Genomic DNA, 115,343 nt, shown 5'->3' with positions numbered 1-115,343 from the left:
AGTTCAACTGCCTCCGCTTCACTGCGAACTGTACCGTTGGCAGGCTGATGCAGCTTCAGTTTATTGACCATTTTCTGAAAACGTTCGCGATCTTCGGCCATATCGATGGCATCAGGCGAGGTGCCAATAATCGGCACGCCGTTGGCTTCCAGCGCACGGGCAAGCTTCAGCGGCGTCTGTCCGCCGTAATGAACAATCACGCCCATCGGCTTTTCAATCTCGGCAATAGCCAGCACATCTTCCAGCGTGACCGATTCAAAATACAGGCGGTCTGATGTGTCAAAATCGGTTGAAACGGTTTCAGGATTGCAGTTTACCATGATGGTTTGATAACCCGCTTCACGCAAAGCCATGGCGGCATGAACGCAGCAGTAATCAAACTCGATACCCTGACCAATACGGTTAGGGCCACCGCCGAGAACCATGATTTTTTTATCATGGGCTTCTGGCCGCGATTCACAGACTGAACTGGCGGCTTCGTAAGTAGAATACAGGTAAGCGGTATCGCTGGGAAACTCCCCGGCGCAGGAATCGATGCGTTTGAACACCGGCCGGATACCCAGCTCGAGGCGATGGGCACGAACCTGATCTTCCGTGCAGTACAGCAGGCGGGCCAGATAGGCATCAGCAAAGCCTTTTTGCTTAAATCGCCGCATCGTCAGAGCATCGAGATCGCTCAGGGTCTTACCATGCAGGAAGCGCTCCATGCTCACCAGCTCTTCAATCTGAGCCAGAAACCAGGGATCAACCCGGCTTTCCTGATGTATTTCGTCCAAGGTCAGATTCTGGCGGAAGGCATCTGCGATATACCACAGACGATCCGGCGTTGGCTCGCGTAAATGGGCACGTAATTTGGCCTGGTCGCCCTTTTTAAGCTGAGGCTCAAGCCCGCTGCGGCCTGTTTCCAGCCCACGAATTGCTTTTTGCAGGGAGGCCTGAAAATTGGAACCAATAGCCATCACCTCACCCACCGATTTCATTTGTGTGGTCAGGGTTGTTGGTGTCTGCGGAAACTTATCGAAATTGAAGCGGGGAATTTTGGTCACAACGTAATCGATGCTGGGCTCAAACGATGCCGGTGTCTTGCCGCCGGTGATTTCGTTATCCAGTTCATCGAGAGTATACCCAACCGCCAGTTTGGCGGCGATTTTAGCAATGGGAAAGCCTGTTGCCTTCGAGGCCAGAGCCGAGCTGCGCGACACACGCGGGTTCATTTCCACTACCATCAGCTGTCCGTCCTGCGGATTCACGGCAAACTGCACGTTGGAGCCGCCGGTATCAACACCCACCGCGCGCAGCACTTTAATCGCCGCGTCACGCATGCGCTGAAATTCTTTATCGGTCAGGGTCTGCGCGGGTGCGACTGTGATGGAGTCGCCGGTGTGAACGCCCATCGGATCGAGGTTTTCGATGGTACAGACGATGATGCAGTTGTCGTTTTTATCGCGCACCACCTCCATTTCATACTCTTTCCAGCCCAGTACGGATTCATCAATGAGTAACTCGTTAGTCGGCGACAGCTCCAGACCACGCGAACAGATTTCCTCGAACTCTTCCCGGTTATACGCAATACCGCCGCCGCTGCCTCCCATGGTGAACGAGGGACGAATCACAACGGGATATCCCAGCTGCGCCTGAACCTGAAAGGCTTCCTCAAGGCTGTGGGCAATGGCGGAACGCGGCATTTCCAGACCGATTTTTTTCATCAGCTGGCGAAACTTATCCCGGTCTTCCGCCCGGTCAATCGCTTCACGGGTGGCGCCTATCATCTCCACCTGATACTTTTCCAGCACCCCTTCCCGGACCAGGTCCAGAGCACAGTTCAGTGCGGTCTGACCGCCCATGGTTGCCAGCAGGGCATCCGGACGCTCTTTTTCAATCACGCGGGCGACTTCCTGCCATTGTACGGGTTCGATGTAGGTGGCATCGGCCAGTTCGGGATCCGTCATGATGGTAGCGGGATTCGAATTAACCAGAATCACACGATAGCCTTCTTCTTTCAAAGCGCGAACGGCCTGCGTTCCGGAATAATCAAATTCACAGGCCTGGCCTATCACAATAGGACCTGCGCCAAGGATCAAAATCGATTGAATATCTGTGCGTTTAGGCATAGTGTCTGCAAAAAGGGTGAAAGTGGCTTATTTTACCCAGGTTCATGAAAAGTTAATACCTGTTTTGGATATCTTTCGTCATTGAACTCTGTACCGGACAAAACTCCGGTCCGTCATTCCCGCGCAGGGGGGGGAAACTATCCCGGAGCTGGTTCCGAGCCTGATTTGACCATGGTTCCCCGCCTGCGCGGGGAGGACAAATGATCCACTGAGAGGACAAATAATACAAAGTTTTTTTAAGCCCTATCTGACCCGCCGCATCAGCCACGCGCCCAGCAGAGCGAACACCAGCGTTGGCCCCAGTGCAGCAAGTAAGGGAGGAATCTGATACACCTGACTGACCGGGCCGAAGAACTGATTGATGATGTGGAAACCAAATCCAACGGTTGCGCCCACCAGCAGTTTGGATCCCATGGTAGACGAGCGCAAAGGGCCAAAGATAAAGGGAATGGCAAGAATCATCATCACCACCGTGGTCAGCGGCTGAAACAGTCGCTGCCAGTAAGCCAGCTGGTAGTTTAATGCCGATTGATGACTGCGTTTCTGCACGCGCACATACTGACGCAGCTCATGCAGAGTCATCTCATCCGGTTCATTGCTGTTGGCGCCAAGGATAGCCGGCTTCACCGACACATCCCAGTCCATCTGGGGCACCTGGCGGGTCAGCGTCTGCTCATCATTCAGCAGGGTTTCCGCCACATCATAGGCTATCCAGTGCTGGTCTACATAGGTCAGATGGTCGATTTTTCGCGCCAGACGCATCCGGTGTTTTGCATCAAAGCGGAATTGATACACGTTTTCCAGCGTATCGTCGGCCATCACCGAACCCACGGTAATAAAATCATTCTGATAACGCAGCCAGACACCGCCGGCGGTGCGCAGGGCCTGCCCGCCACTGATGGCCTGCATTTTGTGATCGCTGGCAATGCGGGCCATGCGCGGCACCAGCGTTTCGCCAATCAGCGTCACCAGAATAATCACCAGAACCGCGGCCTTTAATACCGCGAAGGTAATCTGGCTGATGGACATACCCGCCGCGCGCATCACAATAAGCTCGCGATGATTGGCCATGATACCCAGGCCCACCAGGCAGCCCAGCAGACTGGCCAGGGGGAAAAACAGATACACCTGATACGGCATCTGCAGCAGCACATAAAATGCAGCCTGGACAATACCGTAATCCCCTCGCCCAAGGTCATCGAGCTGATTCACAAAGAGAATAAAAATCTGCAGCCCCGCGAGCATCAGGGTGACGAGTGCGATGGCAGACAACACAGTTTTGGCGATGTAGCGTTCCAGTAGATTCATCACGGTTTACCCAAGCCTCGCCTGATTACGCCATACCAGAAACAGACCCAGTGCTGCCACCACAACATGAATCCACCACATGCCCAGCCAGACCGGCACTTTTCCGGACACCACCCAGTTGCGGGCGATGAACATAAAGTTGGCGTAGACTATATATAAGACGATCGCAGGCAGCAGTTTGGCAAATTTACCCGAGCGGGGATTCACCCGGCTTAAGGGAACAGCCACCAGGGTCAGAGTCAGAATCATCAGCGGCACCGACAGGCGCCATTGCAGTTCAGCGGCTTTTTTTGTATCGGGATTGAGAAAAGGCAGCAGGCTGGCCGTGTCGGCTGTCCGCATATCGCTTTGCGCAGAAAACTGCGGATGCGGCAGTCTGGCCTGATAACGCTCAAACTCAACAACCTGATAGTTTGCCTGGCCGGGCAGGCCTTCGTATTCGTTACCGTTCAGCAGTACCAGGTAATCTTCCCTGCTCGATGGATCCGTTTCGGCAAAGGCCTTGTCAGCCCAGACAATGGTCCATTGTGGTTTTTCGTCGCGCACAACCTGCCGCGCAAGAAACACGTGTTCGGCACGCGTGTGATCACGGCTCATCGATTCAACATAAAACACCTGCCTGCCGCCGCTGATGGCGGTAAACCGACCGGGCACGACCGTTTGAATCAACGTCTGTATGCCTGAGGTTTTCAACAGTCTTGCGCGCTCAATGGCAATTTTCGGGCTGGCCCAGATCATGAGTACGGCAACCAGTATAAACAGAGCAAAGGCCATGACATAACTGTGTTTCAGCAATTGCGACGGGCCATAGCCGCAGGCCTGCAGCACGGTCATTTCGCTGTCCGCATAGAGACGGCCATAGGCAATCAGCAGAGCGACAAAAAATCCCAGTGGCAGCAGCAGTCCCATCAGGTTGGGCAGTTCCAGCATCATCAGCTTCATGATAATGGTAAAGGGAATCTGCCCACTGGCCGCACGACTGAGATAACGAACGAACTGGTTGCTCATGAAAATTAACATGAGGATCGTGGTCAACGAGGCCAGGGTAATAAAAACCTCTTTAGCCAAATAACGAAAAATCAGCACACTGTATCCCGGACGGTTTGCTACCTGGCTATTCTCATAGCCACCAACTTTCTGTAAACTAGCAGCTTTTGCAGACGATAGGAAGTGAAAATGCATTACGGATTGATTCAGACACCCCCCACGCAAGCCAGTGAATGTCTGGTTTTCGGGGTATTTTCCGATCGGGATACCGTAACCGGATCCGGCTGTCTTCAGCACCAGCAGCAGGAGCTTATCCATCGACTGGCCGGCCGTCTTCAGGAAAACGGCGACAGCCTCTGGCATTATGATGCCGATGGCAGCAGCCTGTATCTTCTGCATTGCGGCAAGGAAGCGGATTTTGATCAGCATCAGCTGCGTAAGCGGCTCAGTGACGTCTGCACTGCTCTGCTCAGACAGCGCATCAAATCAGCTGTACTCTGTCTGCCTCAGATACAGAAACAGGATGCCGACTGGCAATTAACCCAGATGCTGCTGCAGGTGGATGCCCACTGCTATCAAACCCTTGATTTTAAAACCCTCAACAAAAAACCTCATGCTCTGGAATCGGTGCAGTTTTGCCTGGCCCACGCCAGCAAAAGCAGCCTGGAAGAAGCAGAAGCGGTTGCCGACGGCGTTCGCCTGACCCGCCATCTGGCTGATCTGCCGGCCAATCGCTGCACCCCTTCGTACCTGGCTGATCAGGCACGTGAGCTGTCTAAAACATACAGCAGCATCAAAACCCGCATATTCGACAAAGACGAGATGCGCGAAATGGGCATGGGGTCTTTACTCGCCGTAGCTCAGGGCAGCATTGAACCGCCCTGCCTGATTGAAATGCGTTACGATGGCGGCGGTAACAGCGCGCCCTTCGTTCTGGTTGGCAAGGGAATCACTTTCGACTCCGGCGGTTTGTCTCTGAAACCTGCCAACAGCATGGACGAAATGAAATACGACATGGCCGGTGCGGCCAGTGTGCTCGGCACCATGCAGGCCTGCGCACAGCTTAAATTACCTGTAAATCTGATAGGCCTCATTGCCAGCGCTGAAAACATGCCCAGTGGCTCAGCCGTCAAACCTGGTGACATTGTCAACAGCATGTCTGGTCAGAGCATTGAAATATTGAATACCGATGCTGAAGGCCGTCTGGTTCTGGCTGATGCCCTGACCTACGCCGAACGCTTTAACCCGGCCTGGGTAATTGATATCGCAACCCTGACTGGAGCAGTCATTGTTGCCCTGGGCACTCATACCAGCGGCCTGATGACCACCGACGAGGAACTGGCCAGAGACATTCTGAACGCCTCAGAAGCCAGTGCCGACGCCTGCTGGCGTCTGCCCTTGACAGATGTGTACCAGGATGCCATCGATAGCCCCATGGCTGATATGATCAATGCTGGCTTTGATCGCAGTGCCGGCAGCATCACAGCTGCCTGTTTCCTTTCGCGTTTTACCAAAAAATACCGCTGGGCTCACCTGGATATAGCGGGAACAGCCTGGGTCTCTGGTAAAAAGCGTCAGGCCACGGGTCGCCCGGTGCCTTTGTTAGTTCAGATGCTGCGCCATGCCAACACGCGTTGACTTTTATCTGCTGGCCAGCGACAAGGCAGACGATCGCTGGATGCTGGCCTGTCGATTATTGGAAAAGGCCTGGTTACGCGGGCACAGCGTTTTTGTGTATTGTGATAATCAGGAGCAGGCCGAGCTGATTGATGAAATGCTCTGGACCTTCAGGGATGACAGTTTTATACCTCATAACCTGCAGGGCGAAGGCCCGGAGCCACCTCCTCCGGTGCAGATTGGCTACCAACAGGAACCACGGGGATTTAACGACATTCTGCTCAATTTATCTGATCATATTCCGTCGTTTTTTAACCGTTTCCGCCGCATCATGCATCTGGTAGGCAATTCGGATGAATCAAAGGAGTTGAGTCGGGTTCACTATCGTGAATACCGCAGCAGGCAATGTGAGTTACATACCCATCCCATTGACTAGTGAGTGTTGTACTGATGAACCTGCGAACATATTTGATAAGTGGCCTGCTGTCGGCCTTATTAAGCCTGCCTTTTTCCCTGCATGCGACGGAGTCCGATGCGAGTATTGAACAGGAAATTCTGGTCAAGATTAACCAGTATCGAAAGGCACATGGCCTCAATCCCCTGCGGATGAACCCGCTCATGTCCAGCGAGGCAAGGCAGCACAGCCGTGACATGGCGAATCATAAAATCCCATTCGGCCACGCGTATTTTTCTGAACGTGTCAAACGTATTTATGCCAGAGTTCCCCAGCAGCCCATGGGTGCTGCGGAAAACGTAGCGTATAATTACAAAAGCGCCAGCATCGTGGTTAACGGCTGGCTGAAAAGCCCGGGGCATAAGCGAAACATCGACGGAAAATACAACCTGACCGGTATTGGCGTTGTACATGATAAACAAGGCAGACTCTATTTTACGCAGATTTTTTTGCGTGTGAACGATAAGGCATAATAAGGGAACAATGTGACGGATGTTAACGAGTACGGCCAGCTGGGGCGTGATCTGCCGGATACGGAAGAGCAGTTATTTCAATTGGAAAAATATCCGTTGCTGGACGCGGATCTTGGCATTCAGACCATGGGCAGCCGCTCCCTGTTTAAAAGTATGCTCAATGTTATGGTGACCATGGCACTTCCGGATGACCTCAGCCAGATCAAAAAAGCCTATGCCGATAAAGACTGGGATCTGGTGGAGAATCTGGCTCATAAGATTAAAAGCGGCGCCATGTATTGCGGCACGATAAAAATGCAATATGCCTGCCAGTATCTGGAGCGCTACCGCAAGGCTGGCTACAGCCAGTCCCTCGACAGGCTTTATCATCAGCTGCTGGATGTGCTGGAAGAAACACAGATTTCGCTGACGCGCTGGCTGAGTACGGCAGGTTGAGCAGAGTTCGGATCGCATGGGCAGGGTGGGCAAAGGAGCGGAAGCGACGTGCCCACCCTACATCGAGTTATACCTGAGCTCAACCTTCTCAGGCTTTAGCGAAATCGCAGACGTCAATCAGCTCGATGTGCTCGCCTGGTAATACTTCACCCAGAAAAATCTCGCCTACGTGTTGAAAGCGGCGGATGGAGTCCGTGACCAGATAGCGTGTTTCTTCTGCCTGACTTTGCTTGCTGACCAGCAACTGATTGGATTCCAGAACCTGGTGCAGGGCAATTGCCGTGGCGTCAGCTGAGTCGACGATATTGACTGTTTCCGGCAGGAGACTGGCCAGCAAGGGTTTAAATACTGGAAAATGCGTGCAGCCCAGCAACAGGGTATCTTCATCGTGAAATTCCGACAGATAATGCGTCAGAGCCTCACGCGCGACGGCATTCGACACCATCCCCTCTTCCGCCAGAGCAACCAGCACGCTGCAGGCGCGTGCGCTGATGGTAGCACCTGGTAACTGTTCACAAATCAGGCGCTGATAGGCATTGGATGCGATCGTTGTTTCCGTTGCCAGCACGGCGATGCGCTGGTTTCTGGTCGCGGTGATCACGGCTACCGCACCCGGACGCACCACACCAATCACCGGAATATTCGGCAGCATGGCCTGCAAATGCGGTAAGGCCGCGGTGGTTGCTGTGTTGCAGGCAATCACCAGCGCCTTGATTTGCCGCTCAATCAGTACACGTGCCATTTGCGAAGCGTATTGCTGCACGGTATCGGCACTCTTGGTGCCATAAGGCAGACGCGCGGTATCGCCGAGGTAAATAAAGGATTCCCGTGGCAGCGTTTTTTTCAGTGCGCGCAGCACCGTCAGGCCACCCATACCGGAATCAAACACACCGATTGGCAATGCATTGTTCGTCATATCACTCCCTGGAAATTTTTATTATTTAACACCATATCACGGTTTCAGTGACGGTGGTGCATTCTCGTCGCTTAGATTACTGTCTTTAATTTTTTTCATCGTCTCATCAGGGTCTTTAAGCAATTGCTTTTTGAACTCGCCCATCCTCTGAGCCGCCTTGAGCGTCTCGACCCGCTCTTTACTCTGCCCCTCGAATTTTTTCTTTGAAAATCCATTAAAGGAACCAATCATAGTACTCAGTCCCGGATGTTCCTTGAACGCGGTGTTATAAATCGAGTTGCGGGCAAAACCATTGCCCCCCAGTATACCAGTCTGAGTTTTGGGATTAAATTCATGCGAGTCAATCCGGATGGTCTTTTCATTTATGTTAAGATGCGGATTTTCCTTGCCCAGAATCATCAGAGCCGTCCAGACATAAGACAGCTGTGCTTCGTCGCCTCGCCTCAGGGTAATAGGGCGATTGCTGTTGGCTGGCCGGTCGCGCAGAATCTGGCAGGCCAGGGCCATGGCAAATTCAACCCGTGCCTTTTCCGTGCCATTATCGCTGGCGGGAAATACGCTCACGGTGTACCGCGCCTTTGGTATGACCTCCATTATGCCATCTTCCATTCTGGTCGATAAATCACCAGCAAGACGTTCTTCGATAAAGCAGCCTTTTGTCTGCTCCGTTTTGCCAATGGTGTATTCATAAAATTTACCCGCTGGCGCTTTGGTGCCTACGACGTAGTGATCTTTTTCTACCTCTTCCCTATCGTTCTCAACTTCCATCGCTCCGGCAGCCAGGCGATCCCGGGGCAGCGTTCTGTTCAGCAGTTTTTCCTTGTCAGCCAGGTCGTATTCCTTGCGGGTACAATGATAACCAATAAAGCGGGCGATATCCGTGTTCCCTGAAACCACTTCATCAAGTAAAGCCACCAGACCCTTGTTTTCAAGCGTGTTGACGGGCGCTGCGGGATTACCACGAAACCAGAGCTGCAACCCCTCATACATAGCCGCACCGTTCAGAAGATTCCCTAAGGTGGCTTTAAGTTCCTTACGATGCTCCTCAATGGCGGCCAGCTGCTCTTCTGACAACATTCTCGGTATGGTGCCTTCCTTAGGCAACGCGCTCAGCTGCTGATCCAGTTGGTCGATACGGGCATTAAACTGCCGGCATATCTCGTCGCATGCTTCTGGCAGGCCTTGAAAACGGTGCTGCAGGAGTTTCGCGTCGCTAATAGCGGTTGCCTGAAACTCAGGACTCAGCCAGTCCAGCGCATCCGTTTTACTCAGCTGGATCAAGGTGTTGTGTATATCACCGTCCAGTTTAGACAAAGCCTCAATTGGCCCTTTACTTTTGTTCAGTCTGGCCTTGCTGTCCTTAAGCGCATCTTCAACAATTTCTGGGCGTGTAAATCTGGTTTTATTCAGTCCTGGCTTCAGACGGTTATACCGTTCCAGTGTGAAGGTATTTTTAAAGGATTTCTGAAACACCGGCTCCAGACCAGATACAGGAGCGCTTTTCATAAATTCGCGGTATGACCCGGTACTTACCAGCTCAGGTAATAGATTCTTATCAGGTTCCGCCTTCACATCAAACGCTTTCCCTTTACGCAGTGTCAGGACGTAATCGCGAAAAAGGGTCTTTTCCTGCGTGTATCGGCTGGTGTCGCGTGCCAGCAACAGCGCATTAAACTCCCGCTGTTGTTCCATTGCAGCCTGCACAGCGGAATTCGCGATTGTACCTGAGGCATCCAGACCGCATGATGAGCGAAATCGGTCCCGGTCATTTGAATCCAGAAGGCTGGCGATGGTATTGATCGTATCTGGATACGCTGCGGTCGAAAAATCCACCGCATTGGGAGGCAGAGCCGACAACATGGCGTTAATGTTTTGAATTCGGGTTCTGTCCAAGGTGACGCCAGCCAGATGTCGTGCCAGCTCGGCATTGATAATATACTGGCTGTTGCCAATACCGTTCACTTCCGCAGCCAGTTCGTCAGTAATTTTATCTGGCTCAATATTCAAAATGCTGATTAATTCATCTCGCTTCCTGGTATTCAAAATAGCAGGCATGAATTGCTCATTGGCCAGCCGTTTACGCTGATCCGCCAGAGGCAGGCTAAGCAACAGCTTCATCAGCTGAGGTCTGTAGCTGGCATCGTAATTCGATGAGCTGGCCATTTGCAGGCTCAGCGCGCGCTCAACCGCGGCCTGTTGTGCTGCCGCCATTGTTTCGCTGTTGACCCAGTCCTGAGCCGTTATGTCAATATCGGTCAGTGCGGCTTTGAATGCGGCCTCGTCTTCGGCATTCACCACGGCCATCAGTTTTTTGGCAGCGGCCTCGTCGGGCACAGGGAAATTACGCAGCAGGGCCGGCGTTAAACGCCCGCGGATGTAGTTTTGTTCTGTAACTGGAATATTCTTAAAAAATTGATTATCCAGCTTGTTTATAAGATCTATCATGCCAGCTAACTGGCTATTACCCTCAGCCCTCAATACCAGCCTCTCGCAAAGTGCCAGAGCGCGGAGCGTTCGCTGGAGGCTGGGAGCCTTGTCCAGCAAATCATGAGCACGGGGGTCACCCAGCAGGGAAGCAGTCTGTTGCTTAAGGTCCGACATACTCTGGACGTTATTAAACCGTTGCAGATCATCTGCACTCATTTTTTTGAAGGCTTCTTTCATAACTCGAATAAGGCATTGCTCCCGCAGCAGCGTTTGATTCCCTTCTATTTCGAAATGAGCCTGAACAGCAGACAGATCCGTCAACGCCGGAAGAAATTTATCGCGAAAGTGTGTCGCTAAAGCGGTCGGATTAACCACCGGATTCCCAAGAGAAATCCCAGGGGCCCAGGCTTCATCGCCAATGAAATACGCCAGCTCGGCCACATCAGCACTGAGAGTTTTACCATATACCTGAGCCGCCGTCTGAATCGCATCTATCGAGTTCATATCAGCGACCGTACGGCGAAAAGCTTCATTCGCCGTACCTGAAAGACCAAGAGCCGGGTGCGCTTCAAGAACCGCGCTCAAATCAGCGCCGGTAGTGGCTGCGGCTATAGCATCAAGCGCCGCCACATCGGAGCAGCGCGCCAGTGACAGGAGCAGCGCCTTGCCTGCCGCTGCCAGGCGGAAGGATGCCGCATTGCTGTCGTTGATAATCAGCCGGGCGCTGGCGTCGTTTAAAGCGCCACGGATTGGCCGTGCGCGTAATTCAGCGGTATTGCTGGCAGCAGCTATTTTTTTAAGATCATCCAGTTCGTCAATACCGAGATTAATAACGGCGTTGACATAGTGTTGTCCCAGACTGACCTTCACAGCCGGGGCATCGGAAGGATCCAGGGAGGGGAAAATGATGGAGGGCAATGCCTCTCCGGGTAATACTACCGCGTCACAAAAGGCCTTATTATCACGGTTCAACAACGCTGCAACGTGTTCCAGCCTTCCGCCGAAAGTCTCGTTAACTATCTTTTCAGACTCACGCACATAAAGGATTTTAGCAGCTGAACGGACAATGTCATCCAGGATGCCCGCGTATAAATCATTATCCTCATGAATACCTAGAGAAGGATCCAGTACACCAAGAGTCGTTTTACAGGGTTCGGTATTCAGAATCTGGCCCAGATTGCCATTGTTTTGACGGGCTGTGATGATAGACAGCAGAGCATCATTACTCAACTCATCCATAGCCGCAATCACCCGACGCTTTACCGCCAGCACGAATAACAAGGGTAAATTGTTTTCGTTTTTATCCGAAGGATCAATAAAATCTGTGGAGTTATCAAACACAACCATCGGGTCTCTAAGATCTGGCACGGTGCTGCGCCAGAATGCCTCATGATCTTTTATCGCTTTACGGAACGCGGCACTATATAGATCTCGATCAATGCCATAATCTGCCTGGACAATCGCATCCAGTGCCGCCCGCGATTCATCAGTCAAGCGGTTGATGTTTTCCAGCGCTTCTCTCAACTGTGCATTTTTAGCCATGAAATACCCCACTTGTGTTTATGCGTCCATTTTAAACTTTTAATCTTAAGGCGTCCTTAAGATTATGAAAAAAGATCATCTCTTGCCAGGAGGCTTAACACTGGCCGGCTCAGATGTGTCCGGCAACCCGTCGCTGGCGCTTGCTTCATCCAAAACGGTCTTTGCTTCCGTGAATAGATTTCTTGTTCCCGGCAAAGGGAAAAAGCCATGATGCTTACCGTATTGTCTGGCCTCTTTGTGCTCTCTTAACAGAGAAGAAATGTCCTCTGTCCCAAGTTGGAATGTGTTCTTTAATACGGTTTTTAATTCTTCAAGGCTGTATTTTTTTAGAATCCGTGTCATGAAGCGATTTTCCGTGGCAGCCGACAGCACGCTCCTGTTTTTCAATGAAACAGGATTTTGTGTGGCGAGAACGCAAAAGCCAGGCTTTTCCGGTGGATTTTTTTCAGGATCAAGGCCTGACAGCAAATCGTTCAGCAGTTTTTCGTCGGTCAGGCTGTTAAACTCATCGATAATCACCACCTCACCGTTATGAAATGCCGCCAGCATTTTTTCCCGGGCTTCCTGGGGTTTGCTCAGCTGTATAATGACCGGCTCGATATCCATTGCCCTCAGCATGGCAACGCATAACCGACTCTTTCCAAGACCTGGCGCGCCTTCAAGCAGAAAGCCGTTGATGCCATGCTCCTGCCTGAACCGGGGTTTGTCTGAATCAGGATCTATAAGACCAGGACGCTCACTGGCCTTTATTTTTTCTTCACGAATCAGCAGCATGGTAAGCAGGACAAGACCTGTCTTTATTCGTGACGGCGTCCACTCAAACCCGCCGTTCTGAAGATTGGGCATCAACGCCTTGAGCGAGTTCGTTAAGGTGTCGCGCGATGCCTGCCACACATCGCTGGCTTTTATGTCCTGAACCAGTCTTTTGGTCTTGCTGTTGTCTATAGTCAGGCTCTTGAGTTCGTTGATGATGGCATAATGCATAAAGGCATCATCGCTCAGGCCCGTGTCCTGTAACTGCTTCTTCAGCACAAACGCTGTCTGGCAGATGTTTATGGCATTACGGGGTGTGATAACCAGGCCTGCCTGTTGAGCCTTTTCATAGTGGTGCATTAACAGCGCCCCCATCTCGCCACGCTGGTCAAAATACGTCAAAAAGGGCGCGATTATATTTTCAAGCGGCTGTGCCTTGAACTCCATATACCAGGGATAGCGTTTAAAGAGACTGGCCTGAATGCGACCACCATAACGCTCAGGATTGCCGGCAAAAACGACTTTATGCCTGCCAAGATCATATTTGTTACCATTCAGCCAGATGCTTTTTTCACCTTTGGCCAGATTTTCAAAGACCTGATACTGCTCCGTGGATATGTTGGCCTCGTCGATAAACAATATGGGCAGCTCATCTTTTGACGCAGCCCACTGCTCTATCTGGTTCATTTCGTTAAACAGCCTGACGCCAGGAACCTCTTCGCGAATTCGTTTGTTTAAAAAATGACTCTTTCCGGCACCCGATTCACTGACCAGAAACACAAAAGGTCTGTCGCGCAGATACGCGATTAATTCATCAGGTTCGGTTGTCTGAGTGTTTTCAATCCGACTGGAGCTGGAGGGTTGATTTTCTGGCTTGCTGAAACGGCCCACCGACAGGCCAAGACCCTTGTATAAATCCTGATACCAGCTCTGCTGCGCCTCCTGCCCTCCCTGAAATGGAAATGCTTCAAAATGGCTGTGACAGGGCTTGATGTTCCAGTCACGATATACCTGCCTGAGCCTGTCCTGAAATGGCTGGGGGATACGCTGCAAATCCACTTCGGGATCATAAGGCCTCTTCTCGTGTACGCATGCTGCAAATGAGCCAGGCTCATCGCTTAGAAACGTGATGGATCCGGATACAGGATAACGCCGGCCATTGACGGTCAGCGAGGGGGGATCGACCAGCAGCGTCTGCATTTTCTGGATAAATGTTTTTGAAAACTGCCCCTTCAAGACAATAGGCTGTCCGCGTCTAACCATACGGAGCAGATCCGTTTCCTCACCATAAAAGCTTCCATACTCATCGCGCCTGACATGAAAAAACAAGGAATCAAAGCGTGTCTTCTGAGTGACAGAGATGACCTCCGCCTGCGGCATGTTCAGCGCATCCAGGGCCTCATCGATATCGCCGGCCTCTACAGGCTGAATCGAAGCATGGGGACGCAGCAAGGCTGACGGCACTTGCCTTTCCCTGAGCTGCTCCGGTATCTGCACCCCCGGCACGGGTTGAAAGCGCAGCCTGACCTGGTGTTTTTTTGCCTCTGACAACAGCTTAAACCATTCCAGTGGGTTCATGTTCTCGCTGCACTTGAGCCAGACTTCCTTGCCCTGATTGAGCTGAAATAATCCGGGTGCGTTTTTAACCCCTTGTCTGCCCAGACTCAGACGCGGAAAAAACGATGCATAAGTGGCCGGATTTAATACCGCAGTATCGCCTGATGACGATGCTTCCTCTCGAACCAGCAGGGAAGACAAATCAACAAGCGGGGATCGAAAATGCAACTGAAATCCCACTGGCAGGCTATGGTACTCACCGTTGTAGAAAAAACGGCCGGTTTTGTTAAGCTCATCAATAAAGAAACGAAACTCACGGTCAGCCCAGGGTGCATTGTGGATTGTTAAAGACAGAGGATGACCCGTTTTGGCTGCCTCAGTCAGCTTACCATTGCGTATATGAAGCGTATTTTTTTCGATGTAAACCTGTCCCAGCAGTTCTTTTTTCCAGTCATTTTCATGAACGATCAGCGCGTCATCGGGCTCAATTTCTGCCTTTGGTTCCTGGTTTCTCGCAGGCACCGTCAAATATGGCGCCTGACTGGTGGCATCAATCCTGGACAGGTATTCTTCGCCCATGTTTTCCGCCGATGCCTTGTCCATTATCGCGACAATCCTCACATTTGGCGGTATACGTAGCCCGTTAACATGGGGCTCCTCATTATCAATGATACTGTTCAGACTGATGTGCTCGGCCTTGGAATCGGACCAGTCGATAAACCAGGTGACGGGCCTGTCGTGCTCCCCTGCCCGTTTCAAAAAGCGCGCCAGAGGGGTGTCTACGCGCTGGCTGCCACCGCCCTCTATTTTCCCGCATTCCAGCGACATTGAGTCCAGATTTGGGCTGAAAAAAGACGCATCATGCGCATCCGAGCCTGCCCATGCCGAGTGAATGGCCTCTATTGACTGTCTGTCATGGGTTACGACCAGCTGACGCCTGGGGCGTCCGGCTGCAGCACTAAGCTCGTTAACCAGACCGGGAGCATCGTCTGCCTGCAGCCGATGCGTGCGCCAGGTCTGAAAGCGATTCGTTTCGGATAACTCGAACAGCTCAGGAGCTCTTTTTACTGTTCGGGCGGATCCCGACACTCTGGGAGCCGCGGACAGATCAGGTTCTTCCTTGAGCGGGCTTATCTGGGCATTGGCAGGAGCACCGCCCAAATCAAAAACCATTCGCTCACCGTTCCCACTCAAAACGCTGGTGAAGGCATGAAGATCATTGGTCACATAGTGAGCTTTTATGCCAAAGCTGGATGCCAGGGCGGTGAACAACATGGCCCGATGCCGACAGGCCCCCGCACGTTGTTTGAGGGTATAGTTCAGAGTGGCATAGCCAGGCCCTTTAAAGTCACTGGTAAAGGGGGTCGGAAAAGAACAATATTGACGTAATGCCTCGATGAGCCGGTCTTTTGACAGGCCCTGCAATTGACGAAACGCGTTATTGTCTATTAAAAGCCCGCGACTGTCGAACGCCAGATCGCCGATAAGACGCAGATATTCAGCGGCCTCTTTCTCGCTCAGATTCAATACCGATGTATTAAACACCGGTCTGGATCGAAGGGTAAAACTGAGAGACAGAGAAACCGGATTATCCGCCAGTACCCGAAAATACAGATAGCCACTGTTTTTGTCCCGGCAATACTCTATCTTATGATTTGCTCTCGTACCCGACTCAATCAGCTCATCCTGATGAGACAGCCCCGGTAATTGATGCCAGACATTGGGCGACAGGTTGCGGAACTCCTTTCTGCCAAAGAAATCAACCTGGCTGTTCCCTGGAAAATCAGCATGCATTTGTGCCGGATCAATCTGTCTGGGCTTAAGTGCTTCGATGTTGTCTGCGTCAGGCTGCCTGAGATGAAACGGGCTTGTCTGATCGTTGGGGCAGTAATCATAGGCATGTAAGTGATAGTGCTCTAAATGAACGTCAGCGCCGTTTCTGGATTTAAATATTTCCTGCCCCTGGTGGACCTTCTTTTCGTCCTGTTCAAAACCGCCATCCACCGTCATCCTGTCGGGAGCTTTCCCTGGAACCGGCGTAGAGGATGTCGTCGGTAATACGCGGGATGCCTGCGATGCTGAAGCAGGACGATTAGAATACACAGGGTTTGGGCTCGCCACAAATGCAAAGCGGATATAAGGAAATTCCTTCTCTAAAATCTGGATATCCTCTGAGCTGATGCGATCGCAGCATATGAGGCTCACGTCTATTATATGCCCGGATTTGGTCAGAACAGCACGAAGTGTATCGATTGACACATCAACCCTGTCCAGCACCAGATGCTCCAGGTTGTCCGGTATTGAGGCATCCGCTGAAAGCACCACATTACGCCAACGGAGTACGCGAAGGGCGTCACTCTGCATAGACAGAGTGGAAAAATTATCTGCCCGGCCAAACGTATTCCCTTCAACAGTAAGCGTTCCGAGTGCGTGGGAGGCAAGCACGGAGTTATTTATTTCCTGACCAGAAAAATCTACATTAAAGCGAGCCTCTCGAAGTTCAGGCGCCGTCGATAAAATATTCAGGCATTGCGCTTCAGACAGATGAGCACTGACACTGCTCAAATGTTTCAAATATCTGCCATCGGGGTTAAGCACGTGATGAAAATCACCTGATCTATCCACCCTGTAGCGATTATCCATCCCCACTCGTGACAGCCTCGGCGAAGCCGAGATCAGGTTTGCCAGCAAGGCATCTCTCACCGTGGCAGAAAAGATATTGATTCGGGTAAGTTTTCCTAAATACCCAACTGGAAGAGGCGTAAAGTCGCCCTCTTCATAATAACAGTTATTGATAGTCAGCTGTTCAAGATTGGGAGCCGCTGACAAAAGACGAATCAAATCGGAATAACGAATTCCTCCAGACACCTCAAGCTGCTTCAGATTTTTTAATTGTTCAGGTTCCAGAGTCAGCTCTTCTCGCTCAGAATTGTAGGTGTTTGCAATTTTCAGGCTGGTCAACTGAGGCGCCGACTTGATTATTTTTTGAAAATCCTGCGCATGCATAAACATTAAATCAATGTTCAGATGTTTCAAATGGCGCAAAGGAGGAATAGAGCGCAATGGCTGACTTTCTTCCTTATCGATAATGCTTCTAAGCTCCAGATACTCCAGATCAGGCGACAGATTAAGCAGTTCAAACAAAGCGCTTGTACTGGTTTTATCCAAAGTCAGAGAAGTGATTTTTTTAAATCGTTCTAAGGTTTCCCGGTCTATCCAATCGCTGCCAGCGTCGATGAGAAAACGTGTGTTTTCAATCCCAAGCCTTGTCAGACTGGGACATTTTGAAAATAATCGCGCCAGGGTTGAAATACGAGGCAGTCCACTCACGTTGACCTCTTTGACTTGAGGGAGCGGCAGCATGGCCTCGGTCATCCATCCTTCCAACAGATAACGGAAGGTCAGGGTTTCGAGATCAGGGCAGGCAGCAAGCAGATTTTCCGTTATTTCCGGCGTAAAGTTATAGTCCTCGAAGCTTAAATGCCGCAGGTGACTCAGCCCATTGGCACCGAGATTATACGCTGCCTGGTAACCAAGTAACTGGTTTTTGGCTTTTGCTATATCAAACTGAAAGCCCGGGTTTTGCTTTAAAAAATCATCAAATATCGACGCAATGGCGGTCTCATCAAGGCCACCTGTCAAAACGCGCTGAACTGTGTCCATGCTTCCGGGATAATCGGCCATGGAAAAATAGAGTTCCTTCTTCTCGTCTTTTTCGTTTAATACCGTAAAAACCAGCTTTGAGAAATCCGGAGTGAATGATATGTATAAGGTTCCTTTTTCGATTTGGCCGGGACCCAGCAATAGTTCTGTTTTGAAATTATGCCAGCTGTCTTTGAATCTGAAACCGCTTAACAGGGGTGTCTGTGTTAAGAGCCTGTTGAGGGTAAAAGGAGAGATGTCGCATCGTTCAATTGACAGGGTTTTCAGGCTGGCAAGCGCTCCGGGTTCCAACACAGGCAAATCATATTGATACAGATTGGTACAGGCATACAGACTCAGACTGCTCAGATTCCTGTAATGATTGAGAAGCCTGGCTAACTGTATGGCATTGATATTGGAAGAGTTGATAACCAGGCGCTCCAGCGATGGGTATTGCGCAATAATCCTGTCTAAATCCTGGTCTTGAACATCAGAGTTAATGATGAGCTCACCCACAAGTGGATCGGGCTTCGCTGGTTCTGTTTCTCTTCTAAAATGTATAAAAGCCCGATCATCCGGATCAAGCGGTATGTTCAGGGATTGAAAAGACTCCCGCGACATTGGGAGATAAGCATTGGAGTCAGGCCTGTCACCGGGCGCCGCAAAATAGTCAGTCAGCTCAAGCAGGCGTTTGGTATTGATGATATCGAGCGAATCAACCGACAATCCCTGCGCCGCAGCCTGGCTGACCGCGTCTTTTGATTCAATGGGCTGAAAATCGGCGAGCTCACGATCCAGAAGCGTCCTATCCTTCACTTTCTTAAGCCCGTCATTCTGGGAAACATAAACGTCATGGCCGGCCTCAATCAGCTGCTCCAGCACAAAGACAAATTTTGCCTTCAGTTTTTCCGACATCTCAGCAAAATACCAGGCGGATACTATGATTGTCTTTTTTACCTGAACTTTCGTCACATCATAATCAACCCAGCACTGCTCTTTTCCCTCCCAGAAAGCATCGTCGTCAATTACACCTGTAATATCCGACGTCAGGCTATGATCAATAATATTCTGCTCGTAGGTAAATCCCATCAGGTGATAGAGATTTTTGAATTTACTCGCATTCACAATGAGCTCTTATCTGGTCTTTGTGATCAAATTATAGACCAGCCTGCAAAGCCTGATGTGAGCAGTCCCTGAGTCTGCGCGCCATATAGCCAGGACGGCTTCAGGTAACCAGAGACAAACCCAGCAGGGTGCTGACAATAAGCCAGGTGAACAGCCCCACCATCCAGACATTGGGGACGGCCTGAAACATTCTGCGTTTATTCCATATCATGATCCCGCCCATCGGTAAAAACGTCATGAGCATCAATAAAATCACAGCGGCTGTGCTGCTGGCACCAATGGTGAACGGCAGCAGCGAAGCGAGGAACTCCACAGCCGAAATCAGATAAATCTGTGCCTTGACTAACAGCCAGACAAAAAATGACTCAAAGGTGACCAGGGCATAACTCACCATCAGCAAAGGTACAAACAAGGCAAACCAGGGTTTGGCAAACAGTTTTTTTAGCAGCTTGCCAAAATCATGCAAAAATATCACCAGTATTGCGGCAACCAGCACAAAAAATACCAGGCTCTCCATCATGGTACTAACTCCTTTCTTCCAGCCATTCCCAGCGTTGATACAGGCCTGCCAGCTGCGTTTCAAGCTCAGCCAGATGGCGATTAAATTCTGTCAGCACAGCGGCCTCCTGCTGATAGAATTCCGGCGCTGTCATTTTTAAGTGTAGATCAGCAACCTCCTGCTCCAGCTGCTCAATTTTCTGTGGCAACAGGCCCAGTTCACGCTGTTCATTAAACGATAATTTCGCGTCATTGCTGCTGCGAACCACCGTCTTTTCAGGGGCGGTGTCGCGTTGCTGCTTTTTCTGTCGCCGATAGTCATCGTATCCACCAACGTATTCGTTAAACTGCCCCTCCCCTTCCCACACCAGTACACTGGTCACAACCTGGTTAATGAAGGCCCGGTCATGGCTTATCAGCAAGAGTGTGCCTTTGTATTCTACCAGCAGAGTCTCCAGCAGTTCGAGCGTTTCAATGTCCAGATCGTTGGTCGGCTCGTCCATAATGAGCAGATTCACGGGTTTGGCCAGTAATTTAGCCAGCAACAGACGGTTACGCTCACCGCCAGACAGCGTGGCTACAGTTTGATTGAATCGCTCGGGAGGGAAAAGAAACTCGCGCAGATAGGTCGCAACATGCTTTTGTTTACCGTTAATGGTCACGTAATCAGCGCCATCACCCACGTTGGCCATCACAGTCTGCTGCTCATCCAGCTGGCGGCGCAGCTGATCGAAATAGGCAACATCCAGCGAAGTACCCTGCCTGACTGTACCGGAATCGGGCTGCAACTCACCAAGCAGGAGACGAATCAGCGTTGTTTTACCGCACCCATTCGGGCCGATTATTCCGAGCTTGTCACCACGGGTAACCAGCAACGACAGATCCTTGATCAGGTTTTTTCCGCCGATCGAATAATTCAGTCTGTCTACCTCAAACACCAGCGAACCTGAGCGCGTGACATCAGTACTCAAACCCTTTACTTTGCCCATTTGATGGCGACGGGCCTTGTATTCTTCCCGCATCGCCTTCAGGGCTCTTACCCGACCTTCGTTGCGCGTGCGTCTTGCTTTAATACCGGTACGAATCCACACTTCCTCTTCGCTCAGACGCTTATCAAACAGCTCGTTTTGTTTCTCTTCCGCAAGGCGCATGGCTTCACGGCGATCGAGGTAGGTCGCGTAGTCGCAATCGTAGGTGTTCAGTTTGCCGCGATCAATTTCAACAATGCGGTTGGCTACCTGCCCGAGAAACTCCCGGTCGTGGGTTACGACCACCAGGCTGCCAGTATAGGTGCGCAGATAAGCCTCCAGCCACTCAATGGAATCCATGTCGAGATGGTTAGTGGGCTCATCGAGCAGCAACAGATCGGGCGCGGCTATCAAAGAGGCGGCCAGCAGTGCACGTCGCTTCATACCACCGGATAAATCGCTCATCTCGGTCAGAGGATCGAGGCCGAGGCGGCTGGCCATCATGTCAACGCGGGGCAGTAAATCCCAGGCGTGGCGATTGTCCATTTTCTGCTGGCAGACAGCCAGCTGGTTCAAATCACCGCCCATAGACAGGCGGTGAAACTCGGCCAGCAGCTCGCCGATATCGCCAAGACCCTTAACAAGGAAATGGTATACGGATTCGTGCGCCGTTACCGGAACTTCCTGAGTCAGACTGGCAACGCGCAGACCATTTAACTGGCTAATCTGGCCGCTGTCGGCCACCAGCTGCCCTTGCAGTAATTTCAGCAGCGATGATTTACCGGCACCGTTACGCCCAACCAGCGCAATGCGATCCTGAGCCTGAATCTGCCAGTCTGCGGCATCCAGCAGGCGATTGCCGGCAAGGTTGAGGGTAACGCGGTTCAGGGTAAGAATGCTCATGCTGTCATGTCCGGATTATATAATGAAACGAGGGATTATTTGCCTCAGGCTTTGCGGGAGCTTAGCCTACCTGGGGGAGAGACGCAATATCTGCGCCAAACCTGGTCAGGGCTGTCCCATCTAAATTTGAACTGATCAACTTCGAGATGGCTGGGCGCTCCGAACATTGCTGCGACCGCTATGTTACCCTGGCAGCCTTGTGGCGTTTAATGCTATTATCCTGACTGAGGACGACAATCTGGTCAGTTAATGAAGCAACAACAGCATATATCGCTGGTCACATACAATATCCACAAGGGCTTTGGGGTTGGGAAACTGCGGTTTCTGCTGCCAGAAATGCGTAATGCCCTGTCTGGCATTAACCCGGATTTTGTTTTTTTACAGGAAGTACAGGGCCTGCACCACAAGCGTGCCAGACGCATCGGCAGCTGGCCTGCCCTGCCTCAGTTTGAATACATGGCCGAACACGACTGGCCGCATTTTCTATATGCCAAAAACGCCATTTATCAATCTGGTCACCATGGCAACGCCATTTTAAGCAAATACCCCTTTGTCCGTTTTGAAAACGTCAACCTGTCGAGCCGAAACCGGGCATCGCGCAGTATCCTGCATGCGGAAGTGAAAACAGACACAGGAGGTTCTCTGCATTTGCTCTGCGTTCATTTAGGCCTGTTTAAAGCCGAACGCGCCTTTCAAATGGAAGCCATGATAGCCTGGATCAGAGATAACGTACCGGCAGACGAGCCGCTGATCATGGCTGGAGATTTCAACGACTGGCGACGGCACCTGTCCAGCCCGCTGGAAGAAGCCCTGGGTATTCAGGAAGCGTTTCATTTTCTGGAAGGCCGGCATGCCCGCTCGTTTCCGGCACTGAAACCGGCTTTGTGCGTTGACCGGATTTATTTTCGTGGGATTGGTGTACTGGATGTCAAATGCTTTCAGGGTAAACCCTGGCGCACGCTCTCGGACCATCTGCCCTTGTGCGCGCGCTTCGTTTTGGACTGATTACGCTTCCATGTCTGGCTGATACTCGCCGAAGCAGGCGGCACTGTTTAAGCGCGCACGTTTCAACAGGGCATCCTGAGCAGCAGCAACGTTCTCATGCTTGCCAGCCCATACCTTCAGACAGTCTTCCTGCAGAGCCCGGCCGTAGGAAAAGCTTAAATTCCATGGCTGATAGCCGGTTGCGTTGATCGCATTCAGGTTAGCAGTAGCCTGTTGCGGCGTCTGGCCACCTGACAGGAAATTAATGGTTGGAACAGCCGCTGGCACGTTGTTACGAAACACGCTGACAGTGTAATCAGCAACATCTTCCGGACTGCTGAACGGTGAAGCCGATTTACCGCTGGTTACCATGCTGGGCTTCAGTACGATGTTTTCCAGCTCGACCTGATGAACAAACAAAGCGTTAAACACTTCATGCAGCACCATTTCAGAGGCTTCAGCACAGTATTCGATGCTGTGATCGCCGTCCATCAGCACTTCTGGCTCTACAATCGGTACAATACCCACAGCCTGGCAGCAGGCGGCATAACGCGCCAGCATTTCGGCACCGGCCTTAATAGCCGTCAGACTGGGCGTGAACTCAGAAATGGAATACACATTACGCCATTTGGCAAAACGGGCCCCCAGTTGCTTGAAATGCAGCAGACGCTCGGTCAGGCCGTCCAGCCCCTGAGTCACCTGCTCACCATTGGTATTGGCCAGTTCAACCAGACCTTTATCCACCTTAATTCCGGGAACGATGCCTTTTTTGGCAAATAATTCAGCGATGGGTGTGCCCTCATCGTCTTTTTGACTGAAGGTTTCTTCAAACAGAATCACGCCATTGATGTATTGCTCCAGGCCTGGCGTGGTGGCCAGCAACAGGCGATAGGCTCTACGGTATTCTTCTGTATTTTCAACACCAATCGTTGCAAATCGCTTGCCAATGGTGCCATTGCTTTCGTCGGCAGCCAGAATACCCTTGCCATCCTGCAGCAATATCTCCATCGTGTCCGACAATTCTTCGTAATGCATGTTTAATAATCTCCCTTAGCGTGCTGAAATGTATTTTTCACGCACGATTTGTTGTGAAGTAAACCCTGATTCTTTTAATGCCTCAAACGCCGCATCAATCATACCGGGATTGCCGCATAAATAAACCACATCCTGTTCGGCGTTCAGAGCCAAATCAGGGAAAGCATGTTGTACATAGCCCGAAAACTGGCCAGATGCCAGATCACTGGGGCCAGTCCGGCTCAGGTGAGCGCGGAAGCTGACCTGCTGCGGACAGGCTTCTACCAGCTCGTTAAACGCCTGCGCGTAAAGAATTTCATCCGCAGTCTGCACACCCAGCATAATAACAACCTTCAGAGATGGATTGCTCATGAGGCGCGCCTTCAACTCTGTCAGCATGGCACGATACGGGGTAACCCCGGTGCTGGTGGCGATGAGCAGGTAACGTCCAGGAATCTCATCTTTCAGTATCAGACGACCAAATGGGCCACTGATATTAATAGTGTCGCCTGGTTTGAGATTGAAGAGTAAATCCGTACCGGGTCCGCCCTCAACATAACCTGCGGCAAATTCAATTCGATTGTTTTCTTCGGGTGGATTCGCGATACTGTAACTGCGCTTCAGGGGTTTACCATCACGCTCAAAATGGATGGTAATAAACTGGCCGGGCAGATATTGAAAAGCAGGACTGAGATCGGCACGAAAAACAAAATGCTTCACTTTTGGCGAAATCATATACGATTCGACCAGCGTGACGGGAAATATGTTTAATGGCATGGTAGAGGCAATCCTGATTGAAAAGCTCCCTAATATAGGGGAAATATTCTGTATTGCAAGACCTGGACAAAAAATAGCTCGTAATTTTCGGTATATACTATACAGATGGATAACAATAACCTCATATCAATGATTGGCCATCTCAGCCAATCCGCTTTTTCTGTCCAACATCTTGTTGCCGGGCTGGGGTACGTGCTCGGCCTTCTTTTTTTTATAATAGCGCTGCACAAACTCCATAAAATCGGCAGCAGCCCGGCTGGTTCTGCCAGTGAGAGTCTGTTTATCCCCATTGCCTACCTTGTTGGCGGCTCTGGTCTGTTGTTTCTGCCTTCTTTATACGGTGTGCTGTCAAATACACTGTTCGGCACCGGGAATATTCTCGAATACGGTAAATACAATCCCTACAATATTTTCAATGCGATGTCCGTCATTATCCGTACGGCCGGTATCATCTGGTTTGTGCGTGGCTGTGTGCTGTTGACTCAGGCCAGCGAGCCGGGTGTGCAGCATGGCCCTAAGGGACTGATGTTCCTGACGGCTGGAATTTTTTCCATGAACTTTGAAACCACGCTCAGCATGATTAACTGGATTATCCAGCAGATACTGGCCTATACCCTCACATCCAACGCACCGACTCAGTAAATTCCCGAAGGCAGTTGTCAACACGCACTACTCATTTTCACCGCAGATTTTCAGATTGTTTTCTTTGGCAAAGGCCATGATGGCCTGATAAATCTGAGGGCTGCTTTCTTTCAGGCGCGGATCGAGCAGGACGCATTTGAACCCTTCGGTATTGACGCTGGGCTGCAACAGGGGCGAATAATGAAAACGGCTGTTTTTAAAACTGGCCATGACGCCGCTCATCCGTTCGGCCCAATCGCTGGGACGAAAGGTTTTGCCCTGTTCAGTTACCCCTTCAATTACAATTTTTTTATCATCATCTTTGATCATATTCATAACAATGTGTAAATACCATGCCCTAGTATAGCATCATTCAGAGTGTTTAGACGACGTACTGGCAAGCGGAAGCAGATTTATGCTAGGATGTTCGCGTTTAACTCTTTAGAATACGGATACCTCGTGAACCCAAAAGAACATCATTCCGGCATTTACCTACTACCCAATCTGTTTACTACAGCCAGCCTCTTCGCTGCCTTCTACTCTATTGTGGCATCGTTCAGAGCGCAATACGAAGTTGCGATTGTTGCTATTTTTATTGGTATGATTGCCGATAGCCTGGATGGGCGCATTGCGCGTCTGACCAATACGCAGTCTGATTTTGGCGCTCAATACGACAGTATGTCGGATATGGTCACGTTTGGTGTGGCGCCCGCCCTGCTTCTGTATTGCTGGAACCTGAATCATCTTGGCAAACTGGGTTGGCTGGTTGCGTTTATCTATACCGCCGCCGTTGCCATACGCCTGGCGCGATTCAATACTCAGCTGGAAACAGCCGACAAACGCTATTTTCAGGGGCTGGCCTGTCCACCGGGCGCTGCCATCGTATGCTCTCTGGCCTGGCTGTGCCAGCAGCATCAGCTGAACAATGTCATTGTATCCATCCTGACAGCGGTTATTGCAGTGATCACCGCAGCTCTGATGGTCAGCAATGTGCGCTATTACAGCTTCAAGGAGATTGATTTTAAGGGGCGGGTACCTTTTTTGTATCTGCTGCTGATGGTCGTTCTGTTTGTAGCGATTGCTGCTAACCCATCGCTGGTACTGTTCACAGGGTTCGTTATTTATGCGCTGTCTGGCATCGTGCAGTTCCTGTTCACGCTGCGACGCGCGCGTAAATCAGATACTCAATAGTCAGGGAGGCTGGCGGGTTTACTCAGGCTCGCCAAAGCGATTGTTAATCAGATCGACCAGCGCTTTTTCCATTTCAACTTCATCTGGCCCGTCAATCTGCAGAACCAGTTCGCTGCCCTGACTGGCTGCCAGCATCATGACACCCATAATACTCTTGCCGTTTACAGTCTGCGACTGCTTAGTGACATCAATATGACTTTGAAATCGGGCGGCCATAGCAACAAACTTTGCAGACGCTCTTGCGTGCAAGCCCAGTTTATTGATGATTTGGATCGTGGTTTTTATCATAAGGGCCAATGTAACACTTACCGCGATGAAGTACAATCACAAGCATTAGACAAATCCCGCTGAAACCTCGTATAATTAGCGCTCTTTTTTTACAGACAGCGAAAAAAAATGAATCATAAGGTAGGATTTGTCAGCCTGGGTTGCCCGAAAGCATTGGTTGATTCAGAAAGGATTATTACGCAGTTACGTGCACAGGGTTACGACCTCGTGTCCAGCTATGACGATGCCGGGGTCGTTGTTGTCAATACCTGCGGGTTTATCGATGCCGCGGTAACGGAATCTCTGGACACCATCAAGGAAGCCATGGCCGAAAATGGCCGGGTGATTGTAACGGGTTGCCTGGGTGCCAAGGCCGATGTCATACGCGAGGCCTGCCCCGACGTGTTGCACATCAGCGGCGCTCATGCCTACGAAGAGGTGGTGCGGGCCGTTCACAGGCATCTGCCGCCTCCAGCCGATCCCTTTACTCAGCTGGTACCGCCACAGGGAATCAAACTGACACCCCGCCATTATGCCTATCTGAAAATTTCCGAAGGCTGTAATCAAAAGTGTACCTTTTGTATCATCCCCACCATGCGCGGCAAGCTGCAGAGCTACCCGTTGACTCAGCTACTGTCAGAAGCCAAACGTCTGAAAGCCGCTGGCGTAAACGAATTGCTGGTAATTTCGCAGGATACCAGTGCCTACGGCGTCGATACCCGATACGAAACGGTTGAGTGGCAGGGCAAACAGGTCAGCACCCGTTTTTACGATTTGTGCGAGCAACTGGGCGAGCTGGGTATCTGGGTGCGTCTGCATTATGTTTATCCCTATCCGCATGTGGATGACGTCATTCCTCTGATGCGCGATGGCCTGATCCTGCCCTATCTTGATATCCCCCTGCAGCACGCAAGTTCGCGCGTATTAAAAGCCATGAAGCGTCCAGCCAGCAGTGAAAATACACTGGCACGCATTGCTAAATGGCGCGAAATCTGCCCGGATATCACCATACGATCCACATTTATCGTTGGCTTCCCTGGTGAAACAGACGAAGAGTTTCATGAGCTGCTGGATTTTCTGCGCGAAGCCAGACTGGATCGTGTGGGCTGTTTCCAGTACTCACCGGTTGAAGGTGCCAGGGCCAACGAGCTGGCTGATCCCGTTTCGGATGAAGTCAAGGAAGAGCGTTATCACCAGTTCATGCAGGTTCAGGCTGAAATCAGTCGTGAGAAACTGGCGATGAAAATCGGCAGCGAACAACGCGTTCTCATCGACAGCATCACTGACGAGCAGGTTATCGCCCGCAGCAAAAGTGACGCTCCGGAAATCGATGGACTGGTTTATCTGCCGCTTAACGACCAGGTTAAAATGGGTGATTTTGTGGACGTGACCATCGTTGACAGCGATGATTATGATTTGTATGCCGATTATAACTAAGCGCGGGCGGGAATGACTGCCCGGCGTTTTTCTCCGGTACTACGAAGCGGCAGGCTTTCTGCCTGCCGCCCTCTTCTATTGAATCAGTTCGCCAGAGCATCAGCCGCAGGGACGTAATCATAGCCCAGATCACGTGCCACCGCTTCAAATGTCACCATGCCTTTGTGAACGTTCAGGCCATTCAGGAAATGCCTGTCGCTCAGCAAGGCCTTTTTCGTGCCTTTGGTGACCAGACTCATCACAAAGGGTAAGGTGGCATTATTCAGAGCAAAGGTTGAGGTACGGGGTACGGCACCTGGCATGTTGGCTACGCAATAATGCACCACATCATCCACAACATAAGTAGGTTCATGATGCGTGGTGGGTCGGCTGGTTTCAAAACATCCCCCCTGATCAATGGCCACGTCTACCACCACTGATCCTTTACGCATCGACTGCAGCATGCTGCGGGTAACCAGTTTGGGAGCCGCAGCACCGTGAACCAGAACCGCTCCAATCACCAGATCGGCACTGCGGACATAATGCTCAAGCGCATCTTCCGTAGCATAAATTGTATTCAGTTTGGCGCCAAACTGAAAATCCAGCTCACGCAGACGAGACAGGGACTTATCCAGCACAATAACACGTGCCTCCATACCCATGGCCATGCGCACCGCGTTGGTACCAACCACACCGCCACCAATAACCACCACATTGCCCGCTGCAACACCAGGAACACCACCCAGCAGAATTCCGCTGCCGCCCTGAGCCATTTCCAGACAATGCGCACCGGCCTGAATCGACATGCGGCCAGCTACCTGCGACATAGGAGTCAACAGAGGCAGACCACCATTATCTTCCGTCACTGTTTCGTACGCGATGGCTGTTACGCCAGACTCTTTCAATAAGCGGGCCTGTTGTGGATCCGGAGCCAGATGCAGATAGGTAAACAGCGTTTGACCTTCGCGCAGTCGTCGACACTCAATCGGCTGTGGCTCTTTAACCTTGATGATAAGTTCAGAGCGATCGAATATTTCCTCTGCGCTGTCAAGAATTTCCGCACCCGCCTGACGGTATTGCTCGTCGTCAATGCCAATGCCAAGACCTGCGCCTTTTTCAACAAACACGGTGCTTCCGGCACGAACCACTTCCCTTACGCTGCCTGGCACGAGGCCAACACGGTTTTCCTGTGGTTTTATTTCCCTGGGTACTCCTACTATCATGATGTCTTCCTTAATTGTTCAATAAGTTGCGGTACAATTTCAAATAAATCCCCTACCAGACCATAATCAGCGACTTGAAAAACCGGGGCATCCGGATCTTTGTTGATGGCTACGATCACTTTGGAGTCTTTCATGCCGGCCAGATGCTGAACGGCTCCGGATATTCCGATTGCCATGTATAAATCCGGTGCCACCACTTTACCTGTCTGTCCAACCTGATAATCATTAGGCACAAAGCCTGCGTCCACAGCAGCGCGTGAAGCCCCAACGGCGGCTCCCAGCGTATCAGCCAACTCCTCAATCAGACTGAATTTTTCAGCGCTTTGCAGGCCACGTCCACCCGATACCACGATTTTTGCACTGCCGAGTTCAGGGCGCTCCGATTTAGTCAGCTCCTGACGGACGAATTCGGTTTTACCCTGCGTGTCCACGGCCTCAACCCGCTCAATGCAGCAAGCCGGCTGAGTGTCGCTGACAGCCTGGAATGCGGTGCTGCGAATGGTTAATACTTTTTTACTGTCCAGCATTTTAACCGTTTCGATGGCGTTGCCCGCATAAACGGGATGCTCAAACACATCCTGGCTGATGATACGACTCACATCCGATACCTGGGCAACATCCAGCAAAGCCGCTACGCGTGGCATCAGGTTCTTCCCGAAGGTAGAGGATGATGCCAGCAGCGTGGTGTAGGAGCTGGCCAGCGAAGCAATCAGCTCACTCATGTTTTCCGCCAGCTGATGGGCAAAACAGGGAGCATCCACGTACAAAATCGTACCGGCACCTGCCAGAGTCGCGGCATGTTCGGCTACACCCAGACAGGAGGAGCCGGCTACCAGCAGCGCCGGACTGGAGTCAAGCTGCAAAGCAGCAGCCAGTGCGTTCCGGCTTGCGGGATGTATGTGCTGATTATCGTGTTCTATGATGACTAAGGTGCTCATACGTTCTCCTGTATCAAAGCACTTTGGCTTCGTTGCGTAATTTGTCCAGTAAAGCCTCAACCGAATCAACCTTGATACCGGCTGAACGTACCGGCGGTGCCTTGACAGACATCACCTCAATATGATCTCTTAAACTAAGACCGAGACTGTCCAGAGGAATGATATCCAGTGGTTTGCGCTTGGCTTTCATGATATTCGGCAGGCTGGCATAACGCGGTTCGTTAAGACGCAGATCGGTACTGACTACTGCCGGCAAAGGCAAGGCCAGGGTTTCCAGGCCGCCATCGACTTCGCGTGTCACCTGCAGACGGTTGTTTTCCAGCGTCAGCGCCGATGCGAACGTAGCCTGAGGCCAGTTCAACAGGGCAGCGAGCATTTGTGGGGTCTGATTGTTATCGCCGTCAATGGACTGTTTGCCCATGAGGATCAAATCAACCTGCTCCTTATGGCTTATCTGCTGGAGAATTTTGGCAATGTTGAGGCTGCACAAGGCGCGGTCGCAGGACACGAGGATACCTCTGTCGGCGCCTAGAGCCAGCCCATGACGCAGGGTATCCTGGCAGACATCGGACCCTATCGAAACAACCACGACTTCCGTAGCCAGCCCCTGTTCGCGCAGACGCAGCGCCGCTTCCACGGCGATTTCGTCGAAGGGATTCATCGACATTTTGACGTTTTGAGTTTCAACGCCTGTTTGATCCGTTTTCACGCGGATTTTGACGTAGGGGTCAATGACCCGTTTTACGGCAACCAGAATTTTCATAGATCCTCATTGGAAATTCAAATCAATACGCATCTTGCCAGACATTGGCAGGCCAGTTCAAGCGGAAAACGCCAGGGCCACGTCCTCATCAGGGAACAATTCCATTGCATCGTCATCGGATTCCTGTGTGGATTCGATCGGCGGCAGGCGCGAGGAAATACCCGAAGTGAGGGCATCGGGATGATATTCAATGCTCAGCGCAGGGGCTCTGCCAGACAACAGGCCTTCACACATGGACATGGCCGATGCAACAGCCAGATGCGCCCTCGAATATGGTTTGGCAACGCGCGAATCGTCCAACAGCGAGCGCAAAATGTCTTTACTCTGCTGCAGTTTAACATCCATTGCGGACGGGCTCTGATCAATCATCTGTAGTTGAGTGAGGACTATGTCTATTCTCTGACGCTTGTATTCCCCTTTTCTCATTGTTGACAGCCACTGCATCTTTTGCTGCTCCTGCCAGGCTTCAAGATTACCAGACAGCATCTTTAATTCCAGGGACTGAAATGCACGCCCTCCGAGCAAATGCACAGGAGAAAACGCCATAGCGGGGGAGGATTCAGAAAATGAGGAAGAGGATGCTGCTGCCCCTGAGGGAGCTGGATATTTTTCCGTTAAGGCATTGTATATTGCCGAACAGGCCACGGTGCCATAATGATAGGCACTGTCAAAAGCAAAGAAATTTAATTTAATGAACATGGAAATCAGCATGGTCGATGCCTGGGCAATACCGGTGCTCATTTTATTGGTATGATAAGCAATGGCCTGCCATCGATGGGAGCTGGATTTAGCCATCCAGCGGCTACCCAGCGATATCGAGTAGGTCAGGGAATAGAGCAGGGCCAGTTCGGTGATGTACAGACTGATGCAGACTCCGCTGGTGATATAGGGTAAAGTGCGCAGCGTTTTTTTCAGCCAGTCCTGATCGACTTCCTTCGTGCGGGGATCATGTTTTTCCGCGCTGTCCAGAATGTCCAGCATGTGTTTAATCACGGCTTTCTGAGTCAGGGTGGTGGCCTCCGCCAGCCTTCTCTTCAAAAGTTCCCGAAACTCTTCCATATTGCTGATGTTTTCATAGGCGTTGAACTGCTTAGACTCCTGCTTGATGGCATCAGCGCAGATACCGGCCAGACTTGAGCAGTGTCCACCAAAATTACCCTGGCTCATAGCCTGCTCCAGCCAGTGCGTTTCAGGATCCCTCAGTTTTATCTTGTCTGGATGAAAATGGATAATCAGCTCTTTACGACGCTTGTTAATCTGCTCTTCTTTTGTTCCATCCTGAGCCAGATATTGGGAGAATAATGTGGTAAGATGTGCTTCGATTTGTTGCCGGGTTTCATCGGACAGGGGCCGTTCCTGCCAGGTCGGGTACAAACCTGTGGACGGATCGGGTGTCGCAAAAAGCGCCACGATTTTTTTTATATTTTGTTCGAGATTTACCATAGCGGTACTCCTTTACGTGCCGTTAAATTATCGTGTCAGGCCCCTGGCCTGCCCCTGACCAGCCAGATTAAGGTGGTGTTTACCTCATATGCAAGACGTTGATGTCATTATCATTGGTGCCGGTGCCGCCGGACTTATGTGCGCCCAGGAAGCCGGAAAACGCCGGCGCAGGGTTGTTGTACTGGATCAAGCCAATAAACCTGGCAAAAAAATTCTCATGTCGGGCGGCGGCCGCTGTAATTTCACTAATTATTATAGCAGTCCTGAGCAGTTTCTCTCACATAATCCGCATTTTTGCAAATCGGCCTTAACACGTTACACGCAATGGGATTTTATCGAGCTGGTTAAACGACATAAAATCCCTTTTCATGAAAAAACGCTGGGGCAATTGTTTTGCGACAACAAATCCAGCGATATTGTAACGATGCTGCTGAAAGAATGCGAGCAGGCCGGGGCGGCTATTTTGCTGAATACGCAGATTGAGCGCATAGAAAGAATGGATGACGGCCGTTTCAGAACAGATACGTCACGCGGCGTTTTTCAGTGCAGCTCGCTGGTTGTTGCCAGTGGCGGTCTGTCGATACCCACCATGGGCTCCAGCCCATTCGCCTACAAAACGGCAGAACAGTTTGGTCTTAAGGTCTGGCCGACCAGGGCCGGCCTGGTTCCCTTGACTCTGGATGTTCAGGATAAAGAGCGTTTGTCAGTGCTGTCAGGCGTAGCGGTCGATAGTCTGGTTGAAAATGAACGCATTTCCTTCCGGGAAAATACGCTGTTTACGCATCGCGGCCTCAGTGGACCCGCGATTTTGCAGATTTCTTCGTATTGGCAGCCCGGGGAAAGCATTCGCATCAACCTGTTACCGGAGTGCAGCTTACTCGAAACCCTGAAAAGCGCCCGCACGGAATCGGCGCAGAAGCAGCTGAATACCCTGCTCTGCCAGTTTCTCCCCCGGCGCGTAGTGGAGGTGTTTTTACCCGCTGATATGGCAGAAAAAAAACTCTCTGATTTGTCTAATCGCGCCCTCGAAGAAATTGCCGGGCAGTTTAATCACTGGCAGATTCAACCCAACGGTACCGAAGGTTACCGCACCGCCGAAGTCACCCTCGGCGGTGTTGACTGCCATGAACTGTCGTCTAAAACCATGATGGCCAGCAAGGTAGCCGGGCTGTATTTTATTGGCGAAGCCACCGACGTTACGGGCTGGCTGGGCGGTTATAATTTTCAGTGGGCCTGGTCTTCAGGCTGGGCAGCGGGTCAGGTGGTTTAGGTTAATCCTTCCTGTCAACCACCAGAGGCAGCCAGGATTTTTTCTGCAGCAGCCAGACCAGGAGCCCTACTTCAATCAAGGCAAGAAACGCGGCGCTCAGCACGTCGGAGAGATAATGATGGACCAGCAAAACGCGCGACAGAGAAACCAATAACCCAATCGCGATAAAACGGCCAAAGTAACGCGGAAATACCACCGACAGGGCAAAGGCCAGCGTCATAATGGTGGTGGTGTGCCCTGACGGCAGCGACCAGTAACTGTTCTGGGCATGAAAACCATAGAATCCCCAGGCCTGCTCACTGAACCAGGCCTCTGGCCGGGCACGTCCCAGCATCGTTTTCAGTATTCCGCACACCGCACTGGTCACGAAAACACAGAGCAGCAGAAACCAGGAACGCTCCTCCCACAGACGATTTGGTCTGACGTAACGGCAATAGATGCCTGCACCGAAAAACAAAACAAGCCAGGGAGCAAAAGAACCCAGTTTTGTGAACAGATTCAGCAGATAAAAATTATTTCTCAGATCGAACGATATCAGATACTCAGCCAGAGGCCGGTCAATATAAAAAAACGAAAACACCACCAGAAAGAGATAAAGCACAATCATCCATGGCTTTATCATGAAAGATAACAGTCTTTTAAAGTGTGGCATGTTCACATTCTCCGGAGTAAGGGGTTGATGCGCACATTCTACATGAAAGGAGTTAATTTCGAATCTGTAACCGTGCTCTTTTCATCTGGACAAACAATAGTCTGTTGCCCCCCCGCCTGCGTGCCACGCTTTACGCCCGGCACCCACTCAGTCCATAAGCTCTGCTTGGAAGCAAAAACGATATAATTATCGTACAATTTGATTATTTCTATCTCACGGCATTTGAAAATGGCTACGAATAAACGTGTTTTAGAAAAATGGATGAACGATGTCAAAGCTCCTATCCAGGCAGCCAGCGTAGCCCGGATTAGGCGATAGCCGTAATCCGGGGTCACGGAGCCTGACCCCTTCCCGGATTACGCTGCGCTAATCCGGGCTACGACTCGATGTCGCGGCTTCGATTCTCAACACAAGCGTAGCCCGGATTAGGCGATAGCCGTAATCCGGGGTCACGGAGCCTGGCCCCTTCCCGGATTACGCTGCGCTAATCCGGGCTACGATTCGATGTTGCGGCTTCGATTCTCAACACAAGCGTAGCCCGGATTAGGCGATAGCCGTAATCCGGGGTCACGGAGCCTGGCCCCTTCCCGGATTACGCTGCGCTAATCCGGGCTGCGATTCGATGTTGCGGCTTCAATTCTCAACACAAGCGTAGCCCGGATTAGGCGATAGCCGTAATCCGGGACGCCACGGCTGACAAATCGTATCGTCAAAAAAAAGAGTAAGAGGATCAAATTTACTACCCTCATTGACCAGTATCATTTAGACTATCCGCTGGCCAACTAACTCCTGTTTATCCTATGCTGGAATTATCTACCGTACAGCAAATCGCAGTCTGGATTCTTCCGGTTCTGTTTGCTATTACACTGCACGAAGCCGCTCACGCCTGGGTTGCCTATATGCTGGGCGATGTCACGGCCAGGCAGGCTGGACGTGTCAGTATCAATCCTATGCGACATATTGACCCGGTGGGTACTGTTGTCGTCCCCATTGTGGTGATGCTCCTCAGTCATTTTAGTTTTGTATTTGGCTGGGCAAAACCGGTGATGATCAATTCGTCTCACTTTAAAAAACCGCGCCGGGATATCGCTCTGTCTGTTGCAGCAGGCCCCACTGCCAATGTGCTTATGGCCGTGCTGTGGGCATGCGCTCTTAAAATCGGTCTGATGCTGCACCCGGAGTCGTCCAGTGCCGCCCTGTTTCTGATTCTGACCGCGCGCGCCGGAATCATCATTAATCTGTTACTGGCTATTTTCAATCTCTTACCGGTTCCACCGCTGGACGGCAGCAAAATTGTTGCCATGCTGTTACCAGCACAGCAGGCGATGCTCTTTCAAAAACTGGAGCCCTATGGTTTTTTTATTCTGCTGGCACTGATGTTTACCGGCGTGCTCAACTGGCTGATCTCACCGCCGATTAACTGGTCGCTTGGCGTCATCAGCAGGTTGTTTGGCCTATGAAACTACTGGCCGACGCATCCCTGCCGGGGTTGATTGATTGCTTTCCAGCCCCTTTCAAACTGAGCCTGTATCATAACGAGCATGAGTTACGTCAGCTGCTGCCTGATCATGATGCCCTGCTTTGTCGCTCGACGTTAAAGGTGACGGAGGATTTGCTGCAGGGCAGCCAGCTTCGCTGCATCGCCACTGCGAGCAGCGGCACGGATCATATTGATAAGGATCTGTTGCTCAGTAAATCGATAGAGTTGTTCGATGCGCGAGGCAGTAATGCGTCTTCGGTCGCGGATTATGTGCTGGCGTCTATTGCATGGCTGGATAAAAATACAGCCTTTAGGGGAAAACGGGCGCTGATTATTGGTTATGGTGCCGTCGGCTCGACGGTGGCGCGGCGGCTTGAGCGGATTGGCTATGAGGTGCTTGCTTACGATCCCCTCAAGGGGGATGGGTTTCAGAGTTGTGATCTGGATGAAATAAGCCGTTGTGATCTGATTTGCGTGCACGCCAGTCTGCATGATTCATCGCCACATCCCAGCCGAGGCCTGCTCAGCAATACCCTGTTGCAGACAATACGGACGAATGCCGCCATTATCAATGCGGCTCGCGGCGGCATCGTCGATGAGTCTGCGTTGCTGGCCCTGAAGCCTCCTCTATATTACTGCACCGATGTTTACAGCAATGAGCCGGGCTGTCATCCTGGTGTTATTGAATTTGCCAGCCTGTGCACGCCGCATATCGCCGGCCACAGCGTCGAAGCAAAACTTGATGCGGTTCGCATGGCGAGTCACAGTCTGCATGCCTATTGTCAGCTAAAGACACCTGCGTGGGAGCCTTTACAGGCAGAACAGGAGCTGGTACTTGATGGAGAGGATGACTGGCGGGACAAGGTGTTGGCGCTTTATAATCCGGAAGAGGAAACGCTTGGGCTTAAACTGGCCGCAGACAAGCGGGAAGCGTTTTTACGCCTGCGCAAAGCGCATTGCTGCCATGATTTCGGCATCCGGGTTTAGGAAGCCTGCCCCCTTCCCGGATTACGCTGCGCTAATCCGGGCTACGATTCGATGTCGCGGCTTCGATTCTCAACACAAGCGTAGCCCGGATTAGGCGATAGCCGTAATCCGGGGTCACGGAGCCTGGCCCCCTTCCCGGATTACGCTGCGCTAATCCGGGCTACGGTTTAATAATTGCGTGATTACCTCATGATCTGAAAACGGGTGTCGGATGCTGCCTATCTGCTGATAGGCTTCGTGGCCTTTGCCGGCAACCAGCACAATATCATCTTTATCCGCAAGCTGAATCGCCCTGGCTATGGCCTGTTTTCGATCAGCTATTCGATACACCTCATGATCATGCGCAACAATACCCTTCTCGATATCACGAATGATTTGCTCTGGATCCTCGCTGCGGGGATTATCGCTGGTGATGATCGTGACGTCAGCATGACGGCTGGCGATATCACCCATGATCGGGCGTTTGCTTTTATCCCTGTCGCCACCGCAGCCAAACACAACAAATAAACGCTTTCTCTTCACCTTGTTCAGAGTCTGCAACACGTTTTCCAAGGCATCCGGTGTGTGTGCATAATCCACCAGCATGCAGGGTTCCTGCGCAACCATATCCATGCGTCCGGGTGCTGGCTGCAGCTGAGCCATGACGGCAATTACGTCCTCAACGGGGTAGCCATGCAGCATCAGGCTGCTGAAAATCGCCAGCGCATTGTAAATATTAAAAAAGCCCAGCGCACGGATTCTAAGCTGATGCGCACCCCAGGGAGATTCGATATCAATACTCGTGCCCAGCATGTTAACGTCCCAGCGCAGAGCACGCACAAGACAGCCCGCGCCGATACCATAGGTCATCACCTGACAGCCAGGAGCTGTCGCCGCCTTCATGATAGGCGCGTAGGGATCATCCTCATTAATAATGGCCCACTGCAAACCGCGACGCTGAAACAGCAGCGCCTTGGCGGCTGCATAAGCCTCCATGCTGTGGTGATAGTCGAGGTGATCCAAGGTCAGATTGGTAAAAATCGCCTGCCGGAAATCGATGTTGTCTACCCGCCCCTGATCAAGGGCGTGCGAGGAGACTTCCATGGCAACCTGACATCGACCCTGATTGAGATACTCATAAAACAACGACTGCAGACACAAGGCATCCGGTGTGGTGTTTGCGGATAACTGCAAATCCGATACCGGCCCATAGCCTAGGGTACCAATATATGCGGCTGGAGAAGACAGCCGTTCGTGCGCCTGAGCCAGCTGGTAGGCAATGGTCGTTTTGCCATTGGTGCCCGTGATACCTGTTAAGGATAGATTTCGGGTTGGCTCACCGTAAAATCGACTGGCAATCGCCGCCAGATGATGAGCCAGATCGGGCAAGGCTACACAGGGACAGCTGTCGGGCAGGCTGATGTGAGCGGGCCAGTTGCCCGGTTCATACACAATCGCCACGGCACCGGCATCCGCTGCCTGTTTAACGTATAGGCGCCCATCCGTGGCAGCCCCCGGATACGCAAGAAAGACACCGCCCGGCTTCACCTGGCGGCTGTCATTATACAAAGCGCGGATCTCAACATCGGGAAGATCGCAGGCAACCCAAGGCAATAACAGCTCATTCAGAGATTTAAGCATCTTGACCTACCGTTTTGTCAGGTGGAACATCGAGAATCCGCAGGGCGCCAGCCATCACTTTGGAAAACAGTGGTGCGGCAACTGCGGTCGCGTAATAACCATTGCGAGTCGGTTCGTAAATAATAACCACAACAACCAGACGAGGGTTAGACACCGGAGCTATCCCGGCGAAACTGGCGATGTATCGTTTTTCCTGGTAGCCGCGCTTACCGGCAATACGTGCCGTTCCTGTCTTACCGGCCACACGGTAACCGGCAACGCGCGCCTGAATTCCCGTTCCCCCGTTACCCAATACGGCTTCCATCATGGCCAGCACCTGATCCGAGGTTTTCGCATCGATAACCTGCTGTGCCGCTTCATGTTCGTCACTGTGCAGGAGCGTGACCGGGCGCAGACTGCCGTGATTGGCGAATACCATATACGCCTTCGCCAGCTGCAAAGCGGTAGACGAGATACCATAACCGAAACTCATGGTGGCCAGCACAAACGGATTGGCATCCTTGGCCTTCACCATGCCACCATCACTCTCGCCGGGGTAGCCGCTTTCCGTGCGCTGACCAAAGCCCATGCGCTGCAAAAGACCGATAAACTGCTCCGGCGGACTTAACAGGACCATTTTACTGACACCAATATTACTTGAGTGCTGCAGCACCCCCGTCACATCCAGAACGCCATAATTGTGCACGTCACGAATACCATGACCGTGTACGGTCATCCAGCCGGGGCGCGTGTCAAAAATGGTATCTGGCTTGACGAGCCCCGTCGACAGAGCGCTGGCTATGCTGAATGGCTTAATCACGGAGCCGGGTTCAAACGTGTCCGTAATGGCCTTGTTACGGTAGCGGTCGCGGGTATAACGACCACGGGCATTCGGGTTAAAGGATGGGTAATTGGCCGCCGCCAGAATTTCACCATTTTGTGAATCCAGAACCACCACGGAGCCCGCCTTGGCGGCAAATTTTTCAATGGTGTTTTGTAATTCATGATATGCCAGATATTGAATCCGTCTGTCTACGCTCAAGACCAGATCATGACCAGGCCTGGGCTCTTTCAGTACGCCCAGTTCTTCAATGATGCGTCCGGTTCTGTCCTTCACCACGCGTTTTTTGCCTTCCGAGCCCATCAGCCACTCCTGATAAGCCAGCTCCAGACCTTCAATTCCAACATCGTCAATGTTGGTAAAGCCCAGCAACTGCGCCATGCTGTCGCCTTCGGGATAATAACGCTTGAACTCCTGCTGGAAATTGATGCCGGGAATATCCAGCGCGGCAATCTGTTTTGCCAGAACGGGTGGCAGCTGCCGACGCAGATAAATAAATTCGCGGGTTTTGGCCTGCTCAACGTGAGCGGTCAGAGCCTTGACTGGCACACTCAGCAACTGCGCAAGGGCCGCCAGTTGTTTCGCATCAGGAGAGAACTCTTTAGGATTTACCCACACCGATTGTACTGGTGTGCTGATGGCAAGCGGGGTGCCCTGCCTGTCGGTTATCATCCCCCGATAGGCAGGAATGGCCTGTACACGCAGACTGCGGGCATCGCCCTGCCCTTTCAGGAACTGGCGATGCAGCACAGTCAGATCAATCATACGGAATACGATGGCGCACAACAACAGCACAAAAAAAATCGAAATGGTTATTAAGCGTGAGCGGTGTCCTCGTTTGGTCATTGCAACTGCAACACGAACGTCTGTTTGTCTTCGGGTAACTGCATTTGTAACTTTTGTACGGCCAGCTGCTCAACCCGTGCCGGTGTCGCCAGGCTGGACCGCTCCAGCAGCAGTTGCCCCCATTGCATCTCCAGTTGCTGTTCCTGCTGTTCCAGCAGTTGCAACTGACTGAAACTGGAGCGATGCTCATTGGTTGTGTACACCACAACAAGACCTGTACACAATACGAGCAACAATAAAAGCAGCGTCAGACAGAGTTGTTTTGACAAACGTATGTCCAGTAAGTGACCATCAAACAGATTACCCTGATGGATTGCTTTAGCCGCGGCATTCATGCTGTTTTCTCCCCTATTCTAAGGATGGCACTGCGAGATCGGACGTTTTGTCTGATTTCGTCCTCACCTGGTTTAATGGCTTTCCCAACCCTCCTGAAGCAGGTCTGCATGTCTACGTGTCGTATGGGCAAACCAGCAGGTGGTCGAATACCCGTTTCCTTGTCTCGCATAAACTGTTTAACAATCCGGTCTTCCAGCGAATGGAAGCTGATGACCGACAGACGCCCACCGGGCGCGAGGCAATCGATGGCTGCGTCCAGAATACGACGCAGATCGGTCAATTCCTGATTGATATGAATTCTAATGGCCTGAAAAACACGGGTTGCAGGATGTTTGTGCTTTTCCCATTTCGGATTCGCCTGTTTCACGATTTCAGCCAGAACGGCTGTACTGACAATCGGCGCCTGAGCACGGGCTTCAACAATGGCGCGCGCAATCCGGCCGGCAAAACGCTCTTCACCGTATTCGCGAAAGACTGCCGCCATCTCTTCAGCCGAGGTCTGGTTTACGTAAACGGATGCATCCAGCGCCTGGGTGGGATCCATGCGCATGTCCAGTGGACCATCCTGCATGAAGCTGAAACCACGCTCCGGATCATCCAGCTGCGGCGAAGACACCCCCAAATCCAGCAAAATCCCATTTATCAGGCCATACACGCCAGCATCCCTGGCAAACTGCGGCAGGTCGGCAAAGGAGCCCTGGATTATCTGAAACCGTTTGTCCTGACCGAAGCGCTCGCGGGCGTGAGCCACAGCCTCGCTGTCTTTATCAATGGCAATGAGCCTGCCCTGTTCAGACAGGTGTTGCAAAATAGCGGCACTGTGTCCGCCGCGTCCAAAAGTGCCATCCACATAAACGCCATCAGCCTGAATAGCCAGGCCGTCGATAGACTCTTGTAGTAATACTGACTGGTGTACCATCATCGTTCCGTTACAAAGAAAAGGTCTTCATTTCATCGGGCAGAGCGTCCTGTTGCGCCGCTTCTTCTGCCAGCCAATGTTCCCGTCTTTGCTGCCACAGCGTTTCATCCCAAATCTCAAACTTATTGCCCTGACCAATCATGACCGAATGTTTACTCAGCTGAGCGTAATCCCTCAGCAACTGCGGTAAGAGCACGCGACCGCTGTTATCAACATCCACGTCCGTTGCATGCCCTATCAACAGGCGCTGAATACGACGCGCTGCGGTATTAAAACTAGGCAGGCTCTGCAGCTTGCTTTCAATTAACTGCCATTCTGCCTCGGGATACAGCAGGAGACAGGTTTCTTCGGTGTCGATAGTCAACACCAGCGACATGCTGTTTTGCAGACTCAATGCATCACGGATACGTGCTGGCAGAGCCAGGCGTCCTTTTCCGTCAATGGTTATCGCATAGATTCCACGAAACATAATTGTCCTGATTGGGGGCCGATTTTACTCTTTCCCACAATTCTCCACTTTTTTATTATTTTACGCCACTTTTATACACTATAGAAACACAATTTCCCATGCGTCAACCAAAAATGGATTTTTTTTGACAAAAAATTTACCGATGCGCCTGAGAAAGCGCGCAATTCGATCGGGATGATTTATTTAAGAACAACTGGACTGAATAAACGCAGAAACAGTGTTAGCGGTTCATTAAAGTCGCCTGTCGCAGTCCCTGTAAAACCAGGTCGGGGACCAGCTGATCATATAACCCCTGATTATCAAACAGCGACGCAAACCCGCCGGTGGCCAGCACAATGACCTCCTGCTTCGCAAACGACTCGGCCTTGATACGGCTTATCAGCTCGCGGCAGGCGCCCACGGCACCAAAATACACACCAGACTGAATGCTTTCACCCGTTGAACGACCAACCACCTGCTCAGGCTTGATGATCTCCACCGCCGACAGTTTGGCTGTATTGCTGGACAACGCATCCACTGACAAGCGAATGCCAGGAAGAATCGCGCCACCCCAGTATTCTTTGTGGGCACTTATAACACAAAAAGTTGTTGCTGTACCGAAATCGATCACGATGGCGTTTTTACCCGGATGAGCCTGAACGGCCGCGATTGCATTTGCAATACGATCAGCCCCGACTTCGACAGGATTACGGTATTTAATGTTCAGACCTGTTTTTACACCGGCCTGTAAAAAAAACGGATCGATTAAAAAATATTTGAGGCAGGCTGAGCGCAGGGAATAATCCAGCTGAGGAACAACCGAGCATACGGCTATTTCCCGGATGGTTTCCGGCGCGCAGTCGTTCTCACGCAGCACGGTTTTGAGGAAAATGCCCAGCTCATCCGAGGTACTCACTTTGGAGGTGTGACGAAAGCGCACTTTAATCGTGTCGCCATCAAAAACTCCACCATATATATGAGAATTACCCACATCAATACATAACATCATGTTATAAGCCCACCATGGAAAAAATCTGGCTGATGGTAAACTTTGTGCGCAATAGAATCAAGTAAGGTTAGGACGCACAAATAGCAGTCTATGCTATCATTTTGCCTACTTAATATATAAAATCATCAATTAATTTCCATAAATTGAAAAAAAAGCTTGATTCGTGACCATTTTTTTCTTAAGCTTCCCTTAATAAATGAATATCTATAAAACAATCTTTACACTCTTTGTTATATTTGATAGCATATGGTTCATGGTGCTCTGTTTGTGATTCAACAGAGCAAAAATGATTGAGAAGTTTAAGACAGTACGGAGAAAGAAATGAGCAGTGTGATGCACAAGATTGAACACGTTAATGAAGCACTAACCCAGCAGGTTGTTTCGGTTGTCAAAGGCTATCTGAACAACGTAAGCAGCAAGGATCTCAATTTGAATCTTTATCAGCTCGTGGTTGAAGAGGTTGAGGCCCCCCTGTTCCGCACTGTTATGGAATTAACACGTTACAATCAATCCAAAGCTGCCCGTGTACTGGGTGTCAGCCGTGGAACGCTGCGAACAAAACTGAAACGTTATTTTGATGACGAATTTATCGGTACTCGCTAATCTCCACGTAATTTGATACCATCCCTCACGAAGTCGGTCAGGCAATCGCTCTCAGGATTTATCCTGAGGGAGGAAAGTCCGGGCTCCACAGGGCAAAGTGCCAGGTAACGCCTGGGAGGCGCGAGTCTACGGAAAGTGCCACAGAAAATATACCGCCTGTATCAACCCTGTGTTGGTACAGGTAAGGGTGAAATGGTGCGGTAAGAGCGCACCGCGCGGCTGGCAACAGGCGTGGCAGGGAAAACCCCACTTGGAGCAAGACCAAATAGAAATCCAACTTATCTTCGGGTAAGGACGTACGGCCCGTACGGGATTTGGGTAGGTTGCTTGAGGCATACGGTGACGTATGTCCCAGATGAATGATTGTCCGCGACAGAACCCGGCTTATCGACCGACTTTTTTCATATTACAGATTAAGAAAAAGGGATATCCACATGGGGGATATCCCTTTTTTTTTGTGACGGAAAATGCCACTTCGGAAACTCAGGCTCAGCACGCTGAATCATGGATTGCTTCGCTGCGCTCGCAATGACAGGGTCAGGATGGATCCATATCACTGACCGTAAAACTTTCCCCACAACCACATTGTCCGGTCTGATTTGGATTGGTAAAGACAAATTTCTGATTCAGCCCCTGCCTGACGTAGTCAATACTCATGCCTTTCAGAAAGGGATAACTGGCTTTATCGATACACACCACATACTTATCGTTCAGTTGGATAATAATGTCATTGTCAGCCGGTGTCTGTACGTAGTCAACAACGTAAGACAGGCCGGAACAACCTGTTTTTTTGACAGACAGGCGAACGCCAGCGCTGTCATTAGCTTCCACCAGGTTTTTCAGTAAATGATTTCTGGCGTCATCGGTCAGCGTTAAAATGGTCTGCTTATCAGCTACGTATTGCTCAACACTCATCTTGTTTCCCCTGTAATCGTTCATTCATTTTCTCTACTACCGATTGGTATCCCCGCTCAATCAGGACAGCCACGGCATACTGAGTAGCCGGTATCGCCAGTTTTCGCACAATCTCATGATAATCCAGGCGCGGGTGCTCTGAAATAAACGTACCCTGCATTTCGGTACATAACCATTCCAGCCCGGCAATCACATAAGGGTTGCCATACGCCAGGAAACGTGCTGCCACAATTTCACCCGTTGCCAGACAGGACAGGTACAGCTCAAAACATGCACCGTGAGCTTTCTCGCCCATTCGGCACATCACCGTGTTGGCCTGACGGGTGTCGAGCGTACCAGCGTGTCTGGCCTGAAAAAAATACTGTTCTACAGTTTTATTATAATTCATAGTGGCGATATTTTACGTAAATGTTCAATTTGTCTGCAAATAATCTGAATCGCGGCGTCGATCTGTTCGTCACTCGTAAAGCGTCCAAGAGACAGGCGAATGGAGCTGTAGGCCAAATCCTCGCTTAAACCCAGTGAACGCAGTACGTAGGATGGTTCTGTACTCGCTGAAGCACAGGCCGACGTGGTGGATACAGCCAGCTCACGCAGGGCCAGCAACAGAGAGTCCGAATCAATACCGGAAAAGCTCATGTTCAGATTTCCGGCGATGCGCTGTTCCGGATGACCGTTCAACTGAATACCAGGCAGATGCCGGATCCCTTCCCACAAACGCCGTCGCATGGCCAGCAGGCGCGGCTGTTCCTGCTCACGCATGGACTCAGACAAGCTCAGCGCCTCAGCCAGTCCCACAATCTGATGCACGGGCAAGGTACCGGAACGCAAACCGCCCTCGTGACCACCGCCAAAGGTCTGTGCCTGCAGACGAATCCGTGGCTTACGACGAACATACAAGGCGCCAATTCCCTTGGGACCGTAATTTTTATGCCCGGACAAAGACATCAAATCCACTGGCAGCTCACGCAAATCAATGGCCAGCTTGCCGGCACTCTGTGCCGCATCAACATGAAAGATGATGCCACGATTGCGAAGACCGGCGGCGATGGCAGGTATATCCTGGATCACGCCAATTTCATTGTTAACGTGCATGATGGATACCAGTATGGTTTCTGGCGTGAGAGCCTCCATCAGTGTATTAAAATCCAGCAGTCCGTCGGCACTGGGCTTCAGGTACGTGACGTTAAAGCCCTCTTTTTCGAGTTGCGCAAACGTGTCCAGTACGGATTTGTGCTCGGTTGTCATGGTAATCAGATGATTGCCTTTGCGGCGATAAAAACGCGCAGCACCCAGAATGGCCAGATTATTGGATTCGGTGGCGCCGGAAGTAAACACGATTTCAGCGGGCGATGCGTGAATGACCGCAGCTACCTGCTCACGTGCGTGCTCAACCGCCTGTGCGGCCTGTAAACCATAAACGTGCCTGGTCGAGGCGGCATTACCATACACACCGTCGGGGCCGAGGTATTGAATCATTCTGGCTATCACACGCGGATCAACCGGCGTAGTCGCCATGTAATCAAAGTAGATGGGTAAGGCTGTATTGTTGATATCCGGGTTATTCATCATGTTCTTTCCCGATGGCTTTCTGCACATTGCTCAGAATACCACGCAAAATGGCTACTTCCATACGCTCGAGACCGGCGCGATTGAACAGACGTCGAATGCGCTGCTGTACGCGGTGTGGATTGTGTGGCTTTAAAAAATTGATGGCCGCCAGTACATCCGCCAGATGCGCATAAAAATGTTCAATTTCATCGTGGGGAGCCAGCTCGTCGAGTTGATGGGCTACCTGTGCTTTTGGCTGCAGCAGATTCATCCGCAGCTCATAGGCAATAATCTGCACCGCCTGCGCCAGATTCAGGGAGCTGTAGTCGGGATTGCTGGGGATATTGACGTGATAATGACAACGCAGTAGCTCGTCGTTGGTCAAGCCGGAGCGTTCACGGCCAAACACGATGGCCACTTCTGTGCTTTCTGCCTGCTCACCGATTAAAGCAGCGCAGGAGTGAGGCGTTAAACCTGGCAAAGACAGGCCACGCGGTCTGGCACTGGTCGCTATCGCCAGCTGACAGCCACGCAGAGCCTCGTCCAGGGTTTCGGTCACTATGGCAGCGTTTAATACGTCATCGGCACCAGCGGCCATTTCACAGGCCACCAGATCCGGAAAAAATTCCGGCGTTACCAGATAGAGGCGTTCAAGACCCATGGTTTTCATGGCACGTGCCGTAGAACCAATGTTTCCGGGGTGTGAGGTAGCAACCAATACGATTCTGATAGAGGAAAAATTCATAACGACTTCGAAAAATATAACAAAAAATGCAACTATAACAGCAATGACTTATCTCTGTACAAAAAAAATGTGATAGAATCGCGGACTTTGTCGATCTGAGAGAGCAAATCATGCAACCTTTACTAAATATTGCCGTTAATGCCGCGCGTCAGGCCGGGGATCTTATTGTTCGACATATTGAACAGATAGACCGGATTAAAATTACCGCGAAAAACAATAACGAGTATTTCAGCGAGGTTGATGTCAAAGCGGAACAACTGATCATTAAAACGATTTTAAAGGCCTACCCTGATCACGGCATTATTGCCGAGGAAAGCGGTACGCAGAATCCGGACTGCGAATCGGTCTGGATCATTGACCCCCTGGATGGTACCACTAATTTCCTGCACGGCTTCCCTTTTTACTGCGTCTCCATCGCACATCGGGTCAAAAACCGGATTGAGCACGCGGTGGTGTATGATCCGATCCGTCATGAGTGTTTTTCTGCCAGCCGTGGCCGTGGAGCGCAGTTGAATGATCGCCGCATCCGGGTGTCCAAGCAGACGCAGTTGAGCGGTGCTGTTTTAGGCACGGGCTTTCCAACGCGCAGCGAAGCCCTGACCGAGCGGTACATGCCCACCTTTCAGGCGATGTTTAATAAATGCGCCGGCATGCGTCGTACCGGTTCCGCAGCTCTGGATCTGGCTTATGTGGCCTGCGGTCGCCTCGATGGTTTCTGGGAATTCGGTCTGCGCCCCTGGGATATCGCGGCAGCGTCGCTGTTGATTAAGGAAGCGGGTGGGTTGATTGGCGATATTCACGGCGGTGAAAATTATTTCAGCCAGGGCGATGTCGTTGCCGGAACGCCGAAGATTTTCAAGTCGCTGCTGCAGACCTTCGCTCCTGTGCTTAAATAAAACAGCCCCGTTGACAATACCACTGAGCCAGGGACTGGCCTGCTGTTCCAAATAATCCTTAAGGCCTCTTGCTATACTTTAGTAAAGTCTATAGGATTTTTGGCTTATGAAACCATCAACTGGTACGCAAAAGGGATTTAGTTTACTGGAAGTGCTGATAAGTACCGTTATATTGGCGATTGGTCTGCTGGGTATTGCAGCACTCCAGACCAGCGCCATCAAATACAATCATTCAGCGCTGCTGCGTTCTATCGCTGTTTCTCAGGCAGGAGACATGATCGATCGCATGCAGGCCAATCCCCTTGGCGTCAACTCCGGCGCTTACAACAATGTTTCTGGTACAGGCAGTATGCCTTCCTGCACAACCTGCAGCAACGCTCAGATTGCCCAGCGCGATATCTATCAGTGGAACACCAGCAATGCCACCCTGCTGCCCTCAGGCCAGGGAACCATCACCGCGAATGGAAATCAGCTGACCCTGACTATCCGTTGGGACAATGATCGAACCGGTGCTACCGGCACAGGCTGCAGTGGTAACCCGGACGTTGATTTAACCTGCCTGATCATGGAGATCCAGATATGATAAAGCCGGCGGCGGCTGGATATTCAATCATTGAATTCATGATTGCCATTTCGCTGGGCGCCATGCTGGTTGCCGGTGTAGCCACAGTGTATCTCAGCAATAAATCAACCTACGTCGTGCAGGAGGGTCTGGCGCGACTACAGGAAAATGGTCGTTATGCCAACTATCTGCTGTCGCGGGAAATACGCATGGCCGGCTACCAGGGCTGTACCAATCAGAAGCAGGTCACCATAGTTAATCAGGTCAACAACCCTTCCAGCATGGTAAATTTTACCAATCCCCTGTTTGGATACGATGGCACAACCGGGTTCAGCCCCGCCTTACCATCGAATATTTCAGCCAAATCACCCGTTGCTGGCAGCGATGTTATTGAAATACGCCGAGGCTCCGAAGTAAGCGTCGATCTGAATGCCGACATGGCCTCGGCCTCCGCTCCAGTTTCCGTATACCCAGTCTCAGGAATAAGCTCAGGGCGGGCTGCCCTTATCACCAACTGCGTTCTTGCCGATATTTTTATTCCCGGATCAAACAGCAACAGTGGCTCCATCAGTCACGCCAGTGGCAGTAACATCAGCGGCAGTCTGAGCCTGTCTTACCCTCGCCAATCCTCGGTGATGAGCTTTATTTACTATGCGTTCTACATAAAGGATACCGGCCGGGTTAACAGCTCAAACGCACCGATTCGCGCGCTGGTCAGACTGGATATCAATGGCAACGAAGATGAAATAGCCGAAGGGGTAGAACAGATGCAGGTATTGTATGGCGTTGACACGAACGGCGACAATACGGCCGACACCTACCAGACAGCAGCCCAGGTCAATGCGGCAAACAACTGGTCTAACGTAATCAGCCTGCAGATCAATCTGCTGCTCAGCACCACGGAAAACGTCAACAATCGCTCGGTCAGCTATACTTTTAATGGCGCTACAACTACGCCAACGGACAGGCGACTGCGGCGTGAATGGAATACATTCATTACATTAAGAAACAGAGGGCTGCCATCATGAGCAGACAGCGCGGCACAACGCTGGCAATCGCCCTGTTGATGCTGCTGGTGCTTACCTTGCTGGGCATCAGCACCATTCAGGTCACCAGCATGCAGGAAAAAATGACAGCCAACCTGCAGGACAAGGAACTGTCGTTCCGGGCGGCAGAGTCTGCGCTGGCAGCCGGTGAGATATGGCTGATGGCCCAGGGTACCCTGCCCAGGGTAAGCGTGAACTGCACAGCCTGGCCCTGCGTACAGGAAGAGCGTTCCAACTTTAATTTCGCCAGTCAGTCTCTCTCGTGGTGGGCAGGCAATTCAACCGCTTATGCCAGTGGACTGGATAATGTGAACACCGCACCGCGTTACGTCATTGAATTTCTGCAGTTCGTTCCTGACTCACCCGCTGTTGGCAATGCCGGAACAGGCGCGGGTGTGTATTATTATCAGATTACGGCTCGTGGGACAGGTTCAACCAATGATTCTGTATCCATATTACAAACCACTGTTGCCAGGAGATTTTGATGAAGCATGCTCTCTGGGCATTGGGTTTGGCTGGCAGTATCCTGAGCAATGCGGTCTTTTCGGCCCCACTTAATTTATCGCAGATTCCGCTGTTCATCAGTCAGGCGGTCGCCCCTCTGACCATGCTGGTTCTAAGCCGTGACGGCTCGCTGTACTTCGAGGCCTACAATGACTCGACTGATCTGAACAACGACGGGGTCATCAACACGCGCTTCACTCCGGGCATCAATTATTACGGTTATTTTGATAGCAACAAATGCTATCAATACGACAGCACGCAGCAGTACTTCTACCCTGTTTCCATTACCGCTGATAAAAAATGCCCGGGTAAATGGAGTGGCCTGTTTCTTAATTACGTGACCACCGCTCGCTTCGACGCCATTCGTAAAGTGCTCTATGGTGGCCTGCGCAGTGTGGACACCACTACCGCGACCGTTCTGCAGCGCACATATATCCCACAGGAAGGTCATAGCTGGGGTAAGGAATATCAGAGTCTGGCCGTGGACGGCTTTAACATCAGCGACTACACTCCCCTCAGCGCGCCCTCCAGCGGACGATACCTGCTGTTTGCCAACACCACGCTGCGCAACGGCACCGCCAACCCTCTGCTGCGCGTGGCTCCCAACCAGCCCTATCGGATTTGGGAGTGGGTCAGTATCGAGCGCCCCGTTGCCGGCAGCAAGGCGCTGCATGGAACGGACGGCACCACGATGAGCAACATTACGGACTATGTCGTCCGGGTCAAAGTCTGTGATCCTGCGGTGGGCCTGGAGGACAATTGCCAAATCTATCCAAATGGTCAATACAAACCCATCGGTCTGCTGCAGGAATATGGCGAAAACGACGCCATGCAGTTTGGTCTGCTCACCGGCAGTTATGCTAACAGCCTCCAGGGTGGCGTGCTGCGAAAAAATATTTCGAGTATCACCGACGAAATCAATTTGAAAACCGGCCAGTTCACCAGCGTCAACGGTATTATCTCCACGCTGAACAAGTTAACAGTCACCAACCTTGGCACAGACTACGTATACGCAAACTGTGGCTTTATTACCACACGAAACATTGTCAACGGCGAGTGCGAAATGTGGGGCAATCCGGTTGCCGAAATGCTCTATGAAACGATTCGCTATCTGGCTGGAAAAACAACACCAACCGCAGCCTTTGATTATTCTACCGGGCTTGATGTGACACTGGGCTTACCCAAACCGGCCTGGGTTGATCCCTACAAGGTCTATCCTTATTGTTCCAAAGCGAATATTTTACTGCTGAGCGACCTGTACCCAACCTACGACAGCAATTACGTTCCCGGCAGTTATTTCAATTCTTTTACAGGCGATCTGACCCCTTCTCTGAACGCAGCCTCACTGGCGAAAACCATTTTTGATGGCGAAGGGTTTTCCAGTGTGCTGGCCTTTATTGGGCAGTCTGGCGCGGTGAACGACGGAGCCCCCACTCCCAAGACCGTAACCAGTTTTGGTGACATTCGCGGCCTGGCACCTCAGGACACGAACTCCGAAGGTAGTTATTATTCGGCCAGCGTAGCCTATTATGGCTGGATCAACGACCTGAATCCCGCTCAGGGCGTACAAAACGTCAAATCCTATATTGTGGCCCTGTCCTCGCCCAAGCCCGAAATTAAATTCGTGGTGGGCGGAAATCCCATAACAATCGTTCCTTTTGGTAAATCAGTCAGTGGATTCAGCATTGACAGCACCAAGGGCGCTTATCAGCCTAATAATGAAATTGTCGATTTCTATATTGAATCACTGACGCCAACGGGAGGCGTTTTCCGGGTTAATTTTGCTGATCTGCAGCAGGGCGGCGATTTCGATATGGACGCCATTGTCAAATACACCATTACGGTCAACGCGAACAACACCATTACGGTTCAGACCGACAGCATTTATGCCGCCGGAAGTATGTCCCAGCATATGGGCTACGTCATTTCGGGAACCACGAATGATGGTTTGTATCTGGAAGTACGGGACGTTGATACCACGTCATCAAGTGACGTGGACTACTTCCTCGACACCCCTCCCGGCGTCTTGCCCGGCGGCACCTGGAAGGACAAAAAACCCCTGCCATTGACAGCCACAAGAACCTTCAGCCCGAGCAGCACGCCATCTGCGATAACACTGAAATCTCCGCTCTGGTATGCAGCCAAATGGGGTGGATTCAACGACAGCAACGGCAACAGCAAACCAGACGACACAAAGGAGTTCGATGCAGATGGTGACGGTACGCCGGACAATTATTTTCTCGTCAGCAACGCCACGTTTTTACGCTCTCAGCTGGCCAAGGCCTTCCAGCAGATCATCGATCGCTCCGGCTCCTTCGCATCAGCTTCTCTGAACAGCAGCTTCCTGACTTCGACAACGGCCCTTTACCAGTCGATATTCCGCACCAAAGACTGGAGCGGTCAACTCCTGAGTTACAAAATTGATCCAACCAATGGGGATATTCTATACACGGGCACTGGCCCCAATGGTTCCACCTGGGATGCGTCTGAACGACTGAATACCCAAAACTATTCTACCGGCAGGCGCATTTTAACCTACAAGCCATCAAAAAAAATCGGAATAAGGTTCAAATGGCCGTCAAACCCACTCCTGCCGGGCACAAGCGAGCTGGATTTGACCCAGGTCAACGCATTAAATACCAATCCCCAGACAGGTGTGTCTGACTCACTGGGCAGCGCCCGACTGGATTATATTCGTGGCAACAAGGCGCAGGAAGTGAGCAGGGGCGGTACTTTCCGCAATCGCACCTACCTGCTCGGCGACATCATTAACTCATCTCCCCTTATTATCGGCGCGCCTAATCAAGCGTACCCATCGAGCTGGTCTGGCTCAGCCCCTGAAAACAGCGCTCCTTACAGCACATTCCAGGCAGCCAACATCAACCGCACGGAGGTTGTATACGTGGGCGCTAACGACGGAATGCTGCATGCCTTTGACGCTGTCAGTGGTAACGAACTGTTTGCCTATGTGCCATCCAGTGTTTTCCCTAATCTGAATCAGTTGACCAATCCTGCTTACACACATCAGTTTTATGTGGATGGCTCACCTAATGTCGTAGATGTGTTCGCTTCGTCGAATCAGTGGATGACCGTCCTGGTGGGCACCCTTCAGGCTGGTGGACAGGGTGTGTTTGCGCTGGATGTCACCGATCCATCCGCCATCTCTGAAGCCACTGCGGCCAGCGTAGTCAAATGGGAATTCACAGACAGGGATGATGCCGATGTGGGCTTTGTGTACGGCCAGGCCTCCATCGTCCGCCTGGCCAACGGCCAGTGGGCCGCCATTTTTGGTAACGGTTACAACAACACCGTAGCAGATGGCTATGCCAGTACCACAGGTAATGCAGTCATTTACATCGTCGATATCAATACCGGCGCCCTGATCAAAAAATTTGATACCAAGGTCGGCATGCTCGCTGATCCTCTGTTGCTTGGCCGTCCAAACGGCATGGCCAGCCCTGTGGTGGTGGACAGAGACGGCAACTCAATCGCCGACACCATTTATGCCGGCGATCTCTTTGGCAACCTGTGGAAAATTGATATCTCGTCCAGCTCGGTGAGCAACTGGGATTTCAGTTACAGACAAAGCACCAACCCGGCCCCTTTGTTTGTTGCAACCGACAGCAACGGAAAACGGCAACCCATCACCAGTCGCCCCGCTGTTTCCAAAATCAAAACCAACCCGTCTGGCCTGCAGCTTTATTTCGGCACAGGCAAATACCTTGAAGCCGGCGACAAAACCGACAAGAGCATCCAGACCGTATACTCCATTCAGGATAACAACACGACACCGATAGCCGGACGCGGCGAGCTGCTGCAGCAGGTCATACTGGCAGAAACCAGCACGCAACGCGCAACCAGTAATTACCTGATGGCCAATAATCAACGCGGCTGGTATATGGATTTAACGTTTAATAATCAGGCTCTTGGGGAACGTATCATTTCGAACATTATTTTTCGCAGTGATAAAATCATTTTTGCGACCATTATACCCTCCGACAACCCCTGCGATTTTGGCGGTACCAGCTGGTTAATGGAGCTGAACGCCCTTAATGGATCGCGTCTCAATTACAACGTATTTGACAGTAATGAAGACGGCTTATTTGATAATAACGACGGCATCACGTTCAGTCAGAACGGACAAAATATTACGGTACCTGCGAGTGGCTTAAAACCCAGGAATGGCGGGTTGATGGGGACTCCCCCTATCATCAACGCCGGCAGCAAGGAATACAAATATATGACGGGCACCAGCGGCGGTATTCAGAAGATAGGCGAAAACCCAGGCCCACAGATTTTTGGCCGACAATCGTGGCGACAGTTGCAATAAGGCGGGGCTGTCATACCCGCTGAGCAATCGGAGCCCCGGGTAAACGCATCTACTCGCGTGATATCTGAGTATTTATTTTCAATTAAAAACGGACAATTATCGAGCTTCATGATACCATATTAAGCAAAACGATTGTGCGAGAATACTATGGCCAGCATCATAATTACGTTAAAAAAGGGTAAAAAAACCTATAATTTAACCGAAAAACAAGATTTAATCGCATTTAAGAAACTAATTACCAAAGCCATTAATGAAGGCAGTCATGCTTATCTTAAAGAAGCCGAAAAGCAACTCCAACAACATGGAGTAGATTTAACGGAACAGGAAAAAGGGCTGTTAACACGTATTTCGAGCTGTTTAAACGAGACACGCGCCGCATCCGTCTCACCGGCTGCCCGTACTGGATCCAGCTCCAGACCCAGCTCCAGACCCAGTTCCAGCTCCAGTTCCAGCTCCAGCTCCAGCTCCAGCTCCAGCTCCAGTTCCAGCTCCAGCTCCAGCTCCAGTTCCAGTTCCAGCTGTGACGCTGCCACAATCGTAGATTCTTATCTTTTTCCACGCTCGGAGTATTACTCCCGCTTCGCTGGCAGTTCCGCTTTCGATATGTCTCAACATAAATTTTGGGGCTCTTACCATCGCAGCGAAGCTACGCGCTTTTTTGCTCATGCCGGTAGAAGAAAAAATGCACAGATAATCAGTCCATGCTTAAAAAAAACCGGTCAGGCTAACTCTTTTTCAGCCCATACCGGCGGAATTCATTCACCATTCCACTTTGACAGTTATCGCAACCTCATTACTTTAAAACACGAAGTGCCTCGATCGGATGAACCTGTACGCGATACATTACTAGACTATAAAAACCGATTAGCCATGGCAATCGTTAAAGGCTTTGAGACGCATAACAAGCCATCCACTGGCGTAAAGCCAAAACGCCCAATCGTTTATACTGAAAATGGCTACCCTTGCGTTATGGTTCAATTGCCCATCCTGAAACGCGAATGTTCAAAAACACCCGTTGCACGCTATTGGCAAAAAAAACCTCAGCAGTTTCAATGCCTCTTAATGGCTTCGTTTATAGCAATTGTGAACGTTGAAGCCATGTCAGCCGGGATTCCAATTGAAATGGTTTTACGAGCCGGTTTTGGACACAATACACCAAGCGTTTGCCAGACCAACAAAACGTTTCGGATCAATACAGGATTAATACCTCTGGCCTATGCCGAGCTGGCAGGCAAATCCCTGGCAAAGCTTAACGAATTGATTGAGGCCATGAACCAGAGCAGTTACACAAGGCCTGCAACATTCTCTGTCGAACAGCTGGACCAGGTGAGAAGGTATAATGCCCAAAAACTGATGAGCGCCATTGAACGTAATGCGTGTTATAAAAAAATCCGTGAGGAAGAACCCCTTATGTCAGAAATGGCCGAGCTTCCTGAGGTTTTTAACCGTGTTTATGAAAAATTCAAGACCATCACACAAAGCAAGCCTCAAGGCTATAGCACCTTCATACCCGTATCGCTTGAACATGCGACGGTGTGGGAGATCTTTGCACGGCCCGGCGACAGCATGGGCAAATCCATTCTCAAGGAATGTTTTCGCATGCCAGGAACGGAAGAATGGTTTGCCAATCAGGTCATGAACGCGTTGCTGAATGGCGCCTCCAATCCAATCGAGAGCGCTATGGTCGAGTTATTAACCTGTCTGCGTTATGGCGAAACCGCTACCATGGATTACAGCAGGATACGTGCCGGGCTGAATCAACGGTTTACCTTTCCCCGCGAAGACTTTACCGCTGTTTACGAACAGGACAAGGCGTTCGATGAAATAATCCAGTTACTATCTGGTGCGTTGCTGATTCCTAAACCAACCCTTAATCTGTACGCCACATTAGAGCGGGCAGCCGTCAGCCTGTTTACCCAATACAAAAGCCAGGAAATGGTTTCCAGCACAGATGATTATGGCAGCGATTCTGATTTTTCTGATGATGACATGGCTCATGATGAGGTAAAGGAAACAGACGAGAGCGAAAAAAAACATCTGTCCCACACCAAATACCGTGTCTGCTCCGGTATGAAAGCCATCGTTATCGCGCAATATGCGGCATTATGCTACCTGGCATCCAAAGAAAACAAAACCTATCGAATTGATTTTAAACAAATGTATTATGAAGTAGCCGAAGCGTTTCAGTACGTGAAGGCAAAAGACATGCAGCTAAATAAAATCCGATCCAATTCTGGCGCCAGCATTCTGCACTATGATTTAAATCATTGTAATTCGACCAACAAAGCCTTTCCCAGTCTATCGGAAAAATTGTCCAGGACCCAATACACCGTGGTGATTCTCGACTATACCAGCAGCACGTCCAAACAAATCAAACAAGCACTCAGGACATGTTTTTCGCACGCTGGAATCGAGGCTGTCATGTTGGTGGAAAGTGGTCTGAAAAACAGCCAGGGTGGAGCCGATTTTAATCCCTATGGTGAAGTCCGGATTTGTTGTTCGAGCCGCGAGCGAACCACGCAAATGGCACATTACGTCCGTGAGGGCCTTTCTGAGGCAGATAAATTAACCCCGCAGGCTCATGAGCTTGTGCGGATTTGCAAACTAAGAAAAATGGCGTTTAGTTTAAAGAGTCTGTTTTTCAAGCCTGCGCCGCCAGAACATCGTGAGGCTGAGGCAATGGCTCTTTCAATTAAACATCCTGTATAGCACTTCTGCCAATAGGCTATAGACAATGGTAGGATTTATTATACAATTAGAACTTCCGAAAATCATATTCCCAGTTTTTATAAGGAACATCAAAGTCAGTGACTACTCACGATAACGAAATCATGAACGATGGTGGATTCAAGCGTGGCCTGAAAGACCGCCACGTGCAATTGATTGCCCTTGGGGGTATTATTGGCTCGGGCTATTTTCTCGGAACAGGTGCCGTCATCAACCAGGTTGGTCCGTCTGTTTTTATTGCCTATATTCTTGGTGGATTGATCATCTACCTGACGATGCTGTGCATGGGGGAGCTGGCCGTTGCCATCCCTATCTCCGGATCGTTTATCACCTACACGGCTGAATTCATTTCGCCGTCCATAGCCTGTGGTGTCGGGTGGTCGTACTGGATCAGCTGGGTTGCCTATATACCGGCCGAATGCATAGCCGGCGGTATTATCATGCAGCATTTTACCGGGGTAAACGGCTACGTCTGGGCGATCTGTTTCGGTATGCTGATTACCTACATCAACATCGCCAAGGTCGGCACCTTTGGTGAAATTGAATTCTGGCTGGCTCTGATTAAAATTGCAGCGCTGGGTGGCTTTGTCTTTTTATCGCTGCTTATTTTCTTTGGCCTGATTCATGGACATGAATCAACCGGCTTTATCGGTGGGAAATATATTTTTGGCCAGGGCGGCCTCTTTCCCAATGGCGGTATGGTGCTGTTAACCGCCATGGTTCTGCTGCTGGTGAATTATCAGGGGTCGGAAATCATTGGACTGGCGGCCGGTGAATCTCAGAACCCTGCCCGAATGATTCCGCGTGCGGTCAGGAACGTAACCTTCCGTATTCTGTTTATCTACATTATCCCTGTTTTTTGCCTGGTATTGATTTTTCCATGGCAAAAAGCCGGACTGGCTAATTCTGTCTTCGCCGATGCCTTGAATCTCTATGGCCTGCACTGGGCGGGAGCTGCCACCAGCTTTGTCACCCTGACCGCGACCCTGTCCTGCTCTAATTCGGGCGTATATGGCATCGTTCGCTCGCTGAATGCGCTGGCAAGAAATGGCATGGCCCCCAGGCCTCTCGGTAAACTCAATCGTAATGCCGTACCACAGAACGCAGGTATCGCGACCCTGATTGCCATCTGGCTGCTGCTCGCAACCAGTTATTTTTTTGGGCAATCCATGCTCTACATTGCCTTGCTGCTGGTATCCGGTTTTACTGGCGCCACCGCCTGGATTTCATTGTGCTGGGCACAGATCCGCTTTCGCGCACGTTTATACGAAGCCGGCTACACAACCGATGATCTACGCTATAAAACGCCAGGATCACCTTACACCGGTATCGTCGCTATTGTATTAATGCTGGGTTGTCTGGCGTTTTTATTGATGAATCAGGACCCTACCTATAAAATTGCTTTTTACATGGGTGTGACCAGCTTTGCCCTGCCTATCCTGATTTATAAGCTGGGCGGCTATCATAAAAAACGCCATCTCGCGCTGGAAGAACACCGCCATCTGCAGTTTAAGGATATCTTCCCCAAACGAAACTAGTGCTCTATCAATATTCAATCCTGGGGTAGGGTGAGCAAAGGAGCGAAGCGACGTGCCCACCATGGTTGTGCTCTGTGCCAATAGCTGGTGGGCACAGAGCTTCGCTCCTTTACCCACCCTACCCTTAATGTCGATAAGGCAGCCCCCGCCGGCGCGTGGGGGCACGTTTAAACGCCTTCTTAGCCTCGCCCCTGACCGGACGATTGCGATGACGTTGCGGCCTGTTCAGGCTGCGGGCATTCCCTATCATGCTTCCTGACCTTGTGGTAAAAAAAGTGATCCTTTCCAAGGGTCAATCCAATAAAATCATGCCGCCCCTTTGCCTGCGCAATAATGCGCTCGTCGAGCGGCTCGACATAAAACATCCAGTCATGACTCAATTGCGTGTAAACAGCTGATTCATAATCGCTGAGCCCATGGCGCAACAGATGTTTATCCACTTCGTTAAAGTAACTGAACAACGCATACTGCCGCAGACAAGGCAGATATGCCGCGTTACGCAGCCAGGCCATCACAAAATGAGGGAAGGAAAACCGTGTCAGATTTGAGTCGAGCAACGGACTCCATAGATTGTTGTCAACGATGAATCTGGCCAGATCCATCATCGTTCTATCGACGGGCCTGGGGATTTTGCCTTTTTCGATCAAAAGGAAAATCACAGCCATTTGTATGCGATGAGCCGCAGGGCCATGAACAATTCCTGCCATCGACAAAGATGATTCCGCAATACGCCCTCCTGACCGAATCACCTGATTGGCAATCTCGGAAGGCACAAAACCCCAGAAACGGGTAATACCATCGTGTTCCACAGCATCCGGATAGCCGGCTCGTTTTTCAATATTTAACAAAACATGGTGCAGGGCACGGTTCATTTTTCGCTGTTCAGGCGGCAGATTTTTCCACCAGATATAAGCCTCAGCGGATGGAATACTCAACTCATACAGCTTAAGCTGTGCTTCTTCACAACAGTCTGCAATGGGCGTGAGCACAGGCAGCGCAGTTGCCAGCTCTGCTTCGAGCTGTCTGAGTCCGGTCTCAAACTTTTCTACATTATGAAACGTACTGTGTATGGCTTCAATGGTAGCCCGCCATTCGCCAGGAGGTATCACAGGATAGACACCTGCACACTGCTTGAACGGGCCTTCCGTTCTGATAAAATGGTTATCCAGAGGCACGGCATCTCCCTTAAAATAGACCATGCGGTAACAGGGGCTGGTTTGTTTCGCCAGAGAGAGAATGACAGGCATTCCCCTCTGTAGATTCAGATACTTTGCCATGAGTGTGGCTAATTGCAAAAAACCATGCTCTGTATAGGCACGGATCTGCTTCCGTCGATCAAATTGCTCCGGGAATTGCTTTAAATACTGGCGGCATTGCCTGTCCAGCTCCTTGATAATCTGCGCCTGGTTAAGAGAAAAACCGGACTGCAGCCAGATTTTGGCACAGCGTACTGCGAGCCCGTCATAAACCCTGTCAAACAGCGCAAATACGGAAGAATAGGCCCTGATTCGGGTGTCATTTGAGGAAAAATCATAGCCCAGGAAGTCCATGATTGTGTCAATAAACCGAAACGACAAACCGCAGAAGCGCATAACGGGAAACAAGGTCTCCACCGACTCGCAATCACCCTGCTGAAGCAGTTGGAACACCAGATTCCGCTGTCTTTTTATCATATTGAACGGCAGTTCTTTTTGCCTGTTCAGCGCGTATTTATTAATAAAAACACATAAAAAGGGATTATAAACCAGATGTGTCAGAGGCAGGCGGGACTTGTCTCTGGCCATTTTATACTGAAACGTGGCCAGCAATCGATCAAACAATTCACTGAAAGGTATTTTATCGATATCCGATTTTTCCAAAGTCAGACCAGCGTTTTTAATTACATGTCTGACAGGCCCGCGTCGCATCGATGGGTAATATATTGAAAGTCCGCTGTTAAATAATTCAGATAAAATATCCAGCCCGGTTGGTGTTGAGAGCAGGAGATGAAGCAACTGCAAATGATAATCTAAATGCTGCCTCACCAAAGTCTGATAGCGTGAAGGCTGGCCGGAAAAAAAATAGTCCACCATGTTTTGAAACTGTGTGCTCGTTCGTTGCCTGTCATTGACCATGTTGCCCAGCATGTGAAGAAAATCCGTCATGGTGGGTGAGGGCTTCAGAGTATCAGGCCATAAAACCTCGATACGCGCTTTCGCCAGCTCCAGAGTCGGTTTGCTTATCAGCTCCCGTTCGTACAGACAAGACAGAAAAACAGGTAAATCGCGCGGTTTCATCACCAGTTTGACAGCAAATATCTGCGGCTCCAGGGAGAAGCTGGGAAAAGGCCCGGAATCGAGGATATCATCAAGTTCAGGCGGTATTGATCCGTTGGAACAAAGCGTCTCACGCCTCAGGCGAATCTCACACAGATCATTTTGGGGAAGCAGGGATATTTCAGGAAACATCTGGTTATTTTTTTTGATTAGAGTGCGCGCATTTTGAATCGATGAGGCATTTGGTGTCAATCTATCATCAGTGAATCAGCTTTCGATTGACAAAGCTTCAGCTTCAAAATATGCCTGTTTGTCTGAATTATCAGGCAACGTCCTTAACTTTTTTAGGGCGTGTTGGCAATAGTCCCCGCCGCCTACGTGCCGCGGCGCGTAGGCGGCGGGGACTATTGTCAACACGCCCTGGACATGACCTGCCAGTTTTAAACAAAAAACGGCGTTAGATCTGCAAAACACTGTCCAGTAAACGCCGGGTGTAGGCATGAGTGGGGTTTTTCAGGATCTGCTCACAGGGGCCTGACTCGACCACCTGCCCCTGGCGCATCACCAGTATCTCATCAGCCAGCCATGAGACCACCGACATGTTGTGCGTAATAAACAGATATGACATGCCAAGCTCCCCCTGCAACTCTTTCAGCAGGTTGAGGATCTGCGCCTGAACGGACATATCCAGAGCGCTGGTTGGCTCATCACAAATCAACACCTCCGGTTCTGTTGCCAGAGCACGTGCGATGCAGATACGCTGCCTCTGTCCGCCGGAAAACTGATGTGGGTAGCGAGTCAGACTGCTGGCCGGCAGGTTCACCTGGTCCAGCAAAACCAGCTGTCGACGCTTGATATCAGCAGCGCGCATGCCCTGAGCCAGCAGGCCCTCGGCGATGATATCGCCCACCATCATCCTTGGATTCATCGCGGCAAAGGGATCCTGAAAAATCAACTGCACCTGTTTACGATAGGAGCGCAGCTGACGGCGCGACATGGCCAACACATCCTCATCGCGATAACTCAGGATTCCGGAGCTTATCGGCAGCAAACGCAGCAGCGCACGGCTGACCGTGGTTTTACCGCAGCCTGATTCGCCCACCAGAGCCAGAGTCCGTCCTTTGTGCAGCCTGAATGACAGCTTATCCACCGCTTTAAATGCTGCTCTTCTGGGTTTTAAAAATCCCCCGCCAAGGCCGAACTGAACACATAGATCGGTGACTGAAAACAGACAATCCCCCTGCTCGGTCTGCTGTGGCCAGGGTAGTTCCTCCTGGTTGAGAGTGGGCAAAACCCGATGCCTGGGATATAGGTGGCAGCGTACGCTCTCCTCTTCAATGGTCTGCAGCACAGGCTCGTCGTCTCGACAACGTGACATGACATGAGCACAGCGAGGGTGAAAACGGCAACCCGAAGGCATGGCGCCAGGCGCTGGCACGGTACCGCTGATGGTCTGCAGGCGATAATTGCGCTGTGAAAAGCCCGGAATGGACGCCAGCAGCTGCTGAGAATAGGGGTGCCTGACCTGCTTAAAAAAATCACTGACCCTGGCTTCTTCAACCACCTGGCCGGCATACATCACACAAACGCGGTCCGCTACGGCCTTCACCACACCCAGATCATGCGTAATGAGCAACAGGCTCATCTGATGTTCCTGCTGCAGTTTTTTCAGCAAAGCAAGAATCTGTGCCTGGATGGTCACATCAAGGGCCGTTGTTGGTTCATCGGCTATCAGAATGTCGGGATTATTCGCCAGAGCCATGGCAATGACAATGCGTTGCTTTTGACCACCAGACAATTGATGCGGATATTGAGTCAGGCGTAATTCCGGCTCGGGGATTTCCACTTCCTCAAGCAGCCTCAGCAGACGTTGATGTCGCTCAGATGGCGACATGGCCTTATCACGAAACGCTTCCGCCAGCTGGTCGCCGATGCGCATGACGGGGTTCAGAGCCGTCATGGGTTCCTGAAAAATTATAGCAATACGGCGGCCACGGAGCTGACGCATGAGGTTTTCAGGCAGATCCAGTATATCCTCGTCATCCACCCGCACCTGGCTGCGCATCCCATAAACCGCTCCTTCAGGTAAAAGACGCATCAAGGCCAGCGAAGTCAGAGACTTCCCGCAGCCAGATTCACCCAGCAAGGCGAGGGTTTCTCCGGGTCTTAATGAAAAACTGATGCCATCCACAGCAACCAGGGGCCGTATGCTCTGTTGAAATCCAATCTGTAACTGCCTGATATCAGCTGATTTTGTCATCGGAATCCGGGTAATGAGTGCATGTATAACTGTAACAAGCCTTCAGGAAAACAGGAAGAGCATAAAATAAATGCACGTCACACGCGGCTTATGGTATCCTTGTCGAAAACAATAAACTATCCTGCGAATCATACTGCGTGTTACCTGTTACCAATCCATCAAAAACCTCTTCCCTGCAACGCTACACTATCTGGTTTGTAGGCGTCTGCTTTGTGTTGTTTCAGTTTTTTTTACAACTGTCTTCCGGCGTGGTGATTCAATCCATTGTCCAGGAAATGCAGCTGAGTGCGCTGGCTGCCGGACTGCTGGGCAGTTCGTTTTATTATGTGTATACCAGCCTGCAGATCCCGGTAGGGTTTCTCTTTGATTTGAAAAGCACACGCGCGCTGCTGGCCTGCTCGGCTCTGGTCTGCAGCCTCGGCTGTGCTTTGTTTGCACAAAGCCATAGTCTGCTGACCCTGTTTTCTACGCGTTTAATCATAGGTGGTGGCGCCTCGTTTGCCTTTATTGGCCTGTCGCACCTGCTGCGGCAGCATTTTCCTCTGAATCAATTCGCTTTTATGATAGGCCTGTCTGAAACACTTGGCTTTCTCATCACCATGCTCGGCATTATCAGCCTCGGTGTGCTGGTGCAGCACTGGGGCTGGCGCAGCTTTATTAACGGCGCCGCCATAGCGGGTTTACTGATTGCGTGGCTGTGCTGGCGGATTGTACCCGTTGATGACAAACAACAGGAGCGCCCGAATCTGTCGCAGTGGAGGCAGTTTATGGTGATACTGCGTTCCGGACCAATCTGGATTAATGGTGTATTCGTCGGACTGAGTTTTACGGTGATTACCGTATTTGGCGCCATGTGGGCGGTGCCCTTCATTCAGACCAAGCTGGGCTGTGATTTAAAAAATGCCAGCATCCTGGATTCCATGCTCTTTCTCGGCGGTGCTATCAGCTGCCCGTTATTTGGGTATCTGGCCGGCCGCTTCAAACGCCGTCCCATCATTCTGACTTCCTGCCTGTCTACGGCCCTTCTCATCGTATTGATTTTATTTATACCCACTAAAAGTGCCGTGCTGATTGGCAGTCTGATGTTTCTGATAGGGCTGTGTTGCGGTGCCTACATGCTGGCCTATTCCATCGCCAACGAACAGGCGCCAGAGGGTACCTTGTCGACCTGCACCGGGTTTATCAATACGCTGGCCATGCTCAGCGCTCCCATTATGCAGCCCGCAGTCGGGTTCATTCTCGACAGAGTCAGTCAAAATGATGCGGCCTTTACTCTGCATGCCTACCAGCTGGCTCTGGCGATTGTGCCTGCTGGGCTTGTGATCGCCGCAGGCCTGTCCCTGTTGCTGCCCGAGGGAGAACAGGGACAGGGTTAGCTGCCTGTGACTCCCCCACGCGGTTGCTCCCCGGATTACGCATTCGTTGTGAACGACCATCATAAATCCGGGCTACGCGTTCTGGCCTGTTAACAGACCACAAAAAATGCCCAAATAATAGACCAGAAGTATTTTTTATGATAAATTTCATCCTGAATTAACCTTTAGAGGAAATATCAAAATGAATTTGAGAGAGTTCGGTTCTCGATATATGCATAATCTCAGGCGCTCATTTAGATTTCGTTACCTGGAAACACCGAGCGGTAGCGGTTTAGAACTTGCCGTGCTTTTTGCTTTAGTATCACCCATCACCCATACCATAGGGGCATTAGTAAAAACCATTGTTGATGCAAAAACCAGAAATCCCCAGCCTCAAGACGCCATAATGGCGACACAAGGTCGCATTGCGGAAGCGGGCCCAGAGGAAATGGCTCGATTACTCGGTAGTGTTGATAATCTCAGGCCACACTCCTCTTCCAGTCAGAAATTATTAACCAGATTGAGAGCGACCAACCGTAATATAGCGCGACAAGAGGAAGATGCGGCGCTAGAGGAACGATATGCCGTATTAGGTATTGCTAATCCAACAAGTCGATTTGAAATAGAACATGCTTTATCACGCTCGCTGACTGCAGAACAAGAGACCAGCTTGACGCAAAGGGTTGAGGAAAGAAAATCGGTACTTGCTGAAGAGCGTCAGGCCGAACGAAAGCGTCTTGTAACGAATTATCTGGGCAAAGAAAAAAATAATGGGAAGCTTGTGCATCAGAGAATTATGAGCTTTTTTAATCCTCAGCCTGAACAGCTGGCAGAGCCTTTGAGTGAACAATCCCCGCTGATACAATCTCCCGTTTAGTCTTTTCTCTGGACTCCAGGTGAGCTTAATGGACGTCCAGAGATACTCTGTTAATGAAGGCGCACCAGGCGTCTTCAGGGCGATTTCATCAGAGTGCAAATAGAATACAACTGACTAAAAAAGTCATAAAGCGTACAGAATGACAGTCCGGAATTTTGTCCGGCACAGAGCAGCGTCTTCTCTTCAGCACATTACTTGTCCTCCCCACGAGGGCGGGGACGACACATGTCAAAACTAAATCGTACTAGTGCCCTGTCAATATTCAATCTTGGGGTAGGGTGGGCAAAGGAGCGAAGCGACGTGCCCACCAGTCATTAGCACAGAGCACAACCATGGTGGGCACGTCGCTTCGCTCCTTTGCCCACCCTACCCCTGTATTTAATGTTGATAAGGCACTAGTTGATCTCATCAAAACTAATGGCGCAAAAGCCAGGTAAGGGAGCTTCGGTAAAGCCAAGTATCCGTTGCTGACCAATGTCAATTTTATCCAGCAGATTATCAAGTGATAAATCGACTTTGGGAGCAGGAACCCGGATTCGCCAATGGTTATCGGCGCCGCCCTGCACTGTTAAAAACTGTGACATGGTAACCGCTTGGCCCTGCTCATCGCGCCAGCCGGCAACCGAGGCACGTACCGCGTCGGATTCGGGCAGGGTAACAGAGTACAGCGCACTGCCGTTGTTAAACGAGCACAAAACCGAACTCATCTGATGCTTGCCCGATAGCGGACTGCTGACCCACATTTGCCGGAACCAGGCTTTTCTGGCGGTGACAAATTGTTCAGGATTGCTCTCGCCGAGCTGAATGTGGCCGTTTAACTGACCCGTCTGACTGACCAGCAGTTCAATACCATCCCGCAGACTTTGCCGTTTTGGCGCCTGTCCGTTTGCGGGAGCGAGCATATCGACCTTGAAATTAAAGCCTTTTTTGTCTTTATCCTTCACCCCATAAACCCAGCTGTTGTTAATCGGATTAAAGCGAATAAAAATATTGCCAACCTGCCAGTGCGTCAGCTCCGGCTGCTCAATCAGGGTATTGCTTTCCTCATAAACAGCAACTGCTTTACTTTGTGTGTTAATCAGCGTTGCAACAGCATGAAAGCGGGCATTCTCACGTTGAATCTGTAAAAAATACGCGTAACGCTCACCGCCTTCGCTCGTTACGTTACCTGAAAATGTCCAGTTAGCCTGCATGGAATGCAGCGACAACACCGCCTGAACGGAAGCATTCTCCACTTCTTCGCCAACAGCTATCTCTGCCCGCACAGAAAGGGAAAGAGATAACAAAAAAAATATCGCAATACGGCGTATAGCAACTATCATGTGTGTCATTTTGGGAAATAACCTTTTAAACAATCGTGTGACCACAACGCGTGCCAGAAGGGCTCGCGTAACCTGGCGTTAACGGGTAGATAATACCAGTGTTCTGCCGCAAAGGGTTGACATTTCACCGCATCTTTTTCTGTCATGACTACGGTTCCCTGAATAGTGTTTAAATCCTGAGCTGTAAAGGGGTGATGATCCGGAAAAGGATATGGTATGCAGGATAAACCCAATGACTCAAGCGTATGGAAAAAGCGCCCCGGGTTGCCAATTGCCGCCACCGCGGCCACCGGGGTTGTCATCTCCTGTATGCCCGCTTTCCTGCCGCTGGGAAGATGAATAAATTCCGCGGTGTCGAGGGTCATGGTATGCGCGCCCGGCCAGTTTCCCTGGTTCACTACCAGCAAATCAGCCTGCCTGAGACGACCGGCTGGCTCGCGCAATGGGCCAGCCGGCAGACACATGCCATTGCCAAGACCGCGCATACCATCGAGCACCACAATGTTGATCGAGCGCCCCATGGCATAATGCTGCAGACCGTCATCGCTGATGATAATCTGGCTGCGATGTCTGTTCAGCAGATAACGTACTGCGTCAACGCGCCTTGGCGCTATGACCACCGGACAGGCGCAGCGCCGGGCAATGAGAAACGGTTCGTCTCCCACCATATGGGCCGAATCATCGGCTGTCACTTCATGAGGGAAGGTTTTAAGACTGCCACCGTAGCCACGTGTAACCACGCCCACACGAAAGCCTTTTTCCTGAAACGCCTGCACCAGAGCAATAACCAGCGGGGTTTTACCGGCACCACCCACGGTCAGATTGCCTACAACAATCAAGGGAACCGGGCATGCGCGCTGAACAAAAGTCTGTAATAAAAAACGGCGAATCCTGACGATGAGCTGATATATCAGCGACAAAGGCCACAGCAGCCAGCGCCATCTGCTTTGTCCATACCACAACCTGTCCAGCATCGCGTGCATTTTATCCAGTCCTTATTAAGCAGGAACAAACGTTTCTATACCTGTTTTCTGCGCACGATGCAACTGTGCGTAATAGCCGTTAAGGTCCAGTAGTTGCTGGTGTGTACCCTGCTCCACCAGCCGCCCATGGTTCATCACCAGAATTTTGCTGGCGTTTTTGATGGTGGACAAACGATGCGCAATCACCACGGTAGTACGGTTTTTCATGACTTCATCCAAAGCAGCCTGAATGTAGCGCTCTGATTCAGAGTCAAGGGCCGAGGTGGCTTCGTCAAGGATTAAAATGGGCGCATCTTTCAAAATGGCGCGGGCGATAGCCAGACGCTGCCGCTGACCGCCGGACAGCAAAACACCGTTTTCGCCCACACGTGTATCGTAGCCCTCCGGCAAACGGCTGATAAATTCATCAGCAAACGCCAGTCTTGAGGCCGCGATTATCTGGTCCCGGCTCACATCAAAGCGACCATAGGCAATGTTATTGGCCAGCGTGTCGTTAAACAGAGTGACCTGCTGACTGACCAGCGCCATCTGTTCGCGCAGACTGCTCAAAGCCAGATTGTTGATGGGCTCTCCGTCCAGAATGATTTGACCGGCACAGACATCGTAAAAACGGGGCAGCAGACTGGCAATAGTCGTTTTACCGCTGCCGGAGTGTCCAACCAGAGCCACGGTTTCTCCGGCATTGATGGAAAAACTGAGGTCATGAAGAATGGTCTGCCCCTGACGATAAGCAAAGCTGACTGACTCAAAGCGTATGGCACCTTTGGCACGCGCGCTCAGACGTTTTCCCTGTTCCGTCTCGACCGGCTTGTCCAGCAGCTCAAACACGCTTTCAGCACCGGCTAGACCGCGTTGAATAGTTGCATTTAATGTTGTCAGGGTTTTTATGGGTTTGATTAACTGCAGCATGGCCGCAATGATGGCCAGAAAAGAGCCCGCGGTGATGGTGATGATGGTGGCCAGCTTGATGGCCACAAAAATAATTGCGGCAATACCAATTGCGATGACAAGCTGTACGCCGGATACATTAATCGCCTTGCTCACCGCTACTTTCATGTCATTCATACGTGACGATTCGGTGGCCTGCTCAAACTTACCAACCTCATAGGCCTCACCACCAAAAATACGCACAACCCGGTAGCCCTCAATGGCTTCGGCAGCGATTTCTGTTACCTGTCCCATGGATTTCTGCACCCGGTGACTAATGCGGCGCACGCGTTTGTTGGTGAGGTTGACGATAATGCCTACAAAGGGAATAGTCAGTAAAAACATCAGTGACAATTGCCAGCAGATAACCATCATAACCGCCAGTAAGCCTGTTACAAGGCAGGTATTCTGGATAAAATCGGTCAAGGCATCGGCACTGACCTGCGCCACCTGCTCAACGTCATACAGAATTTTCGACAGCAACTGACCGGATGTGGCCTCATCGTAATAATCAGACGGCAGTTTGATGATATGAGAAAACACACGCTGGCGCAGCACTTTCACGACGGAGCGCGCCACCCAGGTCATACAGTAGGTCCCGACCGAGCTGACCAGTCCGCGCAGACTGATCCCCACCAGCACAATGAGGGGAATCTGTTTGACGAATTCCAAATCAATGCTGATAAAGCCCTTATCAATAAACGGCTTCATCATATAGGTAAAGCCGGCATCGATAATGGAGTAAAGAATGTTCGCAGAAATCCCGGCAAACAGCACAAGCCAGAATGGCTTGACGTAAGTGAATAAGCGTCTGTACAAAACGCTTGTTTTGATGGCACGTTGTTTTGTCATAAGACGGTATCAAAACCTGGTTGTAAAAAAGACAGATTGTAACCTGAATTGATGAAATACGCTAATCGCACTAAGAGTCAGCATCTAAAAAAAGAAACGTCATCCCTCACTGCGTTCGGGATGACGTACTTCTTTCTCGCCCTGCAATTGCACCGGATGGCGCATTTATGTAGGATATGTTTTTACCGGTTCAGAGTATCGCCATGACCCTTCGTACAGGCTTTCTGCAAAACACCCGTTGGCAAACCGAAGTGATTGCCGGTATCACCACCTTTTTGACCATGGTCTACATCGCCTTCGTCAACCCAACGATCCTGCACGATGCCGGCATGGATCAGGGCGCGGTGTTCACGGCCACCTGTCTCGTTACGGCCTTCGCCTGTGCGCTCACCGGTCTCCTGGCCAATACCCCCATCGGAGTTGCCCCCGGCATGGCTCTGAATATTTATTTCAGCTACAGCGTGGTGCAGGGCATGGGCATAGACTGGCAGCACGCCCTTGCCATGGTATTTGTTTCCGGGGTGTTGTTTTTTGTGCTGAGTCTTACCCGCCTGCGTCGCCTGCTGATTGAAGCCATTCCACACAATCTGCAAATCGCAATCCTGATAGGCATCAGTCTGCTCATTGCCATGATTGCTCTGCAGACCAATCAGCTGATTGTAAGCAATCATCACAGCCTGATGAGCATAGGCGACATCCACCGCCCGGAAAGCGGCCTGTTTTTTGCGGGATTCCTGTTGATTCTAACCCTGGATTACTATCGCGTGCGGGGTGCTATTATCCTTGGCATTTTAGGGATAAGTCTGCTGGCTCTGCTGCTGGGACTGACTCAGTGGCAGGGCGTGATGGCCTTGCCGCCGTCCATGGCGCCGACCTTCATGCAGCTGGATTTTTCTGGCTTGACCTCAATAACGGCTCTCAAGGCCATTTTCACCTTTTTCCTTATTGCAGTATTCGATGCGACCGGTACTCTGATTGGCCTGCTTAACCCATCTGTTTTCAGTCAGCAGGCAAACTACCAGCAGCGCCTGAGTTACAGCCTGACAGCCGATGCCGCTGCCTCGGCGCTGGCAGGTGTGCTGGGTTCCGCCAGCACCTCACCTTATATTGAATCCGCGACGGGCATTGAGGCAGGCGGGCGAACAGGCCTCACCGCCATCGTCATTGCTGTTGGTTTCCTGTTGATGCTGTTCTTTTACCCGCTGGCAAAAATGATTCCCAGCTACGCCGTGGGGCCTGCTCTGCTCTACGTCGCCTGCTGCATGATGAAGCATTTGACGGATTTAAAGCTCAGCGACATCAGCGAAACGGCTCCCTGTATGGTCACCATCATGATGATTCCCTTCACCTCATCCATAGCGGATGGCATCGGTGGCGGCATCATTCTTTACACCCTGCTGAAGCTGCTGACACGCCAGCGCGTCAGCCCATTAATCATCATCCTGAGTCTGGTTTTTGTGGTCTTTTTCTTGATCAGCTGAAAACGCGCCTGCAGGAGAATCAGGTTCTGACACAGAAATTCAGCTCTTGATACTACAAAAAGCTTAAGACCTTTGACGGCGATATTCGTGAAATCCTTGTAGCCCGGATTAGCGCCAGCGTAATCCGGGAAATAAACCACAAACAGGGGACCGTGCCAGGAGAACCATGGATTCCCTGATTACGGCTAAAAGCCTAATCCGGGCTACGTGTCCGTTAGGAAAGCTATCTAATCCCAATATCGCCGAAACAGGGCATTTATGAGTTTTTTGCCCATTACAGAGCCTTCTGACACGAGCTACTTATGAAACAACCGGCTTTTGCCCCAAGAGCGCCTCACCCTCCCGGACGCAGTGCAGACAGCTCGCTGATCAGATTCGGGCCGCGATAGATAAGCCCGGTGTAGACCTGTAGCAGGCTGGCACCGGCCTCTAGTTTGCCCTGACCTGCGGCCAGGCTGTCTATGCCGCCTGCGCCAATCAGGCAAACCTCCGACCCGACCACCTCTTTCAGCAGACGCAGGCAGGTTGTTGAACGGGCCAGCAACGGTCTGCCGCTTAAGCCGCCCTGCTCGTCAGCGTGCGACAGTCCTTCAACGCCCTTGCGTGAACAGGTGGTATTGGTTGCAATGATGCCGTCTATTCGATTGCTTCTAATTACCTCGGCCATGCCCTTCAAGGCTTCGTCGTCTTCATCGGGTGATAATTTAACGACCAGCGGAACCTGGCGTTTGTGCTGCTCGGTAAGACGCATGCCCTCATCAGACAACTGAGCCAGTAAATCCTGCAAATAAGCACCCTGCTGTAACTGACGCAGATCAGGTGTATTAGGCGAAGATATATTAATGGTAATGTAGGATGCGTGCCCGTACACCCGACGCAGACAGAAAAGATAATCGTCCACGGCCTGATTCAGGGCTGTGTCCTTGTTTTTGCCAATATTGATACCCAGAATCCCCCGATAGCGGGCTTTCTGGACGTTAGCCACCAGCGCATCCACCCCCTGATTATTAAACCCCATGCGGTTGATAATGGCGCCGGCCGAAGGTATTCGGAACAGGCGCGGCAGAGGATTACCCGGCTGTGGACGTGGGGTCACGGTTCCCAGCTCAATAAACGAAAAACCCAGTTTACTCAAGGCATCCAGATGGCTGCCGTTTTTATCAAGACCTGCCGCAAGCCCCACAACATGAGGAAAATCAAGCCCCATGACGGAAATTGCAGGGCCAGGCTGCATTGATTTAAACAAGGCAGCCGGCAGATAATGCAGGGCACTCAGGGAAAGATGGTGGGCCCGCTCGGCATCGAGACGAAACAGTAAAGGACGAATCAGAGAATACATCAGATACGGCACTCCTGCGCCCAGACCCGCAGCATGGCATTGCCTTTGGCCTGTAAATGATAACGGATACTGCGAACCTCAACGCCGTAGTTTTCCTGCTGCAGGGCCAGCAGCACGGGTCCGGTCAACGCCGACATCTGCCCATTGAAATCGCCCAGGGGAAATATCCTGACCTCTCTGGCAACACGGGCCAGTTCACGAATCATCTGAACATGGAAATCCAGATCCTGGTTGTCCAGCTCACCAAAAAGGTAATGCGAGCTGAGTGCGAGATCGAAGGTAAAATCCGCGAAAGGCAAATGAAGATCCCGAATGGCCTGATAGCGCTTTTCTTTTTTTCCGGCGGCATAATCCGCAAAGAAAGCATCCATCCCCGCCTGCCGCCAGGCCAGAAATCCGTCGAAACCGGCGTAGCGGCTGAAGTCAAATTCCGTCGCCTTGCATCTCACCCGCTCGGCACGATCAGCAAAAACCAGCACGGCTTTTGAGTGCAGGGTAGCTTCATCCAAGGCAAACAGGGGGTCACAGGATACACAGGAAATTCCCTGCCCGCCGGCTTCTGTCTGAAACGCGCTCGGGCCACTGCCAAACTCCAGAATATTACCTTTTAAGTCATCCGGCGACAGATCAAACATTTCCAGGTAATCATCCAGATGGTGGCCCCAGAGAACCAAATCACTCATGCTCTACTCCTTTTGCCGAAGCGGTCATCGATGGACGGGATTATACATAGTAATAAGAGAATATAGAATCGGCGCTCCCGGCGTTATCTGGATTTGCCCCGCATCATCCGTACCAGACCGGGAAAACGTATCTTCACCCCAAAATTCATAAAGCAGACCGTGACAGGTTGATAATGACATGCCAGTCAACAGAGGCAAGGATGCCGCGAACAACGACACGGCCTTTGTGGCAGGATTCTGACGTGGTGCTAATATTTAATCATACAGATACATATTAAAACTTATTGCTCACCGAGGGCACTATGAAAATATCCGATATATTAAACCGTGTTGTCGCGCTGCGAAAAGCCAGTCTAAGCAGCGCACCTGTTGAAAGTCTGCCAGAAAAGACGAGAAAAAAAATGCTGGCGAACATCAACGCAAGGCGGGAAAAAGCATCAGACGAATTAGATGAGCTCTATCAGATGGTAGCGCGAGAAAACGGTCCCGTCGCGCTTCATTATACAAAACAGATGACCGCCGATATTGCTGCCAGGCTTGATGATTCAGCGTCTGCAGCATCAAGAAGTCAGCCTGCGCCCCTCCCCCACCCTCGTGCAGCCGAATGGCCGGATTATTACAATGACGACCTCTATCAAAAACTGCTTCCCTTATGCCAGCTGGCGTACCTTGAGGAACAGAACGGGATAGCCGAAGACCATGCCCTTAATTTATCGCTGATTTTTGCAGATGAAAAAGCGGTGTATGACTACCTCACCCAGTTCCCCAAATGGAATAAGGTAAGACAACTGGTTCACGATGCCTGCCTGTTTGAACTGCCTTCCCCTGCAGACTGTGATTTTAGTCTATGGAAAAACATGGCAGCAAGGAGTCAGCACATGCTCAATCCGCGCTTCCGTGAGCTGCTGCCTCACGCAGGCGAGCTGGCCAGACTGGCCGGTGGCAGGAATTGGGACAATATGACCCTCCGTCATTTGCGGGAAGTTTACAGGCAATACATGCTGAATTCCAGCCCGGCTCACCGGATACTGATTCATCAGGGTCTGAGCGCAAAGACCATCGCCCTCTTTAATTCACTGCAACGAAATAACGACGATGTGGCCATACCGGCAGTTTTTATCAAAGGCGCTGACATTGGATATCTGGGGGCTTACCTCACTAAGCTGGACACCCAGAGCAAGGAGGGCGCCGCGCTGGCCGCCTGCCTTGGGAAATTAACAAATTGCTGTCAGTACCTGGGTGGCGCTGGAGAGGCATGTGTTCGTCATGGCATTGAATCGCCCAATGGCAGCTTTTATGTCCTGTTCCAGGGGGATGCAGACAATCCCAGCCTGAAAGACCCGATACTCGCTCAGGCCTGGGTCTGGCGCAGCGCAGAAGGAGATCTTTGTCTTGATTCGGTCGAAACCCCGCACAATACAGACAGCGCCATGGTTGCTGATATGTATCGCGCCCTTGGCCTGTCACTCTGTGGCTATGAGGGTATCAAACGGGTGAATATCGGAGCGCATAGCGGCATTTCACAGCGTGTAGGATTTGAAAATTATCCGGTAGCCGGACTGACTGCGTGTGATTATCAGGGCTACACGGATGCCATGAAGCAATTATTGCTGGCTGACCGCTCTATGCCCTATCTGTTTTATGGTCATACCGGATCCGCGGAGCTGACAAAAATAATTGAAGACAGAACCGCTCAATACTTCAGCGGACTGTTGACTCTGCCCGGCGACCTTAAAGATAACGTGGAATTAAAGCAGGCCATTGCCTTTCTGGTTTCTTCAAAACAGGACAAGGACGATAATCCTCTTTTTCAACTGCTGCTCAACCGAGCCGCTGAACGAAGTGAGGAATGTCGTCGCCTCGTTGAAGCCAATCGGTCGTGCGCCAGAGCTCTGGGCAAAGATAATGCCAATCTGGAGGACCTGCCAGGCTTGATTGAGCAAGGAGCCTTTGTTGGGATGGCTGATAAAAAAGGCAACGCGGTACTGCATCGGGTAGCAGGGAATCCCGCGCTTCTGAAAGCCATTCTCGAGCGCATACCGGAAAATCAAAGGCTTGAGGCACTCAAGGTCGTTGATAGAAATGGTATAACGGCCTTGCAACGGGTGGCAGGCTACCCTGACTCTCTGAACACCGTGCTTGCGCTCATGTCACAAAACCAACGGCTTGAGGCAGGCAGGATGGCCGATGCAATAGGCGATACGGCGCTGCATTGGACGGCAGAAAACCCGAAATCTCTCAAAATCATTCTCGAGCTTATACCGCAGGATCAACAGCTTGAGGCAGTCAGGCTGGCTAATATACATGGCCGTACGGTGCTGCATATTGCAGTACGCAACCCGGAATCCCTGCAAGTAATTCTTAATGTGTACCCCGTGGATCAACGACTTGAGGCTGTGAGGATTACCGACAGATATGGCGCGACGGTACTGCATAACGCAGCACGTTTCCCAGAGTCCCTGAACATCATTCTTGAACTGTACCCTGAAGATCAACGACTTGAGGCGGTCAAGATGGCTGATATTTATGGCAATACGGTCATGCATGAATCGGCACGCGAGCCCGAATCATTGAAAACCATTCTCAGGCTTTTACCGCCAGATCAACAGGTCGAGGCAGTCAGGCTGAGAGATAGATTTGGCAAGACGGTGCTGCATGAGGCGACAAACAATCCGGAATCCCTGAAAATCGCTCTCGAGATTTACCCGGAAGATCAAAGGCTGGACGCCATTAAGGCAATGGATGGAGCCGGTAAAACGGTGTTGCATCAGGCGGCAGGCAACCCTGAATCCCTGCAAACCATACTGAGCCTTCTACCAGAAAACCATCGTCTTGCGGCAGCGAATCTGGCCGATGAACAGGGTAAGACGATCCTGCATCTGGCGGCAGATAATCCCCGGCTCCTCAAAACCATTCTCGCGCTTTACCGGGAAGATCAACGGCTTGAGGCAGTCACGGTGAAAGACAGAGAGGGTAAAACGGCTTTACTTCTGGCAGCGGGCAACCCAGGCTCTCTGAAAGCAATTCTTAAGCGGATACCCAAAGGGCAAGGTCTGGAGGCCGTTAAGGTAGCAGCTGCAAATGGCCAAACGGTGTTGCAACGGGCTGCGGGCAACCCTGAGTCCCTCAAAGCTATTCTCAAGCTTTACCCTGAGGACCAGCGACTTGAGGCAGTCAGGACAGTTGACAGTATGGGCTTAACGCCGCTGCATGCAGCAATACGCAACCCTGAATGCATGAAAATAATTCTCGAGCTATACCCGCCAGACCAACGGCTTGAGGCGCTCAAAATAGCTGATCAAAATGGCTTTACCGTGTTGTATTGGGCGGCAAACAACCTTGCCTGTCAGAAAGTCATGCTCAGCCTTCTCCCGGAAGACCAACAGCTTGAGGCAGTCAAAGTATCTGACAGAAATGGCCAGACAGCCTTGCATTGGGCGGCACGCAATCCTGGATCACTTAAGGTCATTCTCGCACTTTACCCCGAAGACCAGCGGCTTGCGGCCGTCACGGCGACTGATAACAATGGCGTTACGCCTTTACACATTGCGGCACAACACCCGGGCGCCCTCACCGCCATTCTTGAGATGATACCCCCCGGCCAACGGCTTGAGGCAGTCAGCCTCGCCAATAAAGCAGGAAAAACGGCGCTGCATCTGGCGGCGGGTAATTACAAATCCATGGAGGTTATCCATAGACTCATACCTGAGACGCAAGATCCGGAAAAGATGACCTCCGTATCGAGCAATCCCTCCTCTTTTTTTTCGGGAAAGAGCCGTGCCGCATCATCCGTACCAGACCAGGAAAACGTATCTTCACCCCAAAATCCATAAAAACAAAAAAATCAGCCAGTTGCAACTTGAAATGAATGGGGTATAGTCTAGACTATTTGTCAACAGACACAGGATGGTACTCATGCATACGGGATTAAATCATCAACTGGGCGAAACCCACGACATGCTCCGCGAGAGCGTGCACCAGTTCGCACAGCACGAAATTGCGCCATTTGCAGCTAAAATTGACGAGGAAAACAGCTTCCCCAACCCGCTCTGGCGTCAACTGGGCGATATGGGTCTGCTGGGCATTACTGTCAGTGAGGAATACGGCGGCGCCAACATGGGTTATCTGGCTCACGTCATTGCCATGGAAGAAATTTCACGTGCGTCTGCCTCGGTTGGCCTGAGTTACGGCGCCCATTCCAATCTGTGCGTTAACCAGATTTACCTGAACGGCAACGCCGACCAGAAACAACGCTACCTGCCCAGGCTTATCAGCGGCGAACACATTGGCGCGCTGGCCATGAGCGAGTCCAATTCCGGTTCCGACGTGGTCAGCATGCAGCTGCAGGCCCGCCAGGCTGGTGATGACTTCATCCTGACCGGCACCAAGATGTGGATCACCAATGGCCCCGATGCCGATGTGCTGGTGGTGTACGCCAAAACCGACAAACAGGCCGGCAGCAAGGGCATTACCGCATTTATTATTGAAAAAGGTTTCAAGGGCTTCAGTACCGCTCAAAAACTTGACAAGCTCGGTATGCGCGGATCCAACACCTGTGAACTGGTGTTTAATGAATGCCGCGTTCCAGCCGAAAACGTGCTGGGTCAGCTGAATCAGGGCGTCAAGGTTCTGATGAGTGGCCTGGACTACGAGCGTACTGTGCTGGCTGCCGGACCGCTGGGCATCATGCAGGCCTGTCTTGACGTAGTTCTGCCCTACGTTCACGAGCGCAGACAGTTCAATCAGGCCATTGGTGAATTTCAGTTCATACAAGGCAAACTGGCCGACATGTACACAGACATCAGCGCGTCGCGTGCCTACCTGTACGCCGTTGCGCGTGCCTGTGATCAGGGCGCCGTAAGCCGTAAAGATGCCGCCGGTGTGATTTTATTCACGGCAGAAAGGGCAACACAAATGGCTCTGCAGGCCATTCAGATACTGGGCGGGAATGGTTACATTAACGAGTACCCTACCGGACGTTTGTTGCGTGACGCCAAACTGTATGAAATTGGCGCAGGCACATCGGAAATCAGGCGCATGCTCATTGGGCGTGAACTTTTCAAAGAAACGGAATAAGGAAAACCAGCATGGAACAAAATGACGTAGTAATTGTAGCGGCCAAACGTACACCCATGGGCGGTATGCTGGGTTCTTTGTCCAGTTTATCCGCACCAGCTCTTGGCGCCGTTGCGCACCGTGCCGCTATCGCACAGGCTGGAATTGACGCCGCCGACATCGACGAAGTGATCAGCGGCTGCGTACTGCAGGCAGGCCAGGGTCAGGCGCCTGCCAGACAGGCCGCCGTCATGGCCGGCATTCCCTACGCTGCGGGAGCTACCACCATCAACAAAATGTGCGGCTCTGGCATGAAAGCGGTTATGTACGCTCATGACTTAATCAAGGCAGGCTCTGCCAGCGTAGTACTGGCCAGCGGTATGGAAAGCATGAGCAATGCGCCCTACCTGATGAGCAAAGCCCGCGCAGGCTACCGCCTCGGCCATGGTGAGCTGAAAGACTCCATGTTCCTGGACGGCCTCGAAGACGCATACGACAGAGGCAAGCTGATGGGTGTTTTTGCAGAAGCAACAGCCAGACACTTCAACTTCAGTCGCGGTCAGCAGGACGAATACGCCATCCGTTCCACAACCCGTGCGGTTGAAGCTCAGCAAAACAATGCCTTTGCGGATGAAATTGCGCCGGTTGTCATTGCCGATCGCAAAGCGGACATTACCGTAACCCGTGACGAAGGCCCGGATGCCAGCAAAATTGCCAAAATCCCACAGCTGAAACCCGCCTTTCAGGCAGATGGTACGGTTACGGCCGCCAACTCCAGCTCCATCTCCGATGGCGCAGCCAGCCTGATTCTGATGAGCGCGGCAGAAGCCGGGAAACGCGGTTTAAAACCGCTGGCACGCATTGTGGCTCACGCAACTCATGCCCAGGAACCCCAATGGTTTACCACAGCACCGGTTGAAGCCATGCGCAAAGTGATGACCAAAGCGGGATGGACTCAGGCTGATGTTGATCTGTATGAAATCAACGAAGCCTTTGCCGTTGTCGCCATGGCTGCCATTCATGAGCTGGAACTGGACAGCGACAAAGTGAACATTAACGGTGGAGCCTGTGCCCTGGGTCATCCAATCGGTGCGTCAGGCGCGCGGGTACTGGTCACGCTGCTCTATGCCCTGAAAAATCAGCATAAAAAACGCGGCATTGCCGCTTTGTGCATCGGTGGTGGTGAAGCCACAGCAGTAGCCATCGAGCTGGTATAGGCTGGCACACAGGGGATGAGGGTAATCCTGTCAGGTGGCAGGGAGTTATAAACTTGAAAACACAGGATCCCAGTACTGTTTTGGGTTCTGGTTTATCTGATAAAATAACCCTCATCCCCGCCCCTTCTCCCTTAACCAGGGAGAAGGGAGCCAGGCCGGCAATATAAAAATAATAATAAAAAAGGAATGTACATGCTAAAACAAGGTCTTGTTTATCTGTTAGTCAGCATACTCGTTGTTGTCTTTGCTCAATACCTTCATATCGTTTTTGCCTGGGTTGATCAGTTTTACCATTACATTGACTCCCTGTTATCCCCCATTTTCAACAAAGGCGGCATTGGGAATATCATTTGCAGGGTTATTCTGCTGACCATTATTCCTGTTCTGCTGGCTGCAGTCCCTGCCCTTCTCTGGCGTTTGATCAAAGGCAGCGACATGCCACATTTCATAGCCCTGACCTGGGGTTTGTGGCTGGTAATTGTACTCAGTAACATTGTCATACGTTGAGATTAATCCATGACCAAGATTATCAGTCAGTTGAATCCCGGCAGTCAGGAATTCAAGCATAATGAAGCGGCCATGCAGACTCTGGTGACGAGACTGCAGGATACCATACAGACCATAGCCCTCGGTGGCGATGACGCCGCACGAAAACGGCATTTAAAACACGGAAAACTCCTGCCGCGTGAACGGCTGCAGCAACTGCTGGATCCCGGCAGTCCTTTTCTGGAACTGTCACAGCTCGCCGCTTACGGTGTTTATAAAGAGGCGGTTCCTGCTGCCGGTATTATCACAGGCATAGGTCGTATCAATGGCCAGGAATGCATGATCGTGATAAACGATGCCACCGTCAAAGGCGGCACCTACTACCCGCTGACGGTGAAAAAACACCTGCGCGCTCAGGAAATTGCCCGTTTCAATCACCTGCCCTGCGTGTATCTGGTTGACTCCGGCGGCGCCTACCTGCCCAGGCAGGATGAAGTTTTTCCCGACCGCGATCATTTCGGACGCATATTTTATAACCAGGCTAATTTGTCAGCCGCCAATATTCCTCAGGTTGCCGTGGTCATGGGATCATGCACAGCCGGCGGTGCCTATGTTCCGGCGATGGCTGATGAATCCATCATGGTTCGCAATCAGGCCACCATCTTTCTGGGTGGGCCTCCTTTGGTGAAGGCAGCCACAGGTGAGGTGATTTCAGCTGAAGAACTCGGTGGTGCCGATGTACATTGCCGCCAGTCTGGCGTTGCCGATCACTACGCTGAAAACGATGAACACGCCCTCCAGATAGCACGTACGGTCATACGCAATCTCAATCGTAAAAAACCCGACAGCCTGGTGCGTCTTGAAAGCCGTGAACCGGCTTACGATGTTAATGAGTTAAACGGCATCGTACCGGCTGATCCACGCAAACCCTTTGATATCCGTGAAATCATCGCGCGCATCGTTGATGGCTCAGAGTTTGACGAATTCAAGGCACTGTTTGGCTCTACCCTGGTCTGCGGTTTTGCGCATCTGTTTGGCTATCCGGTTGGCATTATCGCCAACAACGGTATTCTGTTTGGCGAAGGCGCTGTGAAAGGCGCGCACTTTATTGAGCTGTGCACGCAACGCAAAATTCCCCTGATATTTTTACAGAATATCACAGGCTTCATGGTTGGCAGCAAATACGAAGCATCAGGCATTGCCAAACACGGAGCCAAGATGGTAACCGCCGTTTCTAATGCTCAGGTACCAAAACTGACGGTTATTGTCGGCGGCAGCTTTGGGGCCGGGAACTACGCCATGTGTGGCCGTGCATTCGATCCCCGCTTTTTATGGTCATGGCCCAACGCCCGCATATCGGTCATGGGCGGTGAACAGGCAGCCAACGTGCTGGCGCAGATCAGCCGCGATAAACATAACAAGCAGGGTACAGTCTGGTCCAGCGAAGACGAAGAGCTGTTCAAAGAGCAGATGCGCAACCAGTACGAAGAACAGGGCAACCCATGGTATGCCAGTGCCCGTCTGTGGGATGACGGCGTCATTGCACCCTGCGATACCCGCGTCATACTCGGCCTTGGTTTATCCGCTGCCCTGAATGCGCCCATTGAAGCCACTCAGTTTGGCGTTTTTCGAATGTAAGGAACCGATTGTGAGCGATTTACTCAGCGAAATAGATCAACACGTATGCCTTATCACGCTCAACCGTGTCAACAAACACAACGCGTTTGATGATCAGTTGCTGGCGACGATACAGAAAGCACTTGATGAGGCGATAGCCAATCCTGAGGTACGGGTTATCGTATTGAAAGCCAATGGACGGCATTTCTCCGCGGGTGCCGATCTGGCCTGGATGCAACGCATGTCCGCTTACAGCGAGGCCGAAAATCTGGCCGACTCACTTGTCCTGGCCGGGGTCATGCGCACCCTGCACCAGTCCCCCAAACCCACTATTGCCGTGGTTCAGGGCTCTGCCCTCGGTGGCGGCGCCGGACTGGTTGCCGCCTGTGATATTGCCATAGCCGGTCACAGCGCGCGCTTTTGCTTTTCTGAGGTCAAACTGGGCCTTATTCCTGCGGTTATCAGTCCTTACGTGGTCAAAGCCATGGGTGAACGACTGGCCAGGTGGCTGTTCATCACGGCAGAAACCTTCGATGCGGAACAGGCCAGACAATGGCAGCTGGTGCAGCACTGTGTCAACGATGACGAGCTGTGGCCCTTTGCCCTGCGCTACGCGCATACCATTACGCGCCAGGCTCCACAGGCGGTCTCCGATTGCAAAACGCTGGTGGCCCGTGTGAGCAACCAGACCATCACGGACGAACTGGTCAGAGAAACTGCCATGCTCATAGCCAAAAAGCGCGTTTCCGCTGAGGGACAACGTGGACTACGGGCATTTCTTAACAAAGAACCCGTCAACTGGGATTAGCTACGAGGGCTACACACATGTTTCATTCCATTCTGATTGCCAACCGCGGTGAAATTGCCTGTCGTGTGATAAGAACAGCACGCGATATGGGTATTGAAACCATCGCCATCTATTCCAGCGCCGACAAAGACAGCCCTCACGTACAACAGGCGTCACGTGCTTACTGGGTGGGTGAGGCTGCGGCCAGATCCAGCTATCTTAACATCGACGCCATTATCGCGGTGGCGCTGGCCAGTGGCGCCGAGGCCATTCATCCAGGCTATGGATTTTTATCGGAAAACCCCCACTTCGCCAGAGCCTGCGCTGAAGCCGGCATCGTCTTTATCGGACCGTCTGTGTCGGCCCTGGAAGCCATGGGCTCCAAGCAGCTGGCCAAGCAACGCCTGGAACACACAGCCGTTCCTCTGACGCCCGGTTATCATGGCAACAATCAGGACGATCAGCATTTATTAAACGAAGCCAGACGCATCGGCTTTCCCGTTTTGCTCAAGGCAGCCAATGGCGGCGGCGGCAAAGGGATGCGTGCCGTGCATAACGAAGCCGATTTTGCCCAGGCGCTGGCAGGTGCGCGCCGGGAATCCATGGCCAGCTTTGCTGACGACACCATGATCATTGAAAAACTGGTTTTGAATCCGCGTCATGTGGAAGTACAGATCATGGCAGACAACCACGGTCAGGTCGTTCATGTGTTTGAACGCGACTGCTCCATCCAGCGCCGCCATCAGAAAATTATCGAAGAGGCACCGGCACCTGGTATCAGCTCCGGTCTGCGCTGGGGTCTGGCAGAAGCCGCCTGCGAAGTGGCACGCTCCATTGAATACCGCGGTGCTGGAACGGTGGAGTTTCTCGTTTCGGAAGACGAACAGTTCTATTTCATGGAAATGAATACCCGCCTGCAGGTCGAGCACCCGGTCACCGAAATGATAAGTGGCCTGGATCTGGTGGCCTGGCAGATTAAAATCGCGGCCAATCAGCATTTACCCTGCACGCAGGATCAGATTCGCATGAACGGTCATGCGATTGAATGCCGAATTTATGCCGAAGATCCTCACCAGGGTTTTATCCCATCCATCGGTCAGCTGCATTTCTATAAGCCACCCATGGGTAAAGGCATCCGCATCGACAGCGGTGTGCATCTGTATTCATCCATCAGCCAGTATTACGACCCCATGATTGCGAAACTGATCGCATGGGGAGAAACACGAAGTGAGGCCCTGCAACGACTGCAAAGCGCCTTGAATCAGTTTGCCATTGGCGGGGTGAAATCCAACATCCCCTTTTTGCAGGCCATTTGCAGCCACGAACGTTTTGTGCAGGCCCGCCTGAGCACAGACTTTCTAAGCCAGGAACGCATTTCGCTACCCGAGCCCAATCAACATCTCGCCCTGTTAATGGCCATAAGCCATGATTATCTGGCCTTAAGCCTGACTGAGCAGGATCCGTTGTGGCGGCAGAGTTTTGGCTGGCAGCTGCATACGAAAAGCTCCTGGCTGTGGCGTTATATGATGAACGATCAGCAACACCAGGCCCGTGTCAGCCCGCATAACAGTCATGAGTTTACCGTAGAGCTCGATGGTATTAAAAAAACCATCCATGTAGAACATCACAATCAACGTATCCTGATTAATGATGGCCAGCAGAATTACCATGCCTTTGTTGACGAGCACCGCCATCAGCTCAACGTATACCTTGAAAATGGTACAGTCTCTCTGGAACGCTTCCGCTGGGAAAATGCCTTTGAGAAGAGCGGACATGGTGGCGGAAAACTAAGCGCACCGATGCCGGCAACCGTTGTATCGGTGTTGAAAAAACCAGGCGATCAGGTCAGGCAGGGTGAGGTTATTCTCATTCTTGAAGCCATGAAAATGGAGCACAGCATTCAGGCGCCCCGAGATGGATGGATAGCGGAAATTTTCTACGAAACCGGATCACAGGTAAACGAAGGGGCCGAGCTTGCTTCGCTTCAGGCTGAAAACAACCAGGATGCGACATGACACAGACGGATCATGTAACGATTGTAGAGGTGGGGCCGAGGGACGGCCTGCAAAACGAAGCCATGTTTGTACCTACCGACACGAAAATTGATTTGATTAACCGCCTGAGCGAAACGGGTCTGCGCCATATTGAGGCGACAAGCTTTGTCTCAGCCCGGGCCATTCCACAACTGGCAGACAACGAAGAGGTATTCACGTCCATAAAAAAAATTCCGGGCGTTCACTATTCGGCTCTGGTTCCTAACGAGCGCGGTATGTTAAAAGCCCTGGAAGTGGGTGTCAGGGAAGTCGCCGTGTTCACAGCGGCCAGCGAGACCTTTAATCAGCGCAACATCAACAGCAGTATCGCAGACAGCATTCTTCGCTTTGAGCCCGTGTTTGCGCTGGCCCGCGAGCAGCGCATCCCGGTTCGCGCTTATATTTCCTGTGCGCTGGGTTGTCCTTATGAAGGCGCCATACGTCCGGAACAGGTAGCCGGGGTTGCGCGACAGTTACTGGATTTGGGTGCTGACGATATCTGCCTTGGTGATACCATTGGCGTGGGTACCGTGCGGCAGACTCGAGAAGTGATTCGCAGTATGCTTGATTTGATGCCGGTCACGCGTTTGTCCATGCATTTTCATGATACCTACGGCCAGGCGATTGCCAACATCAGCGCATCCCTGGAGCTCGGCATTCGACGTTTCGACAGCTCCGTGGCCGGCCTCGGCGGCTGCCCCTACGCCCGCGGCGCTACCGGGAATGTGGCGACTGAGGATGTGTTGTACCTGATGCATGGCCTGGGTATGGATACTGGCGTGGATATTTATAAAGTCGTGGCAGCGGGCGATATGATTTGCAGAGTACTGAATAAAAGAAACCAATCCAAAGTGGCAAGCGCCCTGCTGGCTAATCCACAGTAACGGGCCGGGAGCCATTTGACAGCGCGACCACATCATCCCGGATTACGGCTTCGCCTAATCCGGGCTACAGCTCCCCAACAAGCCCACAGCGAAACATCGTAGCCCGGATTAGGCGTAGCCGTAATCCGGGAGGCACTCGCGACCACGGCTACTCCCAATTATTTCTTACGCCAGGTACGCCAGCCGAAATACACCAGCACCGACAGCATCAAGACTCCCAGTCCGTATAAAAGATAATTAACCGTCATCTCACTCACGCGTTCCATCGCGACCTCGGTTTGAACATTTTCCTGAATGTCATCAGACGACAGATTGGTAAACGTACCATTTTGAAACGAAACAGCCAGATTCCCAGTTAAGAAACTCAGTTTATAAGTATTGTTCAATAAACTGGTTGCCAGACGAAGTTCATTGCTGGTGTAGCCAAACAGGATCAACTGACTGTATTGACTGTCGGTTCCGGTTGAACGGATCCCGACAAAACCTATGTCCTGATTTTTTGTGAAGGCGTTCATAAAAATCGACTTATCAATACCCTTCAAAGTGCTGTTGGACGTGGCGTTCAGATTTTCAACCAATTGCGTAAACGTCTTTTCCAGAGAATCCAGCACTGGGGAATTATCATTACCCATGCCAAAGTACACCAGATTATGATTTTCAGCGTCTGCAGGTTTTGACGCCGAGCCTGACACCGTCAGGGATGTACTCTGGTCAAGCATGCCGGCAAAGCGAATCAGCTCCTTAATCAGTGATTTGTTCTCCCAGGCAGCGGGATCACTGGGTAATACAACCATCAGCTTTCCACTCATTAAATCAGGATAGGATTTGATTTGATCCCGCATGAAATCGTCTGATTTATAAAATTGAAGGTAACTGTTGTCATACACAGTTGCCCAGGCCTGGCTTAAATAATCCCGCGAGCAGAATTTTTCCGGCAGCACCATGTTGAAGGTAATCGTCAGGTTATTTTTGCCCAGCTGCAATTGCTTCTGTGGCAGGTTGAGCTCAAACATATTGAGCTGTGCAGAATCCGCCTTCAGGGTAGCGCCATCGAGCGGCAGTCCGTTCAGCGACACGCTCATGGTCGATTCCCTGTCCATTTGCAAAAATGGACTGTGGCTGTAATTTAACACCAGCCTGACTGGCTTATTGGTGTATTGAAGAGGCAGATTAAATTGATAGCTGATTTGATTTTGTCCTGATCCAAAGACAATGTTGTCCTTATACCCAAGGTCACGAAAGCGCATAATGGAACGGGCCTTCTTCAGCGGTTTTTTATCCGGGTCTGAAACCGGTTCTGCAATAAACAGTGCCGGGTTGATGCTGGTAAAATGCATCATATTGGAATTAATCGACTGAATAGCGGTGGCTATTCCCTCCTTGCTGTTAGAAGAAATAACCAGCACGGGTTGTTGACCGCGCTGACTTAACCAGACAAAACCGTTCTCAGCGTTCAGCGCCTTGCCATCTTTCTGCAGCCATTTTCCATCCTGTAACTGCAGACCTTCAGGCGCACCCAGAGATGAAAAATCGATTGCGTCCGGCGTGCCAATAATGACCGAGGGGAATGCCGGGGACAGGGCATCAAATTCACTCATGTTTTTCGCATCAATCTCGATACCGCGCCAGCTGGCTTCTCTGGACAGAATATTAGCCAGTTGAAAATACGGGGCAAATTCATCAGCTCCGGTTTTTGCAGGCAGATAGAATAACACCCTGTCAGCAAAGGGCGCGTCTTTATGGATAAATGGATTGGGAAACTCGGACAGACTCAGCCCGGACTGTCTGTTCTGAAAATGATAGGTGATACTGGAGTTACCCGAGAGCGTGACCCAGTTACCCTGATTTTCAAGGTCGCGGCACACTTCATCACTCAACACCATATACCCCACCAGACGAACCGTGGTTATTTTTTTGCTGATAGACGCCCTGGGTATTGTCACCTTCCAAAACAGAGGCTGTTCTTTTTTAGCGTCGAGTCGAATGCTGTCCAGCGGTGTATCGCCCACCATCAGCGTCAGAGATGAGGTATCAAGAAGCAAGGGCGAAAACTGAATCAGAAGATTCAAATCGATCGACTCCATCTGCCACTGTCCGGGGATAGGAATATAAAACGTGTAGGATGGTTTTCTTCCCTCAAGTACGGCGGTATCCATTTTGGATAATTGATTAAGGGTAAAAGTCTCGCTGGAAACGTTCGCACTCATATTGGAATCAGCAGCGCGTATGGTTGCGCAAAATAAAAACAGGCATGCGGAGATTACGGCTATGTATGCGAATCTAAGTTTCATTTTGTCTGGATCATCCCTTGATTACTTGATACTTTAAATACTAAAGGACAAGAACGAGATTATGCAATGCGTAAAGCGAAAATAACAGGATATGCCCTCCTGTTTGTTTTCATTGCCGGCATTACGATTCATTCAGCCATGAAAAAAACGCGCTCCGTCGAGCGTGACATTCCTACTTTGCTCAATTTTTACTACAACTTCAAAGACAAAAATCCGCTCAAGGCAATGGAAGCGCTTGATTTGATTATAAAACAGGACCCATCCAATGCCGTTGCGATTCACGCAAAAACCAACCTGTACATCCAACAGGGGGATACGCATTCCGCTCTGACCTTTCTGGAAGACAGCCTTGCCCATCAGCCCGACAATCCACAGGCTCAGCTTGAACTGGCCAGACTCTATCTGATGCTGAATCAGAGCGCTGACGCCAAAGAGCTGTTAAAACAACTACTCAACTCGAATAATCCTTCGCTGAAAAAACAGGCCCTTGCTCTCTATCAGGCAACCTTTCCGCAGGAACGACTGTCAACAGAACCCGTCCATTACCGCTCATTCATCGCTCCCCTCGAAGTGGTATCAAAAATAAATCTGGCCCCCCTGTATGCCAAGGTTGACAGTATCGTCAAACTTCAGCCCGATTCGGCCCGTCAGTACCTGCACATGATCATTGGCATGGACCCCAATGCCCGCGAAGCCTATGTGAAACTGGGCTATCTGGAGCTGCAGGAAAATAATGCCGATATTGCCATGCAGTATTTTTTAAAAGCCTTTGCGCTGAAGGCCGATGCTCAAATCGCTGTTCAGCTGGGCTATATGTACGCTAAAAAAAGAGACATCGCCCAGGCCCGCTTCTTTTTTCATTACGGCGTTCTCAACGGTAACGAGGCGCTCAAAAAGCAAAGCACGGAAGCCCTCGCTTTTCTGGACAAAAATCCGGTCGAAGCACTGGAAGCAGGAACCGGCAACCCGGCGGCCCCACTCAGCCCGGAAGACAGACTCTGGAATCAATTTTATGCCAGCAAAAACACACGCCCTGATCTGGCCCTGAATTACATCAACCAGCTGCTGCGCACGCATCCCGATGATCTCAGAACGCTGAAGGAAGCCGCCTATTTTGCCATGGCGCAAAAAAATTCTGACCGGGCCATTGCCTTGTGGAAGCAGGCATGGGCGCTGGAGCGCAATCCCGAGTATGCCTTGAGCATTGCCTATCTTTATGATTCACAAAGCAACAAACCCAAGGCCTTTCATTTTTTTGATCTGGCCTCACAAACCAGCAATATGAACATCAAATACAAAGCCGAACAGGCCATGACCAACATGGGTGGCTCGCAGTTTCAGTTTTTACCCAAACCCTATTTTGCTGAATTTTACACCGCACCCTTTTATTTCAGTCGCTTTGATTTGGGTATTTTACCCACCATCAGCCGAGCCGGTGTGACGCTGAATGAAAAACACAATACGGATGCCTACCTGTCCTGGCGACGCACCAAAGACAATCGGTCAGGGACCATCCAGGGCTTGATTATCCAGAACTCGATCTCACAGATATTTGAGGATAACGTAGCTATCTACGCGGCTGGCATGCGGACCTATCCATGGCCGACCATCCCCCTGCAGACCTTTCTGGAAGTTGGAACGGCTCAGGATCTCATCTACCGCTTTCGCCCGGAATGGCGCAGCGACGTGCGCGGCGGACTGGTGTATTATAATGCATGGGGAGCCAGGCCTACCTGGACGCCTGAGCTGAAATTCCCCCTGAAATGGGTCAGTACCCTGTATGCCGACACGATTTACTATTCCCGTTACGATAACAACATCATTGGAACGGCCTGGTTCCGGCCAGGACTGCGCGTGGCGACCTTCCAGAGCGCTTCGCTGGATATGTATCTGGCAAACTATCTGGTTCTTGATAAAAACCATGAGTTTTATAACAACGTATATTCTCTTGGTCCGGGAATCGCGTTCAGACCCAGTAACCGTCTTAATGTGGTGTTCCGACTGGAGTCGCTGCAGGGGTACTACATACCGGTCAACAGCCCGACCCCCAACCCGTATCGCTCGAAATATTACAATAATCTGGCGATGATGGAGGTTTATTTTCGTTTTTAATCAGCCATAATCAGCTGTATATATTGGCCATCACCGTATAGAGGGATTTCATGCCAGGCGAGTCAATACTCTTTGTTTATTTTATCATGTGGTATTTCCTGGTAGCGCTTGCCTGTCTGTTTATTCTGTCCGGACTGGATGATTTATTTTTCGACGCGTATTACTGGACACGGTTTTTCATCCGCCTGTGGCGAAGTCGTTTTTTTGAACCCCTCACCTACAAAAAAATGGCCGATAAGGAAGAGCAGCTGATAGCCGTGCTGGTGCCCTGCTGGCATGAAGCCGGGGTTATTGGCACGATGCTGCGGCACAATGCCTACTCCATTGACTACAGAAATTATTATATTTTTGTGGGTGTGTACCCCAATGATCCCGCCACAGTCAACGAAGTAGAAGAGGTAGCCAGCCATATTAAACAGGTTCGCTGTGTCATTGGCGAGCAACCCGGCCCCACCAACAAAGCCTCAAATCTGAATGGTGTTTACCGGCATGTAAAGGAATTTGAAAAAACACTGGGGCGCAAATTTGATATTTTCATTTTCCATGACTCAGAAGATATCATTCACCCAATGTCCTTCAAGTTGTATAATTACCTTTGTCCTAACAAGGACATGATCCAGATCCCGGTGTTTCCTCTTGCCGTCAGCAAATGGCAGTTTACACACTGGCTGTATGCTGATGAGTTTTCGGAAAATCACACCAAGGACATTATTGTCCGCGAAGCGGTACGTGGGCACGTGCCTTCAGCCGGAGTGGGCACCGCGTTTTCACGCCGGGCTCTGGAAATTCTCGAAGACCCGGTTACGCACACGCCGTTTTCCATCGACTCGCTGACAGAAGATTATCGAACCTCACTGGCACTGCGCGTTCATAAACTGAAAACCATCTTTGCGACACAGCAGATAACCCGTATGCGCTGGGTTCCACGTGGATTTTTTCGTAAGGGATACGTGCAGAAACCCATGAAGGAATACATCGCAACCCGCGCCCTGTTCCCCATGGAATACAAAAAAGCTGTTCGGCAAAAAGCACGCTGGATCATCGGCATCGTATTCCAGGAATGGAAGCACACCCAGTGGCCAAAAGAATGGATTATCCGTTTCACTCTGGCGCATGATCGCAAATCCTTTATCACGCATTTTATTAATGGCTTTGGCTATTTTGTATTTTTGTTCTGGATTATTTACTCGCTGCTGACCAGTTCCAACCCGGCCTATCCGTCGCTGCAGGAGCAGTTCAACCTGCATCCCTGGGTGTGGTGGCTGATTGTTGCCGTCACGTTTATCATGCTGGAACGCATGTTGCAGCGTATGATAGCGATTCGTCGGGTTTACGGCTGGATACCAGCCCTGCTGTCTATCCCCAGAGCATTTTATGGGAATATTCTCAATCTTCACGCCGTCATGCGCGCGTATCATGTTTACTATTCAACGCCCAAAACTCAGGCGGCCAGCAGCAAACAGCCCGCATGGGATAAAACGGATCATCATTTTCCGGGCAGTCATATTCTAACGCCCTATCGTTTGAAGCTGGGTGATGTGTTGCTGGAAAAAGGCCTGATTAAGCAGTCGGAACTGGATCAGGCCGTTATTGAGCAGCAGAAAACGGGAGAAAGACTGGGCGAGACTCTGTTACGGCTGCGTCTTATCAGTGAAAAACAGCTGAAACAGATTCTATCGGAGCAGTTTAACCTGAGGCTGTTTCCCAAAAGCAGGCTGGCGGACGCCAAAAGCAAATGTTTCGCTCAATTACCCGTCAAGCTGCAGCATTGGCTTAACAGGAACCACATCGATGTAGTCGATGTAAACCAGGATAGTCTGACCATCAGCATCAGTCTGAGCGACCCAACCAACGAGCTGTTGATTGAGAGTGTCATCAATCGCATCAGCCCATACCGGGCAGAGTTTTTTCTGACGGACACTACCTCATGACGTGGAGAGCCTGCTCAAGACAGGCAACAATTCGCTCGGCCGCATGTCCGTCACCATAAGGCGAAACGCCTCGCTGCATGCCTTTGTAAGCGCTCTGATCGGTTAACAGCCTGCTGACTGCCGTAACGATCGTATCGGTGTCAGTTCCCGCGAGAATCCCTGAACCCTGTTCAATAATCGCAGGTCGTTCCGTCGTGTCGCGCATGACAACCACGGGCTTATTCAAGGCAGGGGCTTCTTCCTGAATGCCGCCTGAGTCGGTTAAAATCAGCAGGCAGCGATTCATCAAATGCACAAAGGCATCGTATTTCAGAGGTGGAATCAGGTGAATGCGTGGCCTGTTTCCCAGCAGGGCTTCAATGTTTTTTCTGATATTGGGATTGGGGTGAACGGGGAATACAAAATTAACGTGCTCAAAGCGTGTCGATAGTTCGATGATGGCCTGACAGATATTCGTCAGTCGGTCACCAAAATTTTCCCGCCGGTGGGTCGTTACCACAATCAGGTTATCCAAATGACTCAGCGCTCCCCGGTCAGGTCTGTTTTTTAAGGTCCAGTACAGCGCATCGATAACCGGATTTCCTGTCACCTCAACACGGTGAGGCGTGATGCCCTCCAGTTGCAGGTTCGTTTTTTCCTGACTGGTGGGCACAAAATGCCAGGTGGACAAAGGCGCTGTCAGCACGCGATTTACTTCCTCAGGAAACGGTTGATAAATATCACCGGTTCTCAGGCCCGCTTCAATATGACCAAACGGAATACGGTGATAAAAAGCAATCAGCGAGGCCACCATGACCGTTGTTGTGTCGCCTACGGCCAGAACGGTATCAATCGGGTGTTCCTTAAATAAGGTATCCAGTTTATGGCATAACTGACCGGTCAAATGACCAAGAGACTGGTTCTCAACCATCACATTCAGATCCACATCCGGGTGCAGATCAAAAATGCCCAGCATGTCATCCAGCAGGCTCCGGTGCTGAGCCGTGTTAATCAGCAACACCCGGGCCCAGGGGCAGGCTTTCAGAGCAAAAACCACGGGAGCCATTTTAATGATTTCTGGACGGGTTCCAATGACACAGGCTATGACACGACGTTTTTCTGTGGACATGGCTTCTATCCCTTTTGTTTTTATTTAATATTTATAAAACATAGCATATATTTCGTCATGGTGAGTACCATGACGTAATTCACGTCCGGAGCAGGGAACCACTTGACGTGAGACCTGTATTTTGTTGAACTCACGTTACTGGTTGTAGCCCCATTCGCGAAACAGTTCCGGAGAGAACGCATGAGCAAACGCACATTGGTCATTGGATTGGTACAGGAAGCCTGGCACCGCGACCCGCAGACCCATCAGAAAAAACTGGCCGCCGGCATCATGGAGGCAGCACGGCAGGGAGCACAGCTGGTCTGCCTGCAGGAGCTCAGCCTTTCACCTTACTTCTGCACCCGTCCTGATGCCGATTACCACCCATTTATGGAAGAAATCAGCAGCGGACCAACCGCACAGTTCGTCGGCTCCATGGCGCAAAAGGCAGGTGTCAGCATCACCGCGTCTCTGTTTGAAAAAGCTGGATATAACACTGCGGTGGCCTTTGATGCCAGTGGTCAATGCATCGCCGTCACCCGCAAGCAACACATCCCCAGTGGCGAAAAATATCATGAGGACTACTATTTTAAAGCCGGTGACTCCAACTACCCCGTTCATAAAATAGCCGGCTTACAGGTTGGTCTGCCAACCTGCTACGATCAATGGTTTCCCGAGCTGTCCCGGATCTATGGTCTTAAGGGTGCGGAGCTGCTCGTTTATCCAACGGCCATAGGCGGTGAGCCCACTGCTCCCGGATTTGACAGTCAGCCAATGTGGCAAAAAGTCATGGTGGCGCAGGGAATTATGGCCAACTGCTTTATTGTGGCGGTCAATCGCATTGGCACCGAAGACGGCCTGACCTTTTACGGCAGCAGTTTCATCAGCAACCCCATGGGTGAGATTCTTGTACAGGCACCGCGCGATGAGCCAGCTGTACTGGTCGCGGAGCTTGAGCTGGAACAGCGTGATTTGTGGGGACGACTATTCCCCTTCGCCAGACAGCGTCAGCCACAAAGCTATCAGGATTTGATCAGCTCCCCCCTACCTTAATCAGGACTCTGAATGAATAATACGATAGAGCAGGAAAGCAACTCATACAACATGGCCAACTGGGGGGATGGGTATTTCTCAACCAATGAGCAGGGCAACATCGAAGTATGCAGGCAGCCATCTCAACAGGGTGTTGAATTACTGGCGATAGTCAACGCAGCCAGTCGCGCAGGCCTCAAACTCCCCCTGCTTATTCGCTTTACCGATATCCTTCACGATCGGGTCAAAAAGCTATACGCCGCCTTTCATCAGGCTATCGAAGAAATTGACTATCGAGGAAACTATACCCTCGTCTACCCCATCAAAGTAAATCAGGAACAATGCGTAGTACGTGAACTGCTCAAAACGCCCGGACATTCCATCGGGCTGGAAGCTGGCAGCAAGCCTGAGCTGATGGCGGTTATGGGCATGCTTGGACAGACCAGCGCCACCATTATCTGCAACGGCTACAAGGATGCCGCCTACATACGCATCGCCCTGATAGCCCAGCAAATGGGTCATAAAGTGTTTATCGTCATTGAGAAGCAATCCGAACTGGAGATTATTCTCAGAGAATCCGCCCGCATGAATATCAAGCCGGCACTCGGTGTCCGTATTCGTCTGACGACCAAAGGCGCCGGGAAATGGGAAAACACCGGCGGCGCCAAGTCCAAATTTGGTTTACAGGCCGAACAGATTATCGATCTGATCACCCGCCTCGAAGCTGAAAACCAGCTTGACTGTCTGCAGTTAATGCACTGCCATCTCGGTTCACAAATCGCAAACATTCATGACATTCGCCGTTGCATGCAGGAAGTCGCACGCTATTACATCGAACTTCGCAAACTCAGGGCGCCTGTCACGTATGTTGACGTTGGCGGCGGCCTGAGCATTGACTACGAAGGAACGCATTCCAGCAGCGGCTGCTCCATGAACTACAGCCTGAAAGAATACGCGACCAATATTCTGCTGGCCATTCGTCACCGCTGCGAAGAGGCGGAACAGCCCGAACCCAACATCATATCCGAATCTGGCCGTGCCTTAACCGCACACCACGCCGTCTTAATCACCAATATTACCGACGTGGAGCAGGTGAAAATCAACCGCGAGCTGCCTCACGTGGACGCCGAAGACTCTCATGTCATTCGCGACATCGTCGACACATGGCAATCCATTACCGATGATCAGCCCAGTGAAATTTTCAACTACGCCACCCATTCGCTGAACGAAGCGCACTCCCTGTTCAAACATGGCATTATTTCTCTGAAGGAGAAAGCGAAAGTAGAACAGTTCTTCACCAGCATCTGCTTTGAAATTCAGTCCAGACTGCGCGCCAGCCATCCTGGCGATCAGGCACTGATAGACCAGTTAAACGAGCGCATGGCGGCAAAGATTTTCTGTAACCTGTCTTTTTTCCAGTCGCTTCCCGATGCCTGGGCCATTGGCCAGATTTTTCCGGTTGCGCCCATCTCTCAACTGAACGTCGAACCTAAAATGCACAGTATTCTGCAGGATTTAACCTGCGATTCGGACGGCACCCTGAAACAATACACTGGACGCTCCAGCGTCAACACCACCTTGCTCCTGCCCCCGTTTGACAGCAAAAAACCCTACGCGCTGGCCTTTTTTCTCGTAGGCGCCTATCAGGAAATTCTGGGTAATCTGCACAATCTGTTTGGTGACACCAATTCCATGGACGTCAAGTTAGGCGACGATGGGCAGTTTGAAATCAATGACCTGATCACCGGCGACACCATTACCAATGTATTGAGTTTTGCCCACTACGACAGCAAACGCTTACTGCAATCCTACGAAAAGCAACTGATTTCCACCGACCTGCCGGAGGAAACCGTAGAATCCTGTTTGAACGAATTACGCAGTATTTTCTCTCAGCAAACCTATCTGGATAACCAGAAAATAAAAGGATAATCATGCAGACTCCCAGACAATGCGGATTTTACATGCCGGCAGAATGGCATACCCATGCACGCTGCTGGATGGCCTGGCCCTGCCATCAGGAGACCTGGGCAGGCATTGGCATGGCGCGCGCCCGGGCAGCTTACGCCCGCGTGGCGCTTGCCATTGCTCAGTTTGAACCGGTTACCATGCTGGTTAATCCAGGTGACGAAGCCAGTGTAAGCGAACTGTGCGGCAACCGGATTCAACAAATCAGCGTTCCATTAAACGACTCGTGGACACGCGACACCGGCCCCACCTTTTTATTAAACGCAGAGAACGAACTGGCTGGTGTAGACTGGATTCATAACGCCTGGGGCGGTAACTACCCCGATTGCGAGCTGGACAGGCAGCTGGCGTCATTTGTGCTGGCCCAGACACAGGCCCGCAGCTTTAAGGCCCCGCTGGTCATGGAGGGCGGCTCCTTTCACGTCGATGGTGAAGGCACGCTGTTAACCAGTCGCGAATGCCTGCTGAACGCCAATCGTAACCCCGACCTAAGCCAGGCCGAGATTGAAACCTTCCTGAATGATTTTCTGGGCACAGAAAAAATCATCTGGCTGAATCAGGGACTGGTGGGCGATGAAACCGATGGACACATCGATGAAATTGCCTGTTTTATAGCACCAGGAACCGTTTTATGCCTGATCACAGAAGACAGACAGGACGAAAATTACGCACGCCTGCAGGAAAATCTGGCCATCCTGCAATCGGCCACCGATGCGCGGGGCAGAAAACTGACGGTACACACGGTGGAGCAGCCTCCGGCCACCTGGCTGAATAACGAGCGCCTGACTCTGTCGTATATTAATTTTTATCTGGCCAACGGCGGCATTGTCATGCCTGCCTTTGGTTACGAACCCCATGACCAGGCAGCGTATCGCCTCTTTCAGAAGCTGTACCCAAGGCATAAAATCAGCCAGATCGATGCCCTCGATGTGTTTGCCGGAGGTGGTGGCATTCATTGCATTACTCAGCAGCAGCCCCTGTAGGGCGGGCAACATTATACAAAAAGGACGTAATTTATGAGCGCAGTATGGCAACCTCAACATCCTCAGGCTTCACGCATGTGGCAGTTCATGCGTTTTGCCGAACAGCAATACGGTTTATCCTTTCACGATTATCAGCAGCTGCATCGCTGGTCAACAGATGCGCCAGACCAGTTCTGGCAAAGCCTGTGTGATTTTTTCAATATCCGCTTCAACACCCCCGCGAGAAGTGTCTTAAACCAAGAGCCGCGCATGATTGACGCGACCTGGTTTGACGGCGCGACGCTGAACTTTGCTGAGCAGTTATTGCAACGCAGGGACGCGCATCCGGCGCTGGTCAGCATAGATGAAAACGGGAATCGTGAGGTTATCAGCTTTCAACAGTTACACCAGCAGGTTGCGCATTGTGCTGCTGGATTAAAACAGGCTGGTATTGGCTGCGGTGATCGGGTGGTGGCGATTATGCCTAATGTCGCACAGACCATCATTGCCATGCTGGCCACTGCCTCGCTGGGCGCGGTCTGGTCGTCCTGCTCACCAGACTTTGGTGCTCAGGCAGCGGTTGATCGCCTGGGACAGGTCGAACCCAGGCTCTTATTTGTCTGCGATGGTCATCAGTACCTTGGCAAGGCACATGATGCACGCAGCAAAATCATTGACGTATACAAGGCCATACCCAGCCTGGAGCGCGTGGTCATTTGCCCTGTCATTCACAGCAACCCAGTCTTTGATGCCGATATTCCAGCCGTCAAGTGGGACGATTTCGTTCAGGACACCAGCAAGCTGGAATTCAGCCAGCAGGCCTTTGCCCACCCGCTGTATATTCTGTTTTCCTCCGGCACCACAGGCAAGCCTAAATGCATCGTTCACGGCGCTGGCGGAACCCTGCTGCAACACATTAAGGAACTGGGTCTGCACACAGATCTGGGGCCGAATGACAATTTATGCTTTTACACTACCTGTGGCTGGATGATGTGGAACTGGATGGTGTCGGCACTGGCGCTTGGCACCACCCTCACCCTGTATGAAGGCGCTCCCACGCATCCCGATGCCTGGCGTTTGTTTCAATTACTGGAAGAGGAAGGCGTGACGGTTTTTGGCACCAGCGCCAAATACATTTCTTCTGTGGAAAAGGCTGGCGTTACCCCCATCACTCGTTATCGATTGCCGCGTCTGCGCACGATTCTGTCAACCGGCTCGCCGCTGCTGCCGAAAAACTACGACTTCGTCTATCAACAAATCAAGGCGGATGTGCAGCTCAGCTCCATCTCAGGCGGAACGGACATTGTTTCCTGCTTTGCACTCGGTAATCCCCTGTTACCGGTTTATCGCGGCGAACTGCAATGCCTTGGTCTTGGCATGGATGTGAAGGTATTCGATGAACAGGGACATTCGGTGACTCAGACACGTGGCGAACTGGTTTGTGTCAAACCCTTTCCCTCCATGCCGGTCAGCTTTTGGAAGGACAAAGACAAAAGCCTCTATCACAAAGCGTATTTCAATCGTTTTGACAACGTCTGGGCGCACGGAGATTTCGCGGAAATAACCCGACACCACGGTCTGATTATTCATGGCCGCTCGGATGCCGTGTTAAATCCGGGTGGGGTGCGTATTGGTACGGCTGAAATTTATCGCCAGATCGAAAGCATCCCGGCCATCCTTGACAGTGTGGTGATTGGTCAGGACTGGCAGGACGATGTGCGGGTGGTGTTGTTTGTCAAACTGCGTGAGGGGCTGGTTCTCGACGACGCACTGCAGGATCTGATCCGCAAAACCATCCGCAATAATGCGTCACCACGCCATGTACCAGCCAAAATACTGCAGGTGGGGGATATTCCCCGCACCATCAGCGGTAAAATTGTGGAAGTGGCCGTGCGTCAGACCGTGCACGGGCAGGCGGTGAATAACCTGCAATCGCTGGCTAATCCCGATGCCCTGTCCTGGTTTAAGGGCCGAGAGGAGTTAGTTGACTAACAAAGGTGATAGTTCGCTGTCGCTTCTTTCTTCCGGAATGTTTATTTGCCTGCTCAAATTCGCGACCGTTCCGGCCAGCCCGTTCTGGCGGTTGCTGTTAAAAAAGCCCAGCCCGGTGTATATGGCGGCAAGGCCGACTACACCGGCCCCTACGGCTGCAACCACGCCAACACCGCTAGCCGCTAATACAGGGGTAACCACAGCAAGCGCAAGGCTGCCAAGAACCATCAAGGCAATACCAAGGGCTTTCCAGGCTTTGGACTCCCTTCCAGATACAGCATGAGACAGCTCGTTAAGCCGTTGTGCATGCAGCGGGTTCTCAGAGTCTGTGATAGCCGCGTTGGCGTGAAACAAAACCTGATTTAACTGTGCCAGACTTCCCGGCCTCAAATACCGGGGCTGCTCTCCGGCCAGAAACCGTACGGATTCATATACCGCGACAGCGGCACCAAACAGGGCCTTTTCCTGCTCCGTTTGACAAGGCAGAGAGACAATGCTGTCGTGAAAAGCACGCAGCCGTTGACGGTAATCATCCACAGCCATCATGCCCGCATACCTCAAAAAGCGGACATCCCGCACCCGGTTCTTTTTATTGGTTCCAGCACTGGGCAGATAGTATTGGGAATCAGCCACATCAGAAAAGGTTCGCCGGTCTCCCAGCGTATTGTTAGCCTTTGAATCGTTTTTCATACCCGGTGAACCATGCACATGGTGAGTGGTGATTTCAGCGGCATTACCACCCATGGCGCGCATCGCATCGATTTTATCCGTGTTCAGCTCCTGCTCCTCGTAACAGGCACTCATCCATAGCTGCGTTGCCTTTTCGATAGCCGTACCGGTTCGGTCCTGACCGCTGGCGCAGTTGACCACGCTCAGAGTATTGGGTCTTTTCGCTGCGGCCAGAATCACCTGCGCCACATCATCGAGGCGCTCGGCTTTCAGCAGGGGCGCACGGCCTTTGGGCTTTTTGCGGTCATGATCCAGATAAAGAGCATCGGAGATTTCAACTGGCTTGGTCAGCCCATGCGCATTGGTTGGCAGATTAGACATCTCATCGCCAACCACGCTCGACACGGCATGCTCAATGCTCTTAACAATGGTGCTTTGGTGCTGCAGAGATGTATTGGTGTTTAAGCAGGTGATATGCAGCTTCAAACGTGACGGCTGCATGTAGTCAATGCTGCTGCATGCGGGCAAAATACTGTCCTCATCGGAATCATCAGGGATGGCGTGACGGGCAGTCTCCGGCATCGGCATGAGCCGGGTGGCCGTCATACGAATCTGCTCCAGATTCTCCAGCGCCTGATCCCGAATGGTTTCCATTGATTCTCCAGGCCCAACGTAAGCCGGTGATCCGGTTCGCGCCAGCCAGAGCGTCCTGTCTGCCGGACCATTTAAACCGCTGGCATCGTCCCGGTCGAAGTACAGCTCATTTTTTACGATGAACGCATTTTTTATCCCAACCAGATGCGTTTTGCGTGCCTGGGCAGGCAAGGCTCTATCCTCTGCGGCGATCAGGTGAGCAAAGAAACTATCGGCCTGCTGCTCGGCCACGCTGCGTACCGTGTGTGAGTTTTTGTCTGCGTGCTCATAGGGTCTAACCACCTCGCGCAAAGCCCGGGCCGTCTCAACCTGTTTTTTGGTTTTCAGGGTTACCGGGTATTGTGTTTCGCGTTGCAGAACCCGGGTTTCGCTGTCATAGGTCAGGGTGATCATCGGTCTGGCCGGCACCATCAGACTGGAGAGGTTCCGGTAGTGAAACAACAGCTTTTCCACATCTTTTTTTGTTTCGCAACCTTCGGTCAGATTGGCCTGATGCAGCGCCTGGACCAGCATTTGATTAAAGTCGGTTTCGATTCGCCTGATGCGAGCCCGTTTATTGTCAGAGCCCATATCATCGCGATTGACCACGTTTGACATATCTGCTATTTGAGTGGCCAGAGCATGTTTCAATTGCTGCCTGAACTCAGTCATGCGTTCAGGTGCCTGGCTTATCCTGGCAAGTACGTAATCAATCGGACGCAGACGAGACAGGCAGCGCAACAAGGCATTATTGGCTTCGATATCCGGTGAGTCATGAGGTGGGCGCTCATTCAGCGGTGTTGCCGCAGTGGCGTCACGCACCCATTCGTCTTCTTCACTCAGTTTTGAGACAATACCAAACCTGGCGTCATTACATTCACGCAGGTAATCGCTGAGCTGATCGTAGCTGCTGCTGCCGTCAGCATCGCCAGGAAGTTCGGCGCTCCGAAGCCAGTCAACCACGGAAGTGCTTTGCATGGCACGAAAAAAGTCGGAATGTTGTTGTGGCATGGTAGTTTGTCCGTTTATCGAGATGCTGTAATGTTGCACAGTATACCGCATCTTTTCTTAAGGGAACCTGAGCAAATAAAAAAATCAGCGTATTTCCAGGGTTTTAACCTGATTAAAAATTAGGTAGAATACGCAATTCGTTTATTTCCTGACTGAGAAACCCTATCTTGCGACGCTCGTCTCACTTACATGCTTTTCGCCCGCTGTTTGCCCTGCTGCTTTGTCTGTTGCTGAACGGCTGCATGGATCTGTTGCCTAAACTCAACAACCTGGGCAGGGAAACGGCCAATAAAAACCCGGACTACCGTGGCGAAGTGTATACCATGCGCGGCGGTCTGGGCGGTATTTTCAGCACGGGCATGAGCGATCTGCAGCGAACACTGCAAACGCAATACCATATTCAGTCGGCCAGCACGATCTGGTTCAAACAGGACGATCTCAGCACCTACATCATTAAGCATTATCGCGCTCACGAGCTTCAGACACCCATCGTACTCATTGGTCATTCCCTGGGAGCCAACGAGCAAATCAAGGTGGCGCGCGAGCTGGGTCGAGCCAATATCCCCGTTGCCCTGCTGATAACCGTTGATGCCGTAGCCCCGATCAAGGTCAGTGCCAACGTGCAGCATGCCATTAATATATACAAACCGGGTTATGTTCCCATGTTCAGCGGCATCCGTCTGGTCGCCGAAAACCCGACCCTTACCCGGATTGACAACCTGAATGTCGATAAACTGGAAGGGATTTCTGTCAATCACTTTACTATTGACAAAAATTCCGCTGTTCAGGATTTGATGCTTAAAAACGTATTGGCTGTATTGAAAAAGCCCGGCAAACATTCTTGATTGGTTCAATAATTTCATGTCTTCGTGTACGAGAGGTATATCGTGAAGCAATGCTCTGGCGTTTCTCCCAAAATCTGTATTGTTGGTGCCGGCCCCTGCGGTTTGACCACAGCTAAAAACCTGCTTCAGCATGGCCTGAATCAGATCACCGTATTTGAAAAAAATCATCGTATCGGCGGTAACTGGTATTATTCTGAGGATAATCAGCATTCCAGTGTGTATGAAACCACTCATACCATCAGCTCGAGACGCCTGTCGGAGTTCGAAGATTTTCCCATGCCACCGGATTATCCTGACTATCCATCGCATAGTCAGCTCCTGAGCTATTTTGAAGATTACGCCCGCCATTTTTCAGTCGACCAGTACCTGCGCCTCAATACTCGGGTTGAGCGGATTACGCGCACAGATGACCAGCGCTGGCTGGTTCATTATCATGACGAAGCCGGCGAGCATGATGAACTCTTTGATTACCTGATGGTGGCGAATGGTCATCACTCTGATCCGTTTTTACCAGAATATAAGGGCAGTTTTCAGGGCGAGGTGCTGCATTCTCACGCCTATAAAAAGGCGGCCCCCTTCAAAGACAAACGGGTACTGGTGGTAGGTGCCGGAAACTCGGCCTGCGATGTCGCGGTAGAAGTTTCCCGCGTGGCCGCGAAAACCCGCATCAGCATGCGTCGTGGTCAGCATATTTTCCCCAAGTTTGTCTTTGGCAAGCCCACAGACATCGCCTTTGCAACCATCAAATGGATGCCGTTTCGGCTGAAACAGGCTTTGACAACCTTTGTGATCCGTATTATTCAGGGTCGCTACGCGAAGTACCGCCTGCAGAAACCCGACAGCAAGCCCTTGGAAACGCACCCTACCATTAACTCCGAGTTACTGTATTTTATCCGTCACGGCAAAATCGGTGTACGCCCAGGCATTGAGCGAATGGAAGGAAACACGGTGTACTTTACGAATGGCCAGTGCGAGGATTTTGATACCGTTATTTTCGCAACAGGTTATAAAACGACCTTTCCGTTTTTTGATTCGTCACTGATTGAATTCAGTCATGCCACGCATATTCCCCTGTATCGAAAAATGATGCACCCGGATTTCGATAATCTGTATTTTATTGGTTTATTCCAGCCCCAGGGCTGTATCTGGCCTCTGGCGGATCATCAGGCCAATATTGCCGCCAGCATCATCGCCGGCAGGCTGCCGCGCCCGGACAGGCTGGAAATGAAAATAGAACAGGAAAGGCAGCACGCCAGCAACCGGTTCAAACAAACCATACGCCACGCGCTGGAAGTAGACTACCATTTGTTTCGCAGCCAGCTGAAAGAGGAATTGAAGTCCTGAGCCTATTGGGAACAGCTGAGATACTTGTCTTTCAGGCGTACATAATGTGCAGCGGAATACTCCAGCTGCTCTGTTTCACTGCTCGTCAGAGGACGGATTCTGCGAGCAGGGTTACCGAGGTAAAGATACCCGCTTTCCAATCGTTTTCCTGGTGTTACCACCGCACCGGCTCCCACCATCACATGATGTTCAATATGTACATTATCCAGAATCAACGCCCCCATACCGATCAGGCAATAATCGTCCACGGTGCAGGCATGTAGTACGGCCTGATGGCCGACAGTAATACCTTTACCCAGTGTCAGAGGTCCACCATCGGGGCTGTAGGGGCCAACATGGGTCACATGCAAAACAGCGGCATCCTGAATATTGCAGGCATCGCCTATGCGGATATGGTTGACGTCGGCACGAATCACCGCCATGGGCCATACGGAGACATCACATCCCAGCACCGCATCGCCGATTACGGTGGATTGAGGATCGATATAGACACGTTTACCCAGTCTGGGCAGCCTGTTTTCAAATGGACGGATTACTTTGCTCATGGTGTATCCCTGGATAAAATCAGGTTAAGACTATACCCATTGATGCGGCTAAAATCCATCCTCTCACCAGAGCGCCGAATAATTCAACAATGCGCATAAAACCGTAGGTTGGGCCCTGGCCCAACAATGGTTCTGGTGAGACATTCTTTGTTGGGCCAAGGCCCAACCTACGTATCGGAGCAACATGAGTACACGGATGGAAAGACCTGCGAAATCCAGATAGAATACAATAGCCTGCCCTGTTTCCCGGACGAGACCAATTGCGATCCTTTTTTCCGCTTCTGTTGATGACCTGTTACATCATGGCCAGCCCTGTCTTCGCACTGACCAATGAAAAACTCTGGGCAGATCTCAACATCAATGGCCCACTGTCTGATTCAAAAAAAACATATTACAACCTGCGTAACAGCTCCCGCTTTATTAATCAGGCACATGGGGTGGAAACGGCGTTATTCAGTGCTGAGCTCGGCCATGTTCTGCGTAATCATTTCAATCTGTGGCTGGGCTATCAGTGGCAAACGCCCAACCTTATCAGCAGCACACCGCAGGAACACCGCTTTTGGCAACAGCTTATCTGGGACATGTTACAGGATGACAACATGATGCTGTCCAGCAGAACCCGCCTCGAAGAACGATTTCAGGATCAATCACCGGGAACCGCCTGGCGCCTGCGGCAGCGAATGACCCTGCGCCTGCAGCAGGCCGTGTTGCCGAGCATCTATCCGCTGGCCTGGGAAGAGCTGTTTATTAACCTGAATCATCCCTCCTGGGTCAACAGCGGCAGTATCAACCAAAACCGCCTGTTCGCTGGCGTCAATATTCTGAAGAAACATCATTTCTGGGAGCTGGGATATTTGAATCAATACAGACTGGGACAAACGCAAAACACATTGAGTCATATTCTGTATATTGGTTTGACTGTACGAACCTGAAGACAGAGACGGTGTGAGGGTATGACGTAACGTATTGAGTAGCCAGATAAAGTCGTTCCCGCTTTCGCGGGAACGACAGACTATGTTTTCATGAATATCTCCTGAACCTGGCGAATTCAGGCTCAGGCACAGCCTTATTATTATAATTTCAGTCCTGAGTTCAGCTGCTCGTATTTATCCCGTACCATCTCGTTGGTGGCTTTCAGCGAATCGGTTTTGCCCACGCGAGACGTTAACAACCCCTGACTGGTGATGATGATTTGATATTCGATTGATCTTTTGCGTATGTCCTCTTCGCATTTATTCAACTCATCCGGGGTCTCGCAACGCTCTATTGCCGACTTGAAATACTCCAGAATTTTTGCTTTCAAACCATCCTTGGTCAGATTCCGCTCATCTGGCGCTAAAAAGTGAAATGTCCTGCCTCCCTCTCTGAGTGAATCCCGGTTTGCGCTGGCGGGTGCCCAAAAATGTACGTTCCTCCGAGGCTTGTTGGCATAGACATAATAGTCACCCAGACTTTTCGGTAAGGGAGTCACGCGCTTTTCCTCGACAACTGAAATTGGCCCATCGGATTCATCAAGGCTCAGTTCACCTTCACTGTCGGGAGACAAAGGTGTTGACGTTTGATGCGCATTGGGCGACGCGGATGCCTCAATAGAGGGGCTGCCCTCATCTGACAGCGCTTGCCTCGATTGCGATAATTCGTTTCTCAAGGCCTCAAGACGATCCGAAACCTGTTTTTCAAGGTCTTGTGCCAGGTCTGGCAGCGTACGATTGCTCATCATATCAAGACGTGTGCGAAGTTCGTTGCTTTGCTCGGCCAGGTGAGCTGGCAGCTCTGCCAGTCGACCGTAGAGCTCCTCTCGTCTGGCCGGCAGTTCGGACAGCAGCTGCTTCATGGCAGCGTCCGGCTCAATGGCCTGAAGCAGTGCCTGACAGACATTGATATGCGCATCCACGGCATCACCGGGCTCCTGAGCAATCTGGTTTTGCAGGTCTTGTCTTGCCTTTTCTACGGCAATCAGATGATCATCCAGTTTTGCATAATCCAGCTCGTAGCGTGCCATGTCCCGTCGCAGCCTGACAAAATCCTGTCTCACTGACGAATCGTCCAGCGCCTGTCGCTCGACTGCGATGACCGACTCAACATCAGCGAGCTCTTGCCTAAGCTCAGCCAGGCGTGCGGCCTGGAGCCGCAAAGTCTCTTCCAGAGGCTCCAGAGCCTGTTTTAACCTGTCTTCACGTGCTGTAATCTCAGCCAAAACCGGCTCCAGTTCTTTCAGCCTGTTTTGGGCACGCTCATCCCACTTTTGCTTTAGCTCTGCCGGCAGGCTCTGTTGACCAGTGAACCACCCTAATATGCTCTCATCGCTATTCAAAACAGCGCCAGAATTGCTTGCCAGCTCATCATGATCATCTGTTATGGCCGAAATTTGAAACATACTCAGCAATTGCTCCTCTGAATACATGCCAAAGGCTCTTTTCGGGTCAGCGCCTATAAACGCATCGATATCAGCCTTGAGCTGCAGGGGGTCAACTTTTTCCTGGGCAATTTGCTTCAATGAGCCAATGCAGGCAACCAATCTCTGTTCGCTGCTGGCATGTTGCGCTTCCAGGGCGGCAATATCGGACCGAAGTTGATTGGCGCGGTTGTTCTCTTCACTGAGCACATAACCATAATCCTCGTTCTGCTGCCCATGCGCCCGCTCTGTAGCGATAACCGCGGCGGTCATCTGTTGCAGAGACCGTTCCAGGCTGTTTAATTTCATAGCCCTGGCATTTGTATCGTAACGCGACAGCTCACGCTGCTGCACTGCTGATTCCGCACGGACACGTTCCAGCGCTTCCTCTACACCCTGTACACCTTCACCAAATCGGGTCAGATAGCGGTTTTTTTGTCGAATGATAAGCTCGAACAGGGACTCGTCATCGGCTGGCACAGATACAGCGGCTTCAAAGGTCTGCCTGGCAGTCTCTAATTCCTGGTGATACTGTTCCAGGCGCGCCTCCAGGGCTCTCAGAGCTTCAATACGCGCATTGATCTGTTCCTGTGGCGAGGCACTGGAAGGCAGGGAGACAGGCAAAACAAATTCAGCAGGCAATGGGTAGTCTCTGCTTTCTGGATAATGCTCACGAAATAATCGACCAACGGCTCTGACCGCCTCGCATTTACTGAGATAGTCATTGATTCTTGTCGTTAATCGGCTGAACATCAAAAAAGTACTGTCTGCAATCTCATCCGCACTGGCAATGATCATCTTAGGCTCCGGGAGCTCTACAGGTTCTGGTATGTGTTGGCGATGCAGCCTGGTGTTCAGCCCACTCTGAAGCAGCCCACTCTGAAGCAGCCCTTCGTATTGTTTTTTCTCGCGCTCAATGTCTTCCTGCGAATGGCGAAGAATAGCGTTTGCCATGCGGATCAACAGGGTATTGGTTTGAAAACTTTCTTTAAACGCCGGGGCTTGTAATTCCTGACTGAAATGAGCTATCTGACCTTTGTACTCACCAAGCAAGGAATTAAATGCCTGATATCGGCTGCCCGTTTCCGGTTTTAATTCCTCAGCGATTCGTTGCAGAACTGCTTCCTTGCTGGCCAGTTCCGTGTCACTCTCATTTCCGTCCAGAGCGTATTCAGAGATCTCCATCGACTGTTCCCGGCAGCTTTGAAAAAGCGCCCGCGCTGCGTTATCCACGTCTCTCTTCAGTTCATAAAACGCCAGTTTCCTGTCAAAGTCCTTAATATTCACCTCGTAGGCCTGAATACGCGCCTCCAGATTAATACTCATACGACGCAGTTGATCTTTTCCCTGAGCCGCATAATTCTGGAGCGTTTGGTTTCCCCCGGCTACGGAAAAATCCAGTATGTTTTTTTCGGGAGCTAACAAGGTGCTCACGTAGGTTCGCAAGGCCTGCGCCAGTTGATATGTTTGTTCATCTACAACTTTTGGAATCCACTCAACTTTATCAAGGTATTTAAAACATTGGCGGATAATTCTGCCGTTTCCATTTTTTTTAGCCAGCTCCAAACCTAATTTTCCAGCCTGAGCCGTTGCAAAGCTACTGGTTACTACCCCGTCCAGTATGTGGGCGATACGCGCAATTGCCCGGGCAGCATTGTATGCGTAATCGCCAGAATGAATCGTCAGTGTGGATGAGGGTGAAGAAGAAGAGGCTGCAGCCTGTCGAGGACCGACCTCAACCGAGAACACCGGAGAGCTCACTTCCTCGTTCCCAAAGTCATCACGTGTGTTTTCCTGCAGATCTGGGTAAATTTTAAAAAGATCACTCAGCAAGCGCTGATTAGCTTCATGAAGAACACTCATATTTTGGCCTCTGGATACAAAACTTGTTTAATCAATTGTACGAGATGAATATTAAGTAGACATTAAGCGATGATTAATTTTACTGTAGGATCCTCTGTGCTGGACAAAACTCCGGACTATCGTTCCCGCGCAGGCGGGAAACCATCCTGGAGCCTTATCAACATTAAATACAGGGGTAGGGTGGGCAAAGGAGTGAATGGATATTTCAGGGCGATTTCAACAAAGGGGTACTGTCTTCAATCAAATCCTCACTATTCAGCCAGTGCTGCGCAAACTCACGTTTGGTGTTGGTTGCGGTGTTGGAGAAAAAAGCGCTCTTGCCTTCGCTTATCCGTTTGTGGCCGATGTAAATTCCAATACCTACCAAAGACGAAATCACCAGCAAGGCATCGCCAAACAAGCGCAGAATCAAGGGATGACGATGCTGGAAATGTTGGCGCGCCGAGTCCACCATAGCCAGGGATTGTTCAGCCCGTGTCCGGTTTGAAACCCGAATGTTCAGCACATCCTGATAAAAGCGATCGATGGATGCGTTATATGCCCGTCCCAGACTCAGATCCCGGTTTAACTCGCGCCTGCTGTCGCAAAAAGCTTTCAGGCGTAATAAATCCTGCAACAGCGACACAGGAAGTTCAGCCTGTTCCAGCTGGCTGATGGTCTGCCAAAGCACCGGGCAGCCGGGAACCCCGTCGAGCAGTTCCCGCTGCAGCTGTGGATCAATATGCGGCGCCTGCAGACGTTGCAGGACAGCATGAGCCTGAGAAACCGGATATACATCGCTGATACAGTCTGAGGCCCGCAAGGCATGAATCAGCTGATATTCAGGATACCCCGCTTTCTGCCCGACAGTCAGCGCGCCATAGGCGTCACTCAGCTCGGTCACGTTGGCAGCACTGCCCGCCGCCAGACAGCTCAGATATACGTATTCGTTATGAGCAAGCCGCTCGCTGGCCTCAAAGAGAGGTTTTAATACATCTGGCAGCGCGGTGTAAGCTGTATGCAGAGCCTGGTACGCTTCCAGTTTACTGTCACGCCTGGCTGAGCCAAACGTGGCAGCCGCTTCCTGCCAGACCGCCTGCAAATTCCGGTATTCCCTCAGCTCGGCAACGGACTGCACCAACAGGTCAGATAACGTCGACCTGAAACAATCCGGCAAGGCATCCACATCCTGATAAAGCCGAACCAGGCATTCGCTTTTGAGCTCAAGATCGGTTTGCTGATGGAAGGCCTGGCTGTTGGCCAATATGCGCTCCACGCCGGCACGCCAGGCAGAAAGACGCTGCATTTTACTGATAAGGTCTGCCCGCTCGTTAAAACGGCCATCGTCCATGGCCTCAGCCAGTCGAGACCAGCGCGAGTCATTTTTAACAATTCGCAATACCAGCGGGCTCGGCTCGGTCGCGTTCAGCTCTTCCAGACAAAGCATGGCCAGCTCTGTGCCGTTCATGGCATCCAGCTCATCATCCGTGACAGGATAAAAACAATGGCTGCCAAAATCACGCGCTGTAATCTGCTCAGATGTCTGCGGCAGATAATTCAGCAATCTGGCATGCGTGTCATTAAAAATCTGTAACTGTTCGCGAAACCCCTGTTGCAGTTCCGGCATCGTGGAGGCACCGGGCTTCTGCAGCAGCTGAATGGCATTGATAACACCCATGCCGGCATTCAGGCTGTTGGTAATCGTGAGCCAGTACGAATCGCTGACCTGACTCACATACACTTTATTGGCCAGCTCATAATGATGCAGGCGAACCACACCGCCTGACTGACAATCAATGGTATACAAACGGCGCAGCAAATCGCTTTCACGATAGTATGGAAGAAACGCACTGCCATGATGCACACAACTGTCCCCGTTGTAATACGGTGCCAGCAGGTTGATGTTTTGCCCGTCAACATGAGGCCAGAGATCGAACAGCTCGGCCTGTTGTGCCAAATGCTGCACATGCTGATTAAATTTATTCTGTAATGCCGTGACATCAAGACTGCTCACATCCAGTCTGTCTGTCGTTTCCGTCAACACATCCACAAGATTTTTCCATTCTGCCATCTGCGCCGAGAAAGGCGTGTCAGTGCCAGCCATCAAAGAGAAACCGGAGTCGGATAACGTTTGCTCGAAGCGGATCAGCGTGGGCATGAGCTGGAGCCGGGTCATCAACACCTCTGCGAAAGCCACTGCAACCTCTTCAACCTCTCCATCACCACCGAAGCTCACCCTTGAGAAGCAAGGCATGGACATATAGCTGGCCAGCCGGTCTTTGGTGTCTTGATTCAGCAGATCAGCCGGCATTTTTCGCAATACCTGGGCGATTATTTCCGACAATATGCCTTGATTTATCTGATTCTGGAATAGTTCAGCGGCACGCACAATAGACGCATACAGGCCGGGAACCTGTCTGTAGTTGCTCAAATAACCCTTGGTAAATCCCTTGTAGTTTAGTACGCCGCGATACTCAAAGGGAGTCAGCAAATCAATATTGTTTTCTGGATGAGCAAAATGACGAAACGAAGCGCCCCAGTCAATTTTTGCATATTGATCAACAGGCAGCGGCGTGAAGGATGACGAAGACGAAGAGGCAGCCGCTGGTGCTGAGATGCAGACTACATTGCCACTGTGCACACTGTAATCGCCCAGCAGGACGGAAAACATCAGGCAGGTAGACAGGCCATAGTAATAGCCTCGTTGCGCCAGAATCGGATAGTACGAAGGGCCGGAAAACATTTCCAGCCAGAGGTTACGATCGGAACCATCGGCGTAACCTGTACCAATAATGTGATACAGCTCAAGAAAATCGACTTTAGGCTGAATCAGGGCATACGAGCCGCTCTCCATGCGAACCAAATCCGCGCAAATCAGGGAGCTGTGAAGTTTTTCATCTACAAACTTATGTTTTTTAAATTCCTGCAGCAACTGCCCGGCGAACAATTCCGTGAACAACTCCATTGTGTCCTGCGGTTGTTTGATAAAATACTGGCGGCCATTGGTTCCAAGATAATAACCATCTGCCAGCCCGTTATTCTTACCGCCACGCTTGTCATCGGTTTTAGACAGGGCAATTTCATCTCCGTTTTCAATATAGATGGGCATAGGTGTTACATCGACAGGTAAGATACGAATGATCACATAATAATCAGGAAACATTAAGGGAATATTAGCTGGATGCCAGGGCATCAAAATAAAATCGACGGGCCCGGCGTATTCCCGGATTACGGCTATCGCCTAATCCGGGCTACAATCTCGTCCAGAACCCCAGCGTAATCCGGGAACACATCTACCTCATTTCAGATAGTCGTACACAACCCGTCCATAAGGCAGAGTTAAATCTGATACGATGTGCGTAGCGCTCACCACGCGCTTTACCGGCAGGGATGCGACAGGCGCCAGAGCATGATGAAACAGCTCCAGTTGTGCCGGACCAGTCCAGGCTCCTTTAACCGTCACGTCACACAACTCGTATTCAACCAGCTCACAAATCCGCGTACTGCCGTCAACGTGTGGAATAATTTTTAACAAATAACAGGGGCTGAGCATCGAAGCCTTTACCTGCTCAATATCCAGCGTTTGATACTTGTATCCCATAGTGGCGGTGGCGATGCGGTTGCAGCCGTAGTCCAGAGTGCCGAGCAAGGCCTCTTTTTCGATGCTTAATCGAGGCTGCGCGAGTTTTTTAGGGAATCCCCAGATCTCCCGTCCTCCGGCTATCGGCGCCAAATCATCCAGAAACATGGCATGGGTGTAACTACCGGCGCGGCCTTTATACCTCACCGGAATCACCTGACCAGATTCGGTATAGTCGCCAAAGCCTGTTGAATCCGGCATGCGAATCACTTCAAACTTGACTAATGGCTCCACCACCTCCAATGGCTCAGGAACCACCTCGCGCAACAAATCAATGTCTGTTTCGTAAGTGATAATCAAATATTCCCGGTTAATAAACCGGTAGGGTCCGGGCGGATAAGACGGGCTGCCAAACGGCATGGCAAAGGCGTTATCTCTGACAAAGGATGCGTTCATCTGGATTCTCCCGTTCTTATTCCATGAACCAGCCATGGCTGACAATCAGAGATTGTCCGGTCAGGGCGTTGGAGGGGAACGACGCGAAAAACAAAGCCGTCTGGGCTACGTCATCCGTGGTGGTGAATTCGCCGTCCACCGTTTCTTTTAACATCACATTTTTGATAACTTCGGCTTCGCTGATACCCAGCTCCTTTGCCTGCTCAGGAATCTGTTTGTCAACAAGCGGCGTTCGCACAAAGCCCGGGCAAATCACGTTGGCACGTACGCCATGAGCCGCCCCTTCTTTGGCGACCACTTTACACAGACCAATCAGGCCGTGCTTGGCGGTTACGTAGGGTGCCTTCAGTTTTGATGCTTCTTTGGAGTGCACCGATCCCATGTAAATAATACTGCCGCCCCTGCCGGCTGCATACATATGTTTGATACAGGCCTGCGTGGTTAAAAACGCGCCGTCCAGATGAATCGCCAGCATTTTTTTCCAATCTGTAAAGGCCAGCTCGTCGATGGCGTCTATGATTTGAATCCCGGCGTTACTCACCAGCACGTCAACCCCGCCAAAATGTTCGACCACAGCATCCACTCCGGCGTTAACCTGAGCTTCATTGGTGACATCCATGCTCACAGCCATTGCATCACCGCCAGCCGCCTTGATGTCGTCGGCAGCGGCCTGGGCCTGAGCAAGATTCAAATCGGCTATCGCTACCCTGGCCCCGGCTCTGGCGTAAACGTGAGCGATTTCCTTGCCAATACCACTGGCAGCACCGGTTACGATGGCTACTTTATTTTTTAATTGCATCATGACATTCCTTGTAAGGTGAGAGTCCCTATAATACAAAAGATTCCCCTGTACCAGCAGGAATCTGATGAAAAAAAACCAAAAGCTGATGTATTAATAATAGTAGCGATGTCGATAATAGTTACGTCTGTCTTGATTCTGGCCGATTGAATTACCAATCAGAGCACCGGCACCCGCTCCAACCACCGTACCAAGGGCGCTGCCACCGGAAACTGCGTAACCAATACCCGCACCAGCGGCACCACCTGCGGCTGTACCTACTTCCGTGTTAGTACAACCCACCAGTCCCACTGCGGATAAACCCAAAGCAAACACAATCGGTAATGATTTTTTCATGGTGAATTTCCTTTTTTGTTAGATCCATCACCTATCATTCTAGTACATAAATAATCTTTCTGCTTATTTTATAGTCAAATAATTATGGAGCCATGGACAGAAGACATGCTTTTGTATTTAAGGTACTATCCTTATATTGCTATTCAGGAGAAGTCATATGTTTAGAGGCAGCATCGTAGCCCTGGTTACGCCCTTTCAGGGTGACAAAGTAGACGTGCCCCGTTTGCGCGACCTGGTTGAATTCCATATTTCATCAGGTACGCACGCGATTATCGCCGCCGGAACAACCGGTGAGGCGGGAACACTTCATCGCGAAGAAAAACAGCTGGTTATCAAAACGGTTATTGACCAGGTACGTGAGCGCATCCCGGTTATTGCCGGCACCGCCGCCAACGCAACCCGCGACTGCATCGAACTGACTCATATGGCCATGGAAAGCGGCGCGCACGCGGCCCTGATCATGACCCCGGCCTACATCAAGCCCACGCAGGAAGGTCTCTATCAGCACTATCGTCACATTGCCGAAGCAGTGGCCATTCCCATCATTCTGTACAACGTACCGGGCCGAACCGCCTGTGACATGCTTCCCGAAACCGTGGCACGACTGGCTCAGATTTCCAATATCGTGGGCATCAAAGAGGCCACAGGCAACATGGCACGCCTGCAACAGATACTCAGACTATGCCAGGACAGCCTTGATGTGTTCAGCGGTGACGATGAAACCACAGCACAGTGGCTTCTGGCTGGAGCAAAGGGGGCTATGTCCGTAACAGCCAACGTGGCAGCGCGCCAAATGGCTAAACTCTGCGACATGGCTCTCGATGGCGACAGTGCTGGCTGCCTGCGTATTAATGAACAGCTGATGCCGCTGCATCAGTTGATGTTCGTTGAGTCCAATCCCATCCCCGTTAAATGGGCTTTAAGTCAAATGGGTCTGATAAACAATGAACTGCGCCTGCCCATGACGCCCCTGGCTGAACAACATCACCAGGAACTGCTGGCTGTTCTTAAACAATTACAATTGGTTTAAAGAGGAAAACTGTGAAAAAATCTGCCATAATCATTCTGTCAATGGTGCTGTTAAGCTCTTGTGCCTCACGGTACGCAAGCAACGGCGAGCAACTGTATCTGGGTAGCCGAAACGGGCAACAGCTGGTGGTTCCCCCGCCGCTGACCAGCAGTAACATCAGCCATTTTTATGACTTACCCCAGCAAAACGCTAATGCTGTCGTCAATATTGCACCGCCTATTGACAAGGCAAACTAATCAGGACCTTGATGATGCCGACAGAATCGAATGAGTTATTGATTATACAGGAGTTATCGCAACGTCTGGTTGACGCACAGCGTAGCATTCGCATTCTCGACAGCATCAAATGGGATGATTCCGTCAGGCAGGAATTCTTCCAGCACAAGGCCAGGCGGCTGCCATCGGTCAATAAAGAATATTATGAAGGCAGACCCCTGCCTTTCAACGTTGATGACAAGCTGGACGAATTTCGTCTGATAGCCCGCGATACACAAAACAATCTGGGGCAATACTCACCGGTCACCCGCCTGATACGTCGGCAATGCGATGAATATTGTCGCGCCTCCGAAATGCTGGCCGCGCGGGGAACACCGGCTTTTTCTGAATTATCCAAAGAATTATATGGCAGTCCTGATGATGCGTTTTATTCTGGTGGCCCACGTTTATCGGATCTGGGGACCAGCCTGTTCGATACCCTGACCGCTCTGGACGTGAAGCTGCAATCTGAAGCCGATTTAAAGCGGTACACGCCACAGGAAGCACAAAGCTTATTGCAGGAGCGCTTAAGTCTGTTTTTTGACAGGCATCCGGGTAAAATCACAGTGATGGTCAGTGATGACATGGTCGCTGACGCGTCAGCAGGTGCGGACAACATCAAATTGAGCCAGCAGGCCATGTTTTCCGATCGTGACATTAAATACCTTGAGGTGCATGAGGGCTGGGTTCATGTTGGAACAACGCTGAATGGCGCCATGCAGCCTTACTGTTTTTTCCTGTCCAAAGGTTCCCCCTCCTGCAGCGTCATTCAGGAAGGCCTGGCCGTGATCACCGAAGTGGTTACATTTTCGTCTTACCCAGGCCGGATTCGCAAGATAACCAACCGGGTAATCGCACTGGATAAAGTCCGTGAAGGCGCTGATTTTCTGGATATTTATCGCTATTTTGTCAGCTGTGGCTTGAGCGAAGAAGACAGCTACAATCAGTCTGTTCGTGTATTTCGCGGCAGTACTCCGACGGGTGGTGCGTTTACCAAGGATTTATCCTACGCAAAGGGTTTTCTGCAGTTATACAATTTTATTCGTTTTGCCATCAGTCAGCACCGCATTGATATCATTCCCCTGCTGTTTACGGGCAAGGTGGTGCTCGATGATCTGCCCTTGCTGCACGATCTGCAGGAACGCGGCCTCCTGGCAGCCCCGGTTTATTTGCCACACCCATTCCGGGATCTGGCAGCCTTAAGCGCATGGATGAGTTTTTCACTGTTCCTGAACAAATTCGACCTGCATGAAATGCAGAGAAACTTTCGTTTTCTGTTGAGCTGAAGCGGTATTGCCGGACACTGGTGGGCACGTCGCTGCGCTCCTTTGCCCACCCTACGCACCTGTGCCGGGCAATAATCCCATACGTAGGGTGGGCAAAGGAGTGCAACGACGTGCCCACCTGCCCACACCCGAACCTCATTCATTCAATCTATAATTTTTAACGGCATCTGTTTCACTACCCGCCCCCCAATGCGCATCATAAAACCCACGCCTGACATGCTGCCTGAACGTGCTGCTGTACCAGTCATATGGTTTTTCGACGTATCCATGCTTCACAGGGTTATAATGAATGTAATCAAGACATCGGTGTAAATCATCTTCGTCACGAATCAAATGCTCCCAAAATCGCCGTTGCCAGACCATTTTCTCACGTCTT

87 protein-coding genes and 1 other RNA gene (1 of these 88 running past the window's edge) are annotated in these 115,343 nt (G+C 51.2%); 43 read left to right on the top strand and 45 right to left on the bottom strand.

All coding sequences use genetic code 11. The annotated features are described in order from the left end of the window. The 3 genes from carB to lptF form a co-directional block, all read right to left on the bottom strand. Nucleotides 1-2,111: the 5' portion of a carbamoyl-phosphate synthase large subunit gene (gene carB / locus ACQUTA_RS00440; RefSeq protein ID WP_444986140.1), read on the bottom strand. It extends 1,102 nt beyond the left edge of the window; only the first 2,111 of its 3,213 coding nucleotides appear in the window; the start codon lies at nucleotides 2,109-2,111; its stop codon lies beyond the left edge, outside the window. Between the two features lie 243 nt (nucleotides 2,112-2,354). Further along, complete coding sequence (gene lptG / locus ACQUTA_RS00435) at nucleotides 2,355-3,419, bottom strand: LPS export ABC transporter permease LptG (RefSeq protein WP_444986439.1); 1,065 nt, start codon at nucleotides 3,417-3,419, stop codon at nucleotides 2,355-2,357. Between the two features lie 6 nt (nucleotides 3,420-3,425). Beyond that, nucleotides 3,426-4,505, bottom strand: a complete 1,080-nt coding sequence (gene lptF, locus ACQUTA_RS00430) for an LPS export ABC transporter permease LptF (protein WP_444986138.1) — start codon at nucleotides 4,503-4,505, stop codon at nucleotides 3,426-3,428. 90 nt (nucleotides 4,506-4,595) lie between these two features. On the opposite strand from lptF, the gene ACQUTA_RS00425 reads away from it, so the two are divergent. Genes ACQUTA_RS00425 through ACQUTA_RS00410 form a run of 4 tightly spaced genes read left to right on the top strand, consistent with a single transcriptional unit; the run spans nucleotide 4,596 to nucleotide 7,385 of the window. Continuing rightward, nucleotides 4,596-6,044: a leucyl aminopeptidase gene (locus tag ACQUTA_RS00425; RefSeq protein ID WP_444986136.1), complete on the top strand. Its 1,449-nt coding sequence runs from the start codon at nucleotides 4,596-4,598 to the stop codon at nucleotides 6,042-6,044. After that, on the top strand, nucleotides 6,028-6,459 hold the full coding sequence (locus tag ACQUTA_RS00420; RefSeq protein WP_444986134.1) for a DNA polymerase III subunit chi: 432 nt from the start codon (nucleotides 6,028-6,030) through the stop codon (nucleotides 6,457-6,459). Before ACQUTA_RS00425 ends, ACQUTA_RS00420 begins: the two co-directional genes overlap by 17 nt. Nucleotides 6,460-6,473: 14 nt before the next feature. Further along, nucleotides 6,474-6,950, top strand: a complete 477-nt coding sequence (locus tag ACQUTA_RS00415) for a CAP domain-containing protein (protein WP_444986132.1) — start codon at nucleotides 6,474-6,476, stop codon at nucleotides 6,948-6,950. A 12-nt stretch (nucleotides 6,951-6,962) separates the two neighbouring features. Continuing rightward, entirely contained in the window at nucleotides 6,963-7,385 is a 423-nt protein-coding gene (locus tag ACQUTA_RS00410) for an Hpt domain-containing protein (protein ID WP_444986130.1), read from the top strand. Nucleotides 7,386-7,473: 88 nt separating this feature from the next. On the opposite strand, the gene murI is transcribed toward ACQUTA_RS00410, so the two are convergent. From murI to ACQUTA_RS00385, 5 genes are all read right to left on the bottom strand, one after another. Then, nucleotides 7,474-8,301 (bottom strand): glutamate racemase, encoded by an 828-nt coding sequence (gene murI / locus ACQUTA_RS00405; RefSeq protein WP_444986128.1) that lies wholly within the window; start codon nucleotides 8,299-8,301, stop codon nucleotides 7,474-7,476. Between the two features lie 36 nt (nucleotides 8,302-8,337). Continuing rightward, the gene (locus ACQUTA_RS00400; RefSeq protein ID WP_444986126.1) at nucleotides 8,338-12,270 is read right to left on the bottom strand and encodes a hypothetical protein; all 3,933 of its coding nucleotides are present in this window, start codon (nucleotides 12,268-12,270) and stop codon (nucleotides 8,338-8,340) included. A 75-nt stretch (nucleotides 12,271-12,345) separates the two neighbouring features. Continuing rightward, entirely contained in the window at nucleotides 12,346-19,347 is a 7,002-nt protein-coding gene (locus tag ACQUTA_RS00395) for an AAA family ATPase (protein WP_444986124.1), read from the bottom strand. Nucleotides 19,348-19,447: 100 nt separating this feature from the next. After that, the gene (locus ACQUTA_RS00390; RefSeq protein ID WP_444986122.1) at nucleotides 19,448-19,867 is read right to left on the bottom strand and encodes a hypothetical protein; all 420 of its coding nucleotides are present in this window, start codon (nucleotides 19,865-19,867) and stop codon (nucleotides 19,448-19,450) included. Between the two features lie 4 nt (nucleotides 19,868-19,871). Further along, nucleotides 19,872-21,716, bottom strand: a complete 1,845-nt coding sequence (locus tag ACQUTA_RS00385; RefSeq protein ID WP_444986120.1) for an ATP-binding cassette domain-containing protein — start codon at nucleotides 21,714-21,716, stop codon at nucleotides 19,872-19,874. Nucleotides 21,717-21,965: 249 nt separating this feature from the next. Here ACQUTA_RS00385 and ACQUTA_RS00380 point away from each other — a divergent pair, with 249 nt between their 5' ends. Next, nucleotides 21,966-22,721 carry an endonuclease/exonuclease/phosphatase family protein gene (locus ACQUTA_RS00380; RefSeq protein WP_444986118.1) on the top strand — a complete coding sequence of 252 codons (756 nt, stop codon included), beginning with the start codon at nucleotides 21,966-21,968 and terminating at the stop codon, nucleotides 22,719-22,721. On the opposite strand, the gene ACQUTA_RS00375 is transcribed toward ACQUTA_RS00380, so the two are convergent. Together ACQUTA_RS00375 and ACQUTA_RS00370 are read right to left on the bottom strand one after the other, a co-directional pair. After that, nucleotides 22,722-23,735 (bottom strand): class I fructose-bisphosphate aldolase, encoded by a 1,014-nt coding sequence (locus tag ACQUTA_RS00375; protein WP_444986116.1) that lies wholly within the window; start codon nucleotides 23,733-23,735, stop codon nucleotides 22,722-22,724. Between the two features lie 15 nt (nucleotides 23,736-23,750). Then, nucleotides 23,751-24,491, bottom strand: coding sequence for a ferredoxin--NADP reductase (locus ACQUTA_RS00370; RefSeq protein ID WP_444986114.1), 741 nt, complete (start codon nucleotides 24,489-24,491; stop codon nucleotides 23,751-23,753). Between the two features lie 105 nt (nucleotides 24,492-24,596). On the opposite strand from ACQUTA_RS00370, the gene ACQUTA_RS00365 reads away from it, so the two are divergent. Continuing rightward, entirely contained in the window at nucleotides 24,597-25,133 is a 537-nt protein-coding gene (locus tag ACQUTA_RS00365) for a type IV secretion protein IcmC (RefSeq protein ID WP_444986112.1), read from the top strand. Nucleotides 25,134-25,160: 27 nt separating this feature from the next. Here the strand turns inward: ACQUTA_RS00365 and ACQUTA_RS00360 are convergent, their stop codons facing one another. Beyond that, nucleotides 25,161-25,442: a DUF3579 domain-containing protein gene (locus ACQUTA_RS00360; protein WP_444986438.1), complete on the bottom strand. Its 282-nt coding sequence runs from the start codon at nucleotides 25,440-25,442 to the stop codon at nucleotides 25,161-25,163. A 129-nt stretch (nucleotides 25,443-25,571) separates the two neighbouring features. Between ACQUTA_RS00360 and pssA the strand changes: the two genes are divergently transcribed. Further along, nucleotides 25,572-26,303, top strand: coding sequence for a CDP-diacylglycerol--serine O-phosphatidyltransferase (gene pssA, locus ACQUTA_RS00355; RefSeq protein WP_444986110.1), 732 nt, complete (start codon nucleotides 25,572-25,574; stop codon nucleotides 26,301-26,303). A gap of 18 nt (nucleotides 26,304-26,321) precedes the next feature. Here the strand turns inward: pssA and ACQUTA_RS00350 are convergent, their stop codons facing one another. After that, nucleotides 26,322-26,591 (bottom strand): HPr family phosphocarrier protein, encoded by a 270-nt coding sequence (locus ACQUTA_RS00350; protein ID WP_444986108.1) that lies wholly within the window; start codon nucleotides 26,589-26,591, stop codon nucleotides 26,322-26,324. Between the two features lie 108 nt (nucleotides 26,592-26,699). Here ACQUTA_RS00350 and rimO point away from each other — a divergent pair, with 108 nt between their 5' ends. Continuing rightward, entirely contained in the window at nucleotides 26,700-28,007 is a 1,308-nt protein-coding gene (gene rimO, locus ACQUTA_RS00345; protein ID WP_444986106.1) for a 30S ribosomal protein S12 methylthiotransferase RimO, read from the top strand. Between the two features lie 83 nt (nucleotides 28,008-28,090). On the opposite strand, the gene ald is transcribed toward rimO, so the two are convergent. The 4 genes from ald to ACQUTA_RS00325 are packed head-to-tail and all read right to left on the bottom strand — an operon-like array spanning nucleotide 28,091 to nucleotide 32,353. After that, nucleotides 28,091-29,209, bottom strand: a complete 1,119-nt coding sequence (gene ald, locus ACQUTA_RS00340; protein WP_444986104.1) for an alanine dehydrogenase — start codon at nucleotides 29,207-29,209, stop codon at nucleotides 28,091-28,093. Beyond that, nucleotides 29,206-30,147, bottom strand: a complete 942-nt coding sequence (locus ACQUTA_RS00335) for an electron transfer flavoprotein subunit alpha/FixB family protein (protein WP_444986102.1) — start codon at nucleotides 30,145-30,147, stop codon at nucleotides 29,206-29,208. Before ACQUTA_RS00335 ends, ald begins: the two co-directional genes overlap by 4 nt. Nucleotides 30,148-30,160: 13 nt before the next feature. Then, nucleotides 30,161-30,910, bottom strand: a complete 750-nt coding sequence (locus tag ACQUTA_RS00330; RefSeq protein ID WP_444986100.1) for an electron transfer flavoprotein subunit beta/FixA family protein — start codon at nucleotides 30,908-30,910, stop codon at nucleotides 30,161-30,163. 57 nt (nucleotides 30,911-30,967) lie between these two features. Continuing rightward, a complete protein-coding gene (locus ACQUTA_RS00325; protein WP_444986099.1) occupies nucleotides 30,968-32,353 on the bottom strand; it encodes a hypothetical protein in 1,386 nt (461 codons plus the stop codon). 88 nt (nucleotides 32,354-32,441) lie between these two features. Between ACQUTA_RS00325 and ACQUTA_RS00320 the strand changes: the two genes are divergently transcribed. Continuing rightward, nucleotides 32,442-33,623, top strand: a complete 1,182-nt coding sequence (locus ACQUTA_RS00320) for a BaiN/RdsA family NAD(P)/FAD-dependent oxidoreductase (RefSeq protein WP_444986097.1) — start codon at nucleotides 32,442-32,444, stop codon at nucleotides 33,621-33,623. A 1-nt stretch (nucleotide 33,624) separates the two neighbouring features. On the opposite strand, the gene ACQUTA_RS00315 is transcribed toward ACQUTA_RS00320, so the two are convergent. Beyond that, nucleotides 33,625-34,275, bottom strand: a complete 651-nt coding sequence (locus ACQUTA_RS00315) for a phosphatase PAP2 family protein (protein WP_444986096.1) — start codon at nucleotides 34,273-34,275, stop codon at nucleotides 33,625-33,627. Between the two features lie 800 nt (nucleotides 34,276-35,075). Between ACQUTA_RS00315 and ACQUTA_RS00310 the strand changes: the two genes are divergently transcribed. Both ACQUTA_RS00310 and ACQUTA_RS00305 read left to right on the top strand, forming a co-directional pair. Next, nucleotides 35,076-35,735, top strand: a complete 660-nt coding sequence (locus ACQUTA_RS00310; RefSeq protein WP_444986094.1) for a site-2 protease family protein — start codon at nucleotides 35,076-35,078, stop codon at nucleotides 35,733-35,735. Further along, nucleotides 35,732-36,742 (top strand): NAD(P)-dependent oxidoreductase, encoded by a 1,011-nt coding sequence (locus ACQUTA_RS00305; protein ID WP_444986092.1) that lies wholly within the window; start codon nucleotides 35,732-35,734, stop codon nucleotides 36,740-36,742. The genes ACQUTA_RS00310 and ACQUTA_RS00305 overlap by 4 nt, the downstream gene beginning before the upstream one ends. Nucleotides 36,743-36,892: 150 nt before the next feature. On the opposite strand, the gene ACQUTA_RS00300 is transcribed toward ACQUTA_RS00305, so the two are convergent. The 6 genes from ACQUTA_RS00300 to ACQUTA_RS00275 all read right to left on the bottom strand — a co-directional run bounded on the left by ACQUTA_RS00300 (nucleotide 36,893) and on the right by ACQUTA_RS00275 (nucleotide 42,740). Then, nucleotides 36,893-38,362, bottom strand: a complete 1,470-nt coding sequence (locus tag ACQUTA_RS00300) for a UDP-N-acetylmuramoyl-L-alanyl-D-glutamate--2,6-diaminopimelate ligase (protein WP_444986090.1) — start codon at nucleotides 38,360-38,362, stop codon at nucleotides 36,893-36,895. Continuing rightward, complete coding sequence (locus ACQUTA_RS00295) at nucleotides 38,355-40,028, bottom strand: peptidoglycan D,D-transpeptidase FtsI family protein (protein WP_444986089.1); 1,674 nt, start codon at nucleotides 40,026-40,028, stop codon at nucleotides 38,355-38,357. Before ACQUTA_RS00295 ends, ACQUTA_RS00300 begins: the two co-directional genes overlap by 8 nt. After that, nucleotides 40,025-40,363, bottom strand: a complete 339-nt coding sequence (gene ftsL / locus ACQUTA_RS00290; protein ID WP_444986087.1) for a cell division protein FtsL — start codon at nucleotides 40,361-40,363, stop codon at nucleotides 40,025-40,027. Before ftsL ends, ACQUTA_RS00295 begins: the two co-directional genes overlap by 4 nt. Then, complete coding sequence (gene rsmH / locus ACQUTA_RS00285; protein ID WP_444986086.1) at nucleotides 40,360-41,286, bottom strand: 16S rRNA (cytosine(1402)-N(4))-methyltransferase RsmH; 927 nt, start codon at nucleotides 41,284-41,286, stop codon at nucleotides 40,360-40,362. Before rsmH ends, ftsL begins: the two co-directional genes overlap by 4 nt. Before the next feature lie 7 nt (nucleotides 41,287-41,293). Then, nucleotides 41,294-41,752, bottom strand: a complete 459-nt coding sequence (gene mraZ / locus ACQUTA_RS00280) for a division/cell wall cluster transcriptional repressor MraZ (protein ID WP_444986084.1) — start codon at nucleotides 41,750-41,752, stop codon at nucleotides 41,294-41,296. A 220-nt stretch (nucleotides 41,753-41,972) separates the two neighbouring features. Further along, nucleotides 41,973-42,740 carry a type III pantothenate kinase gene (locus tag ACQUTA_RS00275; RefSeq protein ID WP_444986082.1) on the bottom strand — a complete coding sequence of 256 codons (768 nt, stop codon included), beginning with the start codon at nucleotides 42,738-42,740 and terminating at the stop codon, nucleotides 41,973-41,975. Nucleotides 42,741-43,061: 321 nt separating this feature from the next. On the opposite strand from ACQUTA_RS00275, the gene ACQUTA_RS00270 reads away from it, so the two are divergent. Both ACQUTA_RS00270 and rnpB read left to right on the top strand, forming a co-directional pair. Next, on the top strand, nucleotides 43,062-43,343 hold the full coding sequence (locus ACQUTA_RS00270) for a helix-turn-helix domain-containing protein (protein ID WP_444986080.1): 282 nt from the start codon (nucleotides 43,062-43,064) through the stop codon (nucleotides 43,341-43,343). A gap of 29 nt (nucleotides 43,344-43,372) precedes the next feature. After that, nucleotides 43,373-43,746: RNase P RNA component class A (gene rnpB, locus ACQUTA_RS00265), an RNA gene on the top strand. A gap of 134 nt (nucleotides 43,747-43,880) precedes the next feature. Here rnpB and ACQUTA_RS00260 read toward each other — a convergent pair. From ACQUTA_RS00260 to trmJ, 4 genes are read right to left on the bottom strand one after another with little or no spacing between them, the layout of a single operon-like run. Continuing rightward, complete coding sequence (locus tag ACQUTA_RS00260) at nucleotides 43,881-44,258, bottom strand: HesB/IscA family protein (RefSeq protein ID WP_444986078.1); 378 nt, start codon at nucleotides 44,256-44,258, stop codon at nucleotides 43,881-43,883. Continuing rightward, nucleotides 44,248-44,646, bottom strand: a complete 399-nt coding sequence (locus ACQUTA_RS00255; RefSeq protein WP_444986077.1) for an iron-sulfur cluster assembly scaffold protein — start codon at nucleotides 44,644-44,646, stop codon at nucleotides 44,248-44,250. The genes ACQUTA_RS00260 and ACQUTA_RS00255 overlap by 11 nt, the downstream gene beginning before the upstream one ends. Next, entirely contained in the window at nucleotides 44,643-45,830 is a 1,188-nt protein-coding gene (locus tag ACQUTA_RS00250; protein WP_444986075.1) for an IscS subfamily cysteine desulfurase, read from the bottom strand. Before ACQUTA_RS00250 ends, ACQUTA_RS00255 begins: the two co-directional genes overlap by 4 nt. Then, entirely contained in the window at nucleotides 45,820-46,554 is a 735-nt protein-coding gene (gene trmJ / locus ACQUTA_RS00245) for a tRNA (cytosine(32)/uridine(32)-2'-O)-methyltransferase TrmJ (protein ID WP_444986073.1), read from the bottom strand. The genes ACQUTA_RS00250 and trmJ overlap by 11 nt, the downstream gene beginning before the upstream one ends. A 110-nt stretch (nucleotides 46,555-46,664) precedes the next feature. On the opposite strand from trmJ, the gene ACQUTA_RS00240 reads away from it, so the two are divergent. From ACQUTA_RS00240 to ACQUTA_RS00220, 5 genes are all read left to right on the top strand, one after another. After that, nucleotides 46,665-47,450 carry an inositol monophosphatase family protein gene (locus tag ACQUTA_RS00240; protein WP_444986072.1) on the top strand — a complete coding sequence of 262 codons (786 nt, stop codon included), beginning with the start codon at nucleotides 46,665-46,667 and terminating at the stop codon, nucleotides 47,448-47,450. A 106-nt stretch (nucleotides 47,451-47,556) separates the two neighbouring features. After that, the gene (pilV, locus tag ACQUTA_RS00235; RefSeq protein WP_444986070.1) at nucleotides 47,557-48,033 is read left to right on the top strand and encodes a type IV pilus modification protein PilV; all 477 of its coding nucleotides are present in this window, start codon (nucleotides 47,557-47,559) and stop codon (nucleotides 48,031-48,033) included. Beyond that, nucleotides 48,030-49,040 carry a PilW family protein gene (locus ACQUTA_RS00230; RefSeq protein WP_444986068.1) on the top strand — a complete coding sequence of 337 codons (1,011 nt, stop codon included), beginning with the start codon at nucleotides 48,030-48,032 and terminating at the stop codon, nucleotides 49,038-49,040. Before pilV ends, ACQUTA_RS00230 begins: the two co-directional genes overlap by 4 nt. Continuing rightward, complete coding sequence (locus ACQUTA_RS00225) at nucleotides 49,037-49,543, top strand: pilus assembly PilX family protein (RefSeq protein ID WP_444986066.1); 507 nt, start codon at nucleotides 49,037-49,039, stop codon at nucleotides 49,541-49,543. Before ACQUTA_RS00230 ends, ACQUTA_RS00225 begins: the two co-directional genes overlap by 4 nt. Further along, on the top strand, nucleotides 49,543-53,892 hold the full coding sequence (locus tag ACQUTA_RS00220; RefSeq protein WP_444986064.1) for a pilus assembly protein: 4,350 nt from the start codon (nucleotides 49,543-49,545) through the stop codon (nucleotides 53,890-53,892). Before ACQUTA_RS00225 ends, ACQUTA_RS00220 begins: the two co-directional genes overlap by 1 nt. Before the next feature lie 266 nt (nucleotides 53,893-54,158). Here the strand turns inward: ACQUTA_RS00220 and ACQUTA_RS00215 are convergent, their stop codons facing one another. After that, the gene (locus tag ACQUTA_RS00215) at nucleotides 54,159-54,425 is read right to left on the bottom strand and encodes a hypothetical protein (RefSeq protein WP_444986062.1); all 267 of its coding nucleotides are present in this window, start codon (nucleotides 54,423-54,425) and stop codon (nucleotides 54,159-54,161) included. A gap of 70 nt (nucleotides 54,426-54,495) precedes the next feature. On the opposite strand from ACQUTA_RS00215, the gene ACQUTA_RS00210 reads away from it, so the two are divergent. Both ACQUTA_RS00210 and ACQUTA_RS00205 read left to right on the top strand, forming a co-directional pair. Then, the gene (locus tag ACQUTA_RS00210; RefSeq protein WP_444986060.1) at nucleotides 54,496-56,601 is read left to right on the top strand and encodes a hypothetical protein; all 2,106 of its coding nucleotides are present in this window, start codon (nucleotides 54,496-54,498) and stop codon (nucleotides 56,599-56,601) included. A 122-nt stretch (nucleotides 56,602-56,723) separates the two neighbouring features. Beyond that, on the top strand, nucleotides 56,724-58,157 hold the full coding sequence (locus tag ACQUTA_RS00205) for an amino acid permease (protein ID WP_444986437.1): 1,434 nt from the start codon (nucleotides 56,724-56,726) through the stop codon (nucleotides 58,155-58,157). 179 nt (nucleotides 58,158-58,336) lie between these two features. Here the strand turns inward: ACQUTA_RS00205 and ACQUTA_RS00200 are convergent, their stop codons facing one another. Together ACQUTA_RS00200 and ACQUTA_RS00195 are read right to left on the bottom strand one after the other, a co-directional pair. Beyond that, nucleotides 58,337-60,604 carry a hypothetical protein gene (locus ACQUTA_RS00200; RefSeq protein WP_444986058.1) on the bottom strand — a complete coding sequence of 756 codons (2,268 nt, stop codon included), beginning with the start codon at nucleotides 60,602-60,604 and terminating at the stop codon, nucleotides 58,337-58,339. Nucleotides 60,605-60,869: 265 nt separating this feature from the next. Then, on the bottom strand, nucleotides 60,870-62,672 hold the full coding sequence (locus tag ACQUTA_RS00195; RefSeq protein ID WP_444986056.1) for an ABC transporter ATP-binding protein: 1,803 nt from the start codon (nucleotides 62,670-62,672) through the stop codon (nucleotides 60,870-60,872). A gap of 137 nt (nucleotides 62,673-62,809) precedes the next feature. On the opposite strand from ACQUTA_RS00195, the gene ACQUTA_RS00190 reads away from it, so the two are divergent. Both ACQUTA_RS00190 and ACQUTA_RS00185 read left to right on the top strand, forming a co-directional pair. Next, the gene (locus ACQUTA_RS00190; protein ID WP_444986054.1) at nucleotides 62,810-64,048 is read left to right on the top strand and encodes an MFS transporter; all 1,239 of its coding nucleotides are present in this window, start codon (nucleotides 62,810-62,812) and stop codon (nucleotides 64,046-64,048) included. A 181-nt stretch (nucleotides 64,049-64,229) separates the two neighbouring features. Further along, nucleotides 64,230-64,904: a hypothetical protein gene (locus tag ACQUTA_RS00185; RefSeq protein WP_444986052.1), complete on the top strand. Its 675-nt coding sequence runs from the start codon at nucleotides 64,230-64,232 to the stop codon at nucleotides 64,902-64,904. A 395-nt stretch (nucleotides 64,905-65,299) separates the two neighbouring features. On the opposite strand, the gene ACQUTA_RS00180 is transcribed toward ACQUTA_RS00185, so the two are convergent. From ACQUTA_RS00180 to msbA, 3 genes are read right to left on the bottom strand one after another with little or no spacing between them, the layout of a single operon-like run. Next, nucleotides 65,300-66,226 (bottom strand): hypothetical protein, encoded by a 927-nt coding sequence (locus ACQUTA_RS00180; protein WP_444986050.1) that lies wholly within the window; start codon nucleotides 66,224-66,226, stop codon nucleotides 65,300-65,302. Between the two features lie 5 nt (nucleotides 66,227-66,231). Continuing rightward, nucleotides 66,232-67,209 (bottom strand): tetraacyldisaccharide 4'-kinase, encoded by a 978-nt coding sequence (gene lpxK, locus ACQUTA_RS00175; protein ID WP_444986048.1) that lies wholly within the window; start codon nucleotides 67,207-67,209, stop codon nucleotides 66,232-66,234. 15 nt (nucleotides 67,210-67,224) lie between these two features. After that, complete coding sequence (msbA, locus tag ACQUTA_RS00170; RefSeq protein WP_444986046.1) at nucleotides 67,225-68,988, bottom strand: lipid A export permease/ATP-binding protein MsbA; 1,764 nt, start codon at nucleotides 68,986-68,988, stop codon at nucleotides 67,225-67,227. Between the two features lie 203 nt (nucleotides 68,989-69,191). On the opposite strand from msbA, the gene ACQUTA_RS00165 reads away from it, so the two are divergent. After that, on the top strand, nucleotides 69,192-70,469 hold the full coding sequence (locus ACQUTA_RS00165) for an NCS2 family permease (RefSeq protein WP_444986436.1): 1,278 nt from the start codon (nucleotides 69,192-69,194) through the stop codon (nucleotides 70,467-70,469). Nucleotides 70,470-70,803: 334 nt separating this feature from the next. Here the strand turns inward: ACQUTA_RS00165 and ACQUTA_RS00160 are convergent, their stop codons facing one another. After that, entirely contained in the window at nucleotides 70,804-71,808 is a 1,005-nt protein-coding gene (locus tag ACQUTA_RS00160) for a quinone-dependent dihydroorotate dehydrogenase (protein ID WP_444986044.1), read from the bottom strand. Next, on the bottom strand, nucleotides 71,808-72,491 hold the full coding sequence (locus tag ACQUTA_RS00155; protein ID WP_444986042.1) for a hypothetical protein: 684 nt from the start codon (nucleotides 72,489-72,491) through the stop codon (nucleotides 71,808-71,810). The genes ACQUTA_RS00160 and ACQUTA_RS00155 overlap by 1 nt, the downstream gene beginning before the upstream one ends. Before the next feature lie 302 nt (nucleotides 72,492-72,793). Between ACQUTA_RS00155 and ACQUTA_RS00150 the strand changes: the two genes are divergently transcribed. From ACQUTA_RS00150 to ACQUTA_RS00115, 8 genes are all read left to right on the top strand, one after another. Continuing rightward, nucleotides 72,794-76,324 carry an ankyrin repeat domain-containing protein gene (locus ACQUTA_RS00150; protein WP_444986040.1) on the top strand — a complete coding sequence of 1,177 codons (3,531 nt, stop codon included), beginning with the start codon at nucleotides 72,794-72,796 and terminating at the stop codon, nucleotides 76,322-76,324. A gap of 82 nt (nucleotides 76,325-76,406) precedes the next feature. Next, the gene (locus ACQUTA_RS00145; RefSeq protein WP_444986038.1) at nucleotides 76,407-77,567 is read left to right on the top strand and encodes an isovaleryl-CoA dehydrogenase; all 1,161 of its coding nucleotides are present in this window, start codon (nucleotides 76,407-76,409) and stop codon (nucleotides 77,565-77,567) included. Between the two features lie 11 nt (nucleotides 77,568-77,578). Continuing rightward, the gene (locus tag ACQUTA_RS00140) at nucleotides 77,579-78,763 is read left to right on the top strand and encodes a thiolase family protein (RefSeq protein ID WP_444986036.1); all 1,185 of its coding nucleotides are present in this window, start codon (nucleotides 77,579-77,581) and stop codon (nucleotides 78,761-78,763) included. Nucleotides 78,764-78,955: 192 nt separating this feature from the next. Beyond that, the gene (locus tag ACQUTA_RS00135; protein WP_444986034.1) at nucleotides 78,956-79,270 is read left to right on the top strand and encodes a hypothetical protein; all 315 of its coding nucleotides are present in this window, start codon (nucleotides 78,956-78,958) and stop codon (nucleotides 79,268-79,270) included. 9 nt (nucleotides 79,271-79,279) lie between these two features. Further along, on the top strand, nucleotides 79,280-80,887 hold the full coding sequence (locus ACQUTA_RS00130) for a carboxyl transferase domain-containing protein (protein WP_444986032.1): 1,608 nt from the start codon (nucleotides 79,280-79,282) through the stop codon (nucleotides 80,885-80,887). Nucleotides 80,888-80,897: 10 nt separating this feature from the next. After that, on the top strand, nucleotides 80,898-81,674 hold the full coding sequence (locus tag ACQUTA_RS00125) for an enoyl-CoA hydratase-related protein (protein ID WP_444986030.1): 777 nt from the start codon (nucleotides 80,898-80,900) through the stop codon (nucleotides 81,672-81,674). A 17-nt stretch (nucleotides 81,675-81,691) separates the two neighbouring features. Next, nucleotides 81,692-83,668, top strand: coding sequence for an acetyl/propionyl/methylcrotonyl-CoA carboxylase subunit alpha (locus ACQUTA_RS00120; protein WP_444986028.1), 1,977 nt, complete (start codon nucleotides 81,692-81,694; stop codon nucleotides 83,666-83,668). Next, a complete protein-coding gene (locus ACQUTA_RS00115; protein WP_444986026.1) occupies nucleotides 83,665-84,570 on the top strand; it encodes a hydroxymethylglutaryl-CoA lyase in 906 nt (301 codons plus the stop codon). Before ACQUTA_RS00120 ends, ACQUTA_RS00115 begins: the two co-directional genes overlap by 4 nt. Before the next feature lie 158 nt (nucleotides 84,571-84,728). Here ACQUTA_RS00115 and ACQUTA_RS00110 read toward each other — a convergent pair whose 3' ends face one another. Beyond that, entirely contained in the window at nucleotides 84,729-86,777 is a 2,049-nt protein-coding gene (locus ACQUTA_RS00110) for a cellulose biosynthesis cyclic di-GMP-binding regulatory protein BcsB (RefSeq protein WP_444986024.1), read from the bottom strand. Between the two features lie 150 nt (nucleotides 86,778-86,927). On the opposite strand from ACQUTA_RS00110, the gene ACQUTA_RS00105 reads away from it, so the two are divergent. Both ACQUTA_RS00105 and ACQUTA_RS00100 read left to right on the top strand, forming a co-directional pair. Beyond that, the gene (locus ACQUTA_RS00105; protein ID WP_444986022.1) at nucleotides 86,928-88,973 is read left to right on the top strand and encodes a tetratricopeptide repeat protein; all 2,046 of its coding nucleotides are present in this window, start codon (nucleotides 86,928-86,930) and stop codon (nucleotides 88,971-88,973) included. A 50-nt stretch (nucleotides 88,974-89,023) separates the two neighbouring features. After that, nucleotides 89,024-90,904: a glycosyl transferase family protein gene (locus ACQUTA_RS00100; protein ID WP_444986020.1), complete on the top strand. Its 1,881-nt coding sequence runs from the start codon at nucleotides 89,024-89,026 to the stop codon at nucleotides 90,902-90,904. Here ACQUTA_RS00100 and wecB read toward each other — a convergent pair. Then, nucleotides 90,894-92,012 (bottom strand): non-hydrolyzing UDP-N-acetylglucosamine 2-epimerase, encoded by a 1,119-nt coding sequence (gene wecB / locus ACQUTA_RS00095; protein ID WP_444986018.1) that lies wholly within the window; start codon nucleotides 92,010-92,012, stop codon nucleotides 90,894-90,896. The genes ACQUTA_RS00100 and wecB overlap by 11 nt on opposite strands. 180 nt (nucleotides 92,013-92,192) lie before the next feature. On the opposite strand from wecB, the gene ACQUTA_RS00090 reads away from it, so the two are divergent. From ACQUTA_RS00090 to ACQUTA_RS00075, 4 genes are read left to right on the top strand one after another with little or no spacing between them, the layout of a single operon-like run. Then, a complete protein-coding gene (locus tag ACQUTA_RS00090; protein WP_444986017.1) occupies nucleotides 92,193-93,044 on the top strand; it encodes a carbon-nitrogen hydrolase in 852 nt (283 codons plus the stop codon). A 12-nt stretch (nucleotides 93,045-93,056) separates the two neighbouring features. Further along, nucleotides 93,057-94,952 carry a biosynthetic arginine decarboxylase gene (gene speA, locus ACQUTA_RS00085; RefSeq protein WP_444986015.1) on the top strand — a complete coding sequence of 632 codons (1,896 nt, stop codon included), beginning with the start codon at nucleotides 93,057-93,059 and terminating at the stop codon, nucleotides 94,950-94,952. Continuing rightward, entirely contained in the window at nucleotides 94,949-95,971 is a 1,023-nt protein-coding gene (locus ACQUTA_RS00080) for an agmatine deiminase family protein (protein WP_444986435.1), read from the top strand. The genes speA and ACQUTA_RS00080 overlap by 4 nt, the downstream gene beginning before the upstream one ends. Nucleotides 95,972-96,004: 33 nt before the next feature. Further along, a complete protein-coding gene (locus ACQUTA_RS00075; protein WP_444986014.1) occupies nucleotides 96,005-97,942 on the top strand; it encodes an acetoacetate--CoA ligase in 1,938 nt (645 codons plus the stop codon). Here the strand turns inward: ACQUTA_RS00075 and ACQUTA_RS00070 are convergent. After that, nucleotides 97,931-100,255: a hypothetical protein gene (locus ACQUTA_RS00070; protein WP_444986012.1), complete on the bottom strand. Its 2,325-nt coding sequence runs from the start codon at nucleotides 100,253-100,255 to the stop codon at nucleotides 97,931-97,933. The genes ACQUTA_RS00075 and ACQUTA_RS00070 overlap by 12 nt on opposite strands. 167 nt (nucleotides 100,256-100,422) lie before the next feature. Here ACQUTA_RS00070 and ACQUTA_RS00065 point away from each other — a divergent pair, with 167 nt between their 5' ends. Further along, nucleotides 100,423-101,100, top strand: coding sequence for a hypothetical protein (locus ACQUTA_RS00065; protein WP_444986010.1), 678 nt, complete (start codon nucleotides 100,423-100,425; stop codon nucleotides 101,098-101,100). Nucleotides 101,101-101,142: 42 nt separating this feature from the next. Then, nucleotides 101,143-102,444 (top strand): flavin-containing monooxygenase, encoded by a 1,302-nt coding sequence (locus ACQUTA_RS00060; RefSeq protein ID WP_444986009.1) that lies wholly within the window; start codon nucleotides 101,143-101,145, stop codon nucleotides 102,442-102,444. 2 nt (nucleotides 102,445-102,446) lie between these two features. Here the strand turns inward: ACQUTA_RS00060 and ACQUTA_RS00055 are convergent, their stop codons facing one another. Then, entirely contained in the window at nucleotides 102,447-102,989 is a 543-nt protein-coding gene (locus tag ACQUTA_RS00055) for a gamma carbonic anhydrase family protein (protein ID WP_444986007.1), read from the bottom strand. A gap of 260 nt (nucleotides 102,990-103,249) precedes the next feature. Here ACQUTA_RS00055 and ACQUTA_RS00050 point away from each other — a divergent pair, with 260 nt between their 5' ends. Next, nucleotides 103,250-103,921: a DUF2490 domain-containing protein gene (locus tag ACQUTA_RS00050; protein WP_444986005.1), complete on the top strand. Its 672-nt coding sequence runs from the start codon at nucleotides 103,250-103,252 to the stop codon at nucleotides 103,919-103,921. 140 nt (nucleotides 103,922-104,061) lie between these two features. On the opposite strand, the gene ACQUTA_RS00045 is transcribed toward ACQUTA_RS00050, so the two are convergent. The 5 genes from ACQUTA_RS00045 to ACQUTA_RS00025 all read right to left on the bottom strand — a co-directional run bounded on the left by ACQUTA_RS00045 (nucleotide 104,062) and on the right by ACQUTA_RS00025 (nucleotide 112,397). Then, complete coding sequence (locus ACQUTA_RS00045) at nucleotides 104,062-107,247, bottom strand: hypothetical protein (RefSeq protein WP_444986004.1); 3,186 nt, start codon at nucleotides 107,245-107,247, stop codon at nucleotides 104,062-104,064. A gap of 205 nt (nucleotides 107,248-107,452) precedes the next feature. After that, on the bottom strand, nucleotides 107,453-110,419 hold the full coding sequence (locus ACQUTA_RS00040; RefSeq protein ID WP_444986002.1) for a LepB GTPase-activating domain-containing protein: 2,967 nt from the start codon (nucleotides 110,417-110,419) through the stop codon (nucleotides 107,453-107,455). A 105-nt stretch (nucleotides 110,420-110,524) separates the two neighbouring features. Next, on the bottom strand, nucleotides 110,525-111,262 hold the full coding sequence (locus ACQUTA_RS00035) for an acetoacetate decarboxylase (protein ID WP_444986001.1): 738 nt from the start codon (nucleotides 111,260-111,262) through the stop codon (nucleotides 110,525-110,527). Nucleotides 111,263-111,278: 16 nt separating this feature from the next. Further along, entirely contained in the window at nucleotides 111,279-112,061 is a 783-nt protein-coding gene (locus ACQUTA_RS00030) for a 3-hydroxybutyrate dehydrogenase (RefSeq protein WP_444986434.1), read from the bottom strand. A gap of 93 nt (nucleotides 112,062-112,154) precedes the next feature. Next, nucleotides 112,155-112,397 carry a YMGG-like glycine zipper-containing protein gene (locus ACQUTA_RS00025; RefSeq protein WP_444985999.1) on the bottom strand — a complete coding sequence of 81 codons (243 nt, stop codon included), beginning with the start codon at nucleotides 112,395-112,397 and terminating at the stop codon, nucleotides 112,155-112,157. A 157-nt stretch (nucleotides 112,398-112,554) separates the two neighbouring features. Here ACQUTA_RS00025 and dapA point away from each other — a divergent pair, with 157 nt between their 5' ends. From dapA to ACQUTA_RS00010, 3 genes are read left to right on the top strand one after another with little or no spacing between them, the layout of a single operon-like run. Next, entirely contained in the window at nucleotides 112,555-113,427 is an 873-nt protein-coding gene (gene dapA, locus ACQUTA_RS00020) for a 4-hydroxy-tetrahydrodipicolinate synthase (protein ID WP_444985997.1), read from the top strand. A gap of 11 nt (nucleotides 113,428-113,438) precedes the next feature. Next, entirely contained in the window at nucleotides 113,439-113,663 is a 225-nt protein-coding gene (locus ACQUTA_RS00015; RefSeq protein ID WP_444985995.1) for a hypothetical protein, read from the top strand. Nucleotides 113,664-113,674: 11 nt separating this feature from the next. Next, nucleotides 113,675-114,967, top strand: a complete 1,293-nt coding sequence (locus ACQUTA_RS00010; RefSeq protein ID WP_444985993.1) for a flavohemoglobin expression-modulating QEGLA motif protein — start codon at nucleotides 113,675-113,677, stop codon at nucleotides 114,965-114,967. 135 nt (nucleotides 114,968-115,102) lie between these two features. On the opposite strand, the gene ACQUTA_RS00005 is transcribed toward ACQUTA_RS00010, so the two are convergent. Beyond that, a partial coding sequence (locus tag ACQUTA_RS00005) for a transposase (protein ID WP_444985992.1) occupies nucleotides 115,103-115,343 on the bottom strand: 241 nt, incomplete at its 5' end.

The organism is Legionella navarrensis (genome assembly GCF_052527415.1).
This window is presented reverse-complemented; position numbering and strand designations above follow the sequence as displayed.

What these genes read in the sequence shown, in the direction of transcription:
- lptG (WP_444986439.1), bottom strand. Translation starts at nt 3,419, where the DNA reads ATGAATCTACTGGAACGCTACATCGCCAAAACTGTGTTGTCTGCCATC.
- ACQUTA_RS00425 (WP_444986136.1), top strand. Translation starts at nt 4,596, where the DNA reads ATGCATTACGGATTGATTCAGACACCCCCCACGCAAGCCAGTGAATGT.
- ACQUTA_RS00420 (WP_444986134.1), top strand. Translation starts at nt 6,028, where the DNA reads ATGCCAACACGCGTTGACTTTTATCTGCTGGCCAGCGACAAGGCAGAC.
- ACQUTA_RS00415 (WP_444986132.1), top strand. Translation starts at nt 6,474, where the DNA reads ATGAACCTGCGAACATATTTGATAAGTGGCCTGCTGTCGGCCTTATTA.
- murI (WP_444986128.1), bottom strand. Translation starts at nt 8,301, where the DNA reads ATGACGAACAATGCATTGCCAATCGGTGTGTTTGATTCCGGTATGGGT.
- ACQUTA_RS00400 (WP_444986126.1), bottom strand. Translation starts at nt 12,270, where the DNA reads ATGGCTAAAAATGCACAGTTGAGAGAAGCGCTGGAAAACATCAACCGC.
- ACQUTA_RS00390 (WP_444986122.1), bottom strand. Translation starts at nt 19,867, where the DNA reads ATGATGGAGAGCCTGGTATTTTTTGTGCTGGTTGCCGCAATACTGGTG.
- ACQUTA_RS00385 (WP_444986120.1), bottom strand. Translation starts at nt 21,716, where the DNA reads ATGAGCATTCTTACCCTGAACCGCGTTACCCTCAACCTTGCCGGCAAT.
- ACQUTA_RS00380 (WP_444986118.1), top strand. Translation starts at nt 21,966, where the DNA reads ATGAAGCAACAACAGCATATATCGCTGGTCACATACAATATCCACAAG.
- ACQUTA_RS00375 (WP_444986116.1), bottom strand. Translation starts at nt 23,735, where the DNA reads ATGCATTACGAAGAATTGTCGGACACGATGGAGATATTGCTGCAGGAT.
- ACQUTA_RS00370 (WP_444986114.1), bottom strand. Translation starts at nt 24,491, where the DNA reads ATGCCATTAAACATATTTCCCGTCACGCTGGTCGAATCGTATATGATT.
- ACQUTA_RS00365 (WP_444986112.1), top strand. Translation starts at nt 24,597, where the DNA reads ATGGATAACAATAACCTCATATCAATGATTGGCCATCTCAGCCAATCC.
- ACQUTA_RS00360 (WP_444986438.1), bottom strand. Translation starts at nt 25,442, where the DNA reads ATGATCAAAGATGATGATAAAAAAATTGTAATTGAAGGGGTAACTGAA.
- ACQUTA_RS00350 (WP_444986108.1), bottom strand. Translation starts at nt 26,591, where the DNA reads ATGATAAAAACCACGATCCAAATCATCAATAAACTGGGCTTGCACGCA.
- rimO (WP_444986106.1), top strand. Translation starts at nt 26,700, where the DNA reads ATGAATCATAAGGTAGGATTTGTCAGCCTGGGTTGCCCGAAAGCATTG.
- ald (WP_444986104.1), bottom strand. Translation starts at nt 29,209, where the DNA reads ATGATAGTAGGAGTACCCAGGGAAATAAAACCACAGGAAAACCGTGTT.
- ACQUTA_RS00335 (WP_444986102.1), bottom strand. Translation starts at nt 30,147, where the DNA reads ATGAGCACCTTAGTCATCATAGAACACGATAATCAGCACATACATCCC.
- ACQUTA_RS00330 (WP_444986100.1), bottom strand. Translation starts at nt 30,910, where the DNA reads ATGAAAATTCTGGTTGCCGTAAAACGGGTCATTGACCCCTACGTCAAA.
- ACQUTA_RS00325 (WP_444986099.1), bottom strand. Translation starts at nt 32,353, where the DNA reads ATGGTAAATCTCGAACAAAATATAAAAAAAATCGTGGCGCTTTTTGCG.
- ACQUTA_RS00320 (WP_444986097.1), top strand. Translation starts at nt 32,442, where the DNA reads ATGCAAGACGTTGATGTCATTATCATTGGTGCCGGTGCCGCCGGACTT.
- ACQUTA_RS00315 (WP_444986096.1), bottom strand. Translation starts at nt 34,275, where the DNA reads ATGCCACACTTTAAAAGACTGTTATCTTTCATGATAAAGCCATGGATG.
- ACQUTA_RS00310 (WP_444986094.1), top strand. Translation starts at nt 35,076, where the DNA reads ATGCTGGAATTATCTACCGTACAGCAAATCGCAGTCTGGATTCTTCCG.
- ACQUTA_RS00305 (WP_444986092.1), top strand. Translation starts at nt 35,732, where the DNA reads ATGAAACTACTGGCCGACGCATCCCTGCCGGGGTTGATTGATTGCTTT.
- ACQUTA_RS00300 (WP_444986090.1), bottom strand. Translation starts at nt 38,362, where the DNA reads ATGCTTAAATCTCTGAATGAGCTGTTATTGCCTTGGGTTGCCTGCGAT.
- ACQUTA_RS00295 (WP_444986089.1), bottom strand. Translation starts at nt 40,028, where the DNA reads ATGACCAAACGAGGACACCGCTCACGCTTAATAACCATTTCGATTTTT.
- ftsL (WP_444986087.1), bottom strand. Translation starts at nt 40,363, where the DNA reads ATGAATGCCGCGGCTAAAGCAATCCATCAGGGTAATCTGTTTGATGGT.
- rsmH (WP_444986086.1), bottom strand. Translation starts at nt 41,286, where the DNA reads ATGATGGTACACCAGTCAGTATTACTACAAGAGTCTATCGACGGCCTG.
- mraZ (WP_444986084.1), bottom strand. Translation starts at nt 41,752, where the DNA reads ATGTTTCGTGGAATCTATGCGATAACCATTGACGGAAAAGGACGCCTG.
- ACQUTA_RS00275 (WP_444986082.1), bottom strand. Translation starts at nt 42,740, where the DNA reads ATGATGTTATGTATTGATGTGGGTAATTCTCATATATATGGTGGAGTT.
- ACQUTA_RS00270 (WP_444986080.1), top strand. Translation starts at nt 43,062, where the DNA reads ATGAGCAGTGTGATGCACAAGATTGAACACGTTAATGAAGCACTAACC.
- ACQUTA_RS00260 (WP_444986078.1), bottom strand. Translation starts at nt 44,258, where the DNA reads ATGAGTGTTGAGCAATACGTAGCTGATAAGCAGACCATTTTAACGCTG.
- ACQUTA_RS00255 (WP_444986077.1), bottom strand. Translation starts at nt 44,646, where the DNA reads ATGAATTATAATAAAACTGTAGAACAGTATTTTTTTCAGGCCAGACAC.
- ACQUTA_RS00250 (WP_444986075.1), bottom strand. Translation starts at nt 45,830, where the DNA reads ATGATGAATAACCCGGATATCAACAATACAGCCTTACCCATCTACTTT.
- trmJ (WP_444986073.1), bottom strand. Translation starts at nt 46,554, where the DNA reads ATGAATTTTTCCTCTATCAGAATCGTATTGGTTGCTACCTCACACCCC.
- ACQUTA_RS00240 (WP_444986072.1), top strand. Translation starts at nt 46,665, where the DNA reads ATGCAACCTTTACTAAATATTGCCGTTAATGCCGCGCGTCAGGCCGGG.
- pilV (WP_444986070.1), top strand. Translation starts at nt 47,557, where the DNA reads ATGAAACCATCAACTGGTACGCAAAAGGGATTTAGTTTACTGGAAGTG.
- ACQUTA_RS00230 (WP_444986068.1), top strand. Translation starts at nt 48,030, where the DNA reads ATGATAAAGCCGGCGGCGGCTGGATATTCAATCATTGAATTCATGATT.
- ACQUTA_RS00225 (WP_444986066.1), top strand. Translation starts at nt 49,037, where the DNA reads ATGAGCAGACAGCGCGGCACAACGCTGGCAATCGCCCTGTTGATGCTG.
- ACQUTA_RS00220 (WP_444986064.1), top strand. Translation starts at nt 49,543, where the DNA reads ATGAAGCATGCTCTCTGGGCATTGGGTTTGGCTGGCAGTATCCTGAGC.
- ACQUTA_RS00210 (WP_444986060.1), top strand. Translation starts at nt 54,496, where the DNA reads ATGTCTCAACATAAATTTTGGGGCTCTTACCATCGCAGCGAAGCTACG.
- ACQUTA_RS00205 (WP_444986437.1), top strand. Translation starts at nt 56,724, where the DNA reads ATGAACGATGGTGGATTCAAGCGTGGCCTGAAAGACCGCCACGTGCAA.
- ACQUTA_RS00200 (WP_444986058.1), bottom strand. Translation starts at nt 60,604, where the DNA reads ATGTTTCCTGAAATATCCCTGCTTCCCCAAAATGATCTGTGTGAGATT.
- ACQUTA_RS00195 (WP_444986056.1), bottom strand. Translation starts at nt 62,672, where the DNA reads ATGACAAAATCAGCTGATATCAGGCAGTTACAGATTGGATTTCAACAG.
- ACQUTA_RS00185 (WP_444986052.1), top strand. Translation starts at nt 64,230, where the DNA reads ATGAATTTGAGAGAGTTCGGTTCTCGATATATGCATAATCTCAGGCGC.
- ACQUTA_RS00180 (WP_444986050.1), bottom strand. Translation starts at nt 66,226, where the DNA reads ATGATAGTTGCTATACGCCGTATTGCGATATTTTTTTTGTTATCTCTT.
- lpxK (WP_444986048.1), bottom strand. Translation starts at nt 67,209, where the DNA reads ATGCACGCGATGCTGGACAGGTTGTGGTATGGACAAAGCAGATGGCGC.
- msbA (WP_444986046.1), bottom strand. Translation starts at nt 68,988, where the DNA reads ATGACAAAACAACGTGCCATCAAAACAAGCGTTTTGTACAGACGCTTA.
- ACQUTA_RS00165 (WP_444986436.1), top strand. Translation starts at nt 69,192, where the DNA reads ATGACCCTTCGTACAGGCTTTCTGCAAAACACCCGTTGGCAAACCGAA.
- ACQUTA_RS00160 (WP_444986044.1), bottom strand. Translation starts at nt 71,808, where the DNA reads ATGTATTCTCTGATTCGTCCTTTACTGTTTCGTCTCGATGCCGAGCGG.
- ACQUTA_RS00155 (WP_444986042.1), bottom strand. Translation starts at nt 72,491, where the DNA reads ATGAGTGATTTGGTTCTCTGGGGCCACCATCTGGATGATTACCTGGAA.
- ACQUTA_RS00150 (WP_444986040.1), top strand. Translation starts at nt 72,794, where the DNA reads ATGAAAATATCCGATATATTAAACCGTGTTGTCGCGCTGCGAAAAGCC.
- ACQUTA_RS00145 (WP_444986038.1), top strand. Translation starts at nt 76,407, where the DNA reads ATGCATACGGGATTAAATCATCAACTGGGCGAAACCCACGACATGCTC.
- ACQUTA_RS00140 (WP_444986036.1), top strand. Translation starts at nt 77,579, where the DNA reads ATGGAACAAAATGACGTAGTAATTGTAGCGGCCAAACGTACACCCATG.
- ACQUTA_RS00135 (WP_444986034.1), top strand. Translation starts at nt 78,956, where the DNA reads ATGCTAAAACAAGGTCTTGTTTATCTGTTAGTCAGCATACTCGTTGTT.
- ACQUTA_RS00130 (WP_444986032.1), top strand. Translation starts at nt 79,280, where the DNA reads ATGACCAAGATTATCAGTCAGTTGAATCCCGGCAGTCAGGAATTCAAG.
- ACQUTA_RS00120 (WP_444986028.1), top strand. Translation starts at nt 81,692, where the DNA reads ATGTTTCATTCCATTCTGATTGCCAACCGCGGTGAAATTGCCTGTCGT.
- ACQUTA_RS00115 (WP_444986026.1), top strand. Translation starts at nt 83,665, where the DNA reads ATGACACAGACGGATCATGTAACGATTGTAGAGGTGGGGCCGAGGGAC.
- ACQUTA_RS00110 (WP_444986024.1), bottom strand. Translation starts at nt 86,777, where the DNA reads ATGAGTGCGAACGTTTCCAGCGAGACTTTTACCCTTAATCAATTATCC.
- ACQUTA_RS00105 (WP_444986022.1), top strand. Translation starts at nt 86,928, where the DNA reads ATGCGTAAAGCGAAAATAACAGGATATGCCCTCCTGTTTGTTTTCATT.
- ACQUTA_RS00100 (WP_444986020.1), top strand. Translation starts at nt 89,024, where the DNA reads ATGCCAGGCGAGTCAATACTCTTTGTTTATTTTATCATGTGGTATTTC.
- wecB (WP_444986018.1), bottom strand. Translation starts at nt 92,012, where the DNA reads ATGTCCACAGAAAAACGTCGTGTCATAGCCTGTGTCATTGGAACCCGT.
- ACQUTA_RS00090 (WP_444986017.1), top strand. Translation starts at nt 92,193, where the DNA reads ATGAGCAAACGCACATTGGTCATTGGATTGGTACAGGAAGCCTGGCAC.
- speA (WP_444986015.1), top strand. Translation starts at nt 93,057, where the DNA reads ATGAATAATACGATAGAGCAGGAAAGCAACTCATACAACATGGCCAAC.
- ACQUTA_RS00075 (WP_444986014.1), top strand. Translation starts at nt 96,005, where the DNA reads ATGAGCGCAGTATGGCAACCTCAACATCCTCAGGCTTCACGCATGTGG.
- ACQUTA_RS00070 (WP_444986012.1), bottom strand. Translation starts at nt 100,255, where the DNA reads ATGCCACAACAACATTCCGACTTTTTTCGTGCCATGCAAAGCACTTCC.
- ACQUTA_RS00055 (WP_444986007.1), bottom strand. Translation starts at nt 102,989, where the DNA reads ATGAGCAAAGTAATCCGTCCATTTGAAAACAGGCTGCCCAGACTGGGT.
- ACQUTA_RS00045 (WP_444986004.1), bottom strand. Translation starts at nt 107,247, where the DNA reads ATGAGTGTTCTTCATGAAGCTAATCAGCGCTTGCTGAGTGATCTTTTT.
- ACQUTA_RS00040 (WP_444986002.1), bottom strand. Translation starts at nt 110,419, where the DNA reads ATGCCCTGGCATCCAGCTAATATTCCCTTAATGTTTCCTGATTATTAT.
- ACQUTA_RS00035 (WP_444986001.1), bottom strand. Translation starts at nt 111,262, where the DNA reads ATGAACGCATCCTTTGTCAGAGATAACGCCTTTGCCATGCCGTTTGGC.
- ACQUTA_RS00030 (WP_444986434.1), bottom strand. Translation starts at nt 112,061, where the DNA reads ATGCAATTAAAAAATAAAGTAGCCATCGTAACCGGTGCTGCCAGTGGT.
- ACQUTA_RS00025 (WP_444985999.1), bottom strand. Translation starts at nt 112,397, where the DNA reads ATGAAAAAATCATTACCGATTGTGTTTGCTTTGGGTTTATCCGCAGTG.
- dapA (WP_444985997.1), top strand. Translation starts at nt 112,555, where the DNA reads ATGTTTAGAGGCAGCATCGTAGCCCTGGTTACGCCCTTTCAGGGTGAC.
- ACQUTA_RS00010 (WP_444985993.1), top strand. Translation starts at nt 113,675, where the DNA reads ATGATGCCGACAGAATCGAATGAGTTATTGATTATACAGGAGTTATCG.